The organism is Nostoc piscinale CENA21 (assembly GCF_001298445.1).
Lineage (GTDB): Bacteria > Cyanobacteriota > Cyanobacteriia > Cyanobacteriales > Nostocaceae > Nostoc_B > Nostoc_B piscinale_A.
This window is the reverse complement of record NZ_CP012036.1, coordinates 3919434-4034776: the sequence shown is the minus strand read 5'-3', so window position 1 is coordinate 4034776 and position 115343 is coordinate 3919434. Positions and strand designations below refer to the sequence as shown.

General features: G+C 40.7%; 103 protein-coding genes, 1 other RNA gene and 10 pseudogenes (2 of these 114 cut by a window edge). 56 read left to right on the top strand and 58 right to left on the bottom strand.

The window, feature by feature from the left end:
* Window positions 1-130: the final stretch of a biotin--[acetyl-CoA-carboxylase] ligase gene (locus tag ACX27_RS17525; RefSeq protein ID WP_062294735.1), read on the top strand. It extends 695 nt beyond the left edge of the window; the window shows 130 of its 825 coding nt (coding positions 696-825); its start codon lies off the left edge, out of view; it ends in the stop codon at window positions 128-130.
* Window positions 131-213: 83 nt separating this feature from the next.
* Window positions 214-1824 (top strand): M23 family metallopeptidase, encoded by a 1611-nt coding sequence (locus tag ACX27_RS17520; protein WP_062294734.1) that lies wholly within the window; start codon window positions 214-216, stop codon window positions 1822-1824.
* A gap of 62 nt (window positions 1825-1886) precedes the next feature.
* Here ACX27_RS17520 and ACX27_RS17515 read toward each other — a convergent pair whose 3' ends face one another.
* Window positions 1887-2567: a riboflavin synthase gene (locus ACX27_RS17515; RefSeq protein ID WP_062294733.1), complete on the bottom strand. Its 681-nt coding sequence runs from the start codon at window positions 2565-2567 to the stop codon at window positions 1887-1889.
* 337 nt (window positions 2568-2904) lie between these two features.
* On the opposite strand from ACX27_RS17515, the gene ACX27_RS17510 reads away from it, so the two are divergent.
* A complete protein-coding gene (locus ACX27_RS17510; RefSeq protein ID WP_062294732.1) occupies window positions 2905-3402 on the top strand; it encodes a bifunctional nuclease family protein in 498 nt (165 codons plus the stop codon).
* 224 nt (window positions 3403-3626) lie between these two features.
* A pseudogene (locus ACX27_RS17505) lies at window positions 3627-4758 on the top strand (aldo/keto reductase).
* A 34-nt stretch (window positions 4759-4792) separates the two neighbouring features.
* On the opposite strand, the gene ACX27_RS17500 reads toward ACX27_RS17505, so the two are convergent.
* Both ACX27_RS17500 and ACX27_RS17495 read right to left on the bottom strand, forming a co-directional pair.
* The gene (locus ACX27_RS17500) at window positions 4793-5386 is read right to left on the bottom strand and encodes a MarC family protein (RefSeq protein ID WP_062294731.1); all 594 of its coding nucleotides are present in this window, start codon (window positions 5384-5386) and stop codon (window positions 4793-4795) included.
* Window positions 5387-5475: 89 nt separating this feature from the next.
* Window positions 5476-6051 (bottom strand): Uma2 family endonuclease, encoded by a 576-nt coding sequence (locus tag ACX27_RS17495; protein ID WP_062298403.1) that lies wholly within the window; start codon window positions 6049-6051, stop codon window positions 5476-5478.
* A 101-nt stretch (window positions 6052-6152) separates the two neighbouring features.
* Here ACX27_RS17495 and ssrA point away from each other — a divergent pair.
* The 7 genes from ssrA (at window position 6153) to acsF (ending at window position 14141) form a co-directional block, all read left to right on the top strand.
* Window positions 6153-6541, top strand: a transfer-messenger RNA (tmRNA) gene (ssrA, locus tag ACX27_RS17490).
* Between the two features lie 282 nt (window positions 6542-6823).
* Window positions 6824-7861, top strand: coding sequence for a threonine aldolase family protein (locus ACX27_RS17485; protein ID WP_062294730.1), 1038 nt, complete (start codon window positions 6824-6826; stop codon window positions 7859-7861).
* Window positions 7862-7915: 54 nt separating this feature from the next.
* A complete protein-coding gene (locus tag ACX27_RS34925; protein WP_256364346.1) occupies window positions 7916-8038 on the top strand; it encodes a hypothetical protein in 123 nt (40 codons plus the stop codon).
* Window positions 8039-8041: 3 nt separating this feature from the next.
* Complete coding sequence (locus ACX27_RS17480; protein WP_062294729.1) at window positions 8042-8662, top strand: DUF2996 domain-containing protein; 621 nt, start codon at window positions 8042-8044, stop codon at window positions 8660-8662.
* A 395-nt stretch (window positions 8663-9057) separates the two neighbouring features.
* Window positions 9058-9543, top strand: coding sequence for a hypothetical protein (locus ACX27_RS17475; RefSeq protein ID WP_062294728.1), 486 nt, complete (start codon window positions 9058-9060; stop codon window positions 9541-9543).
* A gap of 392 nt (window positions 9544-9935) precedes the next feature.
* Complete coding sequence (locus ACX27_RS17470) at window positions 9936-12818, top strand: two-partner secretion domain-containing protein (protein WP_062294727.1); 2883 nt, start codon at window positions 9936-9938, stop codon at window positions 12816-12818.
* 246 nt (window positions 12819-13064) lie between these two features.
* Window positions 13065-14141 (top strand): magnesium-protoporphyrin IX monomethyl ester (oxidative) cyclase, encoded by a 1077-nt coding sequence (gene acsF / locus ACX27_RS17465; RefSeq protein ID WP_062294726.1) that lies wholly within the window; start codon window positions 13065-13067, stop codon window positions 14139-14141.
* Window positions 14142-14241: 100 nt separating this feature from the next.
* On the opposite strand, the gene ACX27_RS17460 is transcribed toward acsF, so the two are convergent.
* The gene (locus tag ACX27_RS17460) at window positions 14242-16644 is read right to left on the bottom strand and encodes a helix-turn-helix domain-containing protein (protein WP_062294725.1); all 2403 of its coding nucleotides are present in this window, start codon (window positions 16642-16644) and stop codon (window positions 14242-14244) included.
* Window positions 16645-16781: 137 nt separating this feature from the next.
* Between ACX27_RS17460 and ACX27_RS17455 the strand changes: the two genes are divergently transcribed.
* Window positions 16782-16994, top strand: a complete 213-nt coding sequence (locus ACX27_RS17455) for a hypothetical protein (protein ID WP_062294724.1) — start codon at window positions 16782-16784, stop codon at window positions 16992-16994.
* 308 nt (window positions 16995-17302) lie between these two features.
* On the opposite strand, the gene ACX27_RS17450 is transcribed toward ACX27_RS17455, so the two are convergent.
* Window positions 17303-17851 carry a single-stranded DNA-binding protein gene (locus ACX27_RS17450; protein ID WP_062294723.1) on the bottom strand — a complete coding sequence of 183 codons (549 nt, stop codon included), beginning with the start codon at window positions 17849-17851 and terminating at the stop codon, window positions 17303-17305.
* 601 nt (window positions 17852-18452) lie between these two features.
* On the bottom strand, window positions 18453-18773 hold the full coding sequence (locus ACX27_RS17445; protein ID WP_062294722.1) for a hypothetical protein: 321 nt from the start codon (window positions 18771-18773) through the stop codon (window positions 18453-18455).
* Between the two features lie 618 nt (window positions 18774-19391).
* Between ACX27_RS17445 and ACX27_RS17435 the strand changes: the two genes are divergently transcribed.
* Complete coding sequence (locus tag ACX27_RS17435) at window positions 19392-19937, top strand: DUF892 family protein (protein WP_062294720.1); 546 nt, start codon at window positions 19392-19394, stop codon at window positions 19935-19937.
* 33 nt (window positions 19938-19970) lie between these two features.
* Here the strand turns inward: ACX27_RS17435 and ACX27_RS17430 are convergent, their stop codons facing one another.
* Window positions 19971-21986: a serine/threonine-protein kinase gene (locus ACX27_RS17430; protein ID WP_062294719.1), complete on the bottom strand. Its 2016-nt coding sequence runs from the start codon at window positions 21984-21986 to the stop codon at window positions 19971-19973.
* Window positions 21987-22365: 379 nt separating this feature from the next.
* On the opposite strand from ACX27_RS17430, the gene ACX27_RS17425 reads away from it, so the two are divergent.
* From ACX27_RS17425 to ACX27_RS17415, 3 genes are all read left to right on the top strand, one after another.
* Window positions 22366-23628, top strand: coding sequence for a pre-peptidase C-terminal domain-containing protein (locus ACX27_RS17425; protein ID WP_418006147.1), 1263 nt, complete (start codon window positions 22366-22368; stop codon window positions 23626-23628).
* 91 nt (window positions 23629-23719) lie between these two features.
* Window positions 23720-24217 carry a hypothetical protein gene (locus tag ACX27_RS17420; protein ID WP_062294717.1) on the top strand — a complete coding sequence of 166 codons (498 nt, stop codon included), beginning with the start codon at window positions 23720-23722 and terminating at the stop codon, window positions 24215-24217.
* Window positions 24218-24223: 6 nt separating this feature from the next.
* Window positions 24224-24694, top strand: coding sequence for a protein tyrosine phosphatase family protein (locus ACX27_RS17415; protein ID WP_062294716.1), 471 nt, complete (start codon window positions 24224-24226; stop codon window positions 24692-24694).
* A gap of 117 nt (window positions 24695-24811) precedes the next feature.
* Here ACX27_RS17415 and ACX27_RS17410 read toward each other — a convergent pair.
* Both ACX27_RS17410 and ACX27_RS17405 read right to left on the bottom strand, forming a co-directional pair.
* Window positions 24812-25659: pseudogene (locus ACX27_RS17410) on the bottom strand (metal ABC transporter permease).
* Window positions 25660-25716: 57 nt separating this feature from the next.
* Entirely contained in the window at window positions 25717-26541 is an 825-nt protein-coding gene (locus tag ACX27_RS17405; RefSeq protein ID WP_144427479.1) for a metal ABC transporter ATP-binding protein, read from the bottom strand.
* Between the two features lie 194 nt (window positions 26542-26735).
* Here ACX27_RS17405 and ACX27_RS17400 point away from each other — a divergent pair, with 194 nt between their 5' ends.
* Together ACX27_RS17400 and ACX27_RS17395 are read left to right on the top strand one after the other, a co-directional pair.
* Entirely contained in the window at window positions 26736-27674 is a 939-nt protein-coding gene (locus ACX27_RS17400; RefSeq protein ID WP_418006840.1) for a metal ABC transporter substrate-binding protein, read from the top strand.
* Window positions 27675-27876: 202 nt separating this feature from the next.
* Window positions 27877-28236 carry a hypothetical protein gene (locus ACX27_RS17395; RefSeq protein WP_062294714.1) on the top strand — a complete coding sequence of 120 codons (360 nt, stop codon included), beginning with the start codon at window positions 27877-27879 and terminating at the stop codon, window positions 28234-28236.
* Window positions 28237-28343: 107 nt separating this feature from the next.
* Here ACX27_RS17395 and ACX27_RS17390 read toward each other — a convergent pair whose 3' ends face one another.
* From ACX27_RS17390 to ACX27_RS33980, 3 genes are all read right to left on the bottom strand, one after another.
* Window positions 28344-31541, bottom strand: a complete 3198-nt coding sequence (locus tag ACX27_RS17390; protein ID WP_062294713.1) for an efflux RND transporter permease subunit — start codon at window positions 31539-31541, stop codon at window positions 28344-28346.
* 80 nt (window positions 31542-31621) lie between these two features.
* Window positions 31622-32821 carry an efflux RND transporter periplasmic adaptor subunit gene (locus tag ACX27_RS17385; protein ID WP_235526253.1) on the bottom strand — a complete coding sequence of 400 codons (1200 nt, stop codon included), beginning with the start codon at window positions 32819-32821 and terminating at the stop codon, window positions 31622-31624.
* Window positions 32778-33023, bottom strand: coding sequence for a hypothetical protein (locus ACX27_RS33980; protein WP_235526252.1), 246 nt, complete (start codon window positions 33021-33023; stop codon window positions 32778-32780). The genes ACX27_RS17385 and ACX27_RS33980 overlap by 44 nt, the downstream gene beginning before the upstream one ends.
* Before the next feature lie 295 nt (window positions 33024-33318).
* Here ACX27_RS33980 and ACX27_RS17380 point away from each other — a divergent pair, with 295 nt between their 5' ends.
* Complete coding sequence (locus ACX27_RS17380; RefSeq protein WP_062294712.1) at window positions 33319-34065, top strand: DUF561 domain-containing protein; 747 nt, start codon at window positions 33319-33321, stop codon at window positions 34063-34065.
* Window positions 34066-34374: 309 nt separating this feature from the next.
* On the opposite strand, the gene ACX27_RS17375 is transcribed toward ACX27_RS17380, so the two are convergent.
* Entirely contained in the window at window positions 34375-35523 is a 1149-nt protein-coding gene (locus ACX27_RS17375) for a DegT/DnrJ/EryC1/StrS family aminotransferase (protein WP_062294711.1), read from the bottom strand.
* Between the two features lie 448 nt (window positions 35524-35971).
* Between ACX27_RS17375 and ACX27_RS17370 the strand changes: the two genes are divergently transcribed.
* On the top strand, window positions 35972-36748 hold the full coding sequence (locus ACX27_RS17370; RefSeq protein ID WP_062294710.1) for an ABC transporter permease: 777 nt from the start codon (window positions 35972-35974) through the stop codon (window positions 36746-36748).
* Here ACX27_RS17370 and ACX27_RS17365 read toward each other — a convergent pair.
* The 3 genes from ACX27_RS17365 to ACX27_RS35090 all read right to left on the bottom strand — a co-directional run bounded on the left by ACX27_RS17365 (window position 36741) and on the right by ACX27_RS35090 (window position 39522).
* Entirely contained in the window at window positions 36741-37127 is a 387-nt protein-coding gene (locus ACX27_RS17365; protein WP_062294709.1) for a hypothetical protein, read from the bottom strand. The two genes, ACX27_RS17370 and ACX27_RS17365, sit on opposite strands and share 8 nt — an antisense overlap.
* 221 nt (window positions 37128-37348) lie before the next feature.
* The gene (locus tag ACX27_RS35355) at window positions 37349-37612 is read right to left on the bottom strand and encodes a sensor histidine kinase (protein WP_335337705.1); all 264 of its coding nucleotides are present in this window, start codon (window positions 37610-37612) and stop codon (window positions 37349-37351) included.
* Complete coding sequence (locus tag ACX27_RS35090; protein WP_062294708.1) at window positions 37549-39522, bottom strand: HAMP domain-containing protein; 1974 nt, start codon at window positions 39520-39522, stop codon at window positions 37549-37551. Before ACX27_RS35090 ends, ACX27_RS35355 begins: the two co-directional genes overlap by 64 nt.
* Window positions 39523-39803: 281 nt before the next feature.
* On the opposite strand from ACX27_RS35090, the pseudogene ACX27_RS17355 reads away from it, so the two are divergent.
* From ACX27_RS17355 to ACX27_RS17335, 5 genes and pseudogenes are all read left to right on the top strand, one after another.
* Window positions 39804-40049 (top strand): annotated as a pseudogene (locus tag ACX27_RS17355) (Uma2 family endonuclease); the annotation flags it as partial.
* 62 nt (window positions 40050-40111) lie between these two features.
* On the top strand, window positions 40112-41956 hold the full coding sequence (locus ACX27_RS17350; protein ID WP_062294707.1) for a tetratricopeptide repeat protein: 1845 nt from the start codon (window positions 40112-40114) through the stop codon (window positions 41954-41956).
* Window positions 41957-42491: 535 nt separating this feature from the next.
* Window positions 42492-43250 (top strand): MBL fold metallo-hydrolase, encoded by a 759-nt coding sequence (locus ACX27_RS17345; RefSeq protein ID WP_200929816.1) that lies wholly within the window; start codon window positions 42492-42494, stop codon window positions 43248-43250.
* A gap of 174 nt (window positions 43251-43424) precedes the next feature.
* On the top strand, window positions 43425-44300 hold the full coding sequence (locus ACX27_RS17340; protein WP_062294706.1) for an isoaspartyl peptidase/L-asparaginase family protein: 876 nt from the start codon (window positions 43425-43427) through the stop codon (window positions 44298-44300).
* A 62-nt stretch (window positions 44301-44362) separates the two neighbouring features.
* Window positions 44363-45526: an ATP-grasp domain-containing protein gene (locus ACX27_RS17335; RefSeq protein ID WP_335337704.1), complete on the top strand. Its 1164-nt coding sequence runs from the start codon at window positions 44363-44365 to the stop codon at window positions 45524-45526.
* A gap of 176 nt (window positions 45527-45702) precedes the next feature.
* Here ACX27_RS17335 and ACX27_RS17330 read toward each other — a convergent pair whose 3' ends face one another.
* The 4 genes and pseudogenes from ACX27_RS17330 to ACX27_RS17315 all read right to left on the bottom strand — a co-directional run bounded on the left by ACX27_RS17330 (window position 45703) and on the right by ACX27_RS17315 (window position 48727).
* Complete coding sequence (locus ACX27_RS17330; protein WP_062294705.1) at window positions 45703-45942, bottom strand: hypothetical protein; 240 nt, start codon at window positions 45940-45942, stop codon at window positions 45703-45705.
* A 232-nt stretch (window positions 45943-46174) separates the two neighbouring features.
* Window positions 46175-46921: an isoprenyl transferase gene (locus tag ACX27_RS17325; protein WP_062294704.1), complete on the bottom strand. Its 747-nt coding sequence runs from the start codon at window positions 46919-46921 to the stop codon at window positions 46175-46177.
* Between the two features lie 28 nt (window positions 46922-46949).
* The gene (locus ACX27_RS17320; RefSeq protein WP_062294703.1) at window positions 46950-47882 is read right to left on the bottom strand and encodes a ferritin-like domain-containing protein; all 933 of its coding nucleotides are present in this window, start codon (window positions 47880-47882) and stop codon (window positions 46950-46952) included.
* Window positions 47883-48069: 187 nt separating this feature from the next.
* A pseudogene (locus ACX27_RS17315) lies at window positions 48070-48727 on the bottom strand (NAD(P)H-binding protein).
* Between the two features lie 172 nt (window positions 48728-48899).
* Between ACX27_RS17315 and ACX27_RS17310 the strand changes: the two are divergent.
* Window positions 48900-49580, top strand: coding sequence for a DUF1997 domain-containing protein (locus ACX27_RS17310; protein WP_062294702.1), 681 nt, complete (start codon window positions 48900-48902; stop codon window positions 49578-49580).
* 219 nt (window positions 49581-49799) lie between these two features.
* Here the strand turns inward: ACX27_RS17310 and ACX27_RS17305 are convergent, their stop codons facing one another.
* The gene (locus ACX27_RS17305; protein ID WP_062294700.1) at window positions 49800-50270 is read right to left on the bottom strand and encodes a DUF4079 domain-containing protein; all 471 of its coding nucleotides are present in this window, start codon (window positions 50268-50270) and stop codon (window positions 49800-49802) included.
* Window positions 50271-50474: 204 nt separating this feature from the next.
* Between ACX27_RS17305 and ACX27_RS17300 the strand changes: the two genes are divergently transcribed.
* Window positions 50475-51752 carry an ankyrin repeat domain-containing protein gene (locus ACX27_RS17300; RefSeq protein ID WP_062294698.1) on the top strand — a complete coding sequence of 426 codons (1278 nt, stop codon included), beginning with the start codon at window positions 50475-50477 and terminating at the stop codon, window positions 51750-51752.
* A 222-nt stretch (window positions 51753-51974) separates the two neighbouring features.
* On the opposite strand, the pseudogene ACX27_RS17295 reads toward ACX27_RS17300, so the two are convergent.
* From ACX27_RS17295 to ACX27_RS17290, 3 genes and pseudogenes are all read right to left on the bottom strand, one after another.
* Window positions 51975-52803, bottom strand: a pseudogene (locus tag ACX27_RS17295) (Rpn family recombination-promoting nuclease/putative transposase).
* A gap of 331 nt (window positions 52804-53134) precedes the next feature.
* Complete coding sequence (locus tag ACX27_RS35995; protein WP_335337703.1) at window positions 53135-53338, bottom strand: tetratricopeptide repeat protein; 204 nt, start codon at window positions 53336-53338, stop codon at window positions 53135-53137.
* Between the two features lie 40 nt (window positions 53339-53378).
* Window positions 53379-55238, bottom strand: a pseudogene (locus tag ACX27_RS17290) (tetratricopeptide repeat protein); the annotation flags it as partial.
* A 296-nt stretch (window positions 55239-55534) separates the two neighbouring features.
* On the opposite strand from ACX27_RS17290, the gene ACX27_RS17285 reads away from it, so the two are divergent.
* Complete coding sequence (locus ACX27_RS17285; RefSeq protein ID WP_062294696.1) at window positions 55535-55810, top strand: hypothetical protein; 276 nt, start codon at window positions 55535-55537, stop codon at window positions 55808-55810.
* Window positions 55811-56210: 400 nt separating this feature from the next.
* Entirely contained in the window at window positions 56211-57572 is a 1362-nt protein-coding gene (locus tag ACX27_RS17280; protein WP_062294694.1) for an NAD(P)/FAD-dependent oxidoreductase, read from the top strand.
* Window positions 57573-57711: 139 nt separating this feature from the next.
* On the opposite strand, the gene ACX27_RS17275 is transcribed toward ACX27_RS17280, so the two are convergent.
* The 3 genes from ACX27_RS17275 to ACX27_RS17265 form a co-directional block, all read right to left on the bottom strand.
* A complete protein-coding gene (locus tag ACX27_RS17275) occupies window positions 57712-58107 on the bottom strand; it encodes a DUF309 domain-containing protein (RefSeq protein ID WP_062294692.1) in 396 nt (131 codons plus the stop codon).
* Complete coding sequence (locus ACX27_RS17270; protein ID WP_062294690.1) at window positions 58104-58469, bottom strand: ferredoxin thioredoxin reductase catalytic beta subunit; 366 nt, start codon at window positions 58467-58469, stop codon at window positions 58104-58106. The genes ACX27_RS17275 and ACX27_RS17270 overlap by 4 nt, the downstream gene beginning before the upstream one ends.
* A 165-nt stretch (window positions 58470-58634) precedes the next feature.
* The gene (locus ACX27_RS17265) at window positions 58635-59801 is read right to left on the bottom strand and encodes a DUF58 domain-containing protein (protein ID WP_062294688.1); all 1167 of its coding nucleotides are present in this window, start codon (window positions 59799-59801) and stop codon (window positions 58635-58637) included.
* Between the two features lie 249 nt (window positions 59802-60050).
* On the opposite strand from ACX27_RS17265, the gene ACX27_RS17260 reads away from it, so the two are divergent.
* From ACX27_RS17260 to ACX27_RS17250, 3 genes are all read left to right on the top strand, one after another.
* Window positions 60051-61046: an ATP-binding protein gene (locus tag ACX27_RS17260; RefSeq protein ID WP_062294686.1), complete on the top strand. Its 996-nt coding sequence runs from the start codon at window positions 60051-60053 to the stop codon at window positions 61044-61046.
* Window positions 61047-61154: 108 nt separating this feature from the next.
* Window positions 61155-61481 (top strand): DUF433 domain-containing protein, encoded by a 327-nt coding sequence (locus tag ACX27_RS17255; protein WP_062294684.1) that lies wholly within the window; start codon window positions 61155-61157, stop codon window positions 61479-61481.
* Complete coding sequence (locus ACX27_RS17250; protein WP_062294682.1) at window positions 61482-61823, top strand: DUF5615 family PIN-like protein; 342 nt, start codon at window positions 61482-61484, stop codon at window positions 61821-61823.
* A gap of 424 nt (window positions 61824-62247) precedes the next feature.
* Here the strand turns inward: ACX27_RS17250 and ACX27_RS17245 are convergent, their stop codons facing one another.
* The 8 genes from ACX27_RS17245 to cysE all read right to left on the bottom strand — a co-directional run bounded on the left by ACX27_RS17245 (window position 62248) and on the right by cysE (window position 67234).
* The gene (locus tag ACX27_RS17245; RefSeq protein ID WP_062294680.1) at window positions 62248-63039 is read right to left on the bottom strand and encodes a PD-(D/E)XK nuclease family protein; all 792 of its coding nucleotides are present in this window, start codon (window positions 63037-63039) and stop codon (window positions 62248-62250) included.
* A 184-nt stretch (window positions 63040-63223) separates the two neighbouring features.
* A complete protein-coding gene (locus ACX27_RS17240; protein WP_062294678.1) occupies window positions 63224-63763 on the bottom strand; it encodes a (2Fe-2S) ferredoxin domain-containing protein in 540 nt (179 codons plus the stop codon).
* A gap of 135 nt (window positions 63764-63898) precedes the next feature.
* The gene (gene nifT / locus ACX27_RS17235; RefSeq protein WP_062294676.1) at window positions 63899-64102 is read right to left on the bottom strand and encodes a putative nitrogen fixation protein NifT; all 204 of its coding nucleotides are present in this window, start codon (window positions 64100-64102) and stop codon (window positions 63899-63901) included.
* Window positions 64077-64364 carry a nitrogen fixation protein NifZ gene (locus ACX27_RS17230; RefSeq protein WP_062294674.1) on the bottom strand — a complete coding sequence of 96 codons (288 nt, stop codon included), beginning with the start codon at window positions 64362-64364 and terminating at the stop codon, window positions 64077-64079. The genes nifT and ACX27_RS17230 overlap by 26 nt, the downstream gene beginning before the upstream one ends.
* The gene (nifV, locus tag ACX27_RS17225; protein WP_062294672.1) at window positions 64351-65484 is read right to left on the bottom strand and encodes a homocitrate synthase; all 1134 of its coding nucleotides are present in this window, start codon (window positions 65482-65484) and stop codon (window positions 64351-64353) included. Before nifV ends, ACX27_RS17230 begins: the two co-directional genes overlap by 14 nt.
* Window positions 65485-65937: 453 nt before the next feature.
* The gene (locus ACX27_RS17220) at window positions 65938-66135 is read right to left on the bottom strand and encodes a DUF2949 domain-containing protein (protein WP_062294670.1); all 198 of its coding nucleotides are present in this window, start codon (window positions 66133-66135) and stop codon (window positions 65938-65940) included.
* Between the two features lie 123 nt (window positions 66136-66258).
* Window positions 66259-66492: an Asr1405/Asl0597 family protein gene (locus tag ACX27_RS17215; RefSeq protein ID WP_062294668.1), complete on the bottom strand. Its 234-nt coding sequence runs from the start codon at window positions 66490-66492 to the stop codon at window positions 66259-66261.
* The gene (gene cysE / locus ACX27_RS17210) at window positions 66482-67234 is read right to left on the bottom strand and encodes a serine O-acetyltransferase (protein ID WP_062294666.1); all 753 of its coding nucleotides are present in this window, start codon (window positions 67232-67234) and stop codon (window positions 66482-66484) included. The genes ACX27_RS17215 and cysE overlap by 11 nt, the downstream gene beginning before the upstream one ends.
* 509 nt (window positions 67235-67743) lie before the next feature.
* Here cysE and ACX27_RS17205 point away from each other — a divergent pair.
* Window positions 67744-68088, top strand: a complete 345-nt coding sequence (locus tag ACX27_RS17205; RefSeq protein WP_062294664.1) for a hypothetical protein — start codon at window positions 67744-67746, stop codon at window positions 68086-68088.
* Here the strand turns inward: ACX27_RS17205 and ACX27_RS17200 are convergent.
* The 9 genes and pseudogenes from ACX27_RS17200 to ACX27_RS17175 form a co-directional block, all read right to left on the bottom strand.
* Complete coding sequence (locus ACX27_RS17200) at window positions 68066-68542, bottom strand: hypothetical protein (protein WP_062298400.1); 477 nt, start codon at window positions 68540-68542, stop codon at window positions 68066-68068. The genes ACX27_RS17205 and ACX27_RS17200 overlap by 23 nt on opposite strands.
* A gap of 90 nt (window positions 68543-68632) precedes the next feature.
* Complete coding sequence (locus tag ACX27_RS17195; protein ID WP_062294662.1) at window positions 68633-69073, bottom strand: HNH endonuclease; 441 nt, start codon at window positions 69071-69073, stop codon at window positions 68633-68635.
* A 9-nt stretch (window positions 69074-69082) separates the two neighbouring features.
* Complete coding sequence (locus ACX27_RS17190) at window positions 69083-69337, bottom strand: hypothetical protein (RefSeq protein ID WP_062294660.1); 255 nt, start codon at window positions 69335-69337, stop codon at window positions 69083-69085.
* A gap of 169 nt (window positions 69338-69506) precedes the next feature.
* The gene (locus ACX27_RS17185; protein WP_062294658.1) at window positions 69507-69731 is read right to left on the bottom strand and encodes a type II toxin-antitoxin system HicB family antitoxin; all 225 of its coding nucleotides are present in this window, start codon (window positions 69729-69731) and stop codon (window positions 69507-69509) included.
* Window positions 69728-69955: pseudogene (locus ACX27_RS33970) on the bottom strand (type II toxin-antitoxin system HicA family toxin). Before ACX27_RS33970 ends, ACX27_RS17185 begins: the two are co-directional and overlap by 4 nt.
* 4 nt (window positions 69956-69959) lie before the next feature.
* Window positions 69960-70190, bottom strand: coding sequence for a hypothetical protein (locus ACX27_RS17180; RefSeq protein ID WP_062294656.1), 231 nt, complete (start codon window positions 70188-70190; stop codon window positions 69960-69962).
* 15 nt (window positions 70191-70205) lie between these two features.
* Window positions 70206-70871, bottom strand: coding sequence for a HEAT repeat domain-containing protein (locus ACX27_RS31795; protein WP_144427478.1), 666 nt, complete (start codon window positions 70869-70871; stop codon window positions 70206-70208).
* A 172-nt stretch (window positions 70872-71043) separates the two neighbouring features.
* Window positions 71044-71667, bottom strand: coding sequence for a hypothetical protein (locus ACX27_RS33965; protein WP_235526251.1), 624 nt, complete (start codon window positions 71665-71667; stop codon window positions 71044-71046).
* The gene (locus tag ACX27_RS17175) at window positions 71627-73564 is read right to left on the bottom strand and encodes an NACHT domain-containing protein (protein ID WP_235526250.1); all 1938 of its coding nucleotides are present in this window, start codon (window positions 73562-73564) and stop codon (window positions 71627-71629) included. The genes ACX27_RS33965 and ACX27_RS17175 overlap by 41 nt, the downstream gene beginning before the upstream one ends.
* A 219-nt stretch (window positions 73565-73783) precedes the next feature.
* Between ACX27_RS17175 and ACX27_RS17170 the strand changes: the two genes are divergently transcribed.
* Window positions 73784-74641, top strand: a complete 858-nt coding sequence (locus ACX27_RS17170; RefSeq protein WP_062298398.1) for an N-acetylmuramoyl-L-alanine amidase — start codon at window positions 73784-73786, stop codon at window positions 74639-74641.
* 299 nt (window positions 74642-74940) lie between these two features.
* Here the strand turns inward: ACX27_RS17170 and ACX27_RS17165 are convergent, their stop codons facing one another.
* Window positions 74941-75912 (bottom strand): CobW family GTP-binding protein, encoded by a 972-nt coding sequence (locus tag ACX27_RS17165; RefSeq protein ID WP_062294653.1) that lies wholly within the window; start codon window positions 75910-75912, stop codon window positions 74941-74943.
* Window positions 75913-76158: 246 nt separating this feature from the next.
* Between ACX27_RS17165 and ACX27_RS17160 the strand changes: the two genes are divergently transcribed.
* Window positions 76159-76908: an SDR family oxidoreductase gene (locus tag ACX27_RS17160; RefSeq protein WP_062294651.1), complete on the top strand. Its 750-nt coding sequence runs from the start codon at window positions 76159-76161 to the stop codon at window positions 76906-76908.
* A gap of 179 nt (window positions 76909-77087) precedes the next feature.
* On the opposite strand, the gene ACX27_RS17155 is transcribed toward ACX27_RS17160, so the two are convergent.
* Window positions 77088-77759 carry an N-acetylmuramidase family protein gene (locus ACX27_RS17155; RefSeq protein WP_062294649.1) on the bottom strand — a complete coding sequence of 224 codons (672 nt, stop codon included), beginning with the start codon at window positions 77757-77759 and terminating at the stop codon, window positions 77088-77090.
* Between the two features lie 356 nt (window positions 77760-78115).
* On the opposite strand from ACX27_RS17155, the gene ACX27_RS17150 reads away from it, so the two are divergent.
* The gene (locus tag ACX27_RS17150) at window positions 78116-78736 is read left to right on the top strand and encodes a Uma2 family endonuclease (RefSeq protein ID WP_062294648.1); all 621 of its coding nucleotides are present in this window, start codon (window positions 78116-78118) and stop codon (window positions 78734-78736) included.
* A gap of 16 nt (window positions 78737-78752) precedes the next feature.
* Here the strand turns inward: ACX27_RS17150 and ACX27_RS17145 are convergent, their stop codons facing one another.
* Complete coding sequence (locus ACX27_RS17145; protein ID WP_062294646.1) at window positions 78753-80048, bottom strand: APC family permease; 1296 nt, start codon at window positions 80046-80048, stop codon at window positions 78753-78755.
* A gap of 343 nt (window positions 80049-80391) precedes the next feature.
* On the opposite strand from ACX27_RS17145, the gene ACX27_RS17140 reads away from it, so the two are divergent.
* Complete coding sequence (locus ACX27_RS17140; RefSeq protein WP_062294644.1) at window positions 80392-82155, top strand: iron uptake porin; 1764 nt, start codon at window positions 80392-80394, stop codon at window positions 82153-82155.
* Window positions 82156-82229: 74 nt separating this feature from the next.
* Here the strand turns inward: ACX27_RS17140 and ACX27_RS17135 are convergent, their stop codons facing one another.
* The gene (locus tag ACX27_RS17135; RefSeq protein ID WP_062298397.1) at window positions 82230-82823 is read right to left on the bottom strand and encodes a Uma2 family endonuclease; all 594 of its coding nucleotides are present in this window, start codon (window positions 82821-82823) and stop codon (window positions 82230-82232) included.
* Window positions 82824-82913: 90 nt separating this feature from the next.
* Between ACX27_RS17135 and ACX27_RS17130 the strand changes: the two genes are divergently transcribed.
* The 3 genes from ACX27_RS17130 (at window position 82914) to ACX27_RS17120 (ending at window position 84273) form a co-directional block, all read left to right on the top strand.
* Window positions 82914-83279, top strand: a complete 366-nt coding sequence (locus ACX27_RS17130; RefSeq protein ID WP_062294642.1) for a hypothetical protein — start codon at window positions 82914-82916, stop codon at window positions 83277-83279.
* Between the two features lie 95 nt (window positions 83280-83374).
* Window positions 83375-83725 (top strand): YtxH domain-containing protein, encoded by a 351-nt coding sequence (locus tag ACX27_RS17125; RefSeq protein ID WP_062294640.1) that lies wholly within the window; start codon window positions 83375-83377, stop codon window positions 83723-83725.
* 11 nt (window positions 83726-83736) lie between these two features.
* Window positions 83737-84273 (top strand): hypothetical protein, encoded by a 537-nt coding sequence (locus tag ACX27_RS17120; protein ID WP_062294637.1) that lies wholly within the window; start codon window positions 83737-83739, stop codon window positions 84271-84273.
* 95 nt (window positions 84274-84368) lie between these two features.
* Here the strand turns inward: ACX27_RS17120 and ACX27_RS17115 are convergent, their stop codons facing one another.
* Both ACX27_RS17115 and ACX27_RS17110 read right to left on the bottom strand, forming a co-directional pair.
* Entirely contained in the window at window positions 84369-84716 is a 348-nt protein-coding gene (locus ACX27_RS17115) for a hypothetical protein (protein WP_062294635.1), read from the bottom strand.
* A gap of 174 nt (window positions 84717-84890) precedes the next feature.
* Window positions 84891-85451 carry a DUF3611 family protein gene (locus tag ACX27_RS17110; protein ID WP_062294633.1) on the bottom strand — a complete coding sequence of 187 codons (561 nt, stop codon included), beginning with the start codon at window positions 85449-85451 and terminating at the stop codon, window positions 84891-84893.
* 592 nt (window positions 85452-86043) lie between these two features.
* Between ACX27_RS17110 and ACX27_RS17105 the strand changes: the two genes are divergently transcribed.
* Window positions 86044-86391: a PadR family transcriptional regulator gene (locus ACX27_RS17105; RefSeq protein WP_062298395.1), complete on the top strand. Its 348-nt coding sequence runs from the start codon at window positions 86044-86046 to the stop codon at window positions 86389-86391.
* A 52-nt stretch (window positions 86392-86443) separates the two neighbouring features.
* Window positions 86444-86978, top strand: a pseudogene (locus ACX27_RS17100) (cofactor assembly of complex C subunit B).
* Between the two features lie 401 nt (window positions 86979-87379).
* On the opposite strand, the gene ACX27_RS17090 reads toward ACX27_RS17100, so the two are convergent.
* Window positions 87380-87697 carry a DUF3155 domain-containing protein gene (locus ACX27_RS17090; RefSeq protein ID WP_062294629.1) on the bottom strand — a complete coding sequence of 106 codons (318 nt, stop codon included), beginning with the start codon at window positions 87695-87697 and terminating at the stop codon, window positions 87380-87382.
* A 486-nt stretch (window positions 87698-88183) separates the two neighbouring features.
* On the opposite strand from ACX27_RS17090, the gene ACX27_RS17085 reads away from it, so the two are divergent.
* Window positions 88184-89551, top strand: a complete 1368-nt coding sequence (locus ACX27_RS17085; RefSeq protein WP_062294628.1) for a GAF domain-containing sensor histidine kinase — start codon at window positions 88184-88186, stop codon at window positions 89549-89551.
* Between the two features lie 264 nt (window positions 89552-89815).
* Here the strand turns inward: ACX27_RS17085 and ACX27_RS17080 are convergent.
* The 3 genes and pseudogenes from ACX27_RS17080 to ACX27_RS17070 form a co-directional block, all read right to left on the bottom strand.
* Window positions 89816-91058, bottom strand: a pseudogene (locus ACX27_RS17080) (S-layer homology domain-containing protein).
* Between the two features lie 315 nt (window positions 91059-91373).
* Window positions 91374-91982: an Npun_F0296 family exosortase-dependent surface protein gene (locus tag ACX27_RS17075; protein WP_235526249.1), complete on the bottom strand. Its 609-nt coding sequence runs from the start codon at window positions 91980-91982 to the stop codon at window positions 91374-91376.
* Window positions 91983-92499: 517 nt separating this feature from the next.
* Window positions 92500-93204, bottom strand: coding sequence for a hypothetical protein (locus tag ACX27_RS17070; protein WP_062294624.1), 705 nt, complete (start codon window positions 93202-93204; stop codon window positions 92500-92502).
* Between the two features lie 368 nt (window positions 93205-93572).
* Between ACX27_RS17070 and ACX27_RS17065 the strand changes: the two genes are divergently transcribed.
* Window positions 93573-94220: a class I SAM-dependent methyltransferase gene (locus ACX27_RS17065; protein WP_062294622.1), complete on the top strand. Its 648-nt coding sequence runs from the start codon at window positions 93573-93575 to the stop codon at window positions 94218-94220.
* Window positions 94221-94616: 396 nt separating this feature from the next.
* Here ACX27_RS17065 and ACX27_RS34920 read toward each other — a convergent pair whose 3' ends face one another.
* Window positions 94617-94751, bottom strand: a complete 135-nt coding sequence (locus ACX27_RS34920; protein ID WP_256364345.1) for a hypothetical protein — start codon at window positions 94749-94751, stop codon at window positions 94617-94619.
* A gap of 281 nt (window positions 94752-95032) precedes the next feature.
* Here ACX27_RS34920 and sbcC point away from each other — a divergent pair, with 281 nt between their 5' ends.
* The 6 genes from sbcC to ACX27_RS17030 all read left to right on the top strand — a co-directional run bounded on the left by sbcC (window position 95033) and on the right by ACX27_RS17030 (window position 106614).
* Window positions 95033-98059, top strand: coding sequence for an exonuclease subunit SbcC (sbcC, locus tag ACX27_RS17055; protein WP_062294618.1), 3027 nt, complete (start codon window positions 95033-95035; stop codon window positions 98057-98059).
* A gap of 221 nt (window positions 98060-98280) precedes the next feature.
* Window positions 98281-99729 carry a hypothetical protein gene (locus ACX27_RS31790; protein WP_144427477.1) on the top strand — a complete coding sequence of 483 codons (1449 nt, stop codon included), beginning with the start codon at window positions 98281-98283 and terminating at the stop codon, window positions 99727-99729.
* Window positions 99730-100240: 511 nt separating this feature from the next.
* Window positions 100241-102622: a phosphoketolase family protein gene (locus tag ACX27_RS17045; RefSeq protein ID WP_062294613.1), complete on the top strand. Its 2382-nt coding sequence runs from the start codon at window positions 100241-100243 to the stop codon at window positions 102620-102622.
* 200 nt (window positions 102623-102822) lie between these two features.
* A complete protein-coding gene (gap, locus tag ACX27_RS17040; RefSeq protein WP_062294612.1) occupies window positions 102823-103860 on the top strand; it encodes a type I glyceraldehyde-3-phosphate dehydrogenase in 1038 nt (345 codons plus the stop codon).
* Between the two features lie 181 nt (window positions 103861-104041).
* Window positions 104042-105472, top strand: a complete 1431-nt coding sequence (gene pyk / locus ACX27_RS17035) for a pyruvate kinase (RefSeq protein ID WP_062294610.1) — start codon at window positions 104042-104044, stop codon at window positions 105470-105472.
* A gap of 149 nt (window positions 105473-105621) precedes the next feature.
* A complete protein-coding gene (locus ACX27_RS17030) occupies window positions 105622-106614 on the top strand; it encodes a transaldolase (RefSeq protein ID WP_062294608.1) in 993 nt (330 codons plus the stop codon).
* A gap of 207 nt (window positions 106615-106821) precedes the next feature.
* Here ACX27_RS17030 and ACX27_RS17025 read toward each other — a convergent pair whose 3' ends face one another.
* Complete coding sequence (locus ACX27_RS17025; RefSeq protein WP_062294606.1) at window positions 106822-108393, bottom strand: adenosine deaminase; 1572 nt, start codon at window positions 108391-108393, stop codon at window positions 106822-106824.
* Between the two features lie 326 nt (window positions 108394-108719).
* Between ACX27_RS17025 and ACX27_RS17020 the strand changes: the two genes are divergently transcribed.
* Complete coding sequence (locus ACX27_RS17020) at window positions 108720-109958, top strand: acetate kinase (RefSeq protein WP_062294604.1); 1239 nt, start codon at window positions 108720-108722, stop codon at window positions 109956-109958.
* 61 nt (window positions 109959-110019) lie between these two features.
* Here the strand turns inward: ACX27_RS17020 and ACX27_RS31785 are convergent.
* Window positions 110020-110256, bottom strand: a pseudogene (locus ACX27_RS31785) (IS701 family transposase); the annotation flags it as partial.
* Window positions 110257-110489: 233 nt separating this feature from the next.
* Here ACX27_RS31785 and ACX27_RS17015 point away from each other — a divergent pair.
* The 5 genes from ACX27_RS17015 (at window position 110490) to ACX27_RS33955 (ending at window position 113235) form a co-directional block, all read left to right on the top strand.
* A complete protein-coding gene (locus ACX27_RS17015; RefSeq protein WP_062294602.1) occupies window positions 110490-111122 on the top strand; it encodes a DUF1003 domain-containing protein in 633 nt (210 codons plus the stop codon).
* Window positions 111123-111452: 330 nt separating this feature from the next.
* A complete protein-coding gene (locus tag ACX27_RS17010) occupies window positions 111453-112157 on the top strand; it encodes a cadmium resistance transporter (RefSeq protein WP_062294599.1) in 705 nt (234 codons plus the stop codon).
* 11 nt (window positions 112158-112168) lie between these two features.
* The gene (locus ACX27_RS17005; RefSeq protein ID WP_062294598.1) at window positions 112169-112474 is read left to right on the top strand and encodes a hypothetical protein; all 306 of its coding nucleotides are present in this window, start codon (window positions 112169-112171) and stop codon (window positions 112472-112474) included.
* Window positions 112475-112612: 138 nt separating this feature from the next.
* A complete protein-coding gene (locus tag ACX27_RS33960; RefSeq protein WP_235526248.1) occupies window positions 112613-112837 on the top strand; it encodes a hypothetical protein in 225 nt (74 codons plus the stop codon).
* Window positions 112837-113235 (top strand): hypothetical protein, encoded by a 399-nt coding sequence (locus tag ACX27_RS33955; protein WP_235526247.1) that lies wholly within the window; start codon window positions 112837-112839, stop codon window positions 113233-113235. The genes ACX27_RS33960 and ACX27_RS33955 overlap by 1 nt, the downstream gene beginning before the upstream one ends.
* Before the next feature lie 407 nt (window positions 113236-113642).
* Here the strand turns inward: ACX27_RS33955 and ACX27_RS16995 are convergent, their stop codons facing one another.
* Window positions 113643-115343 carry the 3' portion of an SPFH domain-containing protein gene (locus ACX27_RS16995; RefSeq protein ID WP_062294596.1) on the bottom strand. The gene runs 387 nt beyond the window's last position, so the window shows 1701 of its 2088 coding nt (coding positions 388-2088); the start codon falls outside the window, past its right edge; the stop codon is at window positions 113643-113645.

Below are 115343 nucleotides of genomic sequence, written 5' to 3'. Positions count from 1 at the left end.
CGTTACTTCTCAGGGTGAATTACGTGTTTCTCTGGAAACTTATGATACAACAGACATAAAAACAACAGAACTTTATATTGAACCCGGTACAATCAGTCTGGGATACCGTAAATCTTCTGTCCCATTATAGGTTTGTTATGAATTTAGCTCTTTGGGCAAGACAAACCACTGGCATCATCTCTTGAGGCAAATTTAAAATAACTGAGAGAACCAATGACGCAGCGCAATACATCTGCCCATAATCCCTCCCAAGGCTCGAACCAGCAAGGTATGACTAAAAAACGTTTTATATCTACCCTGCCAGCCCAGAGTCTCTGTTTACTAAGTAGTGTTAGCCTGCTTAGTGGTGGCTTCGTTTTTGCCCAAACAGAAACATCCATCGATAATATTGTTCCTGTAGAAAATTCCCAGCCAACTGGTAAAACAAATTTCATCAAAAAAGATATTGTTATCCCAGCAGCCCCCAAAGCGCAATCGGAATATTCCCAAAGACGAGCTAACCTCAACCAAAGACTCCGCAAACCAGAGGTTGCACAATCCAAAGAGCCTGTTAGACAATCAAAACCGCAAGCTGAAGCAGCCGTTGAGCCAGTTTTTACAACTCGGCAGGAACGTACCCCAACACCAGCTGCACAGCCAAAACCCTCCAGCGTCCGCACCGCTAAACCCAAACTGGAAGTTACTCAACCAAGCGCCAGTGCTAGAGAAGAGGTAGTTAAACCAGTAGCGCCGCGCACTGTACCAGAAAAACTTCCCAAAGTTGCTCAACCGGTTCATAACTCTAACAGCACAGTTGAAGCTACAACTGAAAAAGTTAAAGATTCTAACAACGCCTATATTGACTCCAACAATTACGGCACTGAGGCAACCAATACTTATCAAGCACCAAATTCTGTAATCATTACAGAACGTTCTAGTGGTTGTCGCACAATTTTGCCATCAGGACAAGCTATATCCCTCGGTTTTTGTAACCAAGCTCAACCTGTTGGTAATCAGCGTGTCGCTTCTGAAAGCAAACCTGCCCCCACGTGGCTGAAAAAAAGCCAAAATGCTCAGTTAGCTACTGTTCCCTTAGCACGGCCTATCAATAGTACTGGCAACACCCCTACAAATCGCGTTGCTTATAGTGGTGAAGTCAAGACAGCCTTTAGTCCCAATCGCTTTATCCCCAATCCCAGCGATTTTGGTGCAACCAAAGTTAGCGCCACAGCCGTTGCACCCAGCGCAGGTGCTTTACCTCCACCAACAATTGAAGGTAATTTAGCACCCCGTGTCAGTACCGTGGCTTACGATATTCCTTTAGCCTCGGTTCTACCCCAAATTCCCTTTACAAATACTATTGCTTATCGTGGCAGTGTTACAGGCATTAGCTATCCCCTGTCTATTCCAGCCACAATTACATCGTTGTTTGGCTGGCGAATTCACCCAATTACGGGTAATCGTCGTTTCCATGCTGGTACAGATTTAGGTGCGCCGATGGGTACACCAATTTTGGCTGCGGCTAAAGGTCAGGTAGAAACAGCCGGTTGGGTTGGTGGTTATGGTTTAACTGTGATTTTGAATCATAATTCTACTCAACAAACCCTTTACGGTCACATGTCCGAAATCTTTGTCCAACCAGGCCAACAGGTAGAAGCAGGAATGGTGATTGGACGCGTAGGTAGTACAGGCAACTCCACAGGGCCGCACCTGCACTTTGAAGCGCGTCAATTGACCCAGGATGGGTGGGTGGCTGTTGACCCCAATGGAGAATTACAAGCAGGTTTAAGTCAGTTGTTAAACTCCATTCGTACAGCCCAAGTAGGTGGCGACTCAGGAAGTTAAAAAGGTAAAAGGTAAAAGGCAAAAGATTTTTCTTTTTACTTTTGCCTTTTTACTTTTACTTTTTACAAATATCCATGTTCTGCTAAAAATGTTGGGGTAATTTCATTCAATCCAGTCTCATCGGATGATGTTGACTGTTTTTTGCCAGGGTAAAGCAATTTTTCCACGTATTTGCCGAGAATATCCCCTTCTAAATTTACCCAACTGGCAGGGACAAGATAGCGGAGATTGGTGTCAGCGTAGGTGAGGGGAATCACAGCCACAGTAAATTGCGACAGTTCTGGTTCATAAGCGGCTACTGTGAGACTGATGCCATTGATTGCAATGCTACCTTTAGGGACAATATACCGCGCGATCGCTTCAGGTGCAGTAAATGTCATTTCCCAAGAAGTCGCCGTCTGTTGGGCTGTGAGTAATCGACCTACACCGTCTACATGACCCATAACAAAATGACCGCCGACTTTGCTACCCACGCGCAGCGAAGCTTCTAAATTCACATATCTTTGTTTAATTTCTTCTAGTCCTAATGTAGTGCGGCGCAGCGTTTCTGGGGAAGCGGTGGCAATAAACCCATCTTTTAAAATTTCTTCAACAGTCAAGCAAACCCCATCTACGGCAACGCTGTCACCGTAAGCTAAATCCTGCATAATGACATTAGATGACTGACTCACACAAGTAATTTGCCAAGAATCGCCCCCTAGGGGTTTGATTGTTCCTAAACTTTGGACTAATCCTGTAAACACGGCTGTTCTTTGAAACTAACTCTATTTATTGCCTAATTTTGCCGAAAATCAACTGGTATTTCTTACAAGAATGCAAGACATTTTAAGTATAATTTCTGACTGTTTTTATTATAAGGTTGATAACACATTTACCTCTTTCTCAAGGCATACTTGGTTAAGAAGGTTATTGTCTAGGTAGACTCCTTTAACTTACTCTGGTGTTCACACCAAGTTCGGAGTTTAATAGAAGCAATTATAGAAAACCTGCCTATGTTTATTTTTTCTCTTTACACACCAAAAAAGGGTATAAATTGTTACCCATACCTCAAGCTCTCCCAGAATTGTAGAGGCTTCGCCAATGATTGAAATGAAAGTCGCTGGCATAGCATTAGATGCCATAACTCGCAGCCCGATTGTACTGTTAAAAGATGCGTCAGATCGGCGTGCTTTACCAATTTATATTGGTCAAGAACAGGCTAGGGCAATTATGGGGGCGCTGGAGAATCAAAAGCCGCCCAGACCTTTAACTCATGACTTAATGGTAAATATTCTAGAGACGTGGAATATGACTCTAGAAAAAGTAATTATTCATTCCTTACAGAAGGACACATTTTATGCAGCTTTGATTGTGCAGCAAGGCGAAGTCAAAAAAGAAATTGATGCACGTCCCAGTGATGCGATCGCCATTGCCCTCCGTACAAATACGCCGATTTGGGTAATGGAAGAAGTAGTTGCTGATGCTTCAATTCCCGTAGATCGTGATGCTGATGAAGCAGAACAAGAAGCCTTTCGTGAATTTATCTCCAATCTCCGTCCTGAAGATTTGATTAAGCGTTTTGGTAATGGCGATAGCTAAAGAAAGTGCTAATTAATGAGTGCGGAGTGCTGAGAAAGAAAGAGTTCAAGAATTAAAGAAGAATCCAGAATTGCAGAAAGTTTTATTCTGACTTCTGACTCCTGACTCCTGAATTCTATTCTGATAATTTTCCTGCTTTCTTTTTCACACTTCATTCTCAGTGTAAACGCTCTTGATTGTATTTATACTCAGAATTTAGCACTCAATTTTGGTCACTGGAAGTAATGCAATACCGACGCTTTGGCAAAACAAATCTTCACCTCTCGGTTTTTTCTTTAGGGACTATGCGCTATTTGGCTGATGCTGAAAATGCTCAGAAAACTATCGCTCAAGCCTTAGCTCTAGGAATTAATCATATAGAAACAGCCAGAGGTTATGGCAAAAGTGAGGAGTTTCTTGGCCAAGCGATGCAAAATGGGTTATCTGTACCTCGTTCCCAACTCTACATCACAACGAAAATTCCCCCAACAGCCGACGCTGATAGTATGCGACGGTACATTGATGAATCCCTAGAGCGATTACATCTAGATTATTTAGATTGTTTAGGAATTCACGGTTTAAACACTTGGGAGCATTTACAGTGGGTGCAAGCCAAAGGTGGCTGTATGCAAGCCGTTCAAGCAGCAATTGCAGATGGTCGAGTGCGACACGTTGGCTTTTCCACCCACGCAGCTTTAGAGGTAATTCAAGCAGCAATCAGCACAGATTTATTTGAATTTGTCAACCTCCATTATTACTATTTTTTTCAACGTCACGCCCCAGCTATTGAATTAGCTGCAAAAAAAGATATGGGTGTATTTATTATTTCCCCGGCTGACAAAGGTGGAAAACTCTACACACCACCCCAAACCCTCAAAGATTTATGTCAGCCTTATTCACCCTTAGAATTAAATTATCGATTTTTGCTGAGTGATAGCCGGATTACTACTTTGAGTGTCGGCGCAGCCAAGCCAGAAGAATTAATTGAACCTTTACAAGTTGCTGATAGAAATAATGAATTAACACCAGCAGAAATTTCGATTTTTCAAAACTTAGAAAATCATCAAAAAAAATATTTTAGGAACTGATAAATGTAGTCAATGCTATGCTTGTTTACCTTGTCCAGAAAATATCAATATTCCAGAGGTATTGCGATTACGTAATTTAGCAGTGGCATACAATATGACAGATTACGGGCAGTATCGTTATGGAATGTTTGAAAATGCGGGTCATTGGTTCCCTGGAATGAAAGCTAATCGCTGTACAGAATGTGGTGATTGTTTACCGAGATGTCCTGAAAACTTAAATATTCCAGCTTTATTAAATGATGCTCATGAAAAATTACAAGGTAAAGCTGGTAGAAGATTATGGGGATAAATAAAAATTTATATACAACCAATCACTCTAAATTTTAGTGCAGAAATAACTCTTTAATACCTGTACTGCCAATTTCTATTGCCAAGGCTGCTAATAAAAAACCTAATAGCTGGGTGACAATGACTGTACCTTCTACCCCAATTAATTTATCAATTTGGTTTGCCAAGCGCAAAATCAACCAGGTGACAAACATCGCCACAACAATACCCAACACTACACCCAAATGGGGACTTTGAGATTTTGACATTAATAACATCACAGTTGTCAGCGTACCTGGCCCCGCTAATAATGGCAAAGCCAGTGGTGTAATGGCAACATCCCGTCCTTCCTCGTGAATGGGTGTGTCTAGTTCTCCCCGCAGCATTTGTAAAGCAATCAGCAGCAGCAATAACCCGCCTGCTACCCGCAAAGATGCCATACTAATTTCGAGATAGCTTAAAATATATTGACCAGAAAAGGCAAACAATAACAGAACTGCGATCGCTACAATACTCCCTTTATCAATCACTTTATTTCTGTCTTCTGGTTCCATACCCTTGGTTAAAGCTAAAACTATTGGTATATTGCCGACAGCATCTGCCAGGACAAACACTGCAATAAATGTTTGCACAAAAATGGAAGTATCCACAATAGCGCGAGTTGATCAAGGTTTGATAACAACTTACCTTGAATCTGGCTTTGTTTCCTAGCACCTAAAGAAAGACTCAATAATTGTTCCTAACCTCGTGACACAAACAGTCTTGCTACTTCACAAACAAAGTTAGGCAATAACGGTGAGGTAATCACATCATTGATGAGTAATGTATTCACTAGTTTTAACTGAGCATTGTCTCGGCGATAAACTTCAATTCTTTGAGTAATGCGATCGACAATCCAATACTCCTGCACTCCCTGAACCGAATACAGTTTTAACTTAGCCAAGCGATCGCGGTCTTCATTGGCTTTTCCCGGCGATAGCACTTCTACTACCAATTCTGGCGCACCGCGAAAATGACCAGCTTCATCTTGAATTTGTGCTAACCGTTCATAACTCACCCACACCACATCAGGCGCTACATTATCAGAGTCTGAAAAAATCAGCCCTGGCATAATGGAAGGTTCACCCAAACCACTTTCTAAAGACCAAGTGTTTAGTACGGAAAAAATACATCCTATTACGTGCTGATGTTTATGGTGGGGCGATCGCGTCACAAATAACTCTCCATCAATAATTTCATACCGAATCCATTCGTTATCCGGTAACGCTGCTACATCTTGAATTGTCCAGCGAACTTTGCCTGTAGTCTGGCTCATGATAGTTATAGTTAAAGTTACAGAATGAGAGTTTAATATTTCTTTGTCATCTTGTAACACATTTTCCTCACCGCGAATTATAATAAAGATATCAAGTACACGGGTCCGTAACGGTTTCGACAGGTTGGCGAACGCTACTCTGTGACTCAGGTCGAGAGTGAGTCTTCTCTCGCAAATATCAGGCTCAAAAAAAAAGTAAATGCGAATAACATCGTAAAATTTGCTCGTAAGGAAGCCCTAGTAGCTGCCTAATAGCCTCTTATAGGTTCGAGCGTCTTTAGTCCGACTCCGTTAAGGGCTAGAGACCAACCCCAACGGATGCTCCAGCAGGTGTTCTCTGGTTGGCTTGCTGGCTAAGACTTAATCAGAGCATCCTACGTTCGGGACAATGAACGATTCCCGCCTTGAGGGTCAGAAAGGCTAAACCTGTGAATGAGCGGGGGGTCAATACCCAATTTGGACAGCAGTTCGACTCTGCTCGGATCCACTAAAATAACCAACTAATCCACCAAACAATTGTTTAGGTGGATTTTGTTTTGCAACTATGGAATATGACTAGAACTTACGTACAAAGATTGGGTGTCAGAGTGTGAGGGTGTAGGATTGCTATAGTTAAAACTAAAAATTACAGCAAATTTCAAGTGAGTGAAGTACACAATTGAGTTCTCAAAGCTAAGTAGAGAGTTTATTCTCTCTCCTGAATTCTTACTTCTGACTCCTGAATTCTGAATTCTGCTGTAGATATTGCAGTAATTTTCTATTCATTAAAAATATGAGTAATAACGCCGAACAGTTTGCTAGTGATAATTACTCCGGAATTTGTCCAGAAGCACTAGAGTATATGCTTCAAGCTAACCTTGGTAGTGCGCCGGCTTATGGTAATGATGAATGGACTCAAAAAGCGGCTGACTATTTTCGGGAATTATTTGAAATTGATTGCGAAGTATTTTTTACCTTTAATGGCACAGCAGCTAATTCTTTATCTTTAGCAGCATTATGTCAGTCATATCATAGTGTGATTTGTCATGAGACGGCGCATATAGAAACAGATGAATGTGGTGCGCCAGAATTTGCTTCTAACGGTTCTAAACTGTTGTTGGCTCCAGGAGAAAATGGCAAATTAACAGCACAAAGCATCGAATCTATTGTTACTAAGCGTACAGATATTCATTTTCCTAAACCTAAAGTCATTAGTATTACGCAATCAACAGAATTAGGCACAGTCTATACCATTGAAGAACTTTGGCAAATTAAAGAAATTGCTCAGAAATATCAATTAAAAGTTCACATGGATGGCGCTCGATTTGCCAATGCTGTTGCAGCGATGAATAAAAGCCCCGCAGAAATCACCTGGAAAAGTGGTGTAGATGTGTTGTGTTTTTGCGGGACAAAAAATGGTATGGCTTTGGGCGAAGCAATTATATTCTTTAATCGAAAATTAGCGGAAGATTTTGATTATCGTTGTAAACAAGCAGGACAATTAGCTTCTAAAATGCGGTTTATTTCTGCGCCTTGGTTGGGTTTGTTAGAAACAGGTGCGTGGCTGAAAAATGCGCGACACGCTAACCAATGTGCAGAATATTTAGAAAATCAACTATTACAAATAGATGGTGTGGAAATTATGTTTCCCCGCGAGGCTAATGCTGTATTTGTCAAACTACCAGAGCAAGTTATTCAAAATTTGAAAGATAAACATTGGCAATTTTATACATTTATCGGTGTTGGAGGAGTGCGTTTTATGTGTTCTTGGAATACGACTAAAGCCAGAATGGACGAATTAATCAAAGATGTACAGGAAGCGATCGCCTAAACTACTAGAAGTAAATTTGCTCCCTAGAAATATAAGGAATTTAACTAGCATCCATTGACTTTTGACTATGGACTATTAACTCTTGATTATCAATTAGCTCTTATATGTCAAAATCAAGATAAATTAGTACACAAAGGTGAGCGATCGCTCCCAAAGCTAGATAAAGGATTGACCTAAGCAATGGCAGACGAAACCAATCACAATCAAGCGGGAGAGGTAGCTCCCAGCACTGTTGACAAACAAGCTCCTACTGTTGCTGAAGCAAACGCCCCCAGCACCAGCGAACCAGTAGCTACAGATATACCTACTGCCAACGCGCCAGATCCCAAAGCAGCCAACCCAAAAACTAACCCTAACGCTGCTAAACCAACCGCCGATGGTGCAGAAAAACCAGCCGCCGCTAAAGCCGCCAAAAAAGAGAAAGCCCCAGCCGTTGAAGATAAGCCGTTTGCAGAGTTTATCCAGCAAGAATACATCCCAGCTTTGCAAAAGGCGATCGCGGAGGAAGGCGTACAAGATTTACAATTAACTTTTGCTAAACAAAAACTGCCAATCGCTGGTTTACCTTCCGATGAAGAATACTGGCAAGTTATTGGCAATTGGCAAAACGGTCAACGTCAATTTAACGTGTATTTTCCCGACGAAGATATTCAAGGGAAAAAAGGCTTTTCCTGCAACGAAGGCAAAAGACCCAGTACCCTTGAATCATTCTTAATTGACGAACGTAAAACTACACTAGATTTGTTGGTATTTGGTTTAGTGCGGCGTTTGAACAGTCAAAAATGGCTGGGTAGAAACTAGAGATTGTACGAATAGTCAATAAGTAAACTATTGTTACAAACCAATACTTTACTTTAGTAAAAGAATAATTGCTCAGGCAGTCAGAGGAAGACATTAGTTTCAACTTGCCTTCTACTTCCTGAGCTTTTTTAATTAATTTTCTGCTATCAGCAATTTACGCTGGTTCATTTGGTTTAAATTATTTTTATCTAGATAAAATACAAAATTTAACCAGCAAATATCCTGTTTTGGCCGTAGTATAAATCCAAGCCTCAGTTCTATATAAAATCAGTTATACAGAATAACGTGAAATAAGCTAAATATCACGGCTAGTATATCTGTCAAAATGTAGAAAAATTACATTATTTTGTAACTAATAGGCAAAATTCATTGCGGTTACTTAGGAATTAGTTGATATGTTGCAAGTTTGGTTAAATCGGCTATGGAAATTATTGCTCGTTGTCATTCTATCTATAAACATACTAGTTCCCATAAATTCTGCATTAGCAGCTAATTTTAACGAAGTGATTCTAGAAAAAATGGTAATTGGAAATAGCATTAGTATGCAGACACCTATTCTCATGATAGTAGGTACTCTAAGTCAAATACGAGTAACATCCATAAAAAATTCTAGTAATCAGGCAGGACAAATAATTGTCACAGTCCAAGGTGCTAGTGTCAAAAAATCTAATATTTTGTCAATGAAACCAGGTGACGAGTTCCCTCTTAATCTTGATACTTGTTTCGGCAGTACAACAACCGTAAAATTTGATGACGCAGTTACAGATATTCAAACTCAACAAACGCTTTTTTCTGCGAATTTTGCAACGGTGACTTCAAATTCGATGAATCTTAGAGGTTACACAATTAATTACCAAATTTCACCCCAATCTTGCCCATAAATTGGAGTTTTTTGAAAAGTCTAGTTAATTACTTTTGCTGGCCAATATTAAGTTGCAACTACATAAGTAAAATCCACCTGTATGGGTTGAAAAACTTTGATTTTTTATTAGTCAGCATAGGCGGTAAGACAATTGTTGCGTAAGAGATGACCTTCGCAGATAAATTGCGCTAGAGACTTTGTTGGTGTAGTGGCAACTTATAAAAGTCATATTTTGATTTTTTATAAAAATCAGTATGCTTACTAAATATATTTTTGCCGTTTCCTGTTAAGAGTTCCCTATTCGCTGCCTATACAATTAGGCTCAGTAATCAAATTAGGATTCTATACTTGCCAAATATTTTTCAACCATCCTCTGAAATACATTAATAATTATCTCAGGCACACAGAACTATGAAAAATTTCAGATTAAAATCTTGTTTTGTGAGTGGAATAATATGGTGTTGTCTGACTCCAATAAACGTTACGCAGGCTCAAATTGTTCCTGATACAACATTACCTAAAAATTCTGTTGTTACACCCAATAATATGATATGGGAAATTACGGCAGGTACTGTAGCAGGTAATAACCTTTTTCATAGTTTTAAGCAATTTAGTGTTCCTGAAATGCACACAGCCGATTTTATAAATCCTAGTGCAAATATTCAGAATATTTTAGTGCGGGTAACAGGTGGAAGTCGTTCTGATATTTTCGGAACTCTCAAAACTTCTGGAGTTGGTAGTCCAAACTTATTTTTGCTTAATCCTAATGGAATATTATTTGGCCCTAATGCTAGTTTAAATGTTGGTGGCTCATTTGTCGCTACCACAGCTAATGCGATCGCTTTTGGCAATCAAGGTTTCTTCAGTGCTTCTGTGCCAAATAATCCAGCATTACTCACAGTCAATCCTTCAGCTTTTTTATTCAATCAAATTTATAATTCTTCTATTACTAACCAATATACAAATCTATCAGTTCATAATGGTCAAAGCTTATTATTATTAGGTGGTAAAGTCTCTATAGACGGCGGAAATTTATCTTCTCCAGGTGGACGAATTGAGTTAGGAGCGGTAGCGGGAGAAGGAACTGTAGAATTAAATACTAATAATCAGAATCTATATTTAAGTTATCCTGATAATTTAATAAGAGGCGATATTTCGATTCTCAATGGCTCTGCAAATGTGAGGTCTAATGGCGGCGGTAGTTTGAGCATAAATGCCCATAATTTAAGTATTTCCAATACTCAAATAATAGGTGGACTAATTGGAAATTTCAATCAGGCTGGAGATATTATTCTTAACGCCACAGGAAGAATAAATATTACAGAGAGTGTGATTACTAATAGTATTAGAAACAGTCTTGATTATGCGATAAGTAATACTGGACGTATTGACATTCAAGCTAGAGCAGTTTTATTGAATGATAGTTTCATTAGAAGTGATGTGGGCAATTCTTTCTCTTCAGCTACAGGCAATACGGATGGTGTTCACATCAAAGCTGAATCAGTATTATTGGATAATACTGCATTGAGTGCTAGTAACTATGGAAGAGGAAGTACTGGGGGAGTATTTATAGAGGCGAAAGAATCTGTCAATAGTAATAATAGTTTTATTAATAGTGATATTAATAGTGGTAGCTTTGGTACTACAAGTGGGATTAAAATAATAGCTGGTTCTGTTTTATTAAAAAATACTACATTGAACTCCATTAATTCAGGCAATGGTAATACGAATGGAGTATCTATAAAAGCTAATGATTCTGTTTTCTTAACCAACAGTGCCATAAGTACTACTGCTACTGACGAAAGTACGAGCAATGCTAGTAATCTGAATATCCAAGCTAGAGACATCTTTTTAAATGCCTCCTCTCTAGACTCATCTGCCTTCAATGCAGGACTTTCTGGCAACATAATAATTAATGCTCAAAATATATTATTGAATAACAGGAGTTTTATTGGAACTCCTGTAGACAGTATGGCTAGTCCTGGACTAATTGATATTAATACTAGAAACCTAACTTTAACGAATGGTGCAGCAATTTCATCTATAACCACTGGCTCACGCAATGGCGGAAACATTCAAATTAATGCAACAGAATCAGTTAAGCTAATAGCATTTTCTCCAGACCCAGACTTCAAATTTTTCTCTTCAGGATTATTTACTGACACTGTAGGTAATGCGATTGGTAAAGCGGGGAATATTGATATTAAAACTCGTCGTTTGCAGGTAACAGATGGAGCATTAGTAAGTGCTAGTAGTAGTAGCGGAGGTCGGGGAGGGAACATTAATATTATTGCCGATACCGTTGATTTAGTTGGTGGTGGTCAAATTTTAACCAGTGCTTCCAATATTGGTAATGCAGGTAACATTACTATCGAAGCCAAAAATAGGGTGAACATTAGTGGTAGTGACCCGACTTTTGCAGCACGCTTGGCAGAATTTGGTAGTAACTCAATTATTAATGACGGTGCTAATAGTGGTTTGTTTGCGCGTGTACGTGGAACTGAACGCGCTAATGCTGGCGATATAACAGTTAATACTCGTCTTTTAGGATTGAATAATCAGGGAACAATTACAACAGGGACAACTGCTGGTGAAGGGGGAAATATTAATCTCAATGTGAGAGATGTTGTGCTGTTGCGAAAGAATAGTACTATTTCTGCCAATGCAGGTACCGCTAATGCAGGCGGTAATGGCGGAAACATCAATATCAACACCAACTTTTTAATTGCTATTCCTGGTGAAAATAGCGATATTAGCGCCAATGCTTTTAATGGTAGGGGTGGGAGAATAGATATTACAGCACAAAGCATTTTTGGGATTGCACCAAGTTTCCGAAATACGCAATTTAGTGATATTACTGCTAGTTCTCAACTGGGGATCAATGGAGAGGTGACTATTAATACACTACAGGTTGATCCGATTCAGGGGTTAAGTGAATTACCAACTAGTATTGTTGACAGTTCAACGTTACTCGCTGCTGATTGTTCAAAAGAAGATGAAAATAACAATAGTCAATTTGTGGTGACAGGACGTGGCGGTTTACCTACTAACCCCTATGAACTTTTGGGTGGTGATGTGTTGTGGTCAGATACTCGCACAAGAGAAATGACAGCTAGGCGAAATTTACCTGTAGATGTTAAATCACCTGCTATGGAAAAAACAATGGCGATCGCACCTGCTAATGGTTGGCGTTTCAATGGTGCGGGTGAAGTTACCCTGATTTCTCACGCATCTGGGGCTGAGGAAAATCTTTTAAAGTCTAATGCTTATGCTTGTCCAAAGCAAGAACGATGAAATAACTGCGATTGTTCAGAGTCGCTCTTAAAAAGCTGGGAGATTTATGTAGAGTTGTTGCAACTCTTAACGTTTCACATACCAGTTTTCCTCTACACCTTGGTAGACTGAATTTTATACAAATTAATTATTGTCCTTTGCTGCGCCCAATGAAAGTATTACCATTGACTTTCAGGTTAAGCGGTCTAAACTGCACAACCCAAAGGGCGTAATCAAGATAATAAAGACACTCGTGGCAATCAAGACATGGTAGATTCCCTCAAAAAACCAGGCTTTGAAGAAATACGGCCAGGGATTAAAGTCCCGGCAAAAGAAACCTTATTAACACCACGGTTTTATACTACCGATTTTGATGAGATGGCGCGGATGGACATCTCTGTAAACGAAGATGAGTTAATCGCCATCTTAGAAGAGTTCCGCGCTGATTATAACCGCCATCACTTCGTTCGGGATGCCGAGTTTGAACAATCCTGGGATCACATCGACGGGGAAACTCGCCAGTTGTTCATTGAATTTCTAGAGCGTTCTTGTACAGCAGAGTTTTCTGGCTTCTTGCTGTACAAAGAATTAGGTCGTCGCTTAAAAGATAAAAGCCCCGTCCTAGCTGAGTGTTTCAACCTGATGTCACGGGATGAAGCACGTCACGCTGGCTTTTTGAACAAAGCGATGTCAGACTTTAATTTGTCTCTTGACTTAGGGTTTTTAACCAAGAGCCGCAATTATACCTTCTTTAAACCAAAATTCATTTTCTACGCCACTTATCTTTCCGAAAAAATCGGTTATTGGCGTTATATCACCATTTACCGTCATCTGGAAGCGCATCCCGAAGACAGAATTTATCCAATTTTCCGGTTCTTTGAAAACTGGTGTCAAGACGAAAACCGTCACGGCGATTTCTTTGATGCCATTATGAGAGCGCAGCCACAAATGCTGAACGACTGGAAAGCAAAACTTTGGAGTCGCTTTTTCTTGTTGTCTGTATTTGTGACCATGTATCTTAATGATTTACAGCGCAAAGATTTTTACGCTGCTATTGGTTTGGATGCACGAGACTATGATATCTACGTCATCAAGAAAACCAATGAAACCGCAGGTAGAGTCTTCCCGGTAATGTTGGATGTGGAAAATCCAGAGTTTTACGATCGCCTAGATTTATGTGTTAAGAATAACGAAAAATTGAGCGCGATCGCTAACTCCAAAACACCTAAATTCTTCCAATTCTTCCAGAAGTTGCCATTATATATCTCCAATGGTTGGCAGTTCTTGAAGTTGTACTTAATGAAGCCAATTGATGCCGCTTCGGCTCATGGTATGGCACGCTAGATTTACTGGATAATTTGATGAGCATGGTATTAGTTAATTAATACCATGCTTTTTTATTTTTCGTTCTTAGGGTATTCCAAAAAATCAATTATCCACACTTCTATCTCCCTTGTCCTCCTTGTCTATTCTGCATAGACAAACTTTTATATATCTTCTCAACTTGCTTCGGTGCTTTGATTTCCGTAAATAACTGAATTGCTTGCTGAAAATACCTTTGGCTGACATCAGTCTTGGCGAGTTGTTGATAAGTTAAGCCTAATTGAAAATACGCTTCTGCTAAATCACATTTAGCGCCTATTTGCTCTAAAAGTTCGATAGCTTCTGTGTGATGAGCAAGGGCTAATTGATAATCTGCTTGTTGGCGATAAATTTCTGCTAAACCATTTAATGTTTTCGCTTTGACTTGCATATAATGACCTACTTCGGCAAAGGTCAACGCTTGCTGAAAAATTTGGTTTGCTTTAGATAAATCACCTAAATTGAGATATGTTTGACCTAAAATTTGGAGGAAATAAGCAAATCTTCCCGTCTTGAGTAATTTCTCGTTTGCAATATTTTCATAAGCTGCATTGGCTAATTCATCAGCCGCATCATAAAATCCTAAATAGGAATTAACTAATGCTAAACATACAGAGGCTTTTTCTGCCCAGCGATGATGTGCGGTATTTTGAGCCAGGTAAATTACTTGTTGAAATAAATTGAGGGCTGATTCTAGTTCCCACAAGTCTATTTTGTAAAGACCAATACTTAACAGTGAATCGACTTCTAACATTCGCAGATAGTACACTTGATGTTTATTTTCTAACTGCGGTACAAGTGATTTTAGTGCTTGTGTGGCTAAATTGATAGTTTTTTCTTGACAGGCGATCGCTTGATTAATTTTCCCGTTTATCCAATATAAATCGCCCAAAATATTATATAATTCAATAATATTTTCTTCTGATGCAATATTGTTAATTACTTGATTAATTGCCGCCAAAATAGGCTGAATTAGTCCCATTCGATATAACGTACTACCCAGAGGTAAAAACTGTTGCCACTGATTATTGCGACTTTTGAGAATAATTTTACCAGCTAACTCAAATTCATTAATTTCGATGTAATGATAGTATGCCTCTAAAGCTTGTAAAGCATCTTCAAATGTAGCGATTTGTGTAACACTAGCTGTCCAAAATTCGGCGGCTTTGTGATTTGTAATTTCCCATTCATCACTAGTGCGTAACCGGGCGATCGCTTCGGCGCGAATTACCGGGTGTAACCAATATTCGCCTTGATTACAATCTATTAAAGAGCGATTTCTTAAAGAAGCAATAATTTGACGATGTTCAGTCGGAGGAACATCCCAAAGTAAACAAAACAGCCCTGGAAATGGAATCGTGGGTATATCTTGGTAGCGATAACAGCCCAAACGGCACAGCAAACGATAAGCTTGAGCATCAAGGGCTTGTAAACGATTAATTTGACTAACGGCTAAATTTTTTAAATCGGTGGCGGCTAAAGGATCATCATGATTTGCTTGCCAATATAAACTCATATCACCGCCAAAATCCTCCTGCATTGCACCGCACAGAATACCCATTGCTTTGGCATTACCGCCGTAAGTATGATGTATTTGTTGCAAAGTAGAAAGATTAATCGTTAACCCACGGTTGCTAAAAAACTTTAGCCAGGTGCTTTGATCTAAACCGGGAAGCCGATAATGATGGACATTTAATCCTGGTTCGCACAAGCGATCGCGGCTAGTAATCAAAGTAACAGACTGCACCCGCACATCAGCCAAAACCCGCAACAGTTCTACATAGCTGTGGTGAGGCGCAATTAACTTTCCCTGCTGATCTAATGCAGGTTCTAAATTATCAATTAAAATTCCAATTCGCCGATTATGTAGTTGGCGCTTTAGTCTTCCTAACGTTACGCCAAACTCTATTCCTGGTTCTTCCCCAAAGTCTTGTTTCAACCATTCCTCTACCACCCGTTCCGCCGCAGTGATATTTTGGCTTTCCTTCGCCATTAATAGTTCTAAAACCAAGTCAAAACCCTGGGTTTGTAGATATTGCTGGGCGAGAGTAGTTTTGCCTAAACCTCCCTCACCTTGGATGACAATGATTTTCGCGCCTTGATTTACCAGAGTATTCAAATGAGCGATCGCATCTTGTCGCCCAATAAAACTAGTATCTTCTAATTTGGGGACAGTTTGTGGTAGCGATGGTAAGTCATGAATCAACCCTGATATTGCAGAAGTTTTTCTCAGAACTCGTTCCAAAGTAGCGCGACAATTACTTTTAGTAATCTTCTGTCGCAACACCTGAGACAGTAACTTCCATAACTGTGAGCCAACATCCTTAACGTGTCCTTCAGTACAGCCGTAAGCATGGGCAATATCTAAATATTTTCTACCCAACCAAACCTGCTGAAGAATAACTTTTTGCAATTCGCTCAACCGTTCCCCAGTTTGAGCAGGAATGATGGTCTCTAACCATGCTAATGCTGCTTCAGCGTTCATTATGTAACGATGAGGGTAGTTAGATTCTAGAACTATAGATTACTCTACAATTCTCATATCCCATTTTTCCGATAAGATTCGATGAATCCGACTTTTCGCATTTATAAATATGTCAGCTCTTTAGGGATTGCTAAAGAATGTCAGAACTGATTTTGCATTGTGCAGATTGGTATGAAGCTACTTACTTTGTACAGAAGGAAAATGCCTGGGATATTCTCAATGAAGAAATGAAATGTTTACTTGATGTTAAATATATGGCAAGAGATTATCTCATAAACTCCATCACTCGCAAAGGAACAGCAGTTTCAAGAATATGTGAAGAAATATATCAACGTTATTTAACAAACTAAATAAATCCGGTTTTTCCGTAACTTTAGCCAGTAATACCAATTGAATGTGAAGTTGCACATATTTCGCTCCCCCTAAATCCACGCCACTGTCCTCCGCAACACAGTAGCCTTAAAAAGGGGGACTTTGATATATGTTTTTCCGGTTCCCCATTTTTAAGGAGTCGCCGCAGGTGGGAGGATCTTAACTGAACCGTATTGATTTATATCCTATCCCACTGAGCAGTTATGATTCACTGCATGTGTGCAGAAACAGCAAAACCCTATCCTCTGCTCCTCTGCGCCCTTGTAACCTGAATGATAAGTCCAGTTTAGAACGGAATATCATCTGGATCTGGTTCTTCTGTAGGTGGCGTATAGCTACGCTCAAAATTGCTTGGTTGATATACTGGTTCAGGGTTTTTAACTGGCGGCGCAACACTAACATTGCTAGTAGCAGGCGCAGATGCGGGACGGGGTGAATCATAACTGGGAACCTCAGCTTGAGTATATGTTGAAGCTGAAGTTGCTGGTTGTGAGTAGGTTTCTGGAATTGATGAAGTAGTAACGAAACCTTTGCCTACAGGATGAATGCGTTGTACTGTCAGTTCGGCACGTTTTTCTTTAAAACCTTCGGGACGACGCTCGAATGTGATCATCCCTAAACGGCCTTCTATAATAACGCGATCGCCTTGATGATAATTTTGCTGCACCTCGGTCGCTAAATTTCCCCAACTGACCACTTTCAACGTTGCTGGCGGATCTTCCGGGCGCTGGGAATTAGAAAACTGTACTAGCATTTCTGTAACTGCCAGATTATCTGCTGTGTAGCGTAATTGTGGCTCTTGAATAATATCTGCCATTAAAACGCAACTGTTCATCGAATCCCTCCTAATCTCAATAATTCCTAATCCGTAATCCGTAATTATGAATTAATTTATAAACTGTCTATTGTGCGTTATTTCTAGCATAAAAGCCAAGCGATGGCGTTGCACACTAGTCATAAAACTACTGGCCACCTTCGCCTGACTAAAACGAGCATTGATTTCTGCATGAGTAGTATAATTGTACCATCAAGCTAGAAAAAATACTATATCAAGACTTAAGTAGTGCGACGTAAATATTTGTACTTGGGAAAATGCAGGACGCAGAAGGGAATAGGGTTTTAGTTTAATCAACCTTTCTTAATATAGTTTTGTTTTTTCCCACTGACTGTTAAGAATGGGTCTGGGGGTTTGATGGTGTAAGGGTTTTGAAGTTCCCATGAAAAATTTAATAGTAGAGACGTAGCATAGCTATATCTCTACTATCAAGATGTCTTTTATCGCAGTAGCCAAGATGCTTAGGAAATCAGAGAATAACGTTTAACTCTGTCACCTGTCAATGTAATTTGTATAGGAAATCACAATTGTCATTCCCTTCACAACCATTTCCTCTTTACTTGTCTAACTACCTAAATCTAACTGTAGTTCTAACCCATTATTACCATCTGTAGATTGAGCTGCGGGTAGTAAAAAAAATCGAGTTACTGGGAAGTGCGATCGCTCGATTAAAACGCAGTCCATCAGTCGGTGATTTCTTTGTTTGAGTATTGTTAGAGGTGCGGCTTATTTCTCCTCCTTCAAAGAATTTCATAAAGTCATCTTCGGCTGTTCTTGTCCCAATTCCTTCTAGAGAATCACTAGTTACTTTGTAGTTTTCCTGGCTGACATTGGGAGCCGTTAATGACTGAGCGCGAACCGGGTTTTCTAAGCTGACAATGGCTGCAACAACTGTTAAAGCAGCAATAATTTGAGCTTTCATGATTTTTATCCCAATTCTTTTGTTCTGCTTGCTATTATTATTTCAGCAAATAATTTTCGTAACTTTTGCTATTAGATATAATCTATATCTGCCAGTATTTTATTTAATAGGTAAATTTTCTGTCAATACTTTTGATGATTTACTTACAAAATACAATTTATATGTAATAAAAATTATAATTATTATTTGTGAAATTTAATAAATATTAAGATTATATTCGCTAAATTAAGTTTATTAAGAGCAAATTTAGGGGAGTAGGGATTAATAAATATTAAGCATATTGAGCCAATTTAAGGTTTACTTTATAAATCATCTCTTAGGGTAGTACAACGATTTTATTCCAGTCAGGTACATTCACCTAGCCTCTGTTACCTATCTACTCGTACTACACTCAACCGAGAAACGCTGTAGGAATAATATTGATAACTTACTTACTGATACCAAATCTATGTAAGCCTACTAAATAATAAATTCCAACTTATTTGTTCTGTATTTTATATAACTATGATTTTTAACAGCCAGTTGCTTCTTTGGTAAGAGGAGTAGCAGCTAGAGCGCCAGTAGGGTTGAAGATGTGCTTGGGAAATCAAACAATAACAATCAAGCAGGAGAATAAAAATGGTTAACCTACAAGAGCGTCCAGCCTCTATTACCAAAATCACCAATATTCAGGAAAAATTGCATTACGAACTCTGCGGTATGTACGATGCCGAATGTCGCTTTTTAGAAGCTCAACAGATAATGATGCAATGTACTGAAAACAAACAATTGCAATCATTAATCGAAACTCATATTCGAGAAACTGAACAACAAATTAGAAACTTGGAACAAGTTTTTAGCAATATGGGTAAACAACCGAAACGGATGACTTGTGAAGTTGCAGCTGCGTTAATCAGTGAAGGACAAAAATATTTACTGTTAACTAGTGAAAATTCAAGTCTTTTGAATTTGACACTAGCAGCAGCATTAGCAAAGGTAGAAAACTTTGAGGTGTTCTCCTATCAAGGTTTGATTAAGGTTGCAGAGAACATGAAGCAGCAAGAAGTAGTAAAATTGTTACAACAAAACTTGCAGCAAGAACAACAAACAGTTCAAAAAATTGAACAGATGATGCCACAGTTACTGCAAGAAACAACATCAAATACTAGCAGCAATCGCAAGTAAGATTAGTTAATAGAGACGCGAAATTTCGCGTCTCTACGGCAATATAGGCCAAATTTTAATGATGTTTTCTGCACTACCACCACTAGCGATCGCTTTACCATCCGCACTAATAGCGACAGAATAAATATAACCAGAATCACGTTTTAATGTGCGAATTTCTTTACCATTTGCCGGATTCCACAATTTAATTGTATTATCACTACTGCCACTGGCAAGGATGATTCCGTTGGCTGTTTTGCCATAAGCAACAGAATTGACTTTATCAGAATGTTGTTTAAGGGTACGAATTGTCTCGCCTGTTGTGACATTCCAAAGTTTAACTGTTTTATCTTTACTACCACTAGCCAAAGTTTTACCATCAGGGCTGAAGGCTAAAGAAAGAACGAATTGTGAATGACCTTCTAGAGTCCGAATTTGTTTACCAGTTGCTACATTCCAGAGTTTAATTGTTTTGTCCCAACTACCACTAGCTAAAGTTTTTCCGTCGGGACTAAAAGCGACGGTTGCAATAGCTTGGTTGTGTCCTGTCAGAGTACGAATTAACTCACCAGTTGCTAGGTTCCACAGTTTGATTGTCTTATCTAAGCTCCCACTAGCCAAAATTTTACCATCAGGACTAAAAGCAACAGCCGCTACGCCGTCAGTATGTCCGTTGAGGGTGCGAATTTCTTCGGTTGTGCCTAGATTCCAGAGTTTAATTGTTTGATCTGCACTACCACTAGCGAGAATTTTACCATCAGGATGGAATGCGATCGCCCAAATCCATTTAAAGTGTCCTTTGAGGGTGGAAATTTCGGTTCCCGTCGCTAGATTCCATAATTTGATTGTTTTATCATCACTACCACTTGCTAAAATTTGACCATTAGGCGCAAAAGCAACAGAATTAACATCACTCGCGTGTCCTCTAAAAGTTTTGGGTTGGTCTAGATTTTCTGAGACTGCGGTAGTATCAAGCTTAGGGAGAAACTGAAAATACCAAATTCCGCCTAATCCCAACAGTATTACGACAACATTGACGAGCAGTAACTTTTGCCAGTTGTCATTGATTTTGAACGCCAATAACCTCTGCTGGCTTCCTGGAACCGTTAGTAAAGTTGGTGCAGATACAAATAAGCTAGTTGATGTTGGAGATGCTAAGGATTGTTTTTTCAAGTCTTGTAGGACTTGTTCGGCTGTTTGATAACGTTGTCTGATATCTGTAGTCAGCAGTTTATCCAAAACTTTCCCTAACTTTGAGCCTATAGCTATCCGACCTGTATGTGTATTCGGTAAATATCGCCGCCAAGATGTCACCCAACCATAGCCTTGCTGCATCCATAATTTTGACGGTGCATTTCCCGTCAGCAAATAAAAGCAAGTCACCCCCAAACTATATAAATCACTAGCTGGATAAGCTTGACCATCTTGCATTTGTTCAATGGGAGTATAACCATGTGAACCAATGGTTGTGCCTAATTTAGTATGCACTGTGGCTGTTAACTGCTTGGATGCACCAAAATCAATTAAGATTAATTTGCCATCACTGCGACGACGAATAATATTTTGTGGTTTAATATCTCGATGAATTACGCCGCGATCATGAATAAATTTTAGTACAGGCAGTAAATCGAGCAGAACTCGCATAACTTGGTTTTCGTTATAAGTTACTCCTTGACGTAATTCCTGGAGTAAATTCTGTCCATCAATAAATTGTTGAACTAAAAATAAATAATTATCTTGCTCAAAATAAGCTAATAAAGCAGGTATTTGGGGATGTTCTCCCAAATGTTGTAATCTTTTTGCTTCTTCTTGAAATAATGCAATTGCTTTCTTAATAGCAGCAGCTTCTTGAACTTTGGGTGCGAATTGTTTAACTACACACCATTCATTCAGTTTATCTGCATCTTCCGCAAGATAGGTTCTGCCAAATCCACCTTCATCTGATAGTACTTTAATGACACGATAATGCCCTCGCAATAATCTTACTAATGGTGTATTGCAACTTTGACAATACTGATTTTCATCTGAATTTAACGGTTCAGGGCAATCGGGATTCAAGCAGCAGACCATACTGGGAATCCATTTTCTGTTTGTATCTATGTTAATTGATGACGTATAATTTTGCTATGAAGTTGCTAGAAAACTTCTAGCAATCAAATAATTAATATACACTTATATCAGTGGTTATAAATTGACAATACTCGAATTTTCTTGTTTATTGGTAGTATTATAACTATTGTTGATAATTTGTATTGTCTCAATTGTATGTTCTCTATTCATTACCAAGACAGTGCTGAGTATTGACTATGACCAATAAAATTTTTATTATTTTTTAATTACTTATTGTTCATTTAAAAGCGTATCCATCTATAGGCAGAGATAACTTAATAAAAAGCAAAAAGAGGAGTGTAATATGGCAGGAAAAAGCAATCACAAATCCCGCATAAGGATGAATTTGACTTTATTGATTTCTATTAGTAGTGTAGCGATCGCCAGTCATATCCTGCCAATCTCTGCTTTAGAAATCCCTACATTTTCTAGACAATTTCAACTTGCGAAAACACCCGATGAACGCCAGCCAGAAGCAGTACAACAAGGTATTGAACAAATTCCGGCTGCGGAACCACCTGTAACACCACAGCGCACTCAATCTATTGATTCACCTTTACCAGTGCGTGTCCCACAGCCAGACACTAACCCAACTCCCCAACCAGCACCGACTAATTCTACTCCCGAAGCATCTCCACCAGAAAGTAACCCCACACCGCAACCAGCACCCGTAAGGTCAAATCCTAGAGAAACTAATTCCCCAGCGCAACCAGCACCTGCTAATTCTCCACTCAGAAACAGTAACCCCACACCGCAACCAGCGCCTGTAAGGTCAAATTCTAGAGGAACTAATTCCCCAACGCAACCATCACAAAATCGGTCTGTATCACCAACTCCAGGTAGAAGACAAACACCAAACACTAACTCAGGTAGAGGTAGAAACTCTAGGGGTGTAGCTGCTGCTTCCTCTGGAACACCTGCTTATAAAAAAATCAACTTTGTTGATATTGCCTTCGGTATTCTGGATAAAAGAGATTTTCAATCGCAAGGTAGGCGATATCATTTCTATCAATTTGAGGGTAGAGAAAACCAACTAATTCAAATTCGTCTGCTAGGTAGTGCAGATCAAAGGCGTTCTAATAACTTAAGTTTACGTCCTTATATGTTTCTCCTCGACCCCAATAATAACGTCATCCTCAAACGAGGTGGTGGTGAAACCGAAAGGGATGCTTTTATCTTTGCACGCTTACCTGTAGCGGGTATATATACAATTGCTGTGACTAGCCAAAACCCTGGAGATACAGGTCGCTATAGTCTGGCGATTCGAGATGATCGAGCCAGCTATATTTTAGACGAAACAGGAGAATTGAGTCAGCAAAACTTAGTCATTAAACAAAATGGTACTCCCTACAATGTGACGCAATTTCAAGGAACAAAAAATCAATTGGTGAGTATTCGTGTAGATAGTGTAAATGAAGAGTTTTCGCCTTATATAGTTTTACTCAATTCTCAAGGACAAAGGATTGCTGCTAATAGCGATCGCGATGGTAAATATAGCACCCTCATTGACCGCGCGAGATTACCTGAAGATGGTACTTATTATATAGTTGTGACCTCTAGTAATCCTAACCAACGCGGTAATTACCGATTAACTTTGTTTTAAAATCGGTTACAACTTAATCAAGGTTGACAATATCTCTGCATAGGGAGATATTGTCATACTTTGTTTAACCATCAAAGAATAGTAAGAAAATATGCGATCGCAACATGAAACAAACCTTTTTTCGACCTTAATTGAAGATTACAATATTGCAGGAGAATATCTGTTAGAAAATTCCGGTTCAGTGATTACTCAAACTAGTCTTAAGGATATTACTTGGGAAAATCTGCGGATAAAAGAAACAGAAATGTATGGTATGAGAATATTAGGGTTTCCTGATTTAAAAAAAGAAACTTTTGATAATTGGATATCGATTAATAGTCAACCTTCCTTATTAAGTTCATATATTAATAATCCCAAAGTTAATTTACTGTCTAGCGCAGAGTATGACAACCTTTTCAATCAAGATGATCATAGATGGTCTATGTTTTATACATTCACTCGTCCAGGTTTTTCGGATGATTTTTCTCAAGCGTTAATTCAGATGACTGCTTTTTGTCCCATAACACCACAATATGGCAATTTGCTATACATGGAAAGAACTGGCAATAAATGGGAAAATAAATTATCTTATGGGCTATTTAGTCAATAAAGATTTATGTCTGCCAAAACTCATCTTGCAGAAATCTACAACTTTCTCCAAATATCAGATACAATTGCCACTTCAGGACAACCAACCGCCGAACAATTTGCAGCCATCAAAGCCGCAGGCTATCAACTCATAGTTAATCTAGCCTTACCAACATCAAGTAATGCTTTACCCAATGAACAAGAAATTGTCGAATCTCAAGCAATGCAGTATGTCCACATTCCAGTAGAGTGGGAAAATCCGACACTGGAAGATGTGACAAAGTTTTTTGGTGTCATGGAAACCAATTCAGATAAGCAAATCTTTGTTCACTGCGCTGCTAATATGAGAGTCTCGGCTTTTATCTATCTTTTTCGCCGCATACATCAAGGGTTAGATAATGCAGCAGCCGAACAAGATTTACATAAAATTTGGGTTCCGAATGAAGTATGGCAGAAGTTTATTCAAGAAGTATTAAATATCTATAGCAGTCCTATTTGATATGGGAACAAAAGAGACAAGGGGGACAAGGTGGAGACGTTTGTAAATTATTTAGGATTGGTATATCAATAAAAGTCATAACTTGAGAAATACTCTGTGTTTTTGGCGTTAAACAACTTACTTGCGATTCACACTTGGCATCAAAACTCCATGCTTCGGACTAAATAATAATGCCAAAATAAATAAACCTGATACTACCAAAACAATCGCCGGGCCGGAAGGCAAATTATAAAAGTAACTGAGATACATTCCACTAATACTAGAAAACACCCCAATTCCTGCACCTAAAATCATGACTTCATGTAAGCGTTTGACTAATAAATAAGCTGTCGCACCAGGAGTAATTAACAGCGATAGAACTAAAATGACACCCACAGCTTTCATACTGGCGACAATTGTTAAAGCAATGAGTAACATTAATCCAAAGTTGAGACGATTTACTGGTAAACCGGCGGCGTGAGCGCCTAAAGGGTCAAAGGTGTAAAATAAAAGTTCTTTGTAGATTAAAATTACTACTACTAAAACAATTGTGGCAATGATTGCTGTGTCTCGCACTTCATCAACGGTAACACCGAGAATGTTGCCAAACAAAAAGTGATTCAGGTCGATTTTGTTATCTTTTTGAACAACTGTAATTAAAGTGATACCAAGGGCGAAAAAATGCAGAAAAAAACTATGCCCATTGCAGCATCTTCTTTAATTGGCGATCGCGTCCTAATCCATGCAATCGCCATTGTACTCAAAACCCCGGCGATAAATGCGCCAACAAAAATATTTGCGCCTAACATAAAGGCGATCGCTAATCCTGGTAAAACAGAATGACTGATAGCATCGCCCAGCAGTGCGAGTCGTTGCACCATTAAGTAACTACCCACAACTGCACACAACAAACCAACTAAAATTGCAATCACTAGCGATCGCTGCATAAAGCCATATTGTAATGGCTCGATTAGTGCTTCTAGCATAAAGATTTAAACGAACCGCAAAGGGCGCAAAGTACGCTAAGAAAGAGAGTTGAAGTTTTAAGCTGCGTCGGAGAAGTACATAACTTTACCGCCGTAAGCCAAATGTAGGTTTTGTTCGGTGAGGACTTGTTGTCGGGAACCTGTGGCGATTAGTTCGCGGTTGAGTAAAATCAAGTCATCAAAATGGGTGATGGATTCGCCTAAGTCGTGGTTGACGACTAGGACGATTTTATTTTCGGCGGCGAGTTCTTGGAAGACTTCAAAAATTACGGCTTGGGTTTTTTGATCAATCCCTACCAATGGTTCGTCAAAACAAAAGATGTCTGCTTGTTGTGTCAAGGCGCGGGCTAAAAAGACTCGTTGTTGTTGTCCTCCTGATAATTGTCCTATGGGGCGATCGCGAAATTCACTCATCCCCACTCTTTCTAAGGCGCTGTTGGCGATTTGGCGACTAACTCCCGAAAAGCTACGCAACCAGCCTGTTTTCTTGACTCTTCCCATCATCACGACATCCCAAACTGTGGCGGGATAAGTCCAATCAATTTGGCTGCGTTGGGGGACATAAGCCACCTTTGACTTTTGCTGCATCAAGGGTTGGTTTTGGTAATTCACCACACCACTACTAACAGGAACCAAGCCCAACATTGCTTTCATTAGCGTACTTTTACCAGCACCATTCGGGCCAAAAATCCCTGTTAATCTACCCGGTTGAATCACACAGTTTATATCTCTCAAGGCTTCTTGAGTCCGGTAATGTACTCCCAAGTGGGCTATAGAAATTGCATCTGTTGAATTCATATCAATAGCTTTGATATACGATGCAGAACGTTCACCAATCTTTTGGGTATGTCCCAAGTTGGCGTAAAAAGAAACGTTTTCCATAAGGGTATTTTCATATTTATTACTTGAGCTTACTACAAAAATGAGAGAAATATGAAAAAATCTATAATAAGCAGTAATGTCACAGATAAATGAGCGTAATACCTGAGATAGAGGGCGTTCTCGTCCAGCAAAAGCCAACCATCCCTAGTCAGAAAACAGAAATTTTTAGCTTGATTTCTCGGCTGTGTCTGGGAATGCTTTTACCATTGGCTTTGTTTAGTTGTAGTCAAAACAACAGCAACTCCACAACTGCCAAAGGTAGTGATAAACCGAGGGTTGTGGCTACTAGCACCATCATTGCAGACTTAACCCAAGAAGTTGGCGGTGACGAAATTCAACTCAAAGGAATCCTCAAACCCGGTGCTGATCCCCATGTTTATGAACCAGTCCCCGCCGATAGTCGATTTTTGGAAGAAGCTAATTTAATTTTGTATAACGGCTATAACTTGGAACCAGGATTAATTAAGTTAATGAATGCGGCGGGAAAAGGAAAGAAGGTAGCCGTAGGGGAAGTAGTAAAACCATTGGAGTTAGATAAAGGTAAAGGTGAAATTGTACCAGACCCCCATGTTTGGGGAAGTGCGGAAAATGCAGCCGCAATGGTAAATGTAATTCGAGATGCGTTGATTGAGTTATCGCCAGCAGATAAAGCAAAATTTACCGAAAACGCAGCAGAATTAACCGATGAATTAAAACAACTGCATACCTGGATAAATCAACAAATTCAAACTATTCCGCCATATAAACGCAAACTAATTACAACCCATGATGCTTTTCAATATTATGGACGTGCATATAGTATTGCGATCGCAGGCACTTTAATTGGCATCAGCACCGAAGAACAACCAAGCGCCCAAACTGTACAAAGATTAGTAGAATCAGTGAAAAAAACAGGTGTACCTGCAATTTTTGCCGAAACTACTATTAATCCCACCTTAATTAAAACCGTAGCTCAAGAAGCAGGCGTGAAACTAGCACCACATCAACTCTACTCTGATTCAATTGGCGCAAAAGGTAGTGATGGTGAAACATACATCAAAATGATGGAGGCAAATACACGCGCCATTGTTGAAGCTTTGGGCGGTAAATATACACCATTTCAACTGATGAAAACAACTGCACCTAAACAATAGCAATCTGTCGATAAGTAGTAGTGATAAATTATTTGGCTATTTCTGAAGAAAGAGGTAAAGTTTTATCTATTGAAGCTAATATATAACTCCAGATATGTAACTATTAATTTCATCAGAAACTCTCTCTGAGGAAAGAATTAATCATGGCTGCAATTTTATAAATTAAGTTAGTAAATACATAGTTTTAATTTGTGAAATAGCCATGACTAAAGAACTAGAAAATCAAAATAATCAACCAGAAAATAATCAAGCAGAAATTGAACAGCCTGTTAGCAAAGATTGGCATTCACGCGAAGAACCAACAGCTAAAGAAAGAAACTTAACAGCAAATCCAGGAGACAGAATCTCAGATAAACCTGAATCTGTAGAAGAGAAAGCAAAACAAGTTGCTGTTGATTCACCAGATATTACAGGCGATCACATCACAGTTCCTACATACTTTGTTGTAGAAGAACCCAACGGTGAGAAAAAGGCGCTGCACCATGTTAAGGATGCAGAAGAAATTTCTGATGTGATTCGTCAAGCCAGAGTTGACGAGAATGGTAATCGGATTTGGTGGTAATAGTTGACTCTGTTAATGTTAACTAGATAGAGACTAAAAATGAGGCTTAGATCCCCGACTTCTTGAAGAAGTCGGGGATCTTGTTGTTTACAAATGATTTAGGACTGCTATAGTTTTACACTGCATGAGAATCTGGTTGTTTGCGCCATTGGCGTTTTTTTCATAAAGCTTTGCCAAGATTCCATATATGTATAAAACACAGGTGTTAAATACAGCGTTAAAAATTGGGAAAACAGCAATCCCCCAACCACTGCTAAACCAAGGGGACGGCGTGTATCTCCGCCTGCACCCAATCCCAGGGCGATGGGTAAAGTTCCCATTAAAGCGGCCATTGTGGTCATCATAATGGGGCGAAACCTGACGACACAAGCCTCATAGATAGCATCATAAGGAGTTTTACCACTTTGTCGGGCTTCTATGGCGAAGTCAACCATCATAATGCCGTTTTTCTTCACAATTCCAATTAGCAGGATGATGCCAACAAAGGCATAGATATTCAAATCAACTTGGAATAACAACAAGGTTAACAACGCCCCAAATCCAGCGGAAGGCAAACTCGAAAGAATTGTCAAAGGGTGAATAAAGTTCTCATAGAGAATTCCCAACACAATATAAATTACTAAAATCGCCACCAATAGCAATAATCCCAACCCTTGTAAGGAAGACTGGAATGCTTGTGCAGAACCTTGGAAACCTGTAGTAATACTCGCGGGTAATGTTTGACGGGCGATTTGTTCAATTTTTTCAGTGACGCTACCAAGAGATACACCGGGTTTGAGGTTAAAGGAAATAGTTACAGAAGCTAACTGTCCTGAGTGGTTAATAGTTAAAGGCCCCACACCTTTAGAGATGGTAGCGACGGCGTTTAAGGGTACTAATTGTCCAGTCGGGGAGTGAATTGACAACAATTCTAAGGCGCTGGGATCTCCCTGATATTTGGGTTCAACTCCCATAATCACTTGATATTGACTATCTGAAGCGTAGATTGTGGAAACTTGTCGTGTACCGTAGGCATTACTCAGGGCTGTTTCGATTTGTTCGGCTGTTAGCCCCATAGATGCAGCTTGATCACGGTTGATGTCAACTTGCACTTGAGGGTTTTTGATTTGCAAATCACTGTTGACATCTTGTAAATCAGGTAATCCCCGGAGTTTTTCTTCTAAAGTTGGCGCATATTGATATAACTCTTGAATATTGGGACTTTGTAATGAGAATTGATATTGGGCTTTGCTTTGTTGTCCGCCAATATTAATCGCTGGTGGGTTTTGCAAAAAAACCTTCATTCCAGGGATGCGCGATAGTTTTGGGCGCAGTTCTTGGACAATTTCATCAGCACTCAATTTACGTTCTTCACGGGGTTTGAGACTAATAAATAAGCGCCCAGTATTACTAGAAGAATTTGCCCCTCCTGCACCGACGCTGGAGTTAATCGCCCTGATATTTGGGTCACGATCTGCGATCGCCGCTACTGCCTGTTGATGTTTTACCATTTCATCAAAGGAGATATCTTCGGCGGCTTGGGTAGAGGCGGTGATTTGTCCCACATCCGCAGTGGGAATAAAGCCTTTCGGCACAATCATGAATAAATAAACTGTGGCGACAACAATTGCCCCAGAGATAAACATTGTCGTGCGATGATATTTGAGCGATCGCTTTAAACTCCACTCATACCCACCCAACATAACATCGAAATATAATTCGGAAGTATTATAAAGTCCCCGGTTAAATCTTTGAATTCTGCCTTTGAAACCTTTTTTCACTGGTTCTGCTACGTCTTCTTGCTGGTGATGGGGTGGACGCAAGAATCGAGAACACAGCATTGGTGTCAAACTTAGTGAAATTATTCCCGATACCAAAATCGCCACGCTGATAGTTACAGCAAACTCGCGGAATAATCGCCCTAAAATCCCGCCCATAAATAGTACCGGAATAAACACGGCGACTAAGGAAATGGTCATGGACAAAATTGTAAAGCCAATTTCCCGTGAGCCATTCAACGCTGCCTGCAAGCGACTTTCACCCATTTCCATGTGACGGACGATATTTTCTAGCATCACTACCGCATCATCCACCACGAACCCGACGGAAAGAGTCAACGCCATCAGTGAGAGGTTATCAAGAGAAAAACCCAGCAGTAACATTACGCCAAAGGTGGCAACTAAAGATAAAGGTACTGCCAAACTCGGTATAATTGTCGCCCGGAGGTTGCGAAGAAATAAGAAAATTACCAACACAACCAAAGCAATAGTCAATAACAGCGTAAACTGGACATCATCAACCGATTCGCGGATAGCTTGGGAGCGATCGTAGAGAATTTCCATATTCACGGCTGCGGGTATTTGTTCGCGGAATTTGGGTAGCAGTTTTTTAATCGCTTCCACAACTTCGACGGTATTAGTTCCTGGTTGCTTTTGAATCGCTAAAACAATTGCCCGTACACCAGCATTAGATTTTTGCTTCGCCTTTTCTGTCTTAGTAAAATACCAACTCGCAACTTTGTCATTTTCTACACTATCCAAGACTTGGGCAATTTCTCCGAGTTGGACTGGCGCACCGCCTTGATAACTGACAATTAAGGAACGATAGGCAGCCGCATCATTGAGTTGTCCGTTGGCTTGAATTGTATAATTTTGCTCTTGACCGTAAAGTGTCCCCGTAGGGATGTTGGCGTTCCCTTTACTAATAGCGTCCGCAACTTCATCAACACCTATACCTTTGGCACTGAGAGATTCAGGATCAAGCAAAACTCTGACAGCGTACTTTTGGGAACCGTAGACTTGCACCTGCGCTACCCCATTCACCATTGATAAACGTTGTGCCAGTTGCGTCTCTGCATACTTGTCTACGGTGGACAAGGGCAGAACAGCAGAATTTAGGGAGATGTAGAGGATGGGCTGATCTGCCGGGTTCACCTTGCGGTAGGATGGGGGGCTGGGCATATCCGCAGGTAATTGCCGTGTTGCTTTGGCGATCGCAGCTTGCACATCTTGGGCAGCCCCATCAATATCTCGACTTAAATCAAATTGCAGTGTTACCTGACTACTACCCAAGGAACTAGTAGAGTTCATCGAACTCAAACCAGCAATACTCGAAAATTGTGCTTCTAGTGGTGTTGCCACCGATGCCGCCATTGTCTCTGGATTCGCCCCCGGCAAGTTAGCACTCACCTGAATTGTGGGAAAATCCACATTCGGCAAGTCGCTTACAGGTAACATTCGGTAACTCATCAGCCCGAAAATCAAAACGCCAATCATTACCAAAGTCGTCATGATTGGGCGACGAATAAATAACTCAGAAATATTCATAGATTTTCCTATTTTTTATAGCCAAGAGCATTTGAATTAGGACATTTCTTTTGAGAGCCTGAATGCTAGGAGTAGTGTTTTTACCTCCTGCCTCCTGCCTCCTGCCCTCTGCCTCCTCCTAATCCCTGCTTAACTTGCACTGCTGCCCCTGGTACAAGGTTGAATTGTCCGTCGATGACTACTTGCTCGCCTGGTTTGATGCCTTGAGCGATCGCAGTTTCATTATTGACTGCATCTCCCACAACTACAGGACGCATTTCTACTGTGTTATCTGGTTTGACTACATACACAAATTGCTGTTGCTGTCCGGCTTGGATGGCTTTGGTGGGTACAGTCACAGCATTGGGTATCTCAGATAATTTCAGAACAACGTTCACAAATTGTCCTGGTAACAATCGCTCGTCATCATTGCTAAATGTGCCTTTGAGTTGAATTGTCCCAGTTTGAGTATTTACGCCACTGTCAACAAAAGTTAAATAGCCATGTACAGGATTTCCTGAATCTTTAGGCGGTATCACATCAACTTCTAATTTGTTGTTGCTGGTGTACTTTTTCAAATCTGGCAACATTCGCTGCGGAATCGAGAAGTTTACATAAATCGGGCGAATCTGGCTGATGGTAATTAAGGGATCTGTGGAATTGGCGGTGACTAAATTACCTTGATTTAACTTAAGACTGCCTGTGCGTCCGGTAATGGGCGAATAAATAGAACTATAAGAAAGTTGAACTTTGGCGCTATCAATTGCGGCTTCATCTGCGAGGACTGCTGCTTGAGCGTTTTTTACATCTGCCTTGGCGGCTTCTACTGCTGCTTGGGCATTAGCTACTGCATCTTGATCTGCTTTGACGGTTGCCTTTTGAGCCGTGGCGCTGGTTTGGTATTGTTCTGCCTGTTCTTTACTAATCGCACCCTGTTCTAGCAACCCGGTATAGCGTTGCGCCTGGACATTGGCGTTATTCGCCTGGGCGACATCTTTCAAGACTGTGGCTTTGGCTTGGTTGACTTGAGCGATCGCTTTGGTAACATTCGCCTCAGATTGCTTGACTAAAGCTACATCTTTGGCTTTTGCCGCCATCGCTTGCATCAATGCTGCTTGCTGGGGACGGGAATCGATCTGAAACAGCAAATCCCCCTTTTTGACGTTCTGTCCTTGGCGGAAATACACTCCCGTTAACTGTCCTCCAATCTGTGACTTGACAGATACTGTAGAATATGATTCTACTGTACCTGTGGCTTTAATCAAGATGGGTATAGTTTTTTGAGTAGCAGCCGCAACCATCACAGGTACAGGGCGTTTTTTTCCCTGCGTCTTTCCCTGCTGATTGGGCTTCCGAAGCTTTAGCACAAGCAGAACAGAAACAAGCTAAACTTAGCATCAGTAGCCATAACCGCCTTGTGGGCAGTAAGCTGCGATCGCTCAAACTCTTGGGCAGAAGTTGCAACACAGGATTTGTAATTAAGACAGAAGCTAAACGACTCATATTCACACAGAGTGGCTCGTGTTTTCCGCAAAAATGTCTAGTTTATTAGTTAAGCTTTATGTTAGTTTATCTAAACATTAGAATGCTAACAATTTATCTGAAGTAATAGACTGGATGTAAGTATTAAAACTTTCCAGACATTTGAAAAGTGAATATAGGTAGAATTTATCTCCCCTGCACCCTTGCACCCCAGCCTCAACATCTAAATTCTGTCTTGAACTGCTAACTACCCCCTAGCCCCAAACGCGCAGTAGTGTAAAAATATTCCTACCTTCGTAGCTGCAAAAGACGAACTATGACAATACATTCTGCTCTAGAACGTGCATTTACCAACCGCCGCGTTTTGAAAGTAATTAGCGGTTTGCATAACTTTGATGGCGATCGCGTGGCTGCTATTATTAAAGCTGCTGAAATTGGTGGTGCGACTTTTGTTGATATCGCTGCTGATCCAGTATTAGTAGCAATGGCTAAAAGCTTGATTAATTTACCAGTTTGTGTATCAGCAGTTGAACCAGAAAAATTTGTCCAAGCTGTGGTGGCTGGTGCAGATTTAATTGAAATTGGCAATTTTGATTCCTTCTACGCTCAAGGACGCAGATTTGAAGCTGAGGAAGTTTTAGCCTTGACTCAGCAAACCCGCGCACTTTTACCAGAAATCACCTTATCTGTAACAGTTCCTCACATCCTGGAACTAGATCAGCAAGTACAACTAGCAGAAGAACTCGTCAAAGCTGGTGCTGACATCATCCAAACCGAAGGCGGAACCAGCAGTCAACCTGCTCACTCTGGTACTTTAGGATTAATTGAAAAAGCTGCTCCCACTTTGGCAGCAGCTTACGAAATTTCTCGCGCTGTGTCTGTACCCGTATTGTGCGCTTCCGGCATTTCTAACGTTACTGCACCTTTAGCGATCGCAGCTGGTGCGGCTGGTGTTGGTGTCGGTTCTGCCATCAACCAACTCAATAGCGAAGTGGCGATGATTGCTGCTGTACGTGGTTTAGTAGAAGCATTAGAGACTGCTAACAACCGCGCGATCGTCTAATGAGTAGGGAGTAGTCAATCAATACTTCTCAGTTTACCGTTATGAGTTTTTGTTGATCCCCCCACCCCCCTTAAAAAGGGGGGCTATTTTTTCGTTTACCCCTTTCTAAGGGGGTCGCCGCAGGCGGGGGGATCTTAATCTAGGATGACCCAACTTTATATTTGAAAAGTATTGATGACTAGTACAGGTCGGCTGAAATAAACAGACCATAAGGAATTGCTAAAAGGCTTGTTTTATCGTTATTATTTCTTTTTCCTTTTGCCTTTTTACTTTTGCCTTGTTGTACTAGTAAATTACTTCCCCACTCCCTTAAACCAAACAATCCTTCAGCGCATAAATCACCTGATCCTGCTGCTGGGTTGTTAGTTCTGGGAACATTGGCAAAGATAAAACCTCATGACAGGTTTGCTCAACTACTGGTAATTGTCCTGGTTGATAGCCTAAATGTTTATACACTGGCTGTAAATGTAGTGGGTAAGGGTAGTAAACCATTGAACTGACACCCCGTTCTTGTAATTGATTTTTTACCCAATCTCGACGAGAAGCACTAGCACCATTGCGAGATTCACTGACTACGCGAATTGTGAACTGATTCCAGACACTCTCGCCACCAGGAAGTTCTTCCGGTACGAAAATCCCAGAAATTTGACTAAGGAATTTTTGGTAGTAAGATGCGATCGCCTGTCGTTTTTGATTCCAATTATCGAGATAACGCAGTTTAATTTGCAAAATTGCGGCTTGGATAGCATCTAAACGACTATTTACCCCAACTTCCTCGTAGTAATAGCGATTTCTTTGCCCATGTTCTTTAATTACTCGCATTTTTGCAGCTAATTCTGAATCATTGGTTGTAATTGCTCCACCATCACCACAACCACCCAGATTCTTAGTAGGGTAAAAACTAAAGCAACCAATATGCCCAATGCTACCAACTTTTCGATTATCCCAAACTGCGCCTGTAGCTTGAGCGCAATCTTCAATCACTGCTAAATTGTGCTTTTGAGCGATCGCCATCAACTCTGTCATATCCACAGACTGTCCGAATAAATGCACCGGAATAATAGCCTTAGTTTTAGGAGTAACCACCGCCGCGATTTGTCGCAAATCTAAGTTATATGTATTAATGTCTATATCTACAAAAACAGGCTTGGCTCCCACCGCACTAATCACCTCGGCTGTCGCAATAAAGGTAAACGGTGTAGTAATCACTTCATCGCCTGCACCAATTTCTAAAGCCCGCAGTGCTAAGTAGAGCGCATCAGTTCCAGAGTTACAAGCTATACAATTAGTAACACCATGATAGGCTGCAAATTTTTGCTCAAAGCTTTCAATGATCGGGCCACCAATATAACGTCCAGATGCTAAAACTTCTAGCACTGCTGCACTTACTTCTGCTTCGATAGTGACGTATTGCTGCTTGATATCAAAAGCAGGAACAGAATTTACGCTTTGGAACATGAGTTTTTATGTGATTTGAAAATACAAAGGATGCAATTCGACAGTCGAGTTTAGCTACTTGACTTTTTGACAAAAAGCTGATTAATAGACTGTCGCCCTGGATACGCATCAAAAAGGGTTATTACTGAAAATTATTGTATGGGTAAAAATATCATACTAATTTGTAACTTGTAATTTGTAATTCGTAATTAGTCCACTCTGATAAAGTGTCAATACACAAGACTTGCAAGCACTCATTTTATGAGATGCAGCAATCCAGTTTGATTTTTGAATTTACTTGTGTGGTGCGCGAAGCACACCACAAGCGCGATAGGCAGAGAGTGAGGAGTAGGGAGTAAGAAAGTGTATTTTTCCCCCAAATCAAATGTCAGTCCTAATTTGCTGTATAAACGTTTCTACCTTGTCTCCCTTGTTCAGCACTCACCACTTTCCCAGGAGGTAAAAAACTGTGCAGGAATTAATCAAACTAGATTTAGCTGATTTAGCCTTTGCTGTGGGGTTAATGGCGATCGCTATTGGTTTATCTGCCTGGGAAAAATTAGGATTAGAGTTAAACTTGGCAATTGCCACAGGCAGAACAATTTTACAGCTGCTGGTATTGGGATATATTTTCGACTTTATCTTTGCTGTCAATCATCCTGGGGCAGTTTTGGTGACTTTAGCAATTATCTTGACAATTACCGCCATTGTCACCCGAAATCGCATCAGCCAGAAAATTCCCCTCGTCTTACCTGTGGTTTGGGGAGCAATTTTAGTGAGTACCGCTTTCACGCTTTTTTACACTTACTTATTAATTTTGCAACCAGAGAGATGGTTTGAAGCCCGCTATATAATCCCCCTAGCGGGAATCATCATTGGTAATGGGATGAATGCAGCTGCGATCGCAGGTGAACGTCTGGTTAGTACCATCAATAATTCCTCTGGGGAAATCGAAACTCACTTGAGTTTAGGCGCAACTCCGCAACAAGCCGTCAATCAATACCGTAAAGAAGCCATTCGCGCTGCATTGCTTCCCACGATTAATCAAATGATGCTGATTGGGATGGCGACACTTCCCAGCATCACAGCCGGACAGTTATTAGGCGGAGTCAACCCTTTAGATGCAGTATCTTACGAAATTTTGATTGTGTTTATGGTTGCAGTAGCTAATTTGCTGACAACAATTTTAGTTACCAGGGGATTGTGTCGTCAGTTTTTTAATTTGGCGGCGCAGTTAATTAGGTAATTGAGGAAATAAAATCGCTGGGATACATTAACTGTAAAAATACAAGCAAATCACTACGTTCTGCTTCTGTCCATGATTCGATCAGATGCTTGACAGTCTCTTTTGTATTGTCAGTATCCGCTTCTAATAAGCCAGCAATACCTAAAAAAGAAATGGAAACTATACCAATTGTTTTAGAGTTTCTATTTTTAGGCTCACATATTTCTTGTACAACTATGCGACTAATTTCCTGATCATTTCCAGAACGTCGCGCCAGCATAAACAAAGCACGTCCTCTTTCTAACAACAAACCACTTTCAAGGATTTCTAATAATTTGTTAGTCGGAAGGTGAGAAAATTCATCATTTGGTAAAAGGCTTTTTGTATCTATTTTTCTCATCTTCCCAGTATTGCTATAGCGTTTACTAGTTGACTGAAGGACAAATCTATCTGCGTTTATCTGCGGTGAATTGTGTTTGTCTGTACCTCACTAGGTTAAGAAAGGCTATAAATCAGAACTGTGAAACTTTCAAATTCAATATCCCAAACTTTCACTCTTTGCGCCTCTGCGTGAGATAAAAACATCCTAAAAGTCCGCTAATAATTCTAATTTAATACTTACTAATTCTCAGGTTGGGTAATGGGAATTTCAATCACAAATTTCGTACCTTCTCCAGGGGTAGAATCGCAGAACATCTGACCGTGATGCTTTTCTGTGACAATCTGATAGCTGATGGATAAACCCAAACCTGTACCTTTGCCAATGGGTTTTGTAGTGAAGAAAGGGTCAAAAATGCGTGACTTTACAGTTGCAGGGATACCTAAGCCATTATCGGCGATCGCAATTTGTACCTGATGATTAGCCTCACCCGCGTAGAAATGCAAATTATCGGGGCTTGGGTTTTGGTGTTTGTCTGTTTTCGGGTTGATTCTTCTACAGCATCAATAGCATTCGCCAGTAAATTCATAAACACTTGATTGAGTAGCCCAGCATAACACTCAACTAAAGGCAACTGTCCGTAATTTTTCACTACTTCAATGGCGGGAAACTCTGGATTACCCTTGAGGCGATGTTGCAAAATCAGCAAAGTATTTTCGATACCTTCGTGAATGTCAACAGGTTTAAATTCAGATTCATCCAGGCGAGAGAAATTGCGTAAAGATAAAACAATTTGCCGAATCCGGTCAGTACCAACTTTCATGGATTGCAATAGCTTGGGCAAATCTTCATTGAGAAAGTCAAAATCAACCTCATCCAAAGTTTCTTGCAGCGTTGCGGGTGGATGAGAACAATGTAACTGATATGCCTGAATTAATTTCAGCAAATCTTGAGTGTAACTATCAATATGGGCAATATTGCCATGAATAAAATTCACAGGGTTGTTAATTTCGTGGGCAACTCCCGCCACTAGTTGTCCTAGACTAGACATTTTTTCAGTCTGAATTAATTGAGACTGAGTTTGTTGCAAATCCTGAAGCACTTGAAATAATTCATCTGTCCGACTTTGCACTCGCATTTCTAGTTCTTCATTGCTTTTTTCCAAAAGTGCAAAAGATTCATGCAATTGACTAGCCATGCTAGTAAAAGAAGTTGCCAACACCCCTAATTCGTTTGGTAAGTTAGTATCAAGATTAAGATTAAAATTTCCTTTAGAAACCTGATTAGTCGCTACTACTAATTTATTTAGGGGTCTGGTAACTTTCTGATACAAAACAAAGAATAATAAAACAATTTCTAGTATGAGGGAAATTAATCCCACTATCAGCACAAAATTAGCATTATTACCTGCAATTTTTGATAACAGTGATTTAGGATAGACAGTTACAAAATACCAATCTGGGCCATTTAGTTTGGTGACTGCCAGATATTCATTGTCATGGGAATTATCAATTACTGCTGCCTGTGATGGCAGATTGGCGCTGGCATGAAAAATCCGTTGTAAATGTGCATCACTAGCATTCAAAATGTTGAAATGTCCCAATTTTTCTTGAATCTGCGGCAGATAATTAGGATGCACAATCAAACGTCCATCGCCGCGAAAAATCAGATTATACGTCCCATGTAGATGGTCGTTGATAGTGCGTGTCATCAATTCGTTGAGAATAATGTCATGCCCAATGGTGGCAATATGATTACCAGAGCGATCGTCTACTGGTGTCTCCACAGAAACATACCACTGTTTTGTGACAACATCAAAATAAAGCCCTGTCCATACAGTTCTTCTGGCAGGATTATGTTTTTTGTCAGCAACATAGAAATACTCTTCATTAGGGATGAATAAATCTGCTTTTGCTTCTATACCCCAAGGTACATTCGGCCAGTAAGCGACTATCAAGTTTTCACTGGACATAATATAAGTATCAATAAAACGATTTTTCCAGGCTGGCCCATAACTGTTTACTAATTCATAAAAGACTAGTACTCGCTGCTGAAGTTCTGCCATGTTTGGGACTTGTTTACCGATAAAAACTGAGGGATACTGCTCTGTATCGAACTCTTTAACAGGTCGGTTTTCAAGAAAGTTACGTCTTGTGCCATCAGACCATAAGTGCAATAAATTATTAAATTCCTCCCGTGAGCTTTGATTATTTATCGGCTCTAGTCGTTTTAATAATGCTTTTTTTAATATCTGATGGTTATCTTGTGCTAATTGAAATAAATTTTCTTCTCGCCGTCCTCGCTCCAAAACATACTTTTGTAATTGTTCGCGGGTTTGAAATTCCAGTGTGGACATCAAATGCAGGTAACTAAGTCCGGCTGAAACAATCACAACAGCTAAAATTCTGATTGCCATACTCAGGAGTATGTCATGAGTGAGTGAGCGAGAAAATAACTCTTTGACCGATTTCTTTGTCAGCCTAACCATCATTAGTCACCAAACTGTTATGTTTAGGATTCCCAAATATCACGGGATATATCCAAAATTGTCAATATTCAGGCAGATATAGAAATTCGGGTTGATTGCCGAAATCTGAGATAAAATTAACCGCAGATAAACGCGGATGGAATTTCGGTTATTACACAAATCTAGCTGTGTCATTCCACAAGGTGTATTTCAAAATCAAATCTGAGTTCTATACTGACTATGAAGAAATGGGAATTTCTGAGTACTGGATTGTAGATTATGCGGTGTTGGGTGGCAGAGAATATATTGGGAAACCCAAACAACCAACAATTTTAGTTTGCTGCTTAGAAGATGGTGAGTATCAAATTAACAAATTCCGGCAAGGCGATCGCATTCAATCCCCAACTTTCCCTGATTTGAATTTAACAGTTGAGCAGGTTTTTTTAGCTGGAGGAATGATATCTGCTAAATCTTGAAGTTCTGATTTCTGCGCCTCACATTAAAATGGAAATTAGTGTAAAGTTATCCCAAAGCTAAAGTGTCAGACTCTCTGCCATTGCGCGATCGCTACCTCGCTTTAATTGACGAAATTGTCCAACTCACCCTCCAGGGCAAAGTTAGTTCGGTGGAGATGGTGTACCAGATGTTGCAAAAAGGTATCACATCGGGGACGGGGGAAATATTTGAGTTGGCGTTGAGCGATCGCTCCACTACCATTCAATATCAGGTGGATAGCGAACAGGATGAACTCAAAAAAGCTAAAGCTAACCGCAGTCTCAGAGCAATTAAAACAATTCAAAATCAATGGCAACGTTATGCAGAACAAAACAAAGCCATAGAAGCGATCGCTACAGCAGTGCGAGAAATTACCACAGCCTCCGCCGATGAACGCCTCACTACATTGTTGCGTTTCACAGATCCCAATCAAAAACAACCACTCAATTCATCACAATTACAGCAGTTAGCCAAAGGTTTACAGCAATTTGCTCAATTAGATCCGGATATTGACCAAATATCACAAGGTATCACCCGTGGTTTAGTTTCTTGGCAAAGACTCCAAGATCATTTGATTAGTTGGATGTACGAACAAAATCGAGACTTGGGATTTGGCGGTGTACCGGGAGAAAACGGCCCTTGGGCAACTTGGGCAAAGAAAGTTAACAGTGAGTTTCCCCAAAGATTCTTTCGGACTTTAGCTTTAGAACAATCGGCAATTGAATTTGCCGAACAGCAAAGCCATGTTACTCTGAGTGACTGGGTAGAATTAGCGTTGATATTACAGTATTTGCAACGTGGTTTAGTCAACTGGTTTGACCAACAACCATATAATGTGCAAGCAGGCTCAAAATTATCAATTTCGACTTATTTGACCTTTGCGGTGATTTGGAGTCAGTTAGCCAGTGGTTTTGGTAATACGGCAGCGAGATTGGGTAATGCAGGTTCGCAAATGATGTTGCAAATTCTGCGAAATTTTGCCCAACGTCCTTATTTTCCCCTTTATGGTGGGATATTTGCCTCATTTTCGGGGAGTTATTTAAGAAACGCCTTAGATTATTTAGATGAACCTTTGCGCCAAGTCGAAGGAACCCAAGAAACAGCGAGGATTTTGACACTGTTGGGTTATTCGCAACGGGCTTTAGGACAATATCAGCGTTCGATTAACTTTCACCTGCAAGCATTAGATATAGCCAGAAATGCAAGCGATCGCCCCTGCGAAATTGCCAACCTCAACCACCTCAGCCGGACTTATGTACAAGAAAAAGATTATGGCGAGGCGATTAATTATAGCCAACGCGCTTTAATCTTGAGTCGGCAAGCAGGCGATCGCAATGGTGAAGCCAACGCTTTGGTAAATCTTGGTTACAGCGAAGTTATGCAGGCACAACAACTAGAACAAGTTGAACCCGAAACTTATGAGATGCCAATTAATTATTTAGAACAAGGTTTAAAGTTATTAGAAAGATTAGGAGATATTCAAAGTAAAGCTTTGTGTTTGAGTAGTTTAGGCATTGCTTATCTGGTAATTGACCAAGCTCAAACGGCAATTAAATATTTAGAAGACGGTTTTAAAACAGCCCAAACTGGTGGAGATTTATATCTTCAAGGCAGAAACTTAGCATACTTAGCCGAAGCTTATTATCAATTACAAAATGCCGAAAAAGTTATTTACACTGGTAGTTTAGGTATGTATCTTTTAGAGCAGATTGCTTCTACGGAATGGAAACAACCAGCAGGTTTATTAACAATTTTGCAAGGACAAATCGGCAAAGAAGCATTCCAAAATTTGTTACAACAACACCGCCCTAAAATTATGGCAATCATTGGCGTGGATGGTTATGATCATATTCCTGCATTATTAACGACATATCAACAAGATATGTAATATAGGAATCCGGTTTTATTTTTGAAATGATCTGTAAAGGGTGGGAGTAGGTGGATGCCTAATACCGTTTCACTTTAAGTTTGATACAAATGGGGAGCAGGGAGCAGGGAAAAAGAATTAAAAACCAATGAATTTGTCTCAAGATTTTCGTGAAATGGTATAAGCCAGAAAGTCATGATTCTAGCGTCTTTATTTGCGCCTACTCTTTGAGAAGCCGTTTTGCGTGAGACAAATATTTATCTCATACTGAAGCGAGAAGGAAAAATTGTCAATTCTCTAACTTCAGTTAGAAACCTAAGCTTTTAACATTTATCAAAATAAATTAATCGTGATTTTGAAGTTAAATATCTGAGCTTGCTAGTTGATATTGTAAAAAATCAGCATAATTTTTGAGTGCGATCGCTCATGCTCATACTCAAATTTAAAAACATAATAAGGTAAATTATGGAGGAAGCAGAAAGAATTATTCTACCCGCAGATAGCACACCAGCAAACTTTGAAAACGGTTCAATTTTTTTTCATTGGCACTGCAACTGTGCTACTGCGTTACGCAGGGTTCACAATCCTTACAGATCCTAACTTTCTCCACCAAGGTGATCATATACATTTAGGTTATGGTATTAGTTCAACTCGCCTTACTAACCCAGCATTAGATATTGAGCAGTTACCGCCATTAGATTTAGTTGTACTGTCTCACATGCACGAAGATCATTTTGATTCGATAGCAGCAGCAAAACTCGATAAAAATCTACCTATAATTACCACACATCACGCAGCAACTAAACTTAAACAAAAAGGTTTCAACTCACCTCAACACCTCAAAACTTGGGAAACATTAACTGTTGCCAAAGGTGATGCCAACCTCTGCATTACTGCCATGCCTGGAATACACGGGCCTGGTATTTTAAAAGCATTGCTACCACCTGTAATGGGTAGTATGTTAGAGTTTCAAACACCCAAGGCAGAAACAAAGTTTCGCCTCTATATTACAGGTGATACTCTTATCCATCAACAGCTTTACGAAATTCCCCGACGGTATCCCAATATTGACCTAGCTTTGCTACATCTGGGTGGCACAATGGCTTTTGGTATCTTGCTAACAATGGATGCAAAACAAGGTGTACAAGCAGTTCAAATTATTGCTCCAAATACAGCTATACCAATTCATTTCAATGATTATACTGTCTTCAAATCGGCTCTGGAAGATTTTCAAAAAGCAGTATTACAAGCAGGCTTAGAACATAAAATCAAATATTTAAACCACGGTGATACTTATAATTTTACAGTTGCTTAGTTAATAGCTAAGTTTGCTTGTTATCAAGAATTATATAAAGCTTTCTTTTGGGAGATAGAACAAGTATATTAACTTGTTTCGTTTGGGAGATTCACTTATAAATAAAAAACACGTAAATATAGACTAATTCCTTTTAAAACAGTTTCAGATATTAGTAGGTGTAAAAGGAAAATTATGGTGCTAAGTATTATTGTTCACGGTGGAGCAAAAACCATCTCGGAAGATAAAGCCAAAGCTAACATTGAAGGTTGTCAGGCCGCCGCAGAAGCAGGTTGGAGCATCTTAACTGGTGGGGGAAATGCTCAAGATGCAGTTGAAGCGGCTATTCGTGTGCTTGAAGATAACCCAATTTTTAACGCCAGCATTGGTGCAACTCTTGATACTGAAGGCGAAGTCTTCTTAGATGCGGCAATAATGGAGGGGAGCAGCTATGGTTGGGGGGGAGTAGCAGCTGTGCAGAAGGTACGTCATCCCATCTCAGTAGCACGGAAAGTTATGGCTAACCAATCTATGCTGTTAGTCTCAAAAGGTGCGGAAAAATTTGCCTCAGAACATGGCGATGAAATGTGTGCGCCTAGCGAACTCATCACCGATGAACAGCGACAAGAGTGGGAAGAACAGGGGGCAGTTTTAGATCGTCCTGCTACTGTTGGCTGTGTCGCCCTTGATGATAACGGATTGTTAGTTGCAGGAACATCAACAGGAGGACTTGCCAATCAACCACCTGGACGTGTGGGTGATTCGGCGTTAGTTGGTAGTGGTTTATACGCTGATAACAACCTCGGAGCTTGTTCAACTACAGGTGATGGGGAATCAATTATTCCTGTGGTTTTGGCAAAAACTGCGATCGATTTTTTGATGGGAGATAGACACCCGAATGAAGCAGCACAAATGGCAATTGACACTTTGAAATCTAAAGTTAAAGGAGAAGCTGGGTGTATTCTTTTAGATCCTCAAGGAAGAGTTGGTTGGGCTTATAATTCGCAGGATATGGCTGTGGCTTATATAAATGAAAGAATGGACAAGATAGCTGTATTTACTAGGAAATAATACCGTCTTTTTCTGGAATCATACCCATATATAGCCGCCATCTCTATTCCTAATATTTAGATATGAACTCAAAATACAACTTTGATTACTTTCAAGGGAGTTGTTTTTCTGATTTGTTTGCTGAAGACATCTCAGATGGCGATTATGCCTTCATTTTGAATTATCCTGCGACTGCTAGTTGGGCTACTTATCCCAACACGAAAAAATATTTTATTCAAGATGGTAGTAGTGAAGCAACTAAAACTTCCTACGATAAAATTTTTCAGCAAGAACCTTGGAAAAATCTGGCTGTTTTGGGTAATGCGATTCCTGGAATTGTTACCAGTCCACCACCACAGTTGTTAGTGAATTACTGGCGGGAGCATTTTGGGTTTAACTATGAGAACATAGAGGTGATAGCGCGATCGCAATATCTAGATGAGTTAAATCATAGTAAATACTTTGACAAACTGATCACTTTATTTCCCTTTGATCACCTCAAAAGAGAAAAACACGCTGTTCATCCAGATACCCACTACCACTTGCTTAACAAAGCGACGTTAGCCGAACTAGGAGTACCACATCCGCAATATAAAACTTATCATATTGACCAAGTTAATCTTGAAGATATTCACCTACCAGAAAAATTTCCCTATTTAATCAAAACCTCTCATGGCCTATCTGGAGAAGGAACTTATATTATTAATAACTCCAACGATTTGAATTACTGCTGGGAAGAATTAAGAAAATATCTCAATATTAAGTTGCTCAATACGATTATTGTTTCCGAATTCATCAAAAATGTTGTACAAAATTACTGTGTGCAGTTTTATGTAAGTAAAAAAGGTGATATCAAACTCATTGGCACTACAAAGCAACTTGTTACTTCTGAGGGTAACTATTTAGGTGGTATTATTCACTACCGTCAAACAGACATGAATCGATTCACAAAGATGATTGCTGCTATTGGTCAGTATGCTCACCAGCAGAAGTATTTTGGTGTTATCGGTTTTGACGTTTTAGAAAATAAAGACGGACAGATGTATGTAATTGATGTTAATTTCCGAGTCAACGGCTCAACTCCGCTTTGTTTGCAACGCCATACTCTATTGAAGTTAGGAAAAGACGTAGCTAAATATTTTAGTAATTACCGGATAATTGGCTCATTAGAATCAATTCTTGTGAATTTAAAGGCAGAATTAGATAGCAAAGATTTGATGATTTTGTCTGCTCTAGAAAAAAAGTGACTCAGAACAAGTTTATACAGAAATATACGGTATAATTTCAGGGAATACAATTGCACAAATACAGCAGACAGAACATAAACTACGCTGCTTATTAAACGTCAATTTATAGGAATTTAGGTAAAGTATAAATCCCCAAAGCTTTAATTTTGGGGATTCTCAAAAGTTCAATAATCATCTTAACGAGATTCTGTCCCTTGATTGGGAAGACCAGGAACTGTAACAGTACCTCCAGGCGCTTCAGGTTCAGCACCAGGACGAGTTTCTGTACCTGATTCTTGTCCAGTCATCCGATATCTCTCATCAACAGATGTATCTCCTTCCTCTGTAGTGGGAACAGTTGTTTGAGTCCCAGGATTATCTTCTGGGTCATATTTAGTTTCATCTTGCCGATTATCTGGAGGGGTTTTTGATGTCATATATTTGCACCTTGTAATCAGGTTATTCTCTAATATTAGTTTTCAGTTTCTACTAGCTTGACTATCCACAGATAGAACTATTCCTATAACTAATTCTGGAAAAATATGCTGTGTATGACATCAATTGAGTGATTAATTTTGTCTGACTAACCGAAATAACATCAAATTTATTCTTAAATCATTACTATGCACTACTACCCCACTGCCTTCTGCTTCCTGCTATACTTTGGTGTTAAGCTGAACAGGCAGTTTTAATTTGCCCGAAACGGCGATCGCGTTTTTGGTAACTTAACAAAGCTTGATGAAATGCTTCTCGGTCAAAATCCGGCCAGAGAGTATCAGTAAAGTACATTTCTGTATAGGCCATTTGCCACAACAAAAAATTACTCAACCGCATTTCTGCACTAGTCCGAATTAGTAAATCTGGGGCTGGTGTAGCTGCGGTGTAGAGATATTGTTCTATGAGGTTTTCATTGATTGCTTCTAGGCTGAGTTCACCTTGTTGCACCAATTGGGCTATGTGGTGACAGGCTTTTGTAATTTCGTTGCGGCTACCATAATTCACTGCCACATTAAAATGAATTGCTTGATTATTCAATGTTTCTGTCATTGAACGTTGCATTTGGGCTTGCAGAGATAAAGGCAAAACTGATAAATCACCAATAAAAGAAATTCTCACCCCTTCTTGCTGCATTGGCGCTAACTCGCTGCGTATAAAGCGTTCAAATAAAAGCATCAGAAAATTTACTTCTTCAATGGGACGTTGCCAATTTTCTGTAGAGAATGCGTAGACTGTGAGAACTTTGATCCCCCAATCTTTACAGCAGCGTAATAGTTGTTTGAGGGTTCTTGCACCTTGGCGATGTCCAGCTACGCGTGGTAGTCCGCGACTAGTCGCCCATCTACCATTCCCATCCATAATTACAGCTATGTGTTGGGGGATTGTTTGGGGGTTGAGGTCTAAAGGTAGGGAGTTCATGGTGGTTGTGATCAATAAAAGGATAGTTTCAAGACGCAAATAAGTTTTGTAAATACTCTGGAGTCAGGCTGTTGTGCCACTTCCAAAGACGGTGCATCGTGTAGGTGAAGGTAAATAGGAGGGTGGCTTTGTTGGTGGCTGTCCAGGCGTTCCAGTTGAGTGTATTCATCATGCGGCGTAAGGTACGCATCAAGTTATTGCGTTCGTAGTTTTGCGAACGAGTTTTGATGAGGGTTGTAGTGATGCGGATAAGTCCTGTATCGGGAAAAGTCCAGACTCCAAAGCCCCAAAATTTGGTCATATGGTTAATTTCATCTTTGGCGAGTTCTTCCAGAACATCTTGGAGTGCGCCTGTTGTGTGCGCCATCAGCCACAGATAAAGACAAGTTGCACCATATTCTGTAGCGACGCGGTGTAAGCCGTGGCGATATAAATCTTCGTGAGGATCATCTGTAGGGATATAGCCTCTAACGGTGCGGTGTTTGGGGATGATTTTTTCGCCTGTTAATTGGGTGTAAATTTTCATTAACGCTGGTGTATGTTGGCGTTCTTCTTTTTCCCACAAGCCAATTTCTTGCAGTTCGCCAGCTTCATTAACTGTTCCACCCACAAACTCCCCCATCCGGGGATGTAATTTCTCTAAATATTGGCGACTGGTTTGGGTGTAACCGCGAATTGGGGCTTCTGTATCCATTGCACCTATCAAAATGGATAAGAATACTTCTGGTTTAATCCCGATAATTTGACTATGGTTAATAGCTTGCCAGTCAATTGGTTTCCACGGACGCGGTTGGGGATGGATAAATTGTCTTGGTAAATCTTCTAAGCGTTCCTGTAGCTTTTCGCTGGCTACATAGTCATCTATCAGTGAACAAAGATGCTGCTGTATTTGCCAGTAGTTGGGCAGGGTATAGCTTTTGCCAGCCAAATCTTCTGCTAATGGGCTGGTAGTGTGAACCATATTGTGATGTTTTCAACTCTACGCCCAATAGCCTAAGCGATCGCACTTTATTTTGTCAGTCGGCTAAAGTCGGGTTAAAAGTCGGATTTTTTGATTGTGCATTATTGAGGTATTCCAAAAAACCTCTATCCTCCTTGTCTTCCTTGTCCCCCTCTGAAAATACCCCCAATTTCTCTAGCCGCTAAACTCAGCATTGCTGAAACAACTCCCCAAATGTTTTCACACTCGCATCTGGTTTAGCAATAATCTCTACAATCTTATTGCGGGCAGCTGGTTCCAAGAGTGCTGCAACCGAAACTTGGGCAACTTTTTGGCGCGGAATACTACCATCGAATAATGTGTCTGCACTCTGCATGACGATAGCATCAGTATTATCTTCGTTTTTTAAACCGCCAGGTCGCACAATTGTATAGGTAAGACCACTTTTTTTGAATGTATTCCTCTGCTTGCTTTTTCCAAACTAAAATCAACCAGAATAGATTTAAAGGATGGAACAGCAGAGATGTACACAAGGAAGAAACTAAAACAAAATGCTCAATTCCCTTGGCTTTAGCAGCATCCACTAAATTTTTTGTACCTTCAAAATCTACTTTATATGGCCCAGTCGGATCAAAACTTGGTTTTGCGCCAGTCGCACACAGCAATACAGTACTATCTCCTAAAGCAGCAGCGAGACTGTCTGGTTGCAACACATCACCAACTACCAACTCCACATCAGGAGGTAAAATTGCTCTAGCTGTCTGGATATCCCGCACCAATGCCCGCACAGGGATGTTACGCGCTACTAACTCTTGGACAATGCGGCGACCTGTTTCACCTGTAGCCCCAGCAACAAATGCTTTCATAAAAACAATACCTTAAAAAACTAGTATGTGATTTATCCGTATTTTAGTAATTTCATAAAGTTCATGACAGAATGTTAAAATTTCAGCCAAAATAGAATCTTGCCTACGAAATCACCCAAGTCACCTGGGAATCATAAATCTAGCCAAACGCCATCTCAGAGGGGAATGCTTGATGCTTTCAACAAACGGCGAATATCAATCCTTAGATATAAAAGAAACTGTTTTACCTGTAGAAACCAACTTAGTAGAGACTGATAATGTAGTTTCTGATACAAATTTTGACCATCAAACCCGATTTTGTGGTTGCTACAGCGATTTTATGGAGATGTATACTTCAATAGATCAAGTTACGGAATATCTCAATGCTCATTCGTCGTGGTTTATCCGTTGTGCTGAACCAATGAAGGTAGAACCACTGGGAGAAAATGGCTATGCTTTGATTATTGGTCGTTTTGGCTCTTTTGGTTATGAAGTGGAGCCGAAAGTTGGTTTAGAACTTTTACCACCAGAAGAAGGAATATATCGTATTCGGACGATCCCTATTCCTGGCTATCAGGCACCTGGTTACGATGTAGATTATCGAGCTTCAATGCAATTAAAAGAATATCCCAGTGATGATGCTACGATTTCTAGTACGGTGACGCGAGTTGAATGGGATTTAGATTTAAAGGTTTATCTTCATTTTCCCAGATTTATCCAACGATTGCCTCAGTCTCTCATACAATCTACAGGCGATCGCTTACTAAATCAAATTGTTCGTCAAGTCTCTCGCCGCTTAACCCGCAAAGTTCAAGAAGACTTTCATCAGTCTTTGGGTATACCTTTCCCTGGTAATTCTAAAAAGAAGCGTTAAATCAAATAAAGTATGAAGTCTGAAAAAATAATTTTAGACTTCATAATTCATACTTCAGCACCTAGCCCCGACGAATAGAATTCGCGGCTAGAAAAACAAAGTCCGCCTACGCGGACTAAGATAAAATCAAGGGTTTTGTCTGTGTAGCCGAGCCAGTGCGTTGGGCGGGTTACCCGACTTGAAGCATCTGGCGTGCGACTTCAGTCGCTTGGTGCAAGACTAAGCATTAGTCAAAATTCTTTGTACAATCTGCACGCCAGTAATAGCCTGCCAAGTAAAAAGACCTAAAATTACAAAATTCAACAAAATGTGCGTTACTCTTGCCCAATTTGCGCCTTTTTGCATAAAAGGAGATAGGGAAGCAGAAAAGGCTATTAAACTAGTCATTCCTAGCCCCGCCAGCAAGTGCGGCCCGACAAATAACTTGCCGTTATTAATATAGGTAACAGCCATGCCACCAACTGCGCCTGCTACCATCAAAGCTAAGAGGATAGACCCAATTTGGTAGTGTTTGACGTTAAATTTGCCTTTGATTAGTTCTTTCTTTTCTTCACCTTGAGCGTTTCTGGTACGCTGTACTTGCAAGCCCAAATAAGCAGCATAAAGTGAAAGCGCCAAAAGCACCCACATCATTAGCGGGTGGAAAAAGTTAAGCCAGTATTTCACCGCGGGAGACAGTTCCAGAGTCATCGTGTTCTCGCCCAATTCTTAAATCTTAATAAAAATTAGCACAAGTCTAAGGGTAATTCGTAATTCGGAGTTCGTAATTTGTAATTAGGCGTGATGGGTTGCGTTTACTCAGCATTCAATACTTTCCTAAGACAACCCTATTGCAAAAGTACCTAAAGAATTTCAAACTATAGATGAGAAAATTGCCTGGGCAGGATTTGATTAATGACGGAAAACAACGATGTCTTGCTGCTAAAGGCTGCGAAAAGTGGAGATATCAAGCGGCTGAGTGAAATTTTAGCTGCTGGTGTCAATATAGATGCGTGCGATCGCGATGGAACAACGGCGTTAATGTATGCTGCTAATTTAGGCTACACCGAAATTGTGCGATCGCTTTTAGATGCCGGGGCAAATATCAACTTACCAAGAAAACGCTATGGTTTAACGGCGTTGATGTTGGCTGCAAGTAACAAACAAATAGATATTGTGCAGCTTTTAATCTCCAGGGGTGCTGATGTTAATGCTATCAACGAAGATGGCAGCACCGCATTAATGGCAGCTGCACTCAAAGGTTATACAGAAATAGTCCAAATATTACTCGCGGCTGGTGCGAAAGTAAATATTGCCGATAAAGATGATGACACTGCTTTGAAATTGGCAGTCAAACAAGAACACCCCGCAATTGTGCAACTACTAGCACAAAATGGCGCAGATGTAAATCTTCAAGATGAAGATGGCGAAACACTCTTGATGATTGCGGCGGATGTGGGAAATTTAGCAATTGTGCAAGCATTGTTAGGCGCAGGTGCAGATATTAACTTACAAAACAGCGATGGGGGTACAGCATTATTAGCGGCGGCGGCGGCTGGTAATAGTGCGATCGCCTCTGCTTTACTAGATAAAGATGCCCAAATTAATCTGCAAGACAAAGACGGTGAAACCGCATTACATATTGCTGTTGTGGAAGGACATCTTGAGGTAGTGAAAGTTTTACTCAATCGCGGTGCAAATGTCCAAATTAGAAATAACTTAGGCGATACACCCATATTAGTCTCAGTCTTGCAAGGACACAGCGAAATTCTTGAAGCACTGCTGCGTTCTAGTGCAAACTCCTATGGCGAATTAGAAATTCCCTTAATGGCCGCCATATCCTTGGGACACACCAAAACAGTCCAAGTATTATTAGACTATGGCGCTAATCCCAATACTTTAGGCAATGACAGCCAGACAGCATTACTCAAAGCTGCTAAACGCAATCAAATAGAAATCATTCAACTGTTACTAGCCAAAGGCGCAAATGTCAATTTTCAAGACATAGCCGGAGCCACAGCATTAATGTGGGCCGCCTCTGGAGGCTACACTGAAACTGTGCAGATATTACTCAAAGCTGGTGCAAACCCCAATTTAAGAAATCGTGGTGGTTATACAGCTTTGATGCTGGCAGAATTTAACGGCTATCAAGATATCGTCAAACTTTTGCAAACCGCCGGCGCACAGGAATAATCTTGTGTCTGGTGAATACCTATCATGAATCACAGAATGAAATATTTGTAGTGATAGTGAAACCTAACAAGGTTTGGATGATGTTGGGTTACGGCGCAATATATATTTTCCGTTTTGCTATCAATATCTCTTGTGCGCCTCCACCCAACCTACTTTTTTATGTACCCTACTTAAGGCTTTTTTAAGTATTGAAATAAAATCGTGAAATTTAATTTTCATTTTCTAATTTTCGAGTAATTGCTTCAATTCATCTAGGTTCTGAGCAATGAGGATAGAACGTTGAATTGCCTTGAGTTCTTCAATATCAGATATTTGAGAGATTTTTGACATGAAATTCAATCCTTCATTGCCAAATTTGACTTCTAGAGTTAATTCAATGCTGGATAGCCTATCTTCTCGCATAATTTCTTGATACCAGGGTGAAGAACGTAATACTGTCATATCCCACCTCATAATTTGTTGGATTAAGGCACTATCTAATACAAACGTAGCAAAAAACGCCAAGACAGTTTCGAGTTGATTTAATTGTTCATCTCTTTGCAATAAACGCAATGCTTCTCGAATTATAGACTCGTTTCCACCACCTTTAAGAATTGGAACAAATGGAAGTAATGAGGGTAAAGGTTGTTCAAAGGCAATGCTAACATCTACTTCCCAGAGGTTAATAACCCGGTAGTCTTGGCGCACTTGTAACCCGGCAATATTAGACTCATACTTTGTGGGTATTTCTACATCACTCGTTTTAAGAATATTGATTAGTACAGGATAAGTAGGTAATTTATATTTTTCCTCTGCTAACCCTGCATACGCCCGCATCCTTCGTGGCATTTCGGGACTGTAGCGCAATTGCAATTCATTGAGGACGAGAAATTTTCCATACTCTTGACTTTCGACGCGGATGAGTACATCACTTTTCTCTACTAATCCACTGAAATTCAGAATTGAGGATTTCCCCAGCAATGATATCAGGAATTTGTGTTACCCATTTGACCCAATTATTAGGTGCGAGGCTAATTAAGCGTTTGGTACTGATATCGGCTGGTTTTGGCATAGAAATAACGGATACGCTCTAAATGTGAAAATTATGATACTGGATTTAGTTGAGTAATGTTTTGATAGATTGCTGATAAGTCTACAATTTAAGTAGAAAAATCGCCTTCATAACATCATCATTCAAGTTCGGAACATGAAACTTCAAGTGCAGAACACGAAACTTCGAGTGCAGAACATGAACATTCTCGTTGAGAACAGAAACATTCGAGTTCGGAACCTGAAATTTCGAGTTCAGAACATGAACGTTCTCGTTTAAAACACGAAACTTCGAGTTCAGAACACGAAACTTGGAGATAAAAGGTTGATTGATGAGGTTGGGAACTTGAATTTTACTGTTGTGAGTTGAGGCGATCGCGCAAATCTGCTAAATTTTTACGCACAGTCACAGTATTAGGATGATTTGCACCTAAGTACCGCTCTAAAATATCTAAAGCTTGGATGTATAAGGGTTCGGCTTGGCTGTATCTCCCTTGAGAACGGTAGAGTGCTGCTAGGTTGTTGAGGCTTTGTTGCAAAATCTGGATGTTCCTCACCCAGCAAGCGTCGCCTTAAATCCAAAGCTTGGATGTACAAAGGTTCGGCTTGGCTGTATTTTCCTTGGGAACTGTAGAGAAAAGCTAGGGCGTTGAGGCTTTGTGCAAAATCTGGATGTTCTGCACCCAGCAAGCGTCGCTTTAATTCTAAAGCTTGGATGTACAAAGGTTCAGCTTGGCTGTATTTTCCTTGGGAACTGTAGAGTACGGCTAGGCCGTTGAGGCTAGTTGCAAAATCTGGATGTTCCTCACCCAACAAGCGTCGTATTAAATCCAAAGCTTGGATGAACAAAGGTTCGGCTTGACTGTATTTTCCTTGGTAGTGGTAGAGAAAAGCTAGGTTGTGGAGGCTAGTTGCAAAATCTGGATGTTCCTCACCCAGCAAGCGTCGTGTTAAATCCAAAGCTTGGATGAACAAAGGTTCGGCTTGGCTGTATTTTCCTTGGTAGTAGTAGAGAAAAGCTAGGTTGCTGAGACTAGATGCAACAGCTAGATGTTCTGCACCCAAGCGTTTTTTAGTAGATTCTAGACACTGTTCATACCAAGGTGCTGCTTTATCATACAATCCTTGACCACTATAAAAGAAAGCGTTGCCAACGAATACCCAAGGTAAATCATCATTGCTGACATACTGAAGGAAATTGTTTGCTACTTGGGCTAAGTGAGGTATTGCTAAGGCGACATTTTTAATTTGCTCAAGTGTGGGGGTTTGAGGAATATCTTGAGCAACTCCCATCATTACCCCGCAAAACGATCGCTTAAATTCCTCTCTCTGCTCTAAACCTTCAAGCTTATCTTGAAAAAACTCCCGCAACAGGGGATGCAATTGATAAATTCCCTCACCTTTGGACTGAACTAGATGTAACTGTAACAACTCACGTCTAGCTTGTTTCCAATTTTGCGCCTCATTATTTATTGTTATTCCCTCCACCAACTCCCAAGGAATGGGGGCTAAAGCAAATAAACTCAAAACACAGCCTAAACGTTGAGCATTTTCTCGCAACCGTCGCCAACTCAACTCAAACGCAGCAGCAACACCCAATTCCGCAGTCATTTCTGCTTGAGCTTCATCTAAAGCCGGATTCTTCAGACGCTCATCTTCCAAGTCTTGCAGCATATCCGCTAGGGATAATTCCTCATCACCCAACAAATAACGTCCGACTAATTCTAAACCCAGTGGCAAATATCCCAACCACTTACAAAGTTTTCTCGCAACTAACGGCTCACGTCGCAGTCGTTCCCTACCGATTATGGATTTTAATAACTGCATCGCCGCTAGTGGTTTCAGCACATCTAAATCTAAACCCACTATCGGCGACTGTAATTTTTCCCGCGTGGTAATTAACTGCTTAAACCGAGCCGGAACAGAATCTAAATAACACCTAACTTCTCCTCGATAGTTAGTGACGTTATCAATTATTAGTAAAACCTCACCTTCAGGCCATTTTGTCAGACAGAATTGGACTCTCGCAGCTAAATCTAAATCATCTGGGATGTTCAATTGCAGCTTATTCATAGCAAACTGCACCAGTTGTAACCCCACATCCTGCACTGCTGATAACCAACAAATCCCACCTTGATAAGTAACAAGGTGCGAATGAGCATATTGCAAAGCAAGTTCTGTTTTCCCGACTCCACCCATCCCCGCAATTGCCGCTATTGCGACCTGTTGATTTTCTCGTAACAACTGATGAAGTTCTTGCAATTTTGCTTCACGTCCGACAAACTTTTCCCTAGATAAAGCTAAGGGAATATTATGATGAATCTCTTGTTTTGGTGCAGTATTAGGAACACCGTTATATTTTTTTGTCAGGTAAGCCTTTAATATTTCTAACTTTCCGCGTTTAGAGGTGGCTAACTCAGGACAACTCCGAGCGAATTTGTCATACACCTCAGTCATCCGCTTTTTAAACGCAGCCACACTGACATTAATCTCGTTGGCTAGTTTCGCTTCACTTGTACCTAAGTTTTCAGTCTGTAACCTGACGAAAAAGGCTTCTGTCTGTTCTGGGGATAACTCATGAGTAACAGCTTCTTGTCGTAAAAACTCATCCCATTGCATAGCCAGCCTGACAAAACTTTGCTTGATTCTACTTATGTTACACCTTGCTTCTACTTCGTCTCTATTTCTCAGGAATCTCCAGCTTTAAAGGCAGAAATACTATGTAAACAGTAAATTTCACTCAGGTTCGCGTCATGAAGACTTCTTTATCAACTTCCACTAACTCTCAAGCTTCTACCCAAACTTCACAGTTAATTCCAGTATCTTCCTCAACAATGGAAAATCCCTCTGCTTGGATACGTGATGGCTACAGTCCCACAGAAATTATTCTCGCAGCAGCATTTTTAACTTCTTTATTGATGGGAGGAACTGCAACTTTGATTATGGCAATAACTGGATTAGTCAAAACTTTAGTACCAGCAATAAACCAAACTCAATCCAGTTCAGCCAAAGCTAAAAACAGAACTTAGCACAGAAAAAAGAAACCCAACATTATCCAGACTTTGTTGGGTTTCACTATCACGCCACCCAAAACTTGTATCTCTACTAGAAATCACAAGGGTTTGGGCGGGACTGAGTGTATGTATCCACAACTCTTACACCCTTTCACCCAGTCGCCACGAAAAAATTTTTTGTGCGTAAGTCCTAAATAAAATAATGCCCTTTGCAATTATCTCAACAAAGGGCGATAAACACTAAAGCTAAGAGGGCAATATATGAATGTAATATGTATCACCTAGGAATGGTAATCTGGCTTACCTTTATGTTTTTTTCATTTGTGCAGCGTGAACAGAAACATATATGACAAGTTTGATACATATTTGTTAAGAATAGTTACAGCACCCGTAACACTAGGAAATATTTCTTCTTATGGTAGACTCCCTTGAGAATAACCCACCGCATCAAGTTGTAATCATTGGTGGCGGCTTTGGTGGACTATATGCAGCAAAGGCATTGGCTAAAGCTAAAGTAGACGTAACGCTGATTGACAAACGTAACTTTCACTTGTTCCAACCATTGCTGTACCAAGTTGCCACAGGTACACTATCTCCGGCTGATATTTCCTCACCTTTGCGTTCGGTATTAAGCAAAAGCAAAAATACAAAAGTGTTGCTGGGAGAAGTGAATGATATAGATCCCCAAGCACAGCAAGTCTTGTTGGGTGAGCAAGCGATACCATACGATACGTTAATAGTGGCTACAGGTGCCAAGCATTCCTATTTTGGGAAAGATAACTGGGAAGATTTTGCTCCTGGTTTAAAAACTGTAGAAGATGCCATCGAAATGCGTCGCCGGATTTTCTCGGCGTTTGAAGCAGCAGAGAAAGAAACTGATCCTGAAAAACGTCGGGCTTGGTTAACCTTTGTAATTGTGGGTGGTGGCCCTACAGGGGTAGAATTAGCAGGTGCGATCGCTGAACTCGCTTATCAAACTCTCAAAGAAGATTTCCGCAACATCGACACATCCGAGGCGAGAGTTTTACTTTTAGAAGGACTAGATCGGATTTTGCCACCCTTTGCACCAGAATTATCCCAACAAGCAGAAGTATCTTTACAGCAATTGGGTGTCAGCGTTCAAACCAAAACTTTAGTCACCAACATTGAAAACGATATTGTCACCCTCAAACAAGGTGATGAAGTGAAAGAAATTGCCGCCAAGACAGTATTATGGGCAGCAGGTGTGAAAGCTTCACCAATGGGGCAAGTTTTAGCAGAACGCACAGGCGCAGAATGCGATCGCGCCGGACGAGTTGTTGTTGAACCCGACTTAAGCATCAAAGGCTATCCCAATATTCATGTAGTTGGCGACTTAGCAAACTTCTCTCATCAAAATGGCAAACCTCTTCCTGGTGTTGCGCCAGTAGCAATGCAAGAGGGAGAATATGTTGCCAAGTTAATTAAGGAAAAAATCAAAGGTAATACTTTACCTGCTTTCAACTATAGCGATCGCGGCAGTTTAGCCATGATTGGGCAAAATCTAGCCGTCGTGGATTTAGGCTTTATCAAACTCAAAGGTTTCTTTGCTTGGCTATTTTGGCTATTGATTCATATCTACTTCTTAATTGAGTTTGATAACAAACTCGTCGTTATGATTCAGTGGGTATGGAACTATATCACCCGCAAACGTGGCGCAAGATTGATTACTGGGCAAGAAGCTTTAGTAAAAGTAGGAAATGAAGCGCCTAGTACATATTACAAAGCCACGCCACCCAGACAAGCAGTCAATGTCTAAATAATGTAGGACTTCCGCACCAACATTGTCTGTAGAGATTGGGTTTAGGGGTGAAAGGGTATGGGGTGTAAGGGTTTTGGATACATACACCCTTATACCCTTTCACCCTTGCCCATGATGATTTTTCGCTGTTCTCTTTTTAACAATCATTAGATAGTACAAGTTTGGGTATAGGCAAGTTTTGATTTTCCAGCAATTCACTTGCCGAAATTTTATTTACACTTGTTTGCTGTAATACTGTCAATAATTCGGCACTTTGGCTTAATAACTCATCTACATTAATGCCGCCATAACTATCTGGATAACGGCGTAGGCGGTTGCTACCTTCTCCGAGTAAAATAGCTGCACCGCGCAAATTCTCATTTCTGAGATGGTACAAAGCTACAGCAATTTGGAGAATGCCCTGGTAAAAAGTTTTTTCGGGTTCAATGGCTTCGATCCACAAAGCCTCTAAAGTGTCATGACAGGCGTAAAACTGTCCAGAGTTGAACTGTTCTACACCTTGCCAAAACTCTTGGGGCATTGTTTCGCTCATGCCATGCTATCTCTTACTTCTTTAATAGTTTCGATAGAGATTTCTTGGCTTTGACCAGCAAATTCATTGTCTGGTGTTAAAAACAGCATACAATGGCATTCTTTCCGTTCTCTCATTGGCACACAGGGACAGTTCCAATATGAAGCCTTGACTTCAGCCTCTTTGTCTTCGTAGTGGCGGCAGGGACACAAAGGCGCACCTAGTTCGTCTTTATGTTTGGCTAACCCTTCAATTACCACTGCGGTAACAGAAGGTTCACTACAGAAGTACGTTCCAGTACGCTTGGCGTATTGTTCGGAAAAATGCCGCATTGCTTCTAAGCTTTTATCGCTGGAATGTGTGTTAACTTCTGATGTGATCATGTGGATCGGCCGCTCATAATTTAAATATTTCTTTGCATTGTACCTCAGCCTCAAGGCGCTATTACTGGGGATATCTCCCCAACCTGATCAGATTCAATGATGATGTTTAACAAAAACCGCAATAAATTAGCATTCATTGAAATATTAAATACATAGAATACTCATTTAAAATGGTTGTAAAGGTTTTTGTAGTTGGGGTTGTAAAGCTTGTTCGCTTTGCACCACAATACCAGGACAGTCACGATAGACAACGCCTGATGCTTGATCTGAGGAATTATTATTCTGCCACAAAATCCAACGACTGCCTTGGGGTAAGGAAGAGAGTGTCAGAGAATTTTGCGTTAACCAAATGAAAGGATTGTTAGGTGTTTCTGTGGCGTTGATATCTTCTTGAAATGAGGTTGCGGCTAGGGTTTCTAAGACTATGCGATCGCCTTTCACCAAATTTGTCCCAGCTGTCCAGAGTTTGACAGGCATTCCCATGCGTTGTGTATAAAAGTACAAACTAGCTGCGGCAATTACGGCTTGTTCAAAATCATCTTCTTGCCATTCACCACCACTATCTAAGGCGATAATTATTTCTTGTCCACCTGTGACAACTTCTAACTCCCGGACTCGTAATTCACCATAACGGGCGCTAGTCCGCCAATGGATGAGTCTGGTGGGGTCGCCGATGCGGTAGGGACGGAGCGATCGCACTAATCCCGATGTCGCTGTTTGCAATGGGCGATTGATAGAATCACCTTTTTTGCTTTCTTCCTGTCCCATTTCATCAACTAACGGACAAGTGGTTAAAGGTAATACAGTCGGGTAAACAATGGCGATCGCTTCACAATCTCGCTGACGACGACACCAAAATAAACCTAAAGGTGCGCCAGTCGCTAATTCAACATTGTGCCAGCGATAAATACCTCGACGCTGGGTCGGGTGATAATAAACCCAACGGTAACTATTTTTACTGGGAACAACTTCTATTGCCTGTTTAATTGGCTTACCCAAAACAAAAGGCAAAATATCCTCGACTTGCAGCAAACTTACAGATTGTGCGGTGGGATTGTGGATTTCTAACTCTACAGTCAAGTCATCCCCGGACGAGACAGGCTGAATTGAATTGCGGGTGACAGTTAAACCAACAAGCGATCGCGGCGGTAAAACTGCTGCTACTACCAACAGCGCCACACTCACACCGCTAATAGCATACAGCCACCCCGCCATCGTATTGACAGCCGCACCAAAAAAACAAATGGCAATTCCCGCAAGCACCCAACCGCCGTATGTAGGTGTACTTGCCCGATTTTCTAACCAGTTGGTGATAGGTTTGATAATTTTCATGTTTCTTTTTTAACCTAACATCACCGGAAGTTCACAGTGGTGCTGGTGTCATTTCAGGAGCAGAACAATCATAATAATTAGCAAGCATCACGCCGTGTGCAACTTTTTTCTCAAAACCTAACCCCCAACCCCTTCCCTACGAGTGAAGGGGAGCAGATTCAAAGCCTCTCTCCGCGTCGGGGAGAGGTTTGGAGAGGGGTTTCAAACATAAGTTGCACATTGCGTAAGCATCACCTTGATAATTCAAAAATGTCTAACAACCTCAGTCACACAGAAGAAATTCAAGCAATTCGTCGCCGACCGACTATGTTCTTTGGGAGTGCAGGAGTGCAAGGTACAGAACAGTTTGTCTATGAACTGGTAGCCAATGTCCTTGACGCTTATTTGTCAAAAAAAGCAACCTTTGTGAATGTAACTTTGGATGGAACCACTATCTCAGTCGTCGATGATGGCCCAGGACTCCCATTTGATGAACCCAGTGATATCGAAGGTATTAGCCTTGCGACTAAGTTGCTAACTCGTATTCATCTAACACGCTCATTTGATGAACACACTCCCCATGTTCATATAGTTAGCCGAGGCGTTGGTTTAGCACCAATGAATGCGACTAGTATTCAACTCAAGGTACAAAGTTGGCGTTCTGGAATGCTGTGGGAGCAATGTTTTAGTAAAGGAATTGCACAAGGATCTGCCAAGATTATTCAGCAGGGTGATGGCCGAGGAACAAAAATTGAAGTCACACCTGATCCTGAAGTTTTTAGAGAAACGCAACCCAGATTTGGGATAATTCGGAGGGCTTTGTTTGACACTGCTCATTTATTTGCAGGGTTAAAGATTGGATTAAATGAAGAGCGTTTCTATGCACCGCAAGGACTGAAAATGCTGGGATATATACTTTTGACTCGGCAAACAGACGCTAACAATGAGCCATTTCATGTAACTTTGCATCATAACAATATTTTGATTGAAGCAGCTGCGTTTGGCGATCGCTTCTCGCAAAACCGCATATTTTCATGGGTAAATGGAGCCAGAACCCCAGATGAAGGTAGCCATGTTGAAGGTTTTCGACAAGCATTAGCAGAAGTCAACTGGGAACCTGCACTGAGTTTGATTCATATTGTGATGTACGATCCAAGATTTGCAGGGCCGACGCGGGGTAAATTAGATGTCCCACATATTAAGGAAGTAATTCAAGAAGCACTGCGCGAACCTTTATCATCCTGGTGGGAAGACCCCAAAACTTAGGCGGAACTCAGAGATGAGAGCCTTTTTCAGAGACGTGACTGCTGAAATTTGAATGTGAAATCTAAAATTGTAAATATAGTCTGACAAAATCCCAAAAAATTTAAATTCGTGACACTTAGAGAATTAGAAAACCAACTTCTTGCTCTTAGCCCTAGTGAAAAATTACAGGCAATACAGTTACTTGCTCAAAGTCTTGGTAGTAGTTGGCAAGGAATTGAGAAAACCCCTGGAGTTTGTGGAGGCGAGGCGCGAATTGCCAACACTCGTATTCCAATTTGGGTACTTGTGGAAGCTCGCCATCTTGGATATAGTGATGCTGACCTTTTGACAAGCTATCCCAGCATTTCAGCTACAGATTTAGCTAATGCTTGGGTGTATGCACAAGCTCATTCTGATGAAATTGAATTGGTAATTGAGCGTAATCAGGTAGCGTAAATGGCAAGATTTTACGCAGATGAGCAGTTTCCGTTTCCGGTTGTAGAATTATTACGCAATTTGGGACATGATGTTTTGACAGTACAAGAAGCTGGAAAAGCAGAGCAAGGTATATCTGATGAAGAAGTACTGGCATTTGCAGTCAGTCAAGAACGTGCGATATTGACTATTAATAGAGACGATTTTATCCGTTTGCATCGTCGTAATGATAACCACTTTGGAATTATTGTTTGTACCAATAATCGTAACTGGGAGCAGTTTGCCGCAAGAATAAATGAGGCTGTGGTAAAAGAAGAATCATTAACAGGAAAACTAATTCGTGTGGTACGTCCAGTGATGTAAAAATAGTAGTTTTTCAGTGTAGGTTGGGTGGAGGAACGAAACCCAACATCATCAAAAATCTCTTGGGTTTTGCTATGAGTCGGCAGCAATATCCATATCTTCTTGTATCATTTCTCCTACACTAAGAACCTTCCAAGGAACATCAAAATGATTTTGAATGTTCTTTAATTCATCAATAGAATCTAAAAAAAAATTGTTTAATAGCAAATAGATGATCTTCCGTTGAAAGAAAAGACTGAAGGCTTTTTTTTATAAATTATCGCTGACCATGCTGGATAAGTAACTAAATTAATTGGAAACCATTTTTCTGGTTGAGCATTAATTACTTTTTGCATAGACTCAATTATATTATTCCGATTTTCAAAATAGGGAGCCACCTCTAAACAAATACCCAGTGATGGGTATTCATTTAAGATACCTGTATCTAAATCAAAATATCCAAGTCCACACCAGAAATCCCATTTTTTTGTTTGAAAAATGTGTAACCATTATATATCTTTTTTTTTGATTTCCATTGATACAAGCTATCTGCACTAGCTTTGGTAACACCTTCAAGATTTTGCTTAAATTTTGCACTGACTTCTTCACCGAGGCTTGCTTCCATAAAGTTAAGTGTTTTATTAAAGCTTTTAATTGTCAATATATCAATAGGTGAAAGCTGATTATTTTGTGACATCATATTTAACTCCATAAACATTAAAATTTCTTGAATGAGTCTGTCATTACTAATTTTTTTCAAAAAGCTATAAACCTGATACCACCTCAGTTGATAGAAGTTTACCTTTAGCGAAGAATCTTTGATAAAAGTTTTAATGTCTTCCTTTGGTTCATAGTCACGGGTAATGTAAATTAGCGTTCGCCGACTATAGTATGGTAGATTGCTTAAAATCTCAGAATATCTTTCTAATTGCTGACAACCTTCTGTAGAAGCAATTTTTGACTCGATAAATATTATCTCGGTCTTAGTTTCATTGGCTAATTCAATTACAATATCAGGCTGACTACCACACGTATGATTTTTGAGTGGTTCATAATACTTCTGTGTTTTAATTTTGGCACTATAATAACTCTCATCACTAATAATAAAATGCTGTTGCAACCACTCAATTAGTAAATCTTTATTAATCGAGAAAAAGTAAGCGAAAATTTCAGTAAAAAAGTCTTCTAATGGTTTATTGGCTGAATGCAAATTGAGTAAGTTGCTAAATAAAGACATTTCAATTAAATCTGAGTTACATAGTCAGTATGAAATGTGCGTTATGCGTTGCTAACACACCTAATAACTATTGAGACTGCGACAGTTTTAACTCAGAACTTGCCAGTTGACAATACTAAAAACAAATAGGGGTAAAAATTTTACCCCTAAACAGTAATATATACATTTGACAAGAAGCTTGAATTTAGGTTAAATGATTTTCTAGCAATGATGCGATCGCTTCTGGATGAAGTTTCTTATACTTCTTTTTACCTAACATTAACACGCAGTTGGGTGCGCTGCTGCAACGTTTTTGACAACCCGTGTGTTCAATTTTAACTTTGTCTCGCAGACCGCGATCGCACAAAGTTTTTTCTAATTCTGATAATAAACCTTTACCGCCTTTTTTAACACAGCCAGACTTTTGACACACCATAATTTTAGCTTCTGGTTCTGGTAATAATTCTTGAGTAGGACAAGCAGCAACTGGTGTGACTTGATGTGCTTTGATTTTAATTTTGCCTGTGCGTGTGTTGACTTTACTCACACCACAAATCTGAATTGGTTCACCAGGAGCTAAACTACATTGCAACGAACTGCGTAAATCTTTTGGTAATTTAATGTATAAAGTACCAGAATGAATTGCTAATTGCAGATATTTAGCTTTTCCTGATTTAATACCAGCGAAACCTTGAAATTGACCTTCTAAGTTCAATTCTGATAATCTGAGATATTTGTCACCCATGTTAACTACTCAAGTTTTAACTACAAAATAATTAACCCCAAGCTTGTGGGGCATTGTTGCTGATTCTGAGTAAAAAGGAAGAAGGAAAAATTGGTTTTACCTTTTGCCTTCTCTCTTTACTGTTGACTTGTAGTTCTACGCTAAACGTCTAGCTTCTACAGTTTGAGGTAAATTTGCAGCATCAGGTATTTCGCGGAATTCTAATTCCCAACCATTGGCTAAGGTAAGAATTTTACCAGCTTCTCCGTCTGTTTGCTTTACTACTACTTCTTCTAAATCTTTTTTCGCAACATAGACGGTTAAATTGCCATTATCATTCATCCGTAGCATTACTTTCATGATTTTCCTCAGCAGATTCTAGTTCTTTTTTGCGACAACCAACAACAATGCCTTTATCTAAAAAATGCACCGCATAAATATAGGAACGCTGTAAAAAAGTGCCTATACTTGCTACGTAACCAATGTCTCCTTTTTTAGCTAAAATTTCACCAATGTCTCGACCGGGAAATGTCCCGTCGTTTTTAATTTGTTTGCGGAGTCTGACTTTTTCACCAACTTCAAAATCAGGTTCTGACTCTAATTCGTATTCATCGGGTTGCATGAGAATACCTCTGTTCTTTTACCAAGTTCAACAGTTCTTCGGTTGTCAGGCTACGTTTTTTCTTAACTGATTGTTGGCGGACTGCATCTAAGACAGATTGGGTTTCTTCGGGGTTGAGAAAGATACCATGCTGCTGAAGCAAGCTAGATACCAAATGCTTTCCAGAATGCTTACCAACGACTAAACGTCTTTCCCAACCAACTTCTTCTGGTGCAAAGGGTTCGTAGGTTTGGGGATTTTTGAGTACGCCGTGTGCATGAATTCCAGATTCGTGTGCAAAGGTATTCTCACCAACAATTGCTTTCCAAGGTGGTACACCAGCACCAGCGGCGGCGGCTACAAGTTGCGATAATTCCAACAAACGGGGTGTGTTAATTCCCATATCTAAGCCATAGATGCGTTTGATGGCCATGACAACTTCTTCTAAAGCGGCGTTACCTGCTCTTTCACCCAAGCCGTTGACGGTGGTGTTAACAGATGCGGCTCCACCTTTAATCCCAGCGAGTGCGTTTGCTGTCGCCAAGCCGAAATCGTTGTGGGTGTGGATTTCTACAGGAATCGACAACCAAGAAACGAGGCGCTTAACTTTTTTATAGGTGGTGAAAGGATCGAGAACTCCTACGGTGTCGCAGAAACGAAAGCGAGATGCACCCCATTCTTGAGCATACAGAGCGACATCCAACAAAAAGTTTTCATCGGCTCTGGAAGAATCTTCGCCACCGACGGCTACCCAAAGACCGCGATCGCGTGCGTAACTGATACAATCTTTGAGTCTTTGCAGACTTACTCGCCACTGTCCATGAAATTTCGCAGCGATTTGGATACCGGAAACCGGAATCGCAATATGTACTCGCTGCATTCCACAAGCAATGGAAGCTTTGATATCAGAAATTACAGCGCGGTTCCAGGCGAGGAGGTTAGCTTTTAATCCCAAGTCAGCAATGATTGAGATGGCACGAATTTCTTCTTCTCCCATCGCTGGGATACCGACTTCTAATTCATGCACGCCGATAGCATCGAGAAATTTGGCGATCGCAATTTTCTCTTTTAAGGTAAAAGCAACACCTGCTGCTTGTTCGCCATCGCGTAATGTAGTGTCATTAATTATGATTTCACTCATTTCAAACAGCCTCATAGGAATTTTTTCTTAATATTCTTTCTGTAGCGTTAATTATTTTCCGCAACGCTGAGTAAAGGTAAATGCTATAAATTAATCCAATTAATATTTTGTCTTCATCATTCTTTAATATTAACGAGATAAAGACATCACATCTGTATGACAGAAAACAAAACGACAGTATAATTTAACTGCCATTTTCACTATTGTCATGCACACTTTTTTCTAGTAGAAGATAGCCCAGATAGGTGTTAGCTAGACTGGAAACAAACAAGAAAACAAATCCACAAACAAAGCTAGAAATCATAATCCTATCTCCCGATAATTGCAAGTCATTTCTGCCAAAAAGTTGTAACTAGTGATCGCCAACATATTGCCAACAGAAATTTGTTCAGTTCATCCCACAAATCAATTGCTGCTGCTGTCTCCCTTGTCTCCCCCATCTCTCCCATCCCCTCATCTCTGCTCATCTAGCCAATCTAAAATTTGTTCTAGCTGTTCTAAGTTGACCAAGCCATATTGCCAAAGCAGCATCGGTAATGGTGCATCATCAAACTTTTTGTGTCGCAGTGCTACAGCAATATCTGCATTGGTAAGTTCGAGTTCTGTATGTAAAAAATTGATGAATTTTAATTCTTTTGTGCGGGTGGACATAACTAAACCAGAAACAGATAAGTATAGAGGAGAGTTAAAAATTGAGAATGCAATTTAAGCAACTAAAAAAATCAGAATTAAAAATAAAGGAGAGGCTGATTTTTTTGGTTTGTCAAGACAGGTTTATAAATCCCAGCAATGTTTTAACCAGTTGACCAATTCTTGACGCGGAGCGAAAAATTGCATAATCGTACTACGGACTAAAATTGCTGCCAGTAAACTGTTAACTTGGACTCGTAAAGAACCATCAGGGTGACAAGAGCAGGGAATCATTAACTCTTGCAAACGGTGATAAATTCGCCAGCGATCGCTCAACGGAATCTGTAAAATTTGCTCACCTAAAGTATTATTTGTCATTTGTCCTGTGAATTACCGTTGATTCGTAAGTTTTGAGTTTTTGTTCAAGTTGCTCAATGCGAGATAATAAGGAACGAATCACAGTGGCTTCTACATCCGGGAGTTTGTTGTGTTCTAGGGGAGATTGATTCTTGTCTTTGCGAGAAATAATCCGTCCGGGAACGCCGACAACTGTGGAATCAGCCGGAACATCGCGCAACACAACCGAACCTGCACCCACACGGACGCGATCGCCTAATTGAATATTTCCTAAAACCTTCGCACCAGAACCAATCACAACGTTGTTACCCACAGTCGGGTGACGTTTCCCGCTTTCCTTCCCAGTTCCACCGAGAGTCACTCCTTGGTAAATTAGCGTGTAGTCTCCCACAATCGCCGTTTCACCAATCACAACCCCCATCCCGTGGTCGATAAATACCCCTTTACCAATCTCTGCACCTGGGTGAATTTCAATTCCGGTTAAGAATCGACCAATATGAGATATAAAACGCGGAAAGAAAGCCACCCCCCGCCGATGCAACCAGTGAGCCAGACGATGTAAACAGAGTGCGTGCAAGCCAGGGTAGCAAAACACCACCTCTAACCAATTACGCGCCGCCGGATCACGTTCAAAAATAATCCGAAAATCACTCAACACTGGCTCAAAAGAAGTGACAGCAGAGAGTAAATTTTTCAGCAGGGATGTTTTTACAGAATCAGGCGCTACTGTCGCTGGTTGATTACTGTCTAATGACTGTTGCATCGGTACTGTCTGGGTAAAAAAGCCTTGTGCTATTTTTATGCTTATAGCAGGCGACTCCCAACAGGACAGTACACTCTATGTCGGTTGGATTTATTGGATTTATTAATGTTGTACTCAACCACTGCAAAGCTTTATTTTTAATTAATAAAAAATTTCTCTTGGGGTAGGGGTACTAGTTTTTTAAAGTAGGGGTACTAGTATTTCTTGGGTGGGGGTTTAAGAATTGCGGTACTCACCATCAAATCCTTTACCCATAAGAATTTGCAGCGATTTAGCCAAGTTATTTTACGATATATTAAGCTGTACTCAATTGCCCGGAAATGGGGTGTAGAGACGACTACAACTTAATTTCTGTATCTCCAGTTACGATTGTAATTTTACGGTTTTGCCACCCAAAAAACCAAATTCTTCACCTTGTTTTAGCTTTTATTGTTTGTGTTTTGAGATACTAATAAATTCCAGTTCAGTGAAGCTCCTCCCGTCTGCGGCGACCCCCTGAAAAAGCTACCGTGTATGAACTAACAATACTAAACCCAATTATTAAAGGAGTTCAAAGCTTCATTAATGGAGTTCCAAGACTCATTAAAGGAGTTCAGAGCCTCATTAATGGAGTTCCAAGGCTCATTAATAAAGCTCAAACACTGATTAAAGGAGTTCAGAGCCTCATTAATGGAGTTCCAAGGCTCATTAATAAAGCTCAAACACTGATTAAAGGAGTTCAGAGCCTCATTAATGGAGTTCCAAGACTCATTAATGAAGCTCAAACACTGATTAAAGGAGTTCAGAGCCTCATTAATGGAGTTCCAAGACTCATTAATGAGTATTCAGGACTCACGAACCAGATGCAGCTTTAGTCGGTCTACCTTTGATAGCTTTGAAGCGTTCGCCTAATTGTTCCGCCAGAGTTTTTAAGCCAGGAGTAGTTTTTGATGCTGTCTTGACGTAATTATATACAGTTAAACTGCTGCTCATAGCTTCACTGCCAACTGCCAGTAGAGTATCATCTACTTGTTCTGTGAGTTGGCGCATAGAAATTAATACTTCAGTAAGTGCGATCGCTAACTGATAATCTTTTACCAACTCCTCAACATCAAAACTAGCTGGCAGAATATTCCGGTTAGACTGAGCCGCCGCCGCACTATTATTTACAAAAGCCAGACTTTTATCACCCATCTTGACCATCTTCCGCCGTTCTTCCGTGCTGAGAGTGACAAGAAAAGGTAGCTTTGATTGTACTGTCTGGAGTGCTGCTTTAATTTCTTGGATATCTGCGGGCGAAAGGGATGCGGTAATATTTTGATAAGACATGGTAGATTCACCAAGGTAATTATAGAATTGAGTAGCAATAGTTGCTAAGTATATAATTCCCATTGGTGAGAGCAAAAACACGTAATAACTCTACTTATTGATCCGTTTTAATGCCGACTCTGATGGATACTGACCAGATATTATAAAAACTTGCCGTTCAATTACTCTTTCATCACTATTAAAATCAAAAATACGGGCTGTTACTTCCCCTATATCTGTTAGCGGTTGAATCACAGCCTCATCTAAGCGAAAATGCTCACCCCAAAAATCCCTACGTGGGTTAAAAAATCTTACAAGTTCACCAGTCTGCCAATTAATTGAACCTAAATCCGTTCCTTTTTGCAAGTTGCAGAAAATACAGGCATAGCAAAGATTATCTGCTGTAGTTGCACCGCCATGTTTCACGCTGATGATATGGTCAACTTGAAAACTTAAGCCGTCACCTTCTGGAATTAAACAATACTCACATAGATAATCAGCGCGACGAGCAACTAAACGCCGCAGTTCTGCATTAATGTAAGGACTAGACACAGGAAAAACTTACTCCGCCTTGAGGTATTGATGGGCTTTTGCTTTTGCTAATCTCATAATATGTTCTAACGTGAGGAAATGATCTAATTCCTTCTTTTCTTCTGGCGTGAGTTTGCCCATTTTATGTTGATAAACCAGATATTCTAAACGCTCTTTTGTACTATCTGAAAGCTGAAACTTTACCACACTTTCGGGAGTAGTCCCAGCTGCAATAAAGTCAACAATTTCGTCGTAGACCTTGGCTGTATTTATCGATGTAGTCATAAGAGATGGTTTGAAAAGTGGCTGGTTGTGATGATTCGTACTTCTTGATCCCCCCTAACCCCCCTTAAAAAGGGGGGAAATGCTTCAAAGTCCCCCTTTTTAAGGGGGATTTAGGGGGATCGAGATATGTGCAACTTCACATTGAATTGGTATGACCTGTTTAATTTTATTATGCTACTTTTAAAGACTTGCCTAAAGTTTGCGGCTCTGGCAAAATTTCACCATCTTCTAAAGCAGATTCAATTAGCATTTCTAAAACTTCTTGAGCATTTTTTAAAGCTTCTTCATAAGTGTCTCCGTGAGTGTGGCAATAATCTCCCCACTCAGGAAGACTGACAACAAAACAATCATCTTCATCAGACCATTGAATAATTATTGTGTAATGAGAATTCATTCTTGTTCTTCCTCTTGTGCTTGTTTAATTTCTTCTAATCTTTGCAGTGCATTATTAACGTCTTTCTCTTGATAAGGTTTAGCATCATTTCCATCTTTACCTGATAGCGTAACTCTTCCAGGTAGCAGAGGATGATATCAATTAGTATGACTACCTTTACCAGGACGGTAGCTAAACCCTGCTTGTAACAACAAGCTTTTGAGTTCTCTAATTTTCTTGGGCATAGCCTCAGTTTATATTTTGAATCGTTCTCCAGTTTTTTACCCGATTCTCAGCAATATCTTTTTTACCTCTCTCGAATGACTCAATAAATCCAGGAGTATCAAGTAATTCTTGGGTAGCGTCTTCACTCTCCTTGTCTGCTAGATATGCTAAAAAGTCAGCAACTACTTGTAGACGTTCTGAAGATAATCGGTCTAGATATTGGTTAATTTGCTGACGAATGTCTGTGTTATTCATAATTTTTCGCCAATCTTACTTCTCTAATTCTGCCAATTTTTTCTGAGCATATTTCCTTACTTGCTCATCTGGATCATTTTCGGCTCTGTCGCACAACAGTGGTAAAGTCAACTCATGCTGGGGATATTGTTTGACAATTATCTCCAGTGCAACGCGTCGGGGATTTGGGATAATATCATCATGGCTATGCTCAAAGGGGTCGTTGGCTGCACAGTTATAGTAGATTTCAAAAAGTTCAGACTGAAATTTGTAAACTTTAGCTAATTGTTGCACTGCTATCCCTCGCACAAAATAATCTTCATCTGCACTCGCCAGTTGACGCAGGAGAGTTTTGGTGTCGAGGTCATTTTTGTAAACTTGAGCTAATTGTTTCACTACTATCTCTTGCATATACCAATTATTATCCTGGGCAGTGGCGAGTTTTAGGAGAAGGGTTTTAGTGGAGTCATCCTTGTAGGCCTGGGCTAGTTGTGCCACTGCTGTCCGTTGCACAAACGAATCAACATCTTTGGCAGTAGCGAGTTGTAGGAGAAGGGTTTTAGTGCTGTCATCCTTGTAAGCCTGAGCTAATTGTGCCACTGCTGTCTGTTGCACAAACGAATCAACATCTTTGGCAGTAGCGAGTTGTAGGAGAAGGGTTTTAGTGCTGTCATCCTTGTAAGCCTGGGCTAATTGTGCCACTGCTGTAACTCGTACATCCGAATCAACATCTTTGGCAGTGGCGAGTYGTAGGAGAAGGGTTTAGTGCTGTCAAGTCCTTGTGAAGCCTGGGCTAATTGTGCCACTGCTGTACTCGTACATCAATCAACATCTTTGGCAGMTGGCGAGTTGTAGGAGAAGGGTTTTAGTGCTGTCATCCTTGTAAGCCTGGGCTAATTGTGCCACTGCTGTCATCCCGCACATCCGAATCAACATCTTTGGCAGTGGCGAGTTGTAGGAGAAGGGTTTTAGTGCTGTCATCCTTGTAAGCCTGGGCTAATTGTGCCACTGCTGTAACTCGTACATCCGAATCAACATCTTTGGCAGTGGCGAGTTGTAGGAGAAGGGTTTTAGTGGAGTCCTCTTGCCAAGTTGTGGCTATTGCTGTGACTGCTTGAGTGCGAATTTCTTGTACTAGCTGAATTTCTTCGTCATCGTAGGTAGGTCGATAATAATACCAGAGGTCATATTTAATTAAATCTTTTAACTGATTCAGTAATTTATTAGCTACTGTTCTAATCTTTGAGCGATGCCTCATTTCAACAAGACATTTAGCTGCTAAAAAGAGATTGATAAATTTCTTCTCTTCACCATCCTGTATTATTAAATACTCAAGAATTTCACCAACATATTCGGGTTCAATCATCCCAGTAATTAGTAGCAACACTTCATGCCAAGTTTCATCATCCCAATGTTTGCCAAAAACTTCCGTTGTTAATGAAATATTTCGTTTCTTCTCAAACCGCCAGACAAAATACGCAGCACAGAAATATTCCAAAAAAAGTTCGATGTACAAAAGCATAGTAATCAGCACCAAGGAAGCATAACATAAAGTTACGAGTCCGCAGTTGTTCAATTATTCGCCTTGCCGCTAATTTGGGTTGATCAAACTCTAACTCTTCTTTTAAATATTCAGTCAGAACATTAATTAAACTATCTTCACTAATCACATTGCCAGCTAAACCTGCATCGCTAGATTGCATAGTATAGGCAACTTGACGTAGCATGGCTTGCTTATCTTTATCATTAATAGCCCATTTGTCTGTTTCTAAAGCACGTTCTACATCCCACTTGTGTAACAATACTCTTGATGCTTGATTATAAAGTTCTGGTCTATCTCTAGGTAGTTCTTGACTGAGATTGAGAATTGCCATCATAGTCAATAGCAGAGGATTTCCTGCTAGTTCAGCAATGGCTTTTGATTCTGTAATTGCTTTTTGCAGTCGCTCTTGTTTAAGGTCTTTTTCTTCTTTGTCAGTGATATTAAAAGTCCTTTCATGCCATCGTCCAATAAAATCGGTAATTTGTTCTAACTCTAAATCTTGCAAAATGAAATGTCTAAATTCAGCATCTTGTAATACTTGAGGTTGATAGCCAATAATGCGAGAAGTGACAATTACTTGCACATCTGGATATTCGTTAGTAAAGCGATGAATAGAATCAATTACTTCATTTCGCATCACTGAATCAAAGATTTCATCTAATCCATCAAACATAACTAAAGCATTACCAGCCTTGAGTTGTTCGTGCAGCTTATGCTGATTGAGATGAAAGAAGCATTTGGGGGCGTGATTATAATATTCCAGAAAATTATTACATTTCTCGTTGCGATCGCGCACATAACTGTTCAATTCAATGAGCAGTGGAATCGGCAGAGAAAAATCTTTCAGCGTCAAAGTTTCTTCAACCCATTTTAATGCTAGGTAATGAAGTAATGTAGACTTACCAGAACCCGGATCGCCTAAAATTACAAGATAATTTCTTGAATGTTTCTCTTGGATAACATCTAATACTGAACGTATCGGCTGCTGAATATAATTGCGTTTATAGCGGTCTAATTCTTCCAAATCAAATTCAGTGTCTAATTGCTGAGTTGCTTGTAATCGGCGGAGATGTTCTTTGGGTAGTTCTGGTAACACCTGATAAACTTCGCGGACATTTTGAGGAATAAATATTTGCCATAAATTAATCCTCAATTCGCTGCCTTTATTCTCTAAACGATGCAGCTTTAAACTAATGTACCGCTCACGAATAGCTTCTAAATATTTTAGTAAATCAAAATCTTGTGTAATACTACAATTCTCTTTTAACAATCTGATAATTTCTTCAAGTCTCTGTCCCAATAAAATACTGCGTAGTTCAGATGAGTCACCAAGAATTTCTTTGCATTTTTTAAGATATTTTTGTGTAACCGATTGCCAGTTAAAGTTAGCTGGCATAAGTGGTAAATTAAGCTCATCCCAGATATTGCTGAGTTCTTGATAATTAAGAGAATTACAATCGTCTTTAAAAGCTTTTCCTAAAATTTGTTTAACATATTTATTATATATAAACGTCTTTAGCGGTTTAGCAAATTTCTTAATATCGGCTTCCGAGACTTGGCACAACTTCAACTCGTCTTCTACAATTTGAAAAAACTCTTTCAATGCTTTAACAATAGCTTTTTGCAGTGGCTCTTTCTCAAATAGTGCTATGGGGACATTATTGAAACGGTCTTTGAAAAAGTCTTTAGCGTAGTCTTTTGCTAAATCCTGAGCAAATTCCTTAACAAATTCCTGATTCATAATTGTCTTAACCAGTAGCCCAACAGCATTAGTCGCTACCCACCCAAGAAATAATTCCGACATAATTGCTTGCGATCGCCTAGTGTATTGTTTAAATATGAGTATATACACCAGCTTTAGCAAGCATTTCCGAGTTTAGGATGATTTAACCCCATTACATAAACATAAAACCCTCTTTCCTCGTGCCTTCTGCCTCTTGCCGTTTCCCAACTACAAATATTTACGTCGCTATACATATAAGTCCTAGTTGTATTGGGAATCACTGGCAGATGTATTGGTATTATTGTTTTGATTAAGATGATTTCTAGCTGTATTCTGAAATCTGCCAACATGAGTTTTAGAGAATGGGCAACTAGGGTGCTATTAATTTCTCTGGTATTTACTGCTTTGAGTGTGGCGCTGTTGATTGGCAAAATTAACCAATCAAAAATTCCTCAAACCACCTCATCAAATCAAGAGATGACGACAGTTGGGAATGAATATCCTCAAGTAAAGTTGCAATCCTCTAAAAATCAATCAGCCAAATCTCCTGGTATTCCCCGGCAGAATTTGGGCAGATATAGAACTACAGAGGCTTTTGCTAAATATCAACCAAGATATGAAATTGCTAAAGTAGACCCTAGTAATTATGGCGATCGCTACACTCAAGATATTTACGGTGTCAGACTCACCAATCCAGCCATTATCGTACTACACGAAACTGGTTATTCTGCCGACAGCGCCATTAATTTCTTTCAAACACCCCATGAAGATGAAAGTGTCCAAGCCAGTTATCATTCCTTAATTGAATTAGATGGTACAGTTGTTTATCTAGTCTCACCAGAAAAACGAGCTTTTGGGGCGGCTAACTCAGTTTTTGAAAGCTTTAATGGTTTTGAAACTGTCCAGACTAACCCTAATTTGCCGCCATCTGTCAATAATTTTGCCTATCATGTTTCTTTAGAAACACCACCCGATGGCCGGGGAAATAATTATATTAAAGTTCATAGCGGCTATACCGAAGCTCAATATCATTCTTTAGCTTGGTTAATTGCCCAAAGTCAGGTTCCCGAAGATCGCATTACGACTCATCAACAAGTCGACCGTTCTGGTCAAAAAATCGATCCAGTAAGTTTTGATTTTGATAAATTCTTGAATTTACTCAATACCTATCGTGAAATTAGTCCAGTTTATCGGGCGCAGAAGTGATCAACTGCAAGCATTGAACTTGCACATTGAAGCAGCAAGGGGCAGATGACAGAAGAGCAGGGGGCGCAAGCCCTTCCCCCTGCCGTGGAGCGAAGCTGAACATGGGTCAAGCATCGCCCTTTTAGGTCGCTCTTACTGGGGCGGAGTACAAGCTCCGTTTCAGTTTTCCGCTTAGTGTAAAGCACTCATACCAATTCACTAAAATTCTGATACAGATCCAAACCCAGAAACCCTTGTCAAATCAGGATTTATCAATTGCGAATTGCGAATTGCGAATTGCGAATTGGTATCAGCACTCTTCACACCAAACAAGCCAAAAAATCTTGTTTGAGTTTGGCTTCATCTAAATTCCGACCGATGAAAACTAACTCGTTTTTTCGGGTTTCGGTGGGTTTCCAAGGTCTGTCGGGTCTACCATCAAATATCATGTGTACGCCTTGAAACACAAAGCGATTGTCTTCCCCCGCAATATTTAAAATGCCCTTCATCCGAAAAATATCAGGGCCTTGAGTTTGTAATAATTTACTCATCCAAGCGTGTAGCTTCTCGCCATCGAGTGCGCCTGCTGCTACTAACGCCACAGAATAAACGCTTTCATCATGTTCATGTGCATCTTCGCCTAAAAAATTCGGGTCAATTTCTAAGGCGCGATTCAAATCAAAAGCTTGCACACCCAATAAGGAATCCATTGCTAATTCTGAGTTGCGGGTGCGATAGATTTTAGCGATCGCATTCATCCCCCGAATCCGCTTTTCTAATTCTTCTAATTCTTCTGCTGTTACTAAATCAGTTTTATTAAGTAAAATAACATCCGCAAATGCAATTTGTTCTTGGGCTTCATCGGCTTCCCAATGTTGCCAAATATGCTTGGCATCTACCACTGTCACCACTGCATCTAGAGACAGTTTATTTTGCATATCTTCATCGACAAAGAATGTCTGAATCACTGGTGCTGGATCAGCTAAACCAGTAGTTTCAATTACTAAATGGTCAAACTTATCACGTCGCTTCATCAAATTACCGATGATGCGAATTAAATCACCACGGACTGTACAACAAATACAGCCATTATTCATCTCAAATATTTCTTCATCGGCATCAATAACTAATTGATTATCAATACCCACTTCTCCAAATTCATTCACAATCACAGCCACTTTTTTACCATGTTCATAAGTGAGAATGTGATTGAGTAAAGTTGTTTTGCCTGCGCCCAAATAGCCAGTCAAAACAGTTACGGGAACTGTATCTGTTATTACATCAGCCACCATATCATCAAAACCTCTGGTCTCGCTTGCATGATAATCTCACCCATAATAAGCGGTTTTACATTTTTGTGCTAAATAACAGACAATTTATATGTTTCATAAATTAACAACCATCTTGAGTAAGATTTAAAAATATAAATTTAACCTTTAATCTCGGCAAAAACTAGCCAATTTTCTAGGTTCAGACATAGAAATCTCATGATAAATTCGCTCTGACCGCTGTAAGCATCTACCCCAAAGGAGGAGTCAATGGTCAGCAGCGCATCAAATGGCAAGATTGCACTAATTACTGGCGCAAACAAAGGTCTAGGATTTGAAATGAGTCGCCAACTAGCCCAGCAAGGATTAACAGTTCTGATAGCAGGGCGCAATCTCCAAGCAGCGCAAGCAGCAGCAACGACACTGAAAGATGAAGGATTAAAAGCTGAAGTGATCGCCCTCGATATTAATAGTAGTACTCAAATTCACACAGCCGTTCAAGAAATTGCAGACAGATTTGGCCAGCTTGACGTTCTGATTAACAATGCAGGAGTAATGCTGGATGGAGATTGGGGCATTAGTAACGCCAGTTCTGTTTCTTTAGACATCATCCGCAAGACTTTTGAGACTAACTTTTTTGCCTTGGTAGAAGTAACTCAAGCATTACTGCCCTTGATTTTGAAAAGTAAAAGCGGTCGGATTGTCAATATGGCCAGCATTGAAGGTTCACTCACCCTCCATGCTGATCCGAACTCGCTTATTTATGATGCCAAACCCTTTGCCTACAATGCTTCCAAAGCCGCAGTTAATTCTTTTACTGTTCACTTAGCCCATGAACTACGCAATACACCAGTCAAAGTCAACAGCGCCCATCCTGGTTGGGTAAAAACAGAATTGGGTGGTGAAGGCGCAATGATGGACATTAGCGAAGGTGCAAAAACAGGCGTGCAGTTAGCTACCCTACCTGATGATGGGCCGAGTGGCGGCTTTTTCCATTTGGGTGAACCTGTACCTTGGTAGTGATGAAAGGTTCGTAGTTGCGATTTATCGCTTAAATCAAGGGCTAAAGCCCAACTACAAACTTTAAAGCCTGCCTCCGCAGGCTTCGTTTGTATAGCCCCAGACTTCAGTCTGAGGGCTATGTGCTGAAAGTAAATGCACCCGTCTTTGTAGGTAATTTCTATAAAAATAGAGAACTTCTATAGAGCTTTTTTGTAAGCTGCTTCTAGCTTAGTATCATAGTTATTCTTTTTATAACCTGGGCCATTGTAGCCCCTAGCAAAACCATCCCAATCTTTTCGCTTTAGCTCATCGAGCAGATTATTACTCACAATAAAATTCATCATGTGTCTGGCTTGCCAGTACTCTCCAGCAAAGTTTTCTTGAATAAATTGCTGAATTGAAGCACAACCCGCAGCAGGATAATTAAATCCCATCACTTGTCCCAATCCAAAAGATGCACTTTTTAAAGCCTGAATTTCATCAAATGCCATTGCATCTAGCAATCTGTCCCACTCGCTGGAACCACCTTTATATTTACTTTTATCCCAATTAGGATAAGACAAATCAGGACGACTTTTAGAAACAGGTTTAGGAGTTAATTTATAAAACCAATGCCCTTCAAACAAAATTTTTGGGCGTGCTGGAGATGCTTCTTTCAACAAAAATCCAGAACCATTAGATTCAACTTCCATCACAGCTTTAACTAAGGCTACTTCTAGTCCAAATTCATTACTTAAATCTTTATAATCTGATTCAGATAATGCTGATTGGACATATCCTGAAGGAATATTACAAATCGATTTTCTACCATCTGGATAAGTGATCAAAGGGAAGGCATATTTTATTTCAGTGTTTACTGGTTTCATCATTTTTCAATCCATTTGATTAAATCAACAACTTACAGCAGTTTTCATCGTTAAGAGGTACACAAAAATGGGCAGAGTGTCTCTATGCCCCTATCGAGATGTACTTTACTCAACGGAGAAATGCTAGATAAAAAGTATCTTCTATGAATACTTTCATCCCAATTTGCAAGAAATATGCAGGCAAGAGGTTAAAAATTCATGAAAACTGTTAATATTCATCAACATACAACGAACATTGGACGTTTTTGAGTGCTGATGTAATATTCCAGCAATATATCAAGGCTCAATTTTTTGGGCGACCAATTCGGGAGCGTTTAGATTAGAGATAATGTTTCTACAGTCGTAATCATTGATTATCTATGACTCAAGCCATCCCCAAGTTAGTCACCTTTGCGGAATTTATTGATCACCTACGTGAAAATTCCGGGGTACGCTACGAATTACATAATGGAAGTATTGTTGAAATGGCACAACCAGTAGGAGACCATGAGGAAGTCAAGGGCTTTTTGACTATCAAGCTTAGTGCGGCAATTGATAGATTAGCCCTCCCCTATCTTATTCCCAATCAAGTTATTGTTAGACCACTGGAAAAAGATTCTGGTTATTTTCCCGATGTGTTAGTGCTGAATCGTACCAATCTGGCAAATGAACCATTATGGAAAAAAGAATCTGTTGTCGGCTTAGGTGCTTCAATACCTTTGGTAATCGAGGTTGTGTCAACAAACTGGCGAGATGATTACTACTTAAAATACGCTGATTACGAAGAGATGGGTATTCCCGAATACTGGATTATAGATTACGCAGCGTTGGGTGGACGTAATTTTATTGGTAATCCCAAACAACCAACAATCTCTGTTTGTAATTTAGTTGAGGGAGAATATCAGGTTAGTAAGTTCCGAGGCGATGACCGAATTATCTCCCAAACTTTCCCTGACTTGAATCTCACCCCAAACCAAATTTTTCAAGCCGGTTTGGTGTAGATTTCATACCTGTCACCTATAACCTTTCGCTTACCATACGTCGGATTTGGTGCCAAATTAACCCAGCTACAATTAACCCTAAGCCGACTTGCCAGATAGCCGAGTCTACCCAAAAGGCGAGGAATAAACAAGATAACAAACCCAACCAGCCTACCCACACAGGATACAGTCTCTCAGATGCCGAAAGTTTGAGAGAGGCTAAGTTAGTAATTGCGTAGTAAATTAAAACACTAAAGGCGCTAAACGACCAAGTGGTTTTGACATTACCCAACAAGACTAAAAATGCGATCGCAATTCCTACGACAATTACAGCCCAATATGGGGAATTTTGTTCGCGGTTGAGTCTGGCTAAAAATCTTGGTGCATCGGAACGGCGACCCATTGCTAACAACACACGCGATAAGCCTAAAATCAAGTTCAACAGCACACCTAACATTGCTGTCATTGCACCTATAGCTAACACTAAAGCTACACCAGAACCCGCCACACTCCGGGCGACTACTTCTAAAGGTGCGGCTTTGCTTTGCCCTACGGTATTACTTAAAAAATCTGCCCCTACAGCCCCAATGGCCACAGTAGCGACGACTATATATAACAGCATTGTCAGCAGTAAACAGATAATCATCGCTTTGGGTATTGTAACCCTGGGAGATCGCGCTTCTTCGCCCATTGTGGCAATGCGTCCATAACCAGTGTAAGCCACAAACATCAAGGCGCTGGCTTGCAGTACTGCCCCAGGCGAACTAGTAAAAAAAGGTGTTAAATTTGTCATTCCTACCGTGGCTGCACGAGGTAAACAAACCAACACAAATAAACCTAAAGACAGCAATGTTACTGAAACAATTACCGTATTAGCAGTATTAGACCGTCGAATCCCGCTTAATACAATTCCTGTGATCACTACTACCGCCAACATAGCCACAGGTACAAGCCAACTGTTACTCCACCCGAAAACATTGAGGAAGTAACCAGCAAAACCCAAAGCAGCCGTCGCCGCCGAAGCTGTTTTCGCCACTAAAAACATCCAACCTGCGGTAAAACCAAAAGCTGGAGTCAGATATTTATAACCATATTCATAAGTACCACCACTAACTGCATGATTAGCAGCTAACTGGGCGCTACTCAGACCATTACAAGTAGCTACAATTGCCCCAATTACCACCGCCAGAATTACTGCTGGCCCTGCTATTCCGGAGGCAATCCCAATACTGACAAATACACCCGTTCCGACAATCGAACCCAATCCCATCAGGGTTGCACCAAAAACTCCTAACTCGCGTTTGAGTTGGGTTGGTGAATTGCTAACGGACATCTTTTGTATCTCCTGATTTAGAGAGATGTTGGACTCATTGCTGAGGATACCATTCCCCAAAGACGGCAGAGACGCAGAATTTTGCTAATTTATCATCTGTAAAAATATGTGATGTAAAAAATACATCAAAATCATGCTTTATTAGAATTGCTGTGTTTAGCTAAATATCTTTGTTTTAATTTATTAAAAAGCTTATAGAAAGGGATTTTTGGCTTTTTAGATATTTTTATTCAACAAAAGTAAAAATATTTTTTTTGTATAGCACAATACTTTTAAGCTGAATATTTAGACATACAGTAATTGATACGAAAAACCTGAGTAATATTACTGGACAATTTTAATAATGTCTGATATTGTGCGTCATTCTTTGGGGATAGCATCAATAGTTATAGGGTTGAATGCGATCGCGGCAACAACGGTATCTGCCAATCCGACAATCCCAAGCAATGTAATTTCTGAGACAAATATTGCAGACTCGGAAACCGAGATTCAAGGTCAAGTAACATCCGTATCGCAACTGACAGATGTGCAACCTACAGATTGGGCATTCCAGGCATTGCAATCATTAGTTGAGCGTTATGGTTGTATTGCAGGCTACCCAAATAGCACCTATCGCGGCAATCGCGCCCTGACTCGTTATGAATTTGCCGCAGGTTTGAATGCTTGTTTGAATCGAGTTAATGAATTGATTGCCAGTAGTACAGCAGACTTAGTAACTAAAGAAGACTTAGCAACTTTACAAAAACTGCAAACAGATTTTGCTGATACTCTGGCAGAAGTCAGAGGCAGAGTTGATGCCTTAGAAAATCGCACCGCTATTTTAGAAAGTCAGCAATTTTCCACCACCACCAAATTCAACGGAGAAGTAATTTTTAGTGTGGGGGGTGTGTTTGGTGAAGATAGAGCCATAGACTCCGACCGTTGGCGGAGAATCGAAGGCGGAGCAAGTACCAGAGAAGCGGAATATGCAGCCTCTGGAGGTCGGCGGTTGCAAGATAATACAATATTTAGCGATCGCATCCGCCTCAACTTAGTCACCAGCTTCACAGGTAAAGACCAACTATTAACCCGTTTAGAAGCAAACAACACCGTATTTTTTAACAATGCCGTTACGGGTACAAACATGACCCGCCTTTCTTGGGATGGGGATACAAATAATGAATTTTTGATTGGGAAATTATATTATCGCTTTCCCGTTGGTGACAAACTCAACGTCATTGTTGATGCCATTGGGGGGGAATTTTACGACAACTTCAACAACTTTAACCCCTTACTAGCATCCATTCCCTTGGGTTCTATTTCTCGCGCCAGTCGTTTTTCTCCGATTTACCGCGCCAGTAACAGTGGTTCTGGGGTTAATTTTGGTACAGGTATGAGTGTTAACTACAAACTCAACGACCAGATTACTTTCTCTGGTGGTTATCTTGCCAGAAGAGCTAATGACCCAACAGAGGGAAGAGGTTTATTTGATGGTAGTTATGGCGCATTAGCACAATTAGCATTTCAACCAAACAAAGACCTGGCGTTAGGATTTACCTATGCCCACTCCTACTTTAGTGGTGCTAATAACGATGTCGCAGTTTCCGGGTTGTATGGTGGTGCTTTTGCCGATCAACCCTTTGGTGCTGGCCCTGGAAGTACAGCCACAAATCCCCGTGGAATTGCCACTTCTGCCAATTACTATAGTTTCCAAACTAGCTATCGTGTCAACTCAAAATTTGTCTTGTCTGGTTGGGTGGGGTATACTCAAGCGATCGCCGAAACTACATTTTTACCAAACGTCAATCGTGGCGATAAAGCAGATATTTGGAATTGGGCAGTGACTTTTGCTTTCCCAGACTTGGGTAAAAAAGGTAACTTAGGTGGGATTATCTTTGGTCAACCGCCAAAAGTCACAGACAATGACTTTGGTGAAAATGTGCGGACTGCTACTAGCGCCCGTCGGGAAGACTCTGATACCTCCTACCGTTTAGAAGCATTGTATCGCTACCAAGTTAATGACAATATCTCCATTACACCCGGACTGCTGGTAATCTTTAGCCCTGAACATAACAGCAACAACGATACAATTTACACTGGCATCATTCGGACTACATTCCGATTTTAGCTTTTGCTTTCAAGGTTAGCTGAGAACATATTCTATTCCTTTTCGTTGTGGGGAATCGAATATGTTCTCGCATCTCAAGGATTAAGTATTGTAGTTAAAGATAAGATAAATCCTGGCAAGACATTTTCACCAGACAATGTAGGTGGTTGTTCCACAGCAAAATTAATCAGTTCCACCTCAACACCAGGGCGATAAATTTCTACTAAAGGTGTGAACGGATCAATCAACCAACCCAAACGCGCACCATTATCTCGATACTCCAGCATCTTATCTCGCAATTTTTTGAGAGAATCAGTTTGAGAACGCAGTTCAATCACAAAATCGGGGCAAATGGGTGGAAAGCGTCTTTTTTGTTCAGTGGTTAGTGTATCCCAGCGTTCTTGCTTTACCCAAGAAACATCCGGTGAACGATACGCACCATTTGGTAAGCGAAACTCTGTAGAAGAGTCAAACACTTTTCCCAGCTTTGCTTGTTCATTCCAAATGTACAGTTTAGCTGTCAACCCTGAATTTCTAATACCACTTTCGCCGCCAGTTGGTGGCATAATTATTAGTTCTCCTTCGGCAGTGAGTTCGATGCGCCATTCATCATTGGCTAGACATATTTGATAAAACTGCTCGTCTGTCAAACCTACTGCTGGTGGTATGTTGAGGGTGAGAGGTTCCATCGAGATTTTGCCAATCAGATTAATTTTATTATCTGCGATCGCCATTTCTCCCAGTCCCAAACATTCATCAAATTCTTACCTATGTAAACAATGGTTACAGTAGTAGTCATCATCAATACCCTCATCTCCCTATTGCTGTTCTACATAGCTTGGCGAATCTGGCAAATTAAGGGACGAATCGCCTGGATAACTGATAGGTTAACCGCCTATGAACAATGTAGCCAAAATCTCCTGTCTCAAACCCCCCAAAATCTTGATATATCTCAGCAAAATATCCGTAACCTACGACGGGGAAATCAATCTCTACAATTGCAACTTCAGCAAGTGCGACAAATTGTGAGTCTGCTATTGTTAGGACAGCGACTCAGTAAACGCTATATTCGTCAATCTCATTCTTTTGGGCGAACAATGACGGTTCCCAAAACCAGAACGAACAACAGCAACCTTTCTAGTTGATCAATTGTCAAGATAAATTAACTCGATAAAATCATTCTGGTTATACAAGGGGAAACAAGCCACCTAAAATAAGTGTAAGGAGAGAAACAACTCAGATGTCTAATAACCGTTCTGGAGTCTTTATTGGCGGTATGATGCTAGGAGCAACCATCGGTGCTTTAACCGGTTTGCTAATTGCTCCGCGCACAGGACGCGAAACTCGTAAACTTTTGAAAAAGTCTGCTGATGCCATCCCAGAATTAGCGGAAGATTTATCAACAAGTGTACAAATTCAGGCTGATCGTCTGTCTGCTAACGCATTACGTAACTGGGATGAAACTTTAGATAGACTAAAAGAAGCGATCGCAGCTGGCATTGATGCTAGTCAACGCGAAAGTGAAGTTTTGCATCGGCAAACCACAGAAGAAGACTCAGATTCAATTCCCCAGCCTTTGGAACGCTCATAGATAGCATAGCCGTGATTGACCCTGTATTTTGGTTGGGACTGTCCCTACTCTTAGTCGCCGTCAGCCTAACTGCCGTTTTAGTGGCGGCCATACCCGCATTGCAAGAAGTAGCACGCGCCGCCCGCAGTGCGGAAAAGTTTTTTGATATCCTGTCACGGGAGTTACCACCTACTCTAAATTCTATCCGCACCACTGGTATCGAAATCACTGACTTAACCAATGATGTCAGTGAAGGTGTCAAAAGTGCTAGTCAAGTCGTTCAACAAGTTGATCAAAGCATTGATGGTGCAAAAAAACAAGCCCAAAATCTTCAAGTCGGGACTCGTAGCTTTGTCGTTGGGATAAAAACTGCCTGGAAAACCTTTGTGCGCCAGAAATCCTCTAAGCGCACAGTAGAACGTTTACCAATTACCGAAAAGCAACAACTCACATCACGAGAACGAGAAACCTTACGCCAGGAAAATCGCCGCACCAAAGCCGAAGCCTATCGTTCTAATAATGTTTCTAATTGGGATAATAATCCCGACGATGACGACTATCTTTCTTAAGTTAAGATAAACAAAATTCTTTATGAATTTAAATCTCCCTTGTCTACCCTGTCTTCCTTGTCTTTGTTGTTCACATATCAACTAGGACTGCTATATCAATTTTTAGAGTCTGTAGTTATAGTTGTGGAATTAGTTTGAGCCAAAACAGTATCGTTACCAGCGTGGCCGTTACTGTCAGTAGCTGTAAAGGTTCTTGTATTAATTGTCATCTGCTCTTTATCATCTTTCGTCTGCCCAGGTGAAGGCAACCAATATGCTAATACACTAGTCACCCCACCCCAGTAGAGTGCTGTATTCTGATCACTACTTGGTTTTGACACCAACTGAAAAATACACAGCCCTAACACTATAGTGCTAAAAGCAACTTGTACACCAAATCTCCAAGCATTCTGATCAAAATTTTGTCTTGGTTGATTTCTCCTGGGGTCAAATGAATTTGTCATAATATCCTCAAAAGATAAAGTTCATCCTAAGTAAGCTTTAATACTACTGATGAGTAGTAAGTTTTTTTACAACTATATGCTAAGTTACAAGCTTGTGTAAGTTGGTTTCGGAAAAGTTAAACGTAAACTTTTGCTTACTGACAAGAAAATCTGAAATCAGCCAAGAAGATCAGGTTATGGGCGGTTGATGCGGTTGATTAGCCAAAGCGAAGCGACTAATCCGGCAAAGTGGGCGGAAACAGTGTTAGTGTTTGCCTGAACTACCAGCATATCCAAACCGCTAATAATCCGTGTTGGATCAAAAAATTGTGTGGTGATGGCTTGGGGAGAGATTGACCTAGCTACCAAAGTCCCAACGATCGCCTGCGCTCCTAAAAGTGTTACCAAAGTCCCAATCAAATTTATCCACAAGCCTAAGCGTAATACTTGTACAGTTTCACTTTTGCGCGGGCGGTTACTAGAATTTGACGATTCCAGTTGTCTCCCAATTCTGGTGTAGCGAAAAGCGATATAAATACCTGCACCTAAAACAATTAATCCACAGACAGCGAGAAATACTCCAAACCCAGTCCCCGGATTATTACTAGGGCTACCGGCTCTTTGGGAGAAAATAGCAAACAATAACACAATGATGCTGGAAACCACCCCTAGCACTAGCTGAATCCAAAAACTAATCCAACCTATGAGACGGAATGTTTGAGCGATCGCTCGCAGGGCATCGGAATTTTGCGACATACTAATCAATATACTTAGCACTTGCTAGATTTGCTTAGGATTTACGCATTGAGACCAAAAATCAAGGGTTTGGGTGAGTCTGGGGTGTAGAGTTATCAGGGTGTATGTATCCAAAACCCTTACATCCCTTCACCCATTCTTCACAGATCATCTTAGTGCGTAAGTCCTATTACTATCACACTTACCAGATGACCTATTAGTAGCTCAAGTAGAACTTCGTCATGAAAGAAAATTTACAGACAAAATGGCATTTTACTTGTAAAATTTCTTCGATGGCATTTTATGCTTATGCAGTTCTAATCGGCTCGGCATCATTTGACACCAATTACAGTGGCTATGCCTCTGTCTTTCTTGCTCCTCACCACACTGCCTAGAGCTTAAATAGGAGAGTAATTCTTACGCTCCTGAGAGTTTCGCTTGTATCCCATGACTTTATCTGCGTGGGGCGTATTTGTTTTACTTTTTTTTACGTTGACGCTTTGACAATCCTGCCTAGTGTCTCTGTATGAATGCTTACTTCTATTAGTACTACATACGGAACACAAGGATGATAAACCCCACACTAGGGCATTTTTTTAGCCATTCACCAACCATGAAACTTGAGGATATATATCAATTCTTTGAAAATCCTCCGCCAACTTACCTCTGTCAGGAACTAGCAATTTGTTACATACTGTCTGTCTTACTGCAAGGTGAATCCTACGGCACCGAGTTAATTCAACGTTTGGAAACTGAATATCCAACCTATCGGCTTTCAGATACCGTGCTTTATAGTGCGATCAAATTTCTGGAAGACGAAAGGGCAATTAATGGGTATTGGAAGAAACTCGAAGGACGAGGAAGACCTAGGCGGATGTACCAAGTTTCTCCAGAATGGCAAGTTCAAGCGCAGGATTTAACACGTCTTTGGCAAGAGTACATCAACGGGAGGACAAATTAATTAATAATTAATAATGAACAAATCTCCTCCTGTCAAACAGTAACAATCAGTTATGGATACTGCTATTCTGCCATCTACGTTTCTGCTCACCTTATTGTTATTAGTTGGGTTGTTTTTCTTTATTCGTGCTGCTACCAAAGACCGCACAGAAACGGCTCAACTAATATCTGAGCAGGACGAAGCTGTATTAATGCCTCAATTACAGGATTATTTCCGTTCCCGGTCTTACCGAGTGGCAGCGGTAGACCGTGACCAAAATCAAGTCACGTTTGAGGGTTTTGTCCAACCAAGCTTATTTTTAGCGATTTTTTTAACCCTACTTGCAACTGTAGGTTTAATTTGTTTATCTTTTGTTTTGTCAATGCTTCTGCCCAACATGAGCAGTTTTTTTTCTGGGAATAATTCTGCTGGCACCTTTAAGCGGTCTATTTTATTGGAAAAAAGCAGGAAGAACCGAGAAAGTCTTGCTTCATCTGCAAAAAGCTAATCAAGATGAACCAAACTCTCCAGGTAAGATTGCTGTAACTGCCCATCGAGATGAACTGATTGAGTTACAGAAGGCACTCAACTTAAAGCTGAGTGATTAAACTTTGTTTTTTAAGTTTCCTCTAGTGATGAGCGAGAGGAAATAAACAATAGGGAGTAGGAAAGAGGGTTGTTGGGATGTAAATTCTCTCTGTAACGAAACGTCTTAGAGAAAAACGTATCTTGTAACGTAGCTCTCAAAAGCAAAGTAAAATTCTACTCTCGCTTTTGGATGCTTTGTATCACTCTTTCTCACTCCCTGATGTGTATTAGTTGATAATTCAACTTACACAAACCAAATTGGCTTGAATAAAGTTGTTTGTCCAACTGCCTGGACTACCCTCTACTGGCAAATCAGTGCCAAATTTAAAAAAAAATTGAAAATTTTGCATAAACTGAGCAACTTTGCCAGTTAAATGAATATTCAGAACACATTCAACAACGTAAAAGTACCAATTCAAGTTTAACGTGCAGCTACTGCCACAGGTTCTGAACCAGCCGGAGCTTCTAACGTCCGGAGGCTGGGAAACAAGAAATGGTTTTCTTCTACGTATTGGGCACCAAACAGACCTTTTTCTGCCCAGAAATATCGGTCTGTTGTGTGTTCATTGCGCTTTACGAGTAGCAGAGCGGGTGGCAATATCCCTTCAGCCTGAATGAATTTTCTTGCTGCTGTCACAGGTTTTTCTTCGCCGCTTTCGATGCTATATTGAGGCACATGCTCTAAAATCCGCCGTCCTTCCTGGCGACGACGACTCTTCCGTTTCCGTCTCCTTGCCAACCTATTTTCCTCCTCTTTCAAGCTATTAGATTGTAGTGATAGCTACAAAATCCGTCGTAATTATAAAAGTTCTAGTTCAAAAAATCAAGAGTTTATAAACTTTTGATACAACGAAAATAATTTTCTTGAAGGCAAATAAATCACAAAACTAGTAAAGTACACAATTTCTTTATTTCTACCATCATTTGAGAAGCTTTCGTTAAGCTTGATCAAAAGAGAGTTAGAATCAAGCTGATTCTTGAAGAAGAATTCAGGAGCCAGTATTCAGGAGTCAGAATTAATTATGAGTGAAGCAGACCTGCCACTAATTCTAGATGTAGCCTTCCTCAAGGGTAAATCAGCAAATCTCAAATTTCATGTGGAGTTTCACTGTCATTCACTGGCCAGTTACATTCAGTATAGATTATGTATTCTAACTCCTGAGTTGTGAGTTCTTTGTTGTGGAAAATTCCTCAAAAGCCTGTGATACTGAGCAATAAATGAAAAATGTTAATGTCTGCTAGTTCAGATTTTGTGGCTTTATGCCGAGAACAAATAACATTATTAGCCCAAGGTTTGGGAGCTTCTCTAAGTGTGGTGTATTTAACACAAGAATTGGTAGAAGCGCCAACAACTGAGGCGAAACTAATTCCTGTGGTTGTTTATCCAGAAACCGCAGGATTACCGCCTGGAGAAGAAAATACGGAAGTAAAAGCACGTAAACAGTTACAAATTAGTAATATTTTGCTACTACCGAAACAGCAAAAAAGGTTACTAACAGCAGCTACGGAATTTACGGCTACATCACCAGAAGTCGAAACAACAGATACTGAACAACCAAATTTCCAAGAAGAGTATTTGCTGAGTGGACACCAGATTGTTATGCCTTTAGTCCATGAAGGTGTGATGATGGGATTACTGGTGACATGCAGAGAAGATCGGGCTTGGAATCAACAAGAACAAAATACAATTCAAAAAATAGTTCAAACTTTGGCGATCGCTTGTGTTTTAGATCAGCGTCGCGCTTGGTTACAACAACAGCTACATCAACAACAAGTCCTGCAAGAACAGCAACGAGATTTATTAGATAACTTGCTGCACCAATTTCGCAATCCCTTGACAGCATTGCGGACTTTTGGCAAGTTGCTATTTAAAAGACTGCGCCCAGGCGACCCAAACCGAGAAGTAGGGGCGAGTATTGTCCGAGAAAGCGATCGCCTCAAAGAATTATTGCAACAATTTGAGCAAGTTATCGACTGGACAGAATTGGATGTAGCACCACGGGTATTACCAGAAAATGAAGTTTTTGTAGAAGCTACTGTCCAAGCAGAACCTAAACCAATTTTATTATTGCCAGGTACAGGAGAACAGGCAACTGATTGCTCTTTAGCTGATTTATTAGCACCATTATTACTATCAGCTAAAGCGATCGCCCAAGAACGACACCTGAAAATAAAAACCGAAATTCCGAAAAATTTACCTTTAGTGCGTGTTAATCTTAAAGCCTTACAAGAAATCTTGAATAACATTATTGATAATGCTTTGAAATACACACCCAAAGGCGGCAAAATTTTCATCCAAGTTGGTCAAATAAGAGATAACTTTTTGGGTGTTGCTATTAGTGATACTGGGCCAGGAATTCCCCAAGAAGACATAGTACATTTGGGTGAAAGACATTACCGGGGTGTACAAGCCCAAACAGAAATTCCCGGTACAGGCTTGGGACTAGCGATCGCAAAACAATTAATCGAGCAAATGCAAGGTGAAATTGAAGTTTTCAGCCCCGCAATTACAACTGCGATCGCATCTGCTGACGCACCAGGAACTACATTTATTATTTGGTTGCCAATTAGTCAAATGAAGTATGAAGCATGAAGTGGGAAATTTTGTCCTTCATACTTTGAGTAATAACGTACTCTGCACTAGTACAGCTTGGCGTAAATAAACAGACCATAAGAAATTGCTAAAAAGCTTGTGTTATGAATATTCTTACTTTTTCCTTTTGCCTCTTTCAGAGTGACGCTCCTGCGTCGCTAACGCCACTGAGCGAGTCGGGAAACCCGCCCAACGCAGTGGCTCACTTTTTACTTGTGCCTTGTTGTACTAGTCCCTAGCCTCTCATCTCTAGCCTCTTTCACACTACCTCACCGACACCAACAGATTTTGATTGACGGTCATTTCTAAATCGGTATTGGGGTTAATAGCAATTAAATCAACGCTGTTGCGACCGAAGAACAAGCCAATTAAACCACCGATAGCCGCACCACCGAGAACTTCTTCTGTCGCGATCGCGCGATCACCTGTCACCGCAGACACCGCAGCCGCAGCCCCAGCACCTAATACTGTATTGGTAATAATGGCTCTGGTGCTAGTACCTTTGTTGACAGTTTCGGTTTTGGTAATCACATCAGAAGTAGCGGCAATTTGATATTCTTGTCCTGTGGTTAACACTAGTTTCTGCCCTACGAATTGTGAGCCGCCTTTGGCTGGTTTGAGTTGACCAACAACTTGACTACCAGCCGGAATTACCACAGTACCATCTTGGGTAACTACGTTTTGGTCAACAGTTAGTGTTAAAGGTGCTGTCTCATCTTTAGTCACCAAGATTTTTTTTCGCTTGGTCATACTTCACGGGGATAACAGTTCCTTGGGGAATTGTGATTGAGACGGGTGTGGGTGTAGTGGGTTGGGACGCAACTATATAAGGTGAGTTAATTGCCGAAGCTTGATTAGAGCTTACTAAAGCTTGGTAAATAAAAGCTGCTACCTGAGCGCGTGTTGCAGTGGCATTCGGGCTGAGGAATTTAACATTAGGATAGTTGACCACAATTTGCTTCTCTGTCGCCGCCGCAATCGGACTACGGGCATAACTAGCAATTCCCGAAGCATCGTTGAAGTATTGCAGAGTGCTTTCCACATTACCACTAGGGCTATATTCCAAACCATTAGCCAGGGAAACCAACACCTGTTGACGAGGAATCGCTTGATTCGGCTCAAAACGATTTCCAGGATATCCAGATAAGAAACCAATGGTATAAGCTTGCTGAATGGCGCTAGATGCCCAGAAATTACTGGGTACATCCACAAAGTTGATTGCTTGTCGTTGTGGTGCTTTTGAAAAAGCCTTATTGACCATTGCTGCAAATTGAGCGCGGGTGACTGCTTCTTCTGGGCGGAAACTACCATCGGGAAAACCTGCAATTACACCCCGTTGTGACAATTCTTGAATAAATTGTGCTGCCCAATAATTAGAAGAAACATCTGTAAAAGTAGTTTGAGCCAAAGAAGGTGTAGCATTAATAAAAGGTGCTACAGCGCCAGCCGTAATGGTCAAAGCCATGAGTGCAGCAGTTTTAGATTGCCAATGATTTAAAGTAAACATTAATTTTACCTCTTTACATTTATTTTGTTTCTGTTAATTACTTAGACAAAATGCGATATAAAAAGTTTCTGGTATTTGATATTTTTTTGAAAATATTTTTAGATTTAAATTACAGATATGAATAGGTAATAAGTCATGTGTGTCTATCTCTGATATATGACTTATTTCCTATGACATATTAAAAAATTAATTGATAATTCATTAATAACTATTTCTCATTGTGGATAATCTCATAGCAACATAAAATCACCATGAAAAAACTGCTATGCGAGTTTGTTCACATAGCAGTTATCAAAATTAAACTGGAAAGGAAATTTATCCTTGCACAGCTACTTTCTTTTGTTGACGTTTTAAGAGTGAAGTAGTTCCAAAAGCTCCGATGGCCAATACACCTAACATTGCACTGGGTTCTGGAACACTCTTCGCTAATCTATAGGCGTGGTTATCTGTTTCAAAGGCAATACCATTTGAGCGCATCACAACTCGATCAAATTTTTCCCCTGCATCACCTACAAGATTGACAAATAGATTAGCTTGACCACTAGTCCAACTACCATCAGCTACAGCACCTGGTACATCTGAGCCACTAAAACTCTTTAACAACTGATCACCGCTATAGATGTCAATATAGTTGTAACTATCCAAGGAGCCTGCATAAAAACCGAAGTAATCAACAGCTTCTTTAAAAGCAATACTCACAAAACCACTATCACCTGCAACACCACTACCTGATGGCGCAATTGTCAAGAACTTGGTGGTATCTTGATAAGGTGAGGCATATTGACCACTAACACTACCTTGAACAATGTTAGTAGTCACATTAGAGTAAGTAGCAAATCCATTTGGATCATTTGCTGTCCCATCATCAAAGGTGACAGTTTTAGCATCAGAGTAGCTAGAGAATATACCGCCACTGACAACCATAGTTACGGCACTAGCTGGGTTAGCACTCGCTACAATTACAGTTGTTCCTAGTAAAGCAAGAGATAAATTTTTTTAGCATAGTAAAAAACCTTGAAGGATTGGTGTAAATTAGCAATGATGATTAATTTCAAACCAGTCGATTACAAATGGTTTGATGATTGCACCTATGCAGGAGATAGAAAGATGACTATTTAATTCCTGTTAGTGAATTTTATTTGTCAGAGTAGGACGGAAGATACAAATTTATTTGGGTGCTTAATAATTTAATCTTGGTTTTTTTTACTAAGAACTGATACCGTACATCCACTAAATTTCTTCTAAAGAATAAGTGAAGCGAATTTTATAGGTTATTAGCCAGCAAATATTTAGCCTGTGGCTTGAATGTTAAGTAAGACGATATAGAAATAAAAAATGTTTCAGAAATATTAATTTTTGTATCTATAAAAATGAAGCGATCGCCCAGACATTGACACAGGCGATCGCTGATAGCATGATTAAATTCACGACTGAATTTTAGTTAATAAGTATTATTCCGGGAAATAACTAAATTACTTGTCAGTGTGATGTCTAAATCTTCTTCTGGTCTGAGAACAAACACATCAGCTTGGTTTTTCCGCAACAGCACACTGGCGGCAGCACCAACCGCACCACCAGCCACAGGTTCTAATACTTCAATCCTTCTGTTACCTGTGAGTAGTGAAATGACAGTAGCCGCACCTGCACCAATAGCCGCATCGGTTAAAATTTGTCCAGTATTAGCACCTTTGCTGATTCTTTCGGTTTCGGTAATTGTCCGAGAATTCGCGTTAATTGGTAATCTGCGACCAGAAGGAAAGACTAGTTCAGAAGCAACAAATCTCACGCCTTTGCGATTGTCGTTATTACTGTTGCTGGAGGAACTTCTGCCATATAAATCGACAGGTTCTAATCTACCAACTACTTCAGTTCTAGCGGGGATTAAGACATTTCTATTTCTATCGATGATGTCGTTAGCTATTCTCAGCTTGATGGACATACTTTCGCCTGGGGTGATAACGATTTTTTCTTTTTCGTAAGTCACAGGCAAAGTTACATTAGCAGGAATTGTAGTTGAGCGTGACTGCCCAAGATTATATTGCGCTTGGGCGGGAGCTAATGCAATCATCGGAGCGATCGCACCTGTAGTTAAGGCAATTGCCATGAATGCAGCAGTTCCAGATTTAAGCCGATAAAGGTGTATCATAACAAAATTTACGCTTATGTGTGTGACCTGTGTAATGACGAGGTGTTACTGTGATTGTTTCTGACTAATCGTGGAACTATCTCTCGGCATATTCCGTAGGTAAGATTGATTGCATGACGAGGAGTATTTGCTATTGTTCCACCCAATTTTACACTGTTGAAATACGTTACTCAATCAAGATTTTGATACATCTAATTGACGCAAATTTATTAAATTTGTTCCATCATAATTTTGTTTTACATTTTATATCTAAAAATAAAAGTCTTTACACAGTTATATAGTATACAAAATTTGATAATTATATATTGTCAAAGTATTGCATAAATAGTTACAACAAGGTATTTATTTATATATTAATGAGTAAGTTTATGCAAGTAGTCAAAATAATTGATGCCTACAATCACGGTGCAGTAGATTATGAACAGATTATGCTGCGCTACTGGCATATTGAGCGCCAACCACTGATTGATTCCCTACAACTTCAACCTGGACAAACTGCGCTGGATGCTGCTGTAGGCACAGGATTAAATCTTCCGGCTTATCCCCAAAGCGTGAGTGTTGTGGGTGTCGATTTATCTGAGAAAATGATAAATGAAGCTCAGAAAAAAACTGTCGCCGCAGATATCACTTTTAAAGTAGCTGATTTGCTAAATTTGGATTTTTCCGATAATAGCTTTGATGCTGCTGCATCTGGCTTTACTCTATGTGTTGTGGCTGATCCTGTACGCGCTTTGAGTGAGATTTTACGTGTAACAAAACCTGGTGCGTTAATCGCCATTCTCGATTATTGTAAATCACGAGATCCAGAGATTGAGAAATGGCAGGAATTAATCTATGATGCCGCTTTAGAATTAGGTTTTCCTACAGGCAAGATTAAGTGGAATGCGTTGATGGATTACGACGAGTTAATTTATCACAGCCAGCTACCGATTGAGGTGCTTCAAGATGAGCGCATCGAAAATCCCAACCCGTTTTTATGTGGTTGTCAATTACTACTGCGAAATTTGAAGAGCTAAGTACTATTTTAACTGTGTCGCTCTAATGGAGTGTGTTAAGCGCAGATTGTGTAGCTCATTCATCACAACAACTATATACGAGCGCCTAACACACCCTATTTTAGGCTTGACACGCCACTACTTTTGTTTCAGATTTCCAGGAAATTGGTATCAGAGCCTCATTTTTATACTTTTGGTAATGTTGAGATGGGAGCTTTTCATAAACCAAAAAGCTCACACATAAAACAACTGGAATACCGATAAGAACTAAAGTAAATTTCCAAGCAAGAAATATGATTTTCATGTTGACTACTTTATCAAACTAGTTAGCAACAGACTTAAAAGACTTAAAAGCAAGCCAATTACCCACGGCAAAACTAAAGAAGCAATTATTCTAAATGCAACTTTTTTGAATAACTATCTACGGATTTCAGCAAAATCTTTGATAAATTCACTCATTTTTCTTTGCAAAGCAACCAAATTATCCAATACGGGATTGTTTTGGCTAGGAGGCGGACTAGATTGCAAAGTTATTTTTTGAGAGTTAGTCACGATTAATACACCACTGAAACTTCTCTACTTATTAAGCCCAAAACTCCTAAGCAGATTGCTACTCCGACGAAAATTTTTCAGGGATTATAAAATGAAGTTGAATTTTTCTCCGAATCTGAGCAACATAATTTGCCAGATGGGAAAAACTTGCTCATCATATTGTTAATTTTCGTAAAATTACGGACTTAAGGACTAGAATACTGATATTCACCTAGCTAAACTATCTAGAGTGCATCTGTACTGCTTGTTGATTAAAACCTAGATGTGGCGCTATTGCCTCAATGATTCCAGTACAACTTATCCTCAAAAACTTCCTTAGTTACCGTGATGCTACTTTAGATTTTCGTGGTTTGCATACGGCTTGTATTTCTGGTTCTAATGGTGCGGGTAAATCGTCTCTGCTTGAGGCGATTACATGGGCAATTTGGGGTGAAAGTCGTGCTTCTGTTGAAGATGATGTTATTCACGCTGGGGCAAAAGAAGTCCGCGTTGATTTTACCTTTCAAATTAATCAGCAAATTTATCGCGTCATTCGCACCAGAATCAGAGGTGCAACTGGTGTTTTAGAATTTCAAATAGAAACGCCTGCTGGGTTTCGTCCTCTGACGGGTAAAGGAGTACGGGCGACTCAGGATTTGATTTTAGAACATATTAAACTGGACTACGATACTTTTATTAATTCTGCTTACTTGCGTCAAGGTCGTGCGGATGAGTTTATGCTGAAGCGCCCGACAGAACGTAAGGAAATTTTGGCAGAGTTGTTAAAACTCACGCAGTATGATGATTTGGAAGAACGGGCGAAAGAATCTTCCAGACAATATAAAGCCAGGGCGGAAGAATTAGAGCGTTCTTTGGAAGCGATTAAAGTTCAACTGCAACAGCGAGAATTTACAGAAGCGCAACGAGTAGAATTAGAAGCCGAACTGAATCAGCTACAACAAGTACAAGCTTTTGAGAATATTCAATTACAAAGTTTGCAAGTTGTCCAACATCAGCGACAAAATTGGGAACAACAACTGAGCTTTGTGAGGCAACAATATCAGAATTTAACCCAAGATTGCGATCGCCTCCACCAAGAACAATCATCGGTTAAAACCCAACTGGCGGAGTTAGCCGCCATCTTAAATCAAGAAGCAGAAATTAAAAACGGTTACGCCCATTATCAAAGTCTCCAATCTCAAGAAGAAGCTTTTGCAGCTAAATTTGAACAACACACCCGCGCCACAACCCTCCGCCAACAAAAGCAGCAGCAATTAACTCAGCAAATTCACGAAATTGAAAGACAACTCCAACAAGTCCAAGCCCAACTGGAAGCCTTAGCACAACAAGAACAGGAAATTCAGCACACCCTGAGTAAATCAGGCGAAGTCGAAGCCGCATTAGGACAACTCAACGCCGCCCGTCGTCGGGTGGTGCAGTTGGATGAATTACAAATGCAGGTTTCGCCATTGTTACAACAGCGTCAAAGTTTGCAAACTTATTTAGATAGAATCCAAGCCAGTTTAGTCGCCAGATTAGAACAAATCCAAGCTACGGAAAATCAACTGCAACGCGCCTCCCAACGCCACCCGGAATTGCAACAAGCTGTCATGGCGGTGGCGATGCAAATTGAACAAATGGAAAAAGAGCGGGTTTATTTGCAACGAGTTCAAGAAAAAGGGCAAGAAAGAAGGCACTTTATTGAGCGACTGCAAGGACAGCAACGAGAATATGAGCGGTTATTAGGCGAATTAGACCAAAAATTACAAATGCTCCGCAACCCCGATGCAATTTGCCCATTGTGTGAACGTCCCTTAGATGAGCATCATTGGAATCGGGTTGCTGATAAAACTAAATCAGAGTACAAGGAAACTGAGGAGCAACTTTGGGTATTCCGTGAGCAACTAGCTTGTACAGACAGAGAAATTCAGGCTTTGCGGCAAGAATACCGGGCAATTTCTCAAAAATTGTCACCTTATGACTCTTTGCGAGAACAACGCGGACAATTAGCCGCCCAACTAGAATCAACCAGCGATGCAGAAGAACAGTTACAACAACTGGCGCAGGAAAGAGAACATTTAGAGCGATCGCTCCAAGTTGGTGATTATGCCCACGATAAACAGCAAGAACTCAGAAAATTAGACGAATATCTGCAACAATTAAATTACAATGAGCAAGATCATGTCTTAGCGCGGAGTGAAGTCGAAAGATGGCGCTGGGCAGAAATTAAACAAGGGCAAATTAAAGACGCACTCAAACGCCAAACCCAACTAGCCGCCCGCAAACCAGAATTACAAGCAACTATCGCCCAATTACAAACCAGAATTCAGCAAGAACAAACTGATTCTGAATGCGCCCAACAAATCACCGCCCTGGAGCGTCAAATTACGGAAATTGGTTATAGTGCAGAGCAACACAATAACCTACGTCAAGCCGTCCGCCAAAGTCAAGGTTGGCAACTACGCTATCAACAATTACTCTCAGCCCAACAGCAGTATCCCCAATTACAAGGCAGATTACAAGAACTAGAAGCGGCGAAAACTACGCGGTTGAATGAACGACAACAACTCGCCAGCCAAATTGATGAAATTGTCCAACAATTAGCCCAGTCTGCCAACCCGATTGAGCAAATTCAAGCTTTAGAACAGCAATTAGCCATCCGCAGAAGACAACTCGATGAACAAATTGCCAAATTGGGGCGTTTAGAACAACTCGCGCTGCAACTAGAAACTTTGCAAGTGCAGTACGAAGAACAACAACAACAACTGCAAGCTTGTAAAAAGCAGTACCGTGTTTACCACGAGTTAGCTTTAGCATTTGGTAAAAATGGTATCCAAGCATTGATGATTGAAAATGTGCTGCCCCAACTGGAAGCAGAGACAAATCAATTACTAGCGCGGTTGAGCGCCAATCAGTTGCATGTGCAGTTTGTTACTCAAAAAGCAGGCAGAAGCGGCAAATCTACTAAGAAGAATGCCAAGTTGATTGATACCTTAGATATTTTAATTGCCGATGCCAAAGGAACCCGCGCTTATGAGACTTACTCTGGCGGGGAAGCCTTTAGAATTAACTTTGCCATTCGGTTAGCAATGGCGAAATTATTAGCACAAAGGGCGGGGGCGGCATTGCAACTGTTAATTATTGACGAAGGCTTTGGTACACAAGATGCCGAAGGATGCGATCGCCTAATTGCAGCCATAAATGCGATCGCCTCAGATTTTGCCTGTATCCTCACCGTTACCCACATGCCCCACCTCAAAGAAGCCTTTCAAGCCAGAATTGAAGTGCATAAAACTCAACAAGGTTCACAGGTAAGGTTGTCGGTGTAGTAGAAACAAGATATTTCGCGTTTTTCTCGCGGTTCTAATTTCGACGTATACAAATGGATTGCTCCAAAATAATTTGAATCTGGCGCTGTAGTTGGTAATTTCAGTAGCGAAATTTAGCATAAAACATAGCAAAACTAGTGAAATGACTGAATGGGGATGTACTGTTATTGACATTTATCAATTAACAGGTTGCACCTTATTCATGATTTTGGAGCAATACAGTGTCAAAAACCTCCTTAGCAGCACTACTTTTGACTAATGTTGGAACTGCATTAGCTTTTGCCCTTTCATCCTTTGTCTATCCAGAAGTAACCACAGCACAGTCTCTAAGGACTATATGTGGCTTCACACCTCCGCCTGGTTATGTGGCTGTTGGTTATCGTTATTTACCTGAATGCCGTACAGGAGGGACTATAGATACTTCGCCAAATGCTGTTATCATCCGAACTCCCTCATCAGGATTAACGATATGCGGCTTCACACCCCCGACTGGTTATGTGGCTGTTAACTATACTTATACGTCGGAATGCCGTCAAAACGGACTTTCAGGTACTTCACAAAATGCTGCTATTATCCGAACTCCCTCATCAGGATTAACGATATGCGGCTTTACACCCCCGACTGGTTATGTGGCTGTTAATTATATTTATGCGTCAGGATGTCGTACAGGATTAAGTACAGGTACTTCACAAAATGCTGCTACCATCCGAACTCCCTCATCAAGATTAACGATATGTGGCTTCACACCCCCGACTGGTTATGTGGCTGTTCGTTATACTTATGTGCTGGAATGCCGTCAGCAACAAACGACAAGTACATCTGACAACGCTAGTATTATCGAAACTCCCGTTACAGGGTTAACAATATGTGGTTTGACACCACCTTCCGGTTATGTGGCTACTCGTTATGTTTATACTTCTGACTGTGATAGAGGAGGAACTATAGGTAATGCTAACAATGCCTCTGTCATCGCATCTATTACATCACCACCATCATCTTCTTGCAATCTGAGTGGAAACCCGATTTTTGATCCTGATTTTTATTTGAATCGCAATCCTGACTTAAAACAAGCTTTTGGTACTAATTACCAAGCCGCAACGGAACATTGGTTAAATCAAGGTTTACCTAATGAAGGTAGAGAAGGTTCATCTGCATTTGATGTGAAGTATTACCTGGGAAGATATCCCGAATTACAACAAGTTTATGGCTCAAATTACACAAATGCGGCTGAACACTGGTGTAATCAAGGTTTACCTAATGACGGCAAAGTAGGCTCTATTGTCTTTGATGTGAAGTATTACCTGGATAGATATCCCGACTTAAAGCAAGCTTACGGCACTAATTACCAAGCCGCAACGGAACATTGGTTAATCCAAGGTTTCCCTAATGAGGGCAGAGTAGGTTCACCTGTATTTGATGTGAAGTATTACCTGGATAGATATCCCGACTTAAAGCAAGCTTACGGCACTAATTACAAGGCTGCAACCGGACATTGGTTAAATCATGGTTTACCCATTGAGGGCAGAGTAGGCTCACCTACATTTGATGTGAAGTATTACCTGGATAGATATCCCGACTTAAAGCAAGCTTACGGCACTAATTACAAAGCTGCCACTGAACATTGGTTAAATCAAGGTTTACCTATTGAGGGCAGAATTGGAGCGCCTTAAAAATTTGATGGAGAATCCAGATGATTGTTTATTCTCGATTATTGCTGTTCTGGCAAATGTTTGTGATTTAAAAGCAAGCTAGGATTCTCCATCTAAGAGGATGTTTGAAAAGTATTTTTTTCAAATCAAAATCTTAAAAACCTAATCCAACAAACTAGAAAAGGCTATAGTCTTTAATATTTTTTATCAACAGTAATATTTCTTTAACAAGATTGTATTTTCTAAACCAACTTCTGTAGTGAATTTTTGGCATTTGTCATAAATGGTTTAAAAAAATCTTAAAACTAGCGAACTATCTTGGTTACATCTGCTACTCTCTCAAGCAGGAGATATTCCGGAATTATTCATCACTCACTAAAATTTTCACACCAGCGATCGCAACAACAAAGCACAAGTTTTTCCAGATTGGCGCTGGGCAAAATTTGTCATGAGTAGGATGGCCGTTATTGCATAGACCACTACACTAGCTTACGAAACAAGGTCAAAATCCTGTTGTCTACGGAAATTTGTTATGACTTTAGCAATCTCTCCACAAACAAAGCCTTTAACAGACGAAGAATTACATAAAATTAATGCCTACTGGCGGGCGGCGAACTATTTGTCAGTAGGGCAAATCTATCTACTAGATAATCCACTGCTGAGAGAACCCCTGAAAATCGAACACGTTAAACCCCGGCTTTTAGGGCATTGGGGAACGACACCAGGGCTGAATTTTATTTATGTCCACCTCAACCGCATCATCAAAAAATATGATACGGACATAATTTATATTGCTGGGCCTGGTCATGGTGGCCCTGGCTTAGTAGCGAACACCTACCTAGAAGGAACTTACAGCGAATATTACCCCAACATTTCCCAAGATGTTGAAGGAATGAAGCAGTTGTTCAAACAGTTCTCCTTCCCTGGTGGGATTCCCAGCCACGTCGCCCCGGAAACCCCTGGTTCAATTCACGAAGGTGGGGAATTGGGTTATGCCTTAGTTCACGCCTTCGGTGCAGCTTTTGACAATCCTGATTTGATTGTGGCGGCGGTTGTGGGTGATGGTGAAGCCGAAACTGGGGCTTTAGCTACTAGTTGGCACTCCAATAAGTTTCTCAACCCAGTGAATGACGGGGCAGTTTTGCCAATTCTGCACCTCAATGGGTATAAAATTGCTAACCCAACAGTGTTGTCACGGTTAAGCGACGAAGAATTAGAAAGCTTATTTGTGGGTTATGGCTATAAACCTTACTTTGTCGAAGGTTCTGAACCCGCAGACGTGCATCAACAGATGGCGGCAACATTAGATACCGTCATTTCCGAAATTCAAAACATCCAAAGAGAAGCCCGCGTACATGGATTTCAAGAACGTCCGCGCTGGCCGATGATTATTTTGCGAACCCCCAAAGGCTGGACAGGGCCAAAAGATGTTGACGGTAAGAAAACCGAAGATTTTTGGCGATCGCATCAAGTCCCCTTTGGTGCGATCGCTCAACAGCCACAACATTTAAAATTACTCGAAGACTGGATGAAGAGTTACAAACCCGAAGAACTCTTCGACGCAAGCGGTAAACTCATCCCGGAACTCGCCCAATTAGCCCCCACAGGTCTGCGGCGGATGGGCGACAATCCCCACGCCAACGGCGGTATCTTGTTGCGTGACTTGCGAATGCCCAACTTCCAAGACTACGCTGTACATATTTCCCACCCCGGCAAAGTCGAAGCAGAAGCCACCAAAGTTGCAGGCAAATTCCTCCGGGATGTGATGAAACTCAACCTCGACAGCCGGAATTTCCGCGTTTTTGGCCCTGATGAAACTGCCTCCAATCGTTTAGATGCCATCTTTGAAGTCACCGATAGAACATGGGTGTCTAAAATCCTGCCCGAAGACGAACACCTCTCCCCCAACGGTCGGGTAATGGAAATTCTCAGCGAAACCAATTGTCAAGGTTGGTTAGAAGGCTATCTCCTGACTGGTCGTCACGGCTTCTTCTCCTGCTACGAAGCATTTATCCACATCATTGACTCTATGTTCAACCAGCACGCCAAATGGTTGAAAACCACCCGCCATATTTCCTGGCGTAGACCGATCGCCTCTCTGAATTATTTACTCACTTCTCATGTTTGGCGGCAAGACCACAACGGTTTTTCTCACCAAGACCCTGGTTTTATCGACCATGTAGTCAATAAAAAATCAGAAGTGATTCGCGTCTATCTTCCCCCCGATGCCAACACCTTACTTTCCGTCACTGACCACTGCTTAAGAAGCCGGAACTACGTCAACGTCATCATTGCTGGCAAACAACCAGCCTTGCAGTATCTTGACATCGATGCAGCCATTAAACACTGCACCAAAGGCATTGGCATTTGGGAGTGGGCAAGTAACGACCAAGGCAGTGAACCGGATGTAGTCATGGCTTGTGCTGGGGATGTACCAACCTTAGAAACCTTAGCGGCTGTGGATATGCTGCGTCAATTCTTCCCCGACTTAAAAGTTAGGGTGGTCAACGTCGTCGATTTGATGACCTTACAGCCAAAAAGTGAGCATCCTCACGGTTTAACACCCAAAGACTTCGATACAATCTTCACAACGGATAAACCGATTATCTTCGCCTTTCATGGCTATCCTTGGTTAATTCATCGGTTAACTTATCGGCAAACCAATCATCATAACCTCCATGTCCGTGGTTACAAAGAAGAAGGCACGACCACAACACCCTTTGATATGGTGGTTCTCAATGACCTCGATCGCTATCATTTAGTTATGGATGTAATTGATCGCGTGCCGAAACTAGGTTACAAAGCCGCATACGTCAAACAACACCTACAAGATAAGCTGATCGAACACAAACACTACATTTCCCAATACGGTGAAGATATGCCCGAAGTCCGCAACTGGCAATGGCCGTATTAAAACAGTGAACAGTTACCAGTTATCAGTAAACAGTGAACTGATAACTGATAAAATCCCAAAACCTTAAAAGATATCTAACAAAATGCGTTTAGGTGTCTAATACTGTCACGATCAGCTCAGTCAGACCAAAATTAACCCAGCTAAATGCCGCGCTGAAACGGAGAACAGACCTGGGTTGTTCTCAATTAGGAGGTTGAATTTTGACGAAGTTAAAAGTTGGTATTAATGGATTTGGTCGTATTGGTCGGCTGGTGCTGCGGGCTGGCATTTATAACCCCAACATTGAGTTTGTGGGGATTAACGACTTAGTACCACCAGATAACCTCGCTTACCTGTTGAAATATGATTCCACTCACGGTAAGTTTAAAGGCAAGGTGGAAGCCAAGGAAGATGGCATTGTCATTGATGGACATTTTGTTCCTTGTGTTTCCGTGCGGAATCCTGCGGAATTGCCTTGGGGTAAATTAGGCGCAGATTATGTAGTGGAATCTACTGGACTCTTCACTGATTATGAAGGTGCAAGCAAACACCTGACAGCAGGTGCAAAGCGCGTTGTTATCTCTGCCCCTACAAAAGAGCCAGAAAGAGTTAAGACTTTGCTGATGGGTGTAAATCATCACTTATTTGATCCCAGTAAAGATTTAGTTGTTTCCAATGCCAGCTGCACTACAAATTGTCTGGCTCCCATTGCCAAAGTCATCAATGATCAATTTGGTTTAACCGAAGGCTTGATGACTACAGTACATGCTATGACTGCCACTCAACCCACCGTAGATGGCCCCAGTAAAAAAGACTGGCGGGGTGGTCGAGGTGCAGCCCAAAATATTATTCCTTCATCCACGGGTGCAGCAAAAGCAGTGGCTTTGGTATTGCCAGAGTTAAAAGGTAAGTTAACCGGAATGGCTTTTCGTGTGCCTACCCCTGATGTTTCGGTAGTTGACCTCACCTTTAAAACTGCAAAAGCTACCAGTTACAAAGAAATCTGTGCAGCTATGAAGGAAGCTGCAACAGGTGAATTAGCCGGAATTTTAGGCTACACCGACGAAGAAGTCGTATCTACAGATTTTCAGGGTGATACTCATTCCAGTATTTTCGACGCAGGTGCGGGAATTGAGCTAAACTCCAACTTCTTCAAAGTTGTTTCTTGGTATGACAACGAATGGGGCTACTCTAACCGAGTGGTAGACCTGTTGTTGTCGATGGCACAGAAAGAACAACTTTTGACTGTAGCAGTTTAATCAAGGAGTAGGGAATAGGGAGTTGGAAGTGGGTAAATTTCCTAACCTCTAGTCCCTACTCTGACTAAATAAAAAGCTTTTTTATATACAAAAGGAGTGATATGAAGCACAAGTGATATAGATGCAGTAGGCAATTGCTCAAAGCATTTGTATCGCAATATATACCTGAACCCTAATCCCTATGCGTCGAACCAAAATTATTTGCACTGTTGGCCCTGCTAGTTCTGCACCAGAAAAACTACAAGCCCTTGTAGAAGCTGGTATGAATGTAGCGAGGTTAAACTTTTCACACGGCGCTCATGAATTTCACGGACAAACGGCTAAGTATTTACGGCAGATTAGTGCCGATCGCCAAAAGCCAGTGGCAATTATGCAAGACCTTTGTGGCCCGAAAATTCGTTTAGGAGTTTTACCACCAGAAGGACTAAATGTCGAAGCTGGGGAAGAAGTCACATTTGTTTTGCAGGATAAAGGCAATAGTATCGACGAACTGCCTTTACCATTGCCGACTTTGTTCGCAATGGTTAGACCTGGGGAACCAATTTTAATTAACGATGGACGCGTCAAATTAATTGTCACCGATCGCGATGCCGATAAAATTCGGGCGTTGGTGAAAATTGGCGGTTTAATTTCCACTCACAAGGGTGTTAATTTGCCAGAAACACCATTACCCGTAAGTTCAATCACCGAAAAAGACTTGATGGATTTGCGCTTTGGCATTCAGTTGGGGGTAGATTTTGCGGCGGTTTCCTTTGTGCGATCGCCCCAAGATTTAGAACCTGCCCAACGGATGATCGAAGCTGCTGGGGCTGCAATTCGTTTAATTGCCAAAATCGAAAGACCAGAAGCAGTTGAGCGTTTCGACTCCATCTTACAAGTTGCTGACGGCATTATGATTGCCCGTGGCGATTTGGGGGTAGAAGTTCCCATTCACGAAGTCCCCCTGATTCAAAAGGATATTATTCGCCGTTGTAATCAGGCTGGTAAACCCGTGATTACTGCTACCCAAATGTTGGAGTCAATGATTAGTTCACCAGACCCCACCCGCGCCGAAGCCACCGACGTTGCTAACTCCATTTTGGATGGTACTGATGCCGTCATGCTTTCTGGAGAAACAGCCGTCGGTCAATATCCTGTAGCGGCGGTACAAACCATGCACAACATCGCCCTACGCACAGAACAAGCTTTGCAAGAAGGTGGTAAACATTCCTGGTGTCACGAAGCAGGTAGTCTCAGTGTTACCGAATCGGTGGCTGAAGCAGTATGTCGCATCGCTTATGAAACAGGCGCAAAGGCAATTCTGTGTAATACCACATCTGGCAGTACAGCCAAATTAGTGTCAAAATACCGCCCTTCCGCGCCGATTATTGCCCTCACTCCTGATGAAAACTCCTACCGCCAATTAGCACTTTCTTGGGGAATTGAACCTATATTCATTCCGCCAGTTCACAATGCGGAGGAAATGTTTATCAACGTCGTCAACACAGTTGCAGACACGGGTTTAGTCAATGAAGGCGATAAAGTGGTAATTACCTCCGGCGTTCCAATTGGTAAATCAGGCACAACTAGTTTAATCAAAGTGCATTCTATTGGACAGCCAATTCTAGCTTGACGCACCTAGAATAAGGCTGAGGCTTCGCTCAGTGAAACAAGCAAGCATTAAGAAAGATTGCCAAAATCAGAATTTTAGCGACCGTAGAGAGTGTAAACACATAGGGGAATTAGGTAAATCCTACACAAATCACCATCGCGGAGTTGATTATGTCTAAAAATTTACTAGAACAGTTGCGCGAAGTTACAGTAGTAGTTGCTGATACTGGCGATATTAAAGCCATTGAAAAATTTACACCGAGAGACGCGACCACCAACCCTTCCCTGATTACTGCTGCGGCACAAATGCCAGAGTATCAGGATATTGTTGATCAGACTTTACTGCAAGCTAAAAAAGATGCAGGTGCAGGTGCAAGCAAAGCTCAAATTGTTTCTTTAGCTTTTGACCGCTTGGCTGTGTCCTTTGGTTTGAAGATTCTGCAAATTATTCCTGGTCGGGTTTCTACAGAAGTTGATGCCCGTTTATCTTACGATACAGAAGCGACAGTCGCTAAAGGTAGAGAAATCATTGCTCAGTATAAAGCTGCTGGCATTGGCCCCGAAAGAATTTTGATTAAAATTGCTAGTACCTGGGAAGGTATTCGCGCCGCCGAAATTCTGGAAAAAGAAGGCATTCACTGTAACTTAACTCTATTGTTTGGTTTGCATCAAGCGATCGCTTGTGCTGAAGCAGGTGTTACCTTAATTTCCCCCTTCGTTGGTCGGATTCTGGACTGGTATAAAAAATCAACTGGACGCGACAGCTACCCATCTGCTGAAGATCCAGGCGTAGTATCTGTTACCACAATTTATAACTACTATAAGAAGTTCGGTCATAAAACCGAAGTTATGGGTGCAAGCTTCCGCAATGTGGGCGAAATTACTGAGTTAGCTGGTTGCGACTTACTCACCATCTCTCCCTCTTTGTTAGGCGAATTGCAAGCCACCATTGGCGAACTACCCCGCAAACTCGACCCTGCTAAAGCAGCCAGCATGGACATTGCCAAAATCTCCATCGACAAAGCCACCTTCGACAAAATGCACGCCGAAGACCAAATGGCTTACGACAAATTAGACGAAGGTATCAAAGGATTTACCAAAGCCTTAGAAGACCTAGAAAAACTATTGGCAGACAGACTATCTAGCTTAGAAGTAGCCGTCTAGCCACGAGTAGTCTATTGAATTAATTTTGTTGGGTTGCTAGATCCCCGACTTTTATCAAAAGTCGGGGATTTGACCACCACCAACTTCTCACAACTAATGAGACGAACTACTAGAATTTAGATTTCATAATCAAATCCCACATTCTGCATCTCCAATTAACAAAAGAGAAGGCGGAATGTGGGATTAAAGTATTTTTGGGAAAGTCAATCAAAGCCAGTTTTCCAAAGATTCAAACTGAGTAAATTCCGACTCTAGTTGCCATTGTATTCTTGCGCGATCGCTCTTTTGCAAAAAAGCACTGCATCCTGAAGAAACAGAGGTATCACCAGGGGTATCGCTGGCACAAGCGGGAACCATTGCCTTAAATTCAGGGGACTTCCAAAGACTATTTCCGGTAGCGAAACTATATTCTAAGCTATTGCGAGCCAGTCGCTTGAGGTCTTTATATGTCAGCCCATATCTTGTTGCGGCTAACAAATACTCATGACTCAAATCAATGCGGGAAATGCCTTCATCATCGGAAGCAAGAGTCATTGGTACTCCAGCTTTCCAATACTGCATAAAAGGATGCTGATTTCCCTGGACATTCAAAATGACCTCATTACTAGTCAGGCAGATTTCAACCAACACGCCGCGTTGTTGCATCTGCTTCATCAACTCAAAAGGACGCTCTTCAAACAGAATATCTACACCATGTCCAATGCGAGATGCTTGTGCTACTTCTACAGCTTGCCGAATATGAAAACGTAAATGCTCGGTTGGAACTAACCCCAAGGTTAACTCTCCGGCATGAAGTGAAACCTTAATATTGGGATATTGGCGTTTGAGAAATTGTAGCATCTGCATTTGCAAGGTGTAGTCACGCAGTGCGATCGGGTGATCCTCTGGAGCGACGAGATTAATCCCAACTACTTGCTTGGAGGATGAAGCCAGTGCAAAAGCATAAGCTAACTGAGCAAATACTTCCACCGGCGATTTTGTTCTGGTAGTTTGCTGTAAATAGCGCACGGTAACTGTACATCCAGGCTGTGCTGATGGAGTGCCGCAACTGAGTGTTTTCGCAACTTCACTCTCCAACTGTGTTAATTGCTGAGAGCCAAGTGTCACTAGCTTGGTTAATCCTCGCTTGAGCAATTGACTGTGCATCTCTTTGAAGTCTTGATTCCAACCCACTTCACGCCCTAGCTGTCGAACTTCACTCCCTTGAACAGTCAGCATTAACTCTAGATAAGTAATATGCTGCGAAGCTGCCCGATTTGCTACGGATGCAACCATATCATCCCGACGGCTCATAGAGTCTGATATTGTCCCAAATCCAGCAAAAGCTTCAAAAAATTGGTCGTGTCCAGATTTTCCAGCAAATTGCAGGTTACGAGTAGACCAACGATTTATTAGAGAATCATAAACAGATGTTCGGTTGAACAATTCTGAGGCGGGAAAATAGCTACTGTCCTGATTACAAGCCTTGGGTTCAACTAAAGTCCCCGCTTGTGGATTCACACAATACCCATCGGTTGCACCCCACTCTAGATAATGTTCTGCATACACAGCCCCGCTTAGATGACTGTGAATATCTCCTCCCTTCGGCATTCGCTGTACAAATGCTCGTAAAGCGGCTGGCTGGGAGCGATGGGCTTCAAACCAACTAGCAGCTTGAGCTTCACTCCGAGTTGAGGATTGCTGCGAATTAGATGGAACTTGGGCTGATACACTGAAGATGAAACAGCTAGAACTCGTTAATATTCCTAAAAAAAAATATAAGGGCGCTCGTCTAGGCATATAGATTTATTTTTTGTAAAACATTGACAACGCTTAGATGCTTAAAATAAAGCAAAAAACATCTCGATTAACATTAGATGAAAGTCTATTGCATTTCTCAAAAAACTTTGCTTTTGCGACTAAATTGCGATTATTCCGCAGTATGGTCACTCAATTTGGTTTATCCATAGCTCAAAATGGCACAATTTTCTAGTTCACCGCCACTTTCAGCAGGTTGAAGAATTTTCAAGGCGATCGCATTAACCTCAGCGAGACTTATTTCATAAGCCAAACATGAAAGTCGGACTAGTATTTTTACTCAGCACTCAGCACTTCAGGTCAAAGTTATGAAAATCCTAGTACTAAATGCTGGCTCTAGCAGTCAAAAAAGTTGTTTGTATGAAATAGCTGATGATGCTTTACCCCCAGAAGCACCCAAACCACTATGGGAAGGCAAAGTCAACTGGACTCAAGATCGGGGTGCGGCAGAAATTGAGGTTAAAACAGCCTCCGGTGAAACTTTGCATGAATCGATTTATGGTGACTCTCGCCAAGCACACATGGCTTATATGCTTTATACCCTCAGTCGTGGTGCGACTAAAGTAGTCAATGAAGTGTCAGAAATTGATGTGGTGGGACATCGTGTAGTTCATGGTGGGCAAGATTACCGCCATAGTGTGGTGGTTACTGAAGAAGTTAAAGGTGCGATCGCTCGTCTTTCTAACCTTGCACCTGCACATAATCCAGCAGCTTTAGAAGGTATCGAAGCAATTGAGAAAAGTTTAGGCGAAGTTCCCCAAGTGGCAGTATTTGATACGGGTTTTCATTCCACACTCCCGGATGCGGCGGCGATTTATCCCGGCCCTTATGAATGGGTAGAACAAGGTATTCGCCGTTATGGGTTTCACGGTATCAGTCATCAATATTGTTCTGGACGGGCGGCGCAAATTCTTGGTCGAGATTTAGCATCGTTGCGAATCATTAGTTGTCACTTGGGTAACGGTTGTTCCTTAGCAGCAATTAAAGATGGTCGCAGTATTGATACAACAATGGGTTTCACACCTTTAGATGGGTTAATGATGGGTAGTCGTTGCGGTTCCATCGACCCAGGGATTTTAATTTACCTAATGCGACAATTTAATTACTCAGCCGAAAGCTTGGATTATGTATTAAATAAAGCTTCTGGATTACGTGGAATTTCTGGAGTTTCCAGCGATTTACCGCAAGTTATTGATGCGATCGCCCAAGGTAATGAACGCGCCCAACTCGCTTGGGATATGTACGTCCATCGCCTGCGTTCGGAAATTGGGGCGATGCTGGCTAGTTTGGGTGGATTAGATGTATTGTTATTTACCGCAGGCGTAGGAGAAAAATCAGCCGGGATTCGTCAAGCCGTCTGCGAAGCCTTTGGATTTTTGGGCTTGAAAATTGACCCAGAAAAAAATCAAAATAAACCTGTTGATCAAGATATTGCCACACCTGATTCTACAGTGCGAGTGTTAGTAATTCATACCCAAGAAGATTGGGCGATCGCACAACAATCTTGGCAAATCATGAAAAAGAATGAAGCAGGGAGTAGGGAGTAGGGAATTGGAAGTATCCCTCTTGTGTCACTTTCCGGGATAAGCAAGTAGTAAAGAAGCTAAATCATCCAGAAGCATAACAGGGTTTAAACTGATTCATGGCTGCAATTAAATGATTGAATCCCATTAATAACTGTGAATTAGGGAAAATATCGAGCCAGGGATAAATCAACCAAAATAGTAAGAGTGGTTAGACGATTAGACGCAGATTATTTAAAACATTCTTCCATCCAGATTCATGATTCCATTGTTGATGATTAGAAAAATCAATATGACGGGTTCTTGGCTGCTCAGTTTCAATGTTTTCTTTTTTTATTCTTTTATTCACAATACCCGGAAAGTGACAGAAGAGGGATAAGCCTACAAAAAATTCGTCATACGATCGCTGAGATTTTCCCCTGCTTGCCAATATTTCAGAAACAATCACTTTTGTTTATCGTTAAAACAAAAAAGAATATTTGCTTCTATCTTTGGGAAAGCGTAATTTAAAAGTATCAACCCAAACAAATACTGAATTACCCAAAGAGGTGCAACATGAATACCACCAAAAAAACATTATCAAATAGCGTTGATGTAAAAGTAATTGAAAATACATCCACAGAGCAATTAACACGCGGACAGCGGCTTGCCGATAAATTAGCGAGCCATGTAGGCTCTTGGAAATTTCTGATTTGCCAAAGCACTGTCTTAGCAGGATGGGTGGGAATGAACTTGGCACCAGGAGTTCCTCACTGGGATGAGTCACCTTTTATTATGCTCAACTTGGTGTTTTCATTTGCTTCGGCCTATACTGCACCAATTGTATTAATGAGTCAGAATCGCCAGTCTGACACTGACCGCAGAAATGCCGAAATCGACCACCAAGTGAATCTGAGAGCTAGTCAAAATATTGAATTGTTACATCAAAAATTGGATGAATTACACTCTCAAAAGCTCAATGAACTAACTCAAATTATCAAAGAACAACAACAAGTTATCAATGAACTTAAAGTTACTTTAGTGCATACTCCGAAAGAGAATAAAGAAGTTAAAGTAGCTCTTTTACCAGGAATGCACATTCAAACTAACAGCAAATTTGCTAAACAAAGTTCCAGCAATAAATATTTTTCTGTTGACCAACCAGTAGGCGATAACAATAAAGTTGTTGAAAAGCTGACTCGCCAATAATAGCGAACCATAAGTTCTTCTTTGAGTACCAGATAAGAACCTGCATTTTACTTGACTCGATTCATTTGTAGGTTTGCTCCTGAAATATCTGAGGCTAAATAAAAGCCGCTTTTGAAGTTTACCAATCGAGAATAATATTTTCCTTTGGTAAGGAAGTTCATCAAGAGAAATTATACTTTTTGTACTTTATTCCCAGTAGACACAGCTTACCAATTGGATTGGAGATGCTATATCTGCACGCTTCATTAAATAGCAATTTCCTCAGAATTTGCAGACATCAACGAACGCTACTCGAAACATTATCAGCAATAAAATTGAGAAGAGATAAAAATGAACGAAATTATTACAGCTATCCCCACCGGAATCACGGCTTTTACAGCTACCAACCTAGATGATTTAGTTATTCTCACGCTGTTATTCTCTCAGGCAAATGCCACTTTCAGCCGTCGGCATATTGTAATTGGTCAGTACCTAGGCTTCTGTACTCTAGTTATTGCTAGCCTATTTGGTTTTCTAGGAGGGTTGATATTACCATCTCATTGGATTGGGCTTTTGGGTTTAGTGCCAATTACTATTGGATTAAATCGTTTGTTTAATCCCGAAATTAATTCTTCATCTGATGTAGAATCAGAAATAGAATTGTCTCATTCTTCTACTGTCGCTAGTTTTTTATCTCCTCAAGCTTATAGTGTGGCGGCTATTACCATTGCAAACGGCAGTGATAATGTAGGCATTTATATGCCATTATTCGCTAATAGTACTGTTTTGGAGTTGCTATTAATTATTACAGTCTTCTTATTGCTGGTAGGCGTTTGGTGTTACGTGACTTATAAACTGACTTGCCAAAGTGCGATCGCCAATTTGTTAACCCGTTATGGCAATAGTTTTGTTCCCTTTGTATTGATAGGCTTAGGCGTGTTTATTATCTTAGATAGTGCTTCGCTGACTCCAATTGCTTTGACAGTAACTTGTTTATGTTTAATGGGATTACTCAAAATAATTCAAACTTCCAAATTTAAAACTCAAATTTTGTAATTGCCAAAAACATGAAAGCTTTTTCTTTAACGGTTTTAATGATTTTAATAAATTTAGTAGTTGCATTTCCTTCTTGGGCAGACACTCATATTTCTTTAGTTAATTATCCTCACAAATTTGAAGTTGGTCAAAAAGTTATCTGGCTTTACAAGGCGCGTTCTGATACTGATGTGCAAAAAATTCCTGCTGAGGTAGTTAAATTAAGCCCTAAACAAGTGCAAATTAAGATACGCAAAAACCATGAATTTATTAATCGCTGGGTGAATCCTAATAAGCTAGAGAGTTTTCCTAAGATTCAAGAGTCTGTATTACGCTAAATCAAGACTTATACAAAAATCATCAAAAAGCTTTCTTAGCCTTGCTTTAATTCTGTCTCTTTACTCTTTTATTCAATTATTAAGCAATTATTAATTGCCCAATCTAATTACCAATAATCTCAATTCCAGGAGAAAAATATGCAGTTCATCAAAATTATTCTTGTCGCTTTCGTGTTTATCTTGAATCTGACAATTGCTCAACCTTCTTGGGCAGGCAAGGATTTCACTAAAGGGGCTGACTATGCTGAGGTAACTCAAGCACTCTATCAACTTCTCAGTGTGAGAGATAACCCCGAACAAGCTGCTATACGCCCGAACAATTTCAAGAAAAATTATCACAATTGCAGTCTCAGAAGTATGTGATGGAAACGGCTAAGAAGCGGGCGCAATGCCGTAATGAAACCGGAAGAACTTTGGGTGTTTATGCTAATAAACCGAAAAAATATTCAACACAACTTTACTTTTTGGCAGCAGGGCAAATCACAGATGATGATTGGGATTGTGATGGTATATACTTACCCGCAGGTTCTCAGGTAGTTTTAAGTCCGACTGCTCAAGCACAAGAGTTAACTGAACCAATTGCTGTGAAGTTTGTCGATGGTACGCAGTCAATTGCTAGAACTGATCTAGCTACTGGTGCAATTGAATTGAATGTTGCACCTGCCAAAGTTTTCAAGGCTGGTGAAGGTAACTGGTTGCTCCCTACGTTATCTCAGGCAGATATCGACGCGCAAATTCCTAGCCCACAAATCATTGACTAATATTTGCTAGACATTCTATGTCTAATTACATCAAATAATATTTTCCCCCTCCTAGTTGGCTAGGGGGGTTTTTAATCAATTAGTAATACCAATTCACTAAAAGTGTGATACAGATTATTTAGGAATAAATTATCTGTATCACGGACATCACAAATTTAAGAAAGTATTTTTGAAATAAATAATGTCTTAATTTTTGTGCCATTGCACTTCAAATGCTTTGCGGAAATCATCTACATGGCAGAATAAAGAATCTAAACTAAACACAGAGCAGGTTGCTGACTTTGACGTTATTTTCATCTTGCTATCTGTCCATTTTCTTATCCCGAACTCAGATTAATCTAAATGTCAAGATACCCGACTTCTCAAAGAAGTCGGGTATCTTATCGCTCACGAATTCCAAATTGGGATTACTTATCCGTTGGTAACTCCGCAACTATCGGCGAGTGATTATTTGGTGAAACTGATGGGTTATTCACAACTATTGGATGCGGATGTAAAGATGTGGGTGTGACTTCACCTTGCTTGGCGGTTTGATTCCACAAAATCATTGAAAGTAAACCATCGACCAAGCCATTATTACTACCGTTACCACTGACCAAAACTTCTGGTATCAACCGGACGTTGCGATCGCCGATAATTTGCATTAGTTGCATAGCTGTATAACCTTGTTGTCCCAAGGCTTCCACACCAGCGCGGTAGGTTTCGGCTTTGGCGTTACCTGTGGCGCGGATTCCTTCGGCTTCGGCTATAGCCCGTAGTTTGATTCCTTCTGCGTCCCCAGTAGCGTGTTGAATTTGAGCTTGGGCTTTGAGTTCCGCAATTTGGACGCTTTTTTCTGATTTCACCATTTCTTGTTGGATATCAGCCAATGCTGTTTCCCTAACTAGTAGCTGACGTTGGGTTTGGGCTACCTGCTGCACTTCGTAAGTTTTGCGTTGTTCTTCAGCAATTTTGCGGTCAGTTTGGGTTTGCATCAAGGATGCTGGCGGTTGAATATCACCGATTAAAGTGTCAATTGCTTGCACGTCATAGGCGCGTAATGCGGCGCGAATATATTCAGCCGCTTCTGCTTGGCGATCGCTCCGGGCGGTGAGAAAGTCAAGTACAGTGTAATCTTGGGCGGAGTTGCGGAAATAGTTACCAATAGTCGGTTCTAATACATGGTCAACTAAATTTTGCATTGAACCCACACGGGAAATTACCTTTGGTGCATCCAAAGCGCCTACGTGAATAATTTGGGCGACTTCTAAATCAAAGGCAAAACCATCGCGCGATCGCACTGTCAAAGAAGCCAAATGAGCATCATAACTGTGGCGTTCGGTACGACTTGACCAATTCAACACAATGTTAGTCGTGGGAACCAACTCAATTTTCATAATTCGAGAGTTGACAGGATGCTTACCTGGGTACAACGGTTCTATCCACACACCCTTGTGTCCGGGATTCACCAAGTTACCATGCGTAAAAGTTGCGCCACTGACATCTTCTTGAGATTGACCAACGAAAGAAATCACCACACCCACATAGCCAATCGGGATTTCAGACATTGGGACTTGCTCAACCTGCACAAACCAAGGGTTCAGGTTCCACGAACCAGACAGTAAAATTTGCTCTTGCAAACCTCGTCTACCACCAGCATCGAGGAATTTTTGCCCATTCTGGAAATTGTCGTGTCCGGGAATCATCGGCCCTGCGATTTCACCAGCCGGAATCGGTAAACCATCCAAAGTGGTGACAATGCCGACTTTATCTGATGCCACACTATACACCCGCAACTGTTCTGCCTGCATATCATTGTGTTTGGCATTAGCCGCCATAATGACGCGAAACAGTGCAGTATTAATGCGGTAAGTACCAGCAGTCAAGAAACTCATTTGACGACCCTTTTCGCCGCCATTGGTCAGAAACTTGCGTGCATCTTGGAAATTATCGCAATCGACAATTTTGCCCAAAATCCTTTCTGGTGGGTTGGATGCGCCATCTGCGGATACAATCAAGGCGATTTCACCTTGAGGTACTACCACTACAGGTTCTTTGCGAACGGAATATTGCCAAGGCCAGTAACCCCAGTGCCAACCCGGTGCAAGGGTATCAGCTTGTAAACCAGC

Bases quoted from the DNA above. Each gene is read 5' to 3' on its own strand.
- ACX27_RS17520 (WP_062294734.1), top strand. From the start codon at position 214: ATGACGCAGCGCAATACATCTGCCCATAATCCCTCCCAAGGCTCGAAC.
- ACX27_RS17510 (WP_062294732.1), top strand. From the start codon at position 2,905: ATGATTGAAATGAAAGTCGCTGGCATAGCATTAGATGCCATAACTCGC.
- ACX27_RS17495 (WP_062298403.1), bottom strand. From the start codon at position 6,051: ATGAGCCAGACTACAGGCAAAGTTCGCTGGACAATTCAAGATGTAGCA.
- ACX27_RS17485 (WP_062294730.1), top strand. From the start codon at position 6,824: ATGAGTAATAACGCCGAACAGTTTGCTAGTGATAATTACTCCGGAATT.
- ACX27_RS17480 (WP_062294729.1), top strand. From the start codon at position 8,042: ATGGCAGACGAAACCAATCACAATCAAGCGGGAGAGGTAGCTCCCAGC.
- ACX27_RS17475 (WP_062294728.1), top strand. From the start codon at position 9,058: ATGTTGCAAGTTTGGTTAAATCGGCTATGGAAATTATTGCTCGTTGTC.
- ACX27_RS17470 (WP_062294727.1), top strand. From the start codon at position 9,936: ATGAAAAATTTCAGATTAAAATCTTGTTTTGTGAGTGGAATAATATGG.
- acsF (WP_062294726.1), top strand. From the start codon at position 13,065: ATGGTAGATTCCCTCAAAAAACCAGGCTTTGAAGAAATACGGCCAGGG.
- ACX27_RS17460 (WP_062294725.1), bottom strand. From the start codon at position 16,644: ATGAACGCTGAAGCAGCATTAGCATGGTTAGAGACCATCATTCCTGCT.
- ACX27_RS17455 (WP_062294724.1), top strand. From the start codon at position 16,782: ATGTCAGAACTGATTTTGCATTGTGCAGATTGGTATGAAGCTACTTAC.
- ACX27_RS17450 (WP_062294723.1), bottom strand. From the start codon at position 17,851: ATGAACAGTTGCGTTTTAATGGCAGATATTATTCAAGAGCCACAATTA.
- ACX27_RS17445 (WP_062294722.1), bottom strand. From the start codon at position 18,773: ATGAAAGCTCAAATTATTGCTGCTTTAACAGTTGTTGCAGCCATTGTC.
- ACX27_RS17435 (WP_062294720.1), top strand. From the start codon at position 19,392: ATGGTTAACCTACAAGAGCGTCCAGCCTCTATTACCAAAATCACCAAT.
- ACX27_RS17430 (WP_062294719.1), bottom strand. From the start codon at position 21,986: ATGGTCTGCTGCTTGAATCCCGATTGCCCTGAACCGTTAAATTCAGAT.
- ACX27_RS17425 (WP_418006147.1), top strand. From the start codon at position 22,366: ATGAATTTGACTTTATTGATTTCTATTAGTAGTGTAGCGATCGCCAGT.
- ACX27_RS17420 (WP_062294717.1), top strand. From the start codon at position 23,720: ATGCGATCGCAACATGAAACAAACCTTTTTTCGACCTTAATTGAAGAT.
- ACX27_RS17415 (WP_062294716.1), top strand. From the start codon at position 24,224: ATGTCTGCCAAAACTCATCTTGCAGAAATCTACAACTTTCTCCAAATA.
- ACX27_RS17405 (WP_144427479.1), bottom strand. From the start codon at position 26,541: ATGGAAAACGTTTCTTTTTACGCCAACTTGGGACATACCCAAAAGATT.
- ACX27_RS17400 (WP_418006840.1), top strand. From the start codon at position 26,736: ATGCTTTTACCATTGGCTTTGTTTAGTTGTAGTCAAAACAACAGCAAC.
- ACX27_RS17395 (WP_062294714.1), top strand. From the start codon at position 27,877: ATGACTAAAGAACTAGAAAATCAAAATAATCAACCAGAAAATAATCAA.
- ACX27_RS17390 (WP_062294713.1), bottom strand. From the start codon at position 31,541: ATGAATATTTCTGAGTTATTTATTCGTCGCCCAATCATGACGACTTTG.
- ACX27_RS17385 (WP_235526253.1), bottom strand. From the start codon at position 32,821: ATGGTTGCGGCTGCTACTCAAAAAACTATACCCATCTTGATTAAAGCC.
- ACX27_RS33980 (WP_235526252.1), bottom strand. From the start codon at position 33,023: ATGAGTCGTTTAGCTTCTGTCTTAATTACAAATCCTGTGTTGCAACTT.
- ACX27_RS17380 (WP_062294712.1), top strand. From the start codon at position 33,319: ATGACAATACATTCTGCTCTAGAACGTGCATTTACCAACCGCCGCGTT.
- ACX27_RS17375 (WP_062294711.1), bottom strand. From the start codon at position 35,523: ATGTTCCAAAGCGTAAATTCTGTTCCTGCTTTTGATATCAAGCAGCAA.
- ACX27_RS17365 (WP_062294709.1), bottom strand. From the start codon at position 37,127: ATGAGAAAAATAGATACAAAAAGCCTTTTACCAAATGATGAATTTTCT.
- ACX27_RS35090 (WP_062294708.1), bottom strand. From the start codon at position 39,522: ATGGCAATCAGAATTTTAGCTGTTGTGATTGTTTCAGCCGGACTTAGT.
- ACX27_RS17340 (WP_062294706.1), top strand. From the start codon at position 43,425: ATGGTGCTAAGTATTATTGTTCACGGTGGAGCAAAAACCATCTCGGAA.
- ACX27_RS17335 (WP_335337704.1), top strand. From the start codon at position 44,363: ATGAACTCAAAATACAACTTTGATTACTTTCAAGGGAGTTGTTTTTCT.
- ACX27_RS17330 (WP_062294705.1), bottom strand. From the start codon at position 45,942: ATGACATCAAAAACCCCTCCAGATAATCGGCAAGATGAAACTAAATAT.
- ACX27_RS17325 (WP_062294704.1), bottom strand. From the start codon at position 46,921: ATGAACTCCCTACCTTTAGACCTCAACCCCCAAACAATCCCCCAACAC.
- ACX27_RS17320 (WP_062294703.1), bottom strand. From the start codon at position 47,882: ATGGTTCACACTACCAGCCCATTAGCAGAAGATTTGGCTGGCAAAAGC.
- ACX27_RS17310 (WP_062294702.1), top strand. From the start codon at position 48,900: ATGCTTTCAACAAACGGCGAATATCAATCCTTAGATATAAAAGAAACT.
- ACX27_RS17305 (WP_062294700.1), bottom strand. From the start codon at position 50,270: ATGACTCTGGAACTGTCTCCCGCGGTGAAATACTGGCTTAACTTTTTC.
- ACX27_RS17300 (WP_062294698.1), top strand. From the start codon at position 50,475: ATGACGGAAAACAACGATGTCTTGCTGCTAAAGGCTGCGAAAAGTGGA.
- ACX27_RS17285 (WP_062294696.1), top strand. From the start codon at position 55,535: ATGAAGACTTCTTTATCAACTTCCACTAACTCTCAAGCTTCTACCCAA.
- ACX27_RS17280 (WP_062294694.1), top strand. From the start codon at position 56,211: ATGGTAGACTCCCTTGAGAATAACCCACCGCATCAAGTTGTAATCATT.
- ACX27_RS17275 (WP_062294692.1), bottom strand. From the start codon at position 58,107: ATGAGCGAAACAATGCCCCAAGAGTTTTGGCAAGGTGTAGAACAGTTC.
- ACX27_RS17270 (WP_062294690.1), bottom strand. From the start codon at position 58,469: ATGATCACATCAGAAGTTAACACACATTCCAGCGATAAAAGCTTAGAA.
- ACX27_RS17265 (WP_062294688.1), bottom strand. From the start codon at position 59,801: ATGAAAATTATCAAACCTATCACCAACTGGTTAGAAAATCGGGCAAGT.
- ACX27_RS17260 (WP_062294686.1), top strand. From the start codon at position 60,051: ATGTCTAACAACCTCAGTCACACAGAAGAAATTCAAGCAATTCGTCGC.
- ACX27_RS17250 (WP_062294682.1), top strand. From the start codon at position 61,482: ATGGCAAGATTTTACGCAGATGAGCAGTTTCCGTTTCCGGTTGTAGAA.
- ACX27_RS17245 (WP_062294680.1), bottom strand. From the start codon at position 63,039: ATGTCTTTATTTAGCAACTTACTCAATTTGCATTCAGCCAATAAACCA.
- ACX27_RS17240 (WP_062294678.1), bottom strand. From the start codon at position 63,763: ATGGGTGACAAATATCTCAGATTATCAGAATTGAACTTAGAAGGTCAA.
- nifT (WP_062294676.1), bottom strand. From the start codon at position 64,102: ATGAAAGTAATGCTACGGATGAATGATAATGGCAATTTAACCGTCTAT.
- ACX27_RS17230 (WP_062294674.1), bottom strand. From the start codon at position 64,364: ATGCAACCCGATGAATACGAATTAGAGTCAGAACCTGATTTTGAAGTT.
- nifV (WP_062294672.1), bottom strand. From the start codon at position 65,484: ATGAGTGAAATCATAATTAATGACACTACATTACGCGATGGCGAACAA.
- ACX27_RS17220 (WP_062294670.1), bottom strand. From the start codon at position 66,135: ATGTCCACCCGCACAAAAGAATTAAAATTCATCAATTTTTTACATACA.
- ACX27_RS17215 (WP_062294668.1), bottom strand. From the start codon at position 66,492: ATGACAAATAATACTTTAGGTGAGCAAATTTTACAGATTCCGTTGAGC.
- cysE (WP_062294666.1), bottom strand. From the start codon at position 67,234: ATGCAACAGTCATTAGACAGTAATCAACCAGCGACAGTAGCGCCTGAT.
- ACX27_RS17200 (WP_062298400.1), bottom strand. From the start codon at position 68,542: ATGTCTTATCAAAATATTACCGCATCCCTTTCGCCCGCAGATATCCAA.
- ACX27_RS17190 (WP_062294660.1), bottom strand. From the start codon at position 69,337: ATGACTACATCGATAAATACAGCCAAGGTCTACGACGAAATTGTTGAC.
- ACX27_RS17185 (WP_062294658.1), bottom strand. From the start codon at position 69,731: ATGAATTCTCATTACACAATAATTATTCAATGGTCTGATGAAGATGAT.
- ACX27_RS17180 (WP_062294656.1), bottom strand. From the start codon at position 70,190: ATGAATAACACAGACATTCGTCAGCAAATTAACCAATATCTAGACCGA.
- ACX27_RS17170 (WP_062298398.1), top strand. From the start codon at position 73,784: ATGAGTTTTAGAGAATGGGCAACTAGGGTGCTATTAATTTCTCTGGTA.
- ACX27_RS17165 (WP_062294653.1), bottom strand. From the start codon at position 75,912: ATGGTGGCTGATGTAATAACAGATACAGTTCCCGTAACTGTTTTGACT.
- ACX27_RS17160 (WP_062294651.1), top strand. From the start codon at position 76,159: ATGGTCAGCAGCGCATCAAATGGCAAGATTGCACTAATTACTGGCGCA.
- ACX27_RS17155 (WP_062294649.1), bottom strand. From the start codon at position 77,759: ATGATGAAACCAGTAAACACTGAAATAAAATATGCCTTCCCTTTGATC.
- ACX27_RS17150 (WP_062294648.1), top strand. From the start codon at position 78,116: ATGACTCAAGCCATCCCCAAGTTAGTCACCTTTGCGGAATTTATTGAT.
- ACX27_RS17145 (WP_062294646.1), bottom strand. From the start codon at position 80,048: ATGTCCGTTAGCAATTCACCAACCCAACTCAAACGCGAGTTAGGAGTT.
- ACX27_RS17140 (WP_062294644.1), top strand. From the start codon at position 80,392: ATGTCTGATATTGTGCGTCATTCTTTGGGGATAGCATCAATAGTTATA.
- ACX27_RS17135 (WP_062298397.1), bottom strand. From the start codon at position 82,823: ATGGAACCTCTCACCCTCAACATACCACCAGCAGTAGGTTTGACAGAC.
- ACX27_RS17130 (WP_062294642.1), top strand. From the start codon at position 82,914: ATGGTTACAGTAGTAGTCATCATCAATACCCTCATCTCCCTATTGCTG.
- ACX27_RS17125 (WP_062294640.1), top strand. From the start codon at position 83,375: ATGTCTAATAACCGTTCTGGAGTCTTTATTGGCGGTATGATGCTAGGA.
- ACX27_RS17115 (WP_062294635.1), bottom strand. From the start codon at position 84,716: ATGACAAATTCATTTGACCCCAGGAGAAATCAACCAAGACAAAATTTT.
- ACX27_RS17110 (WP_062294633.1), bottom strand. From the start codon at position 85,451: ATGTCGCAAAATTCCGATGCCCTGCGAGCGATCGCTCAAACATTCCGT.
- ACX27_RS17105 (WP_062298395.1), top strand. From the start codon at position 86,044: ATGAAACTTGAGGATATATATCAATTCTTTGAAAATCCTCCGCCAACT.
- ACX27_RS17085 (WP_062294628.1), top strand. From the start codon at position 88,184: ATGTTAATGTCTGCTAGTTCAGATTTTGTGGCTTTATGCCGAGAACAA.
- ACX27_RS17075 (WP_235526249.1), bottom strand. From the start codon at position 91,982: ATGGTTGTCAGTGGCGGTATATTCTCTAGCTACTCTGATGCTAAAACT.
- ACX27_RS17070 (WP_062294624.1), bottom strand. From the start codon at position 93,204: ATGATACACCTTTATCGGCTTAAATCTGGAACTGCTGCATTCATGGCA.
- ACX27_RS17065 (WP_062294622.1), top strand. From the start codon at position 93,573: ATGCAAGTAGTCAAAATAATTGATGCCTACAATCACGGTGCAGTAGAT.
- sbcC (WP_062294618.1), top strand. From the start codon at position 95,033: ATGATTCCAGTACAACTTATCCTCAAAAACTTCCTTAGTTACCGTGAT.
- ACX27_RS17045 (WP_062294613.1), top strand. From the start codon at position 100,241: ATGACTTTAGCAATCTCTCCACAAACAAAGCCTTTAACAGACGAAGAA.
- pyk (WP_062294610.1), top strand. From the start codon at position 104,042: ATGCGTCGAACCAAAATTATTTGCACTGTTGGCCCTGCTAGTTCTGCA.
- ACX27_RS17030 (WP_062294608.1), top strand. From the start codon at position 105,622: ATGTCTAAAAATTTACTAGAACAGTTGCGCGAAGTTACAGTAGTAGTT.
- ACX27_RS17025 (WP_062294606.1), bottom strand. From the start codon at position 108,393: ATGCCTAGACGAGCGCCCTTATATTTTTTTTTAGGAATATTAACGAGT.
- ACX27_RS17020 (WP_062294604.1), top strand. From the start codon at position 108,720: ATGAAAATCCTAGTACTAAATGCTGGCTCTAGCAGTCAAAAAAGTTGT.
- ACX27_RS17015 (WP_062294602.1), top strand. From the start codon at position 110,490: ATGAATACCACCAAAAAAACATTATCAAATAGCGTTGATGTAAAAGTA.
- ACX27_RS17010 (WP_062294599.1), top strand. From the start codon at position 111,453: ATGAACGAAATTATTACAGCTATCCCCACCGGAATCACGGCTTTTACA.
- ACX27_RS17005 (WP_062294598.1), top strand. From the start codon at position 112,169: ATGAAAGCTTTTTCTTTAACGGTTTTAATGATTTTAATAAATTTAGTA.
- ACX27_RS33960 (WP_235526248.1), top strand. From the start codon at position 112,613: ATGCAGTTCATCAAAATTATTCTTGTCGCTTTCGTGTTTATCTTGAAT.
- ACX27_RS33955 (WP_235526247.1), top strand. From the start codon at position 112,837: ATGGAAACGGCTAAGAAGCGGGCGCAATGCCGTAATGAAACCGGAAGA.